This window comes from Georgfuchsia toluolica (assembly GCF_907163265.1).
GTDB classification, from domain to species: Bacteria; Pseudomonadota; Gammaproteobacteria; order Burkholderiales; family Rhodocyclaceae; genus Georgfuchsia; species Georgfuchsia toluolica.
In genome coordinates this window covers 748,606-863,948 of the sequence record NZ_CAJQUM010000001.1, presented here as the reverse complement: position 1 = coordinate 863,948, position 115,343 = coordinate 748,606, and the positions used below count along the sequence as shown (strand labels likewise).

Genomic DNA, 115,343 nt, shown 5'->3' with positions numbered 1-115,343 from the left:
GGCGTAGCGCGTGGCTACCTGCGGCGTCCGGAACTAACTGCCGAGAAATTCGTGGCGGATCCATTCAGCCCTGATCCGGAACAGCGTCTGTATCGGAGCGGCGACCTGGCGCGTTACCTGCCGGATGGAAACATCGAGTTTTGCGGGCGCATCGACCAGCAGGTCAAAATCCATGGCAATAGGGTGGAACTCGGCGAAATCGAAGCGGCGCTGCGCGCGCAGGGTGGCGTGCGCGAGGCCCTCGTCATGGCGCGCGAGGATGAGCCCGACGTCAAGCAGCTGGTCGCCTATGTGGTGCCCAAGCGCATGGATCAACCGCTATGGGAAGGCAATGCACTGCATGTATTGCCCGATGGCTCGCCCGTGGCACATCTGAACCGGAACGAAACGGACTATATCTACAACGAAATCTTCGTCCTGCAAGCCTATCTGCGTCACGGCATCACCATCGAAGACGGCGACTGCATTGTCGATGCCGGCGCCAACATCGGGCTGTTTACAGTGTTTGCCAGCCGGCTGGCGCGCAACCTGAAGGTGATTTCATTCGAGCCCAACCCGGCCGCGTTTGCATGCCTGAAGGCCAACGCCATGGTCTGGGGCAGTTCGGTGAAGTGTCTGCCGCTGGGCCTGTCAAGCGAGAACAAATCGGCGGAGCTGACGTTCTTCGAGGGCATGTCGCTGCTATCCGGGTTCTATGCCGATGCGGCGACGGAACAAGACGTGGTCAAGAACTATGTTCTCAACCAGTCGGACGAGTCGCTGAACAATGAGACGTGGACGCAGGAAATCAGTGAATTGATCGACGACAAGCTCAAGACCAAGACGGTCTCCACCCAGCTGCGAACCCTGTCCAGCATAATCGCCGACGAGGGCATCGACCGCATCGACCTGCTCAAAGTCAATGTCGAAAAAAGCGAGCTGGATGTACTGATGGGCATCAGCCCCGACGATTGGCCGAAAATTCGCCAACTGGTCATCGAGGTTGACCTGGACAGCAACCTGGGGCCGATTTTAAGCCTGCTCGAGTTGTACGGCTTCGAGATGCTGGTCGAGCAGGACCCGTTGCTGAGCAGGACGGAACTCTGTTACGTATATGCCATACGGCCTTCGGCGGAGCATCGCCTCTTACAACAACAGAGTGCCGAAGAGCACCGGCGCACCCTGCCCGCCGCGGACGCGGAAATCCTGACACCCGTGACACTGCGCAATCATCTGAAGAAACGCCTGCCTGCTTATATGATGCCTGCGGCATTTGTACTGCTGGAAAAGCTGCCGCTGACGGCAAACGGCAAGATCGATCGCCAGGCGCTGCCGCCCTGGTCCGGCGCGAGCCGGGCGACGCCGGCAAACGACTCCGTCATGCCGCGCACGGAGACCGAGAGAGCGATCGCGGCCATCTGGGCGGAAATGCTGAAGCTCGATAGCGTCGGCGTCGACGACGATTTCTTCGACCTGGGCGGCCAGTCGTTGATGGCGATGAAACTCGTGTCGCGCATCCGCGATGCCTTCGGCGTGAATCTGCCGCTGCGCAATCTTTTCGATCATTCGACGGTCGCCGGACTGGCCGAGGTCGTCGACGGACTGGTGTGGCTGGCGCAGGCGCCCAGCCACGGTACCTGCGACCGGGAGGAGATCGATCTGTGAGCGTAGCGGCCTTGCTTGCCGAATTGCGCCACCGCGACATCCGGGTCTGGGCGGATGGCGAGCAGTTGCGGTGCAGCGCGCCGGCTGGCGCACTGGTGCCGAAATTGCGCGAACAACTGCGCCAGTACAAGGACGATGTCCTCGAATTCCTGCACGCGGCCGAGGCGCTTGCCCGCCAGCAGCCGGCCATCGTGCCGCTCCAGCCGCATGGCGCACGGCCTGCGGTGTTCGCTGCGCCAGGCCACAACGGCGACGTGTTTTGCTACCGTGCCCTGGTGCAACATCTGGGCGACGATCAACCCTTCTTCGGGCTGCAGCCGCCGGGACTCGATGGCCAAAGCGAGCCGCTCGCGTCAGTCGAGGATCTGGCCGCCTACTTCGCCGCGCAAATCCGCGCCTTTTGTCCCGAAGGCCCGTATGTCATCGCCGGCTACTGTGCCGGTGGCACGATTGCTTTCGAACTGGCGCGGCAACTCAGCCGGCAGGGGGCCACGATTCCCTTTGTCGCCCTTTTCGGCAGCCCTTACCCGACCTGGTACCGACGCCTGCCGCAACTGCGTGAAAAGGTGGCACACCTGAAAAAGCATGCGCAAGCGCTGATCTCATTATCCTGGAAGGAGCGGCGCGCTTACGTGAGCGCCAAACGACAGCAACATCGGCAGCGCAGCGAAGCCGCGCGCCTGGCCGCGGCCGACCCGGTTCTGCTTCGCCGCACCACGGTCGAAAGAACCACCCTGAGCGCTGTCCGCCGCTATACCCCGCAAACCTTCGCGGGTCGTGCTGTGCTGTTCCTGCCCAACGAAGAATGGCGGCGAGCCGACAGCGGAACGCTGCGCTGGCCGGACGCGGCGGCGCAGCGGATGGAGAAATATTGCGGGCCGGATAGCTGCGATGGCTTCAACATGCTGTTGGAACCCTACGCCGCGGCGTTTGCCGAGCTTTTCCGAAATGCGGAGGCCGGCACCAAACGGTATGCGCCGGGCCGGCAGAGCAAAGCCGACCCGTCGCTGGGTACAGTCAGGCAGGTAGAGAACGACGGCGAACATATCTTGGGCATTTGATCATATCGACATGTAAACGCATCTATGTCGGTTCGAACAAAATCATGAAAAAGGTGACTGGATGGACACCATGGCTACTTCCGATACCGTCCTATCGCGCGCCGTCGAGGCGGCGGATACGACATTGCCAATGCCGAATGTTTGCGTACACGAATTGTTCGAGCAGCAGGTGGCGCGCACGCCGGATGCCGTGGCTGTGGTTTTTGGTGAACGGCAACTGAGTTACCGGCAACTCAACGAGCGGGCCAACCAGGTCGCCCATTATCTGCGCCGGCGCGGCGTCGGGCCCGAGGTCCTGGTCGGCGTCTGTCTCGAGCGTTCGCCGGAAATGGTGGTGGGCCTGTTGGGCGTCCTGAAATCGGGTGCCGCCTATGTGCCGCTCGATCCGACCTATCCGCCGGAACGGCTGGACTTCATGGCACGCGACGCCGGCTTGCGCCTGCTGCTCACTGAACGAAAGTCCCGGCACCTGTTCGCCGAATCCGGCGCCGAGGCCGTCTGCCTGGATACCGACTGGCAGGCAATCGCGCTGGAAAGCGCAACCAATCCGGTGACCACGGCCAGTCCGGACAATCTCGCCTATGTCATATATACCTCGGGATCGACCGGACGTCCAAAAGGGGTTGCCGTGACTAGTCGCGCCTTGGTGAACCTGCTCGAGTCGATGGGGCAGGCGCCCGGATTGAGCGAATCCGACGTGCTGCTCTCGGTAACGACTTTGGCATTCGATATTGCGGCACTGGAGTTGTATTTGCCTCTGATCAAGGGAGCCAAGGTGATGCTTGCCAGCCGCGACGAGACTCGGGACGGCCAACGTCTGATGGCGCGCTTGTCATCGTCTGGCGCGACAGTGATGCAGGCGACGCCGGCAACGTGGCGCATGCTGATCGATTCCGGATGGGAGGGAACGCCGGGCCTGAAAGTCTTGTGCGGCGGCGAGGCGCTGAAGCGCGATCTGGCCGATCAGCTGCTGCAACTCGCAGGCGAGGTATGGAATATGTATGGGCCGACAGAGACCACGGTGTGGTCCTCCATCTGGCGTGTCGAACCTGGCGCTGGAGCGATCTCGATTGGACAGCCAATAGCGAATACCCAGCTGTGGGTACTCGATGACTACTTCGAACCGGTGCCGGTGGGGGTGGTCGGAGAGCTTTGCATCGGCGGCATTGGCTTGGCGCGCGGCTACTGGAAACGCCCCGATCTGACCGCCGAGAGGTTCGTTCCCGACCGGCTTTCCGGGATCGATGGGGCCAGGCTTTATCGCACCGGTGACTGGGCGCGGTGGATGCCGGACGGCCGCCTGGAGTGCCTGGGGCGGATCGACCATCAAATCAAGATCCGCGGCTTTCGCATCGAGCCGGCGGAAATCGAGACCGCGATTGCCAAGCATCCCGCTGTTCGTGCCTCCGTGGTGGTGGCGCGCGGCGACGACGCGGAGAAACTTCTCGTGGCCTATCTCGTCGCCGATCATCCTCCTGCAGACCTATCCAATCAGTTGCGTGCACTCATTCGCGCAGCGCTGCCCGAATACATGGTCCCGTCGGCCTTCATCATGCTCGACGCATTCCCGCTGACGGCAAACGGCAAGATCGATCGCCAGGCGCTGCCGCCCTGGTCCGGCGCGAGCCGGGCGACGCCGGCAAACGACTCCGTCATGCCGCGCACGGAGACCGAGAGAGCGATCGCGGCCATCTGGGCGGAAATGCTGAAGCTCGATAGCGTCGGCGTCGACGACGATTTCTTCGACCTGGGCGGCCAGTCGTTGATGGCGATGAAACTCGTGTCGCGCATCCGCGATGCCTTCGGCGTGAATCTGCCGCTGCGCAATCTTTTCGATCATTCGACGGTCGCCGGACTGGCCGAGGTCGTCGACGGACTGGTGTGGCTGGCGCAGGCGCCCAGCCACGGTACCTGCGACCGGGAGGAGATCGATCTGTGAGCGTAGCGGCCTTGCTTGCCGAATTGCGCCACCGCGACATCCGGGTCTGGGCGGATGGCGAGCAGTTGCGGTGCAGCGCGCCGGCTGGCGCACTGGTGCCGAAATTGCGCGAACAACTGCGCCAGTACAAGGACGATGTCCTCGAATTCCTGCACGCGGCCGAGGCGCTTGCCCGCCAGCAGCCGGCCATCGTGCCGCTCCAGCCGCATGGCGCACGGCCTGCGGTGTTCGCTGCGCCAGGCCACAACGGCGACGTGTTTTGCTACCGTGCCCTGGTGCAACATCTGGGCGACGATCAACCCTTCTTCGGGCTGCAGCCGCCGGGACTCGATGGCCAAAGCGAGCCGCTCGCGTCAGTCGAGGATCTGGCCGCCTACTTCGCCGCGCAAATCCGCGCCTTTTGTCCCGAAGGCCCGTATGTCATCGCCGGCTACTGTGCCGGTGGCACGATTGCTTTCGAACTGGCGCGGCAACTCAGCCGGCAGGGGGCCACGATTCCCTTTGTCGCCCTTTTCGGCAGCCCTTACCCGACCTGGTACCGACGCCTGCCGCAACTGCGTGAAAAGGTGGCACACCTGAAAAAGCATGCGCAAGCGCTGATCTCATTATCCTGGAAGGAGCGGCGCGCTTACGTGAGCGCCAAACGACAGCAACATCGGCAGCGCAGCGAAGCCGCGCGCCTGGCCGCGGCCGACCCGGTTCTGCTTCGCCGCACCACGGTCGAAAGAACCACCCTGAGCGCTGTCCGCCGCTATACCCCGCAAACCTTCGCGGGTCGTGCTGTGCTGTTCCTGCCCAACGAAGAATGGCGGCGAGCCGACAGCGGAACGCTGCGCTGGCCGGACGCGGCGGCGCAGCGGATGGAGAAATATTGCGGGCCGGATAGCTGCGATGGCTTCAACATGCTGTTGGAACCCTACGCCGCGGCGTTTGCCGAGCTTTTCCGAAATGCGGAGGCCGGCACCAAACGGTATGCGCCGGGCCGGCAGAGCAAAGCCGACCCGTCGCTGGGTACAGTCAGGCAGGTAGAGAACGACGGCGAACATATCTTGGGCATTTGATCATATCGACATGTAAACGCATCTATGTCGGTTCGAACAAAATCATGAAAAAGGTGACTGGATGGACACCATGGCTACTTCCGATACCGTCCTATCGCGCGCCGTCGAGGCGGCGGATACGACATTGCCAATGCCGAATGTTTGCGTACACGAATTGTTCGAGCAGCAGGTGGCGCGCACGCCGGATGCCGTGGCTGTGGTTTTTGGTGAACGGCAACTGAGTTACCGGCAACTCAACGAGCGGGCCAACCAGGTCGCCCATTATCTGCGCCGGCGCGGCGTCGGGCCCGAGGTCCTGGTCGGCGTCTGTCTCGAGCGTTCGCCGGAAATGGTGGTGGGCCTGTTGGGCGTCCTGAAATCGGGTGCCGCCTATGTGCCGCTCGATCCGACCTATCCGCCGGAACGGCTGGACTTCATGGCACGCGACGCCGGCTTGCGCCTGCTGCTCACTGAACGAAAGTCCCGGCACCTGTTCGCCGAATCCGGCGCCGAGGCCGTCTGCCTGGATACCGACTGGCAGGCAATCGCGCTGGAAAGCGCAACCAATCCGGTGACCACGGCCAGTCCGGACAATCTCGCCTATGTCATATATACCTCGGGATCGACCGGGCAGCCCAAGGGTGCGATGATCCTCCACGGCGGCCTGGTCAACTACCTGTGCTGGGCCATCGGCGCTTACGGGCTGGAAGAGGGCGCGTCCGTTCCGGTGCATTCGTCCATCTCCTTCGATTTGACGGTGACCAGCCTCTATCCGCCGCTTCTTGTCGGCGGGCATGTCGAGTTGCTGCCGGAAGAGGTCGGGGCACAGAATCTCCTCGCAGCCTTGCGGCGGCGCAAGAACCGCGGCCTGGTCAAGATCACACCAGCTCACCTGGAACTGCTCGGCCAGCAACTTGCTCCGCACGAAGTCGCACAGATGAGCAATGCTTTTGTCATTGGCGGCGAGAACCTGCTGGCCGAAAACCTGCGTCTGTGGCGACAGCATGCTCCGGCTACCCGCCTGATCAACGAATATGGTCCGACCGAAACCGTGGTCGGCTGCTGCGTGTACGAAGTGCAGCCCGAAGACCCGCACAGCGGCTCGGTCCCCATAGGCCGCCCGATTGCCAATACCTGCCTTTATGTGTTGGACGCCGATCTGCAGCCCGTGTTGCCCGGTGTCGCCGGCGAACTGTACATCGGTGGCGCCGGCGTGGCACGCGGCTACCTCAATCGGCCGCAACTCACCGCGGAGAAATTCCTGGCAGATCCATTTTCCGGCGTGGTCGACGCGCGCCTCTACAAGACGGGCGATCTGGCTCGTTACCGTCCGGATGGAATTCTTGAATACCTGGGACGGATCGATAGTCAGGTGAAGATACGCGGCTACCGCATCGAACTGGGCGAAATCGAGGTGAACCTTGCCGCCCATCCAGGCGTCCAGTCCTGCGCCGTAGTGGCCCGCGAGGATGAACCGGGTAACCGGCAACTGGTGGCCTACGTTGTTCCCGGCAAAGAGGCTCCGCCCACGGCCGCCGCGGTGAAGGATTTTCTGAAACAACGGCTGCCCGACTACATGGTGCCGGCGCAATGTGTCTTTCTTGATGCGTTTCCGCTAACCCGGAACGGCAAGATCGACCGTAACGCCCTGCCGGCGGTGACTTACGCCGATGTTGCGGTCGCCGCTCGATTCATCGCGCCGCGAACCGAACTCGAGCGGGAGCTTGCCGCGATTTGGATGAAGCTCCTGAACCTGGAGCACATCGACATCCACGACGATTTCTTCGACCTGGGCGGGCAGTCGTTGATGGCGATCAAGATTGTGTCGCGCATCCGGGAAGTCTTCGCCGTGGATCTTCCGCTGCGCAATCTATTCGAACACCCGACGGTCGCCGGGCTGGCTGAGGTCATCGACAAACTGGCGTGGCTGGCGCCGTCGCAGATACCGTCCGCCGATCTCGGCGGGCGCGAGGAAATCACGATATGAACCTGAAAATACGCGTTCGCCATCGTACCTTCCCAAATTGCCGGAGGATAAAACTGCCATGTGTGGACTCGTCGCCATTCTGAACCTTGATCCCGGGCATGCCACTGTGGGCCATATGCGCAAAATTGCCCTCGCCATGGCCCTGAAAATCCGCCATCGCGGTCCCGACTGGAGCGGCATCTACAGCGATGCCCACGCCATTCTGGCCCATGAGCGGCTCTCCATCGTGGACGTCGAGCACGGCGCACAGCCGCTGCTCGACACGCGCACCGGCGCCGTGCTGGCGGTCAATGGCGAAATCTACAATCACCGGGACTTGCGCCGGGAATTGCGCCAACCCCATGACTTTCAGACCGCTTCGGACTGCGAGGTGATCCTCTATCTCCATGACGAACTCCCGCCTCGCGACTTCCTCAACCGCATGAACGGCATCTTCGCCTTCGTGCTGCACGATCCACAACGCGGCAGCTAGCGACAAACTCCAAATGGACCATGAATTACGCGTGCGGCCTTGCACTATGTTTATTACGATGTGATTAGGCTACTAACTGAGGAACGGAAGCTGACCCGATTGGCTGACGGCCAGCGCCCGCAAAACATTCGAGAGAGGATATTGATATGCCCATACCATCGTCTCCAGCACGCAACGCCACCAAGACCGTCATCGTCTTCGGCGCACATCCCGACGACATCGAAATCGGCATGGCCGGAACCGTTAGCCGCCTGACCGCTTGTGGCAACCACGTGTACTCGTGCATCGCCACGGTGCCCGACGAGCGCGAATGCCGCATCAGGGAAGCACGCGCGTCCGCAGCGATTCTCGGCATCAAGGAGGTGATCGTGCTGCCAATCAAGGCGAACCAACTCGGCTACAACCGGGTCAGCATCGGCGCCGTCGACTCGGTCATCAGGCAGTTCCGGCCGCATTCGGTATTCACGCACTGGATCGAGGATTCGCACCAGGACCATGTGAATGTGACGCGCTGCATCGTCGCCGCAACCCGGAAGAACAACTTCAACGTCTACATGTACGAACAAACCATCCCCGGCGGCATCACGCCTGCCGGTTTCCGCGCCCAATACCTGATCGATGTCTCCAAACACATCGACCGCAAGATCCAGAGCATCCTTGCCCACGCCAGCCAAATGAAACGAAATGGCGAGTGGTGGCTGGAAGGAGTCCGTGGCCGCGCCATGTATCGGGGCTACCAGATCCACACCCAGTACGCCGAGGCCTTCGAAATCATCAAAATCAACGGCGACACCAACCTGTTCGCCGACGAGAATTCCGTTGCCGCCAGCCATGCCGCCGAGGCCACCGCAACGAGCGAAGTGCCATCGCCCACCAGTCCAGTTTATTGAGAAGGCGGGCACGAGGTCCTCATCCACACGCGCCATCGCCGGGCGTCGCGCGCGCCATGCGAAATTGGCTGGGTCTCCGATAACGCCGATCGCATACCAGAAGCAGTTCCAGCTCGATCCGGCCGCGCTTGAGCGCTTGCGTTGCACCATCAGCAGCCGGCAACCGGACGTTGTTGCACGGCTCACAGGTGTCGAGCCTAGTTCAGCACTGCCGGCCGCATCGATACCTGGCTATCCGGGACTGTGACTCGCTTCACCGGCGGCAAATTCGGCGCATATTCCTTCCAGCTCTTGATGTGCAGTTCGGTGAGTGGCTTCTTGGCGATGGCCTCGACAAAACGCTGCGCGAGCTGGATGTTGGTGATCAACGGAATGCCAAAGTCCGCGCTGTGGCGGCGGATCAGGTAATCATTCGACAATTCGAGCTCGGCGCTGCTCTTCGGGATATTGATGACCAGATCCAGCTTGCCCTGACTCAGGTATTCCAATGTATTCGGCGAGCGTCCTTCGCTGGGCCAGTGGAGCAGCGTGGTCCCGACGCCGTTGGCGTTGAGGAAGGTGGCTGTGCCGGCGGTCGCGAACAGGTTGATGCCCAAGTCGCGCAGGGTGCGCGCACTTTCCAGGAATGCCGCCTTGTCTTCGATGGGGCCGGTCGAGAGCAACGCATTCTTTACTGGCAGGCGAAATCCGACGGCAAGCAGCGCCTTCAGGAAAGCTTCCTCGAAGTCGTCGCCAATGCAGCCGACTTCACCGGTCGAGGCCATTTCGACGCCGAGCACCGGGTCGGCGCCTTCGAGCCGCATGAACGAAAACTGTGGCGCCTTGACGCCGACGTAGTCGAGGTCGATCACCGAGCCGTTATGCACTTCGACTGGACGCCCCATCATCACCGCTGCGGCGATTTCGATGAAATTGATCCTCGTCACCTTCGAAACGAAAGGAAAACTGCGCGAGGCGCGAAGATTGCACTCGATGACGCTGACTTCGTTGGCCTTGGCCAGGAACTGCATGTTGAAGGGGCCGTGGATATTCAGTGCCGCTGCGATGCGCGCCGATATGGCGCGGATGCGCCGGATGGTCTCGAGGTAGGTGCGCTGCGGCGGCAACACCAGGGTGGCATCGCCCGAATGCACGCCGGCGTTCTCGACATGCTCAGAGACCGCCGCGACGACGATCTGGCCGTTGCAGGCGACGGCGTCGATCTCGAGTTCGCGGGCGTTTTCGAGGAACTTGCTGATGACGACCGGATGCAGCGGCGAGAGCGTCGTGGCGCCGCGCAGGAAACGCTCGAGCTCGGCGTCGTTCGCAGCGACACCCATGGCAGCGCCGCTGAGCACATAGGAAGGACGGACCAGCACCGGGTAGCCGACGCTGCCCGCGAAGGCCATTGCGTCTTCGAGCGAAACCAGATCCCGCCACGCAGGCTGCAGGATGCCGAGGCGGTCGAGCAGGCGCGAGAACTGATGCCGGTCTTCGGCAGCGTCGATGCCGCTTGCCTGCGTGCCGAGCAGGCGTATGCCGTTCTCCGCCAACTGCATGGCAAGATTGTTCGGTACCTGACCCCCGACCGATACGATGACGCCGAGCGGCCGTTCGCGCTGACAGATGTCGACCACGGTCTCCAGCGTGATTTCCTCGAAGTAGAGCCGGTCGCACTCGTTGAAATCGGTGCTCACCGTTTCGGGGTTGTTGTTCAGCATGATCGTCTTGTAGCCCATGCGACGCAACGCCTGCACCGTGTTCACGCCGCACCAATCGAACTCGACCGAGCTGCCAATGCGGTAAGCGCCCGAGCCGAGGACCAGCACGGCGTCGTCCAGGTCGCCGGCGGCGACGTCATCCTCGCTGCCGTGGTGAGTCAGATACAGGTAGTTGGTCAGCGCCGGATATTCGCCGGCGAGCGTGTCGATCTGCTTGACATAGGGAACGATGCCGCAGGCCTGGCGCCGGGCGCGCACTGCGTCTGCGCTGGTGCCGCCCAGTTCGGCAATGCGCGCATCGGAGAAACCGCAGCGCTTTGCCTCTGCCAGAAGCGCCGGTGTTGCTGATCGGCGCAGGCGCTTCTCTATGTTGACGATGCGGCGGATCTTCTGCAGGAACCAGCAGTCGATATGCGACAGCGCATGGATTTTCGCGACTGACCAGTCCCGGCGCAGGGCCTCGGCGGCGACATGAATGCGATCGGGCGTCGGCTCGCGCAGGATGCCTTCGATCTCCGCCCGGCACAGGCGCCCGGTCCGCTCGTGTGCGGGCGCGCCGCCGGCATCGAGCATGCGCAGCGCCTTCTGCAATGCCTCTTCGAAACTGCGGCCGATGGCCATCACCTCGCCGACCGATTTCATCGATGAACCGAGGCTCTGCGAAGTGCTGCGGAATTTCTGCAAATCCCAGCGCGGCGCCTTGACTACGACGTAATCGAGCGCAGGCTCGAAACAGGACATGGTGACGCGGGTAACGGCGTTGGGCAGCTCGGTGAGGCTATAGCCGAGGCCGAGCTTGGCGGCGACGAAGGCCAGAGGATAGCCGGTCGCCTTCGAGGCCAGTGCCGAACTGCGCGACAGACGGGCGTTGATCTCGATGACGCGGTAGTCGCCCGAGTCCGGCTCGACGGCGAATTGGATATTGCATTCGCCGACTACGCCGAAATGCCGCACGGCCCGGATCGCCAGTTCGCGCAATCGGTGATACTCGCGGTTGCTCAGCGTCTGGCTCGGTGCGACGACGATGCTCTCACCGGTATGGATGCCCATCGGGTCGAGGTTTTCCATGTTGCAGACGACGATGCAATTGTCGAAGCGGTCGCGGACCACCTCGTATTCGAATTCCTTCCAGCCGACCAGGTATTCCTCGACCAGCACCTGCGGGCTGTGCGCCAGCCCTTTGGCAACGCGCTGGCGCAACTGCCGCTCGTCCGCACACCAGCCCGAGCCCAACCCGCCAAGGGCGTAGGCGACGCGGACCATCACCGGATAACCGATTCCTGCCGCCAGCAGCACAGCTTCTTCGAGCGACGTGGCAGCGGCACTGCGCGGTACGGCGACGCCGATTTCGGCCAGCCGCGCAGCGAAAATGGCGCGGTCCTCGGTGGCCTCGATCGCCGCTATCGGTGTGCCGAACACGGCGACCTGCCAGCGCTCGAGAACGCCACCGCGCGCCAGTTCGAGACCGCAATTGAGCGCCGTCTGGCCGCCGAAGCCGAGCGCAATCGCGTCCGGCCGTTCGCGTGCGATAACCTGTTCGACGAAATACGGCGTCACCGGCAGCAGATAAATCTGGTCAGCGAGCGTCGCCGATGTCTGGATCGTCGCGATGTTCGGATTCACCAGCACCGTCACGACACCTTCCTCCTTCAGCGCCTTGATCGCCTGGCTGCCGGAGTAGTCGAATTCGCCCGCTTCGCCGATCTTCAGCGCACCGCTGCCCAGAATCAGGACCTTGCCCGGTTTTGCACTCATCGGATGGACTCCACAAAACGGTCGAAAATCGGCTCGCAGTCCACCGGGCCGGGGGCCGCTTCCGGATGGAACTGCACGCTCATGAAGGGTTGCGAACTGTGCCGTATCCCTTCGTTCGAGCCGTCGTTGGCGTTGGTGAACCAGGGAACCCAGCCGGCCGGCAGCGAACTCGCGTCGACGGCGTAGCCATGGTTCTGCGAGGTGATGAAACAGCGCTGCGTGCCTTCTTCTAGGCAAGGCTGGTTGTGGCCGCGGTGTCCGAACTTGAGCTTGTAGGTCGATGCCCCCGCTGCCAGCGCCAGCAGTTGGTGGCCGAGGCAGATGCCGAGGATCGGGCGCTCCAGTTGCATTGCGCGCGCGATATTGCGTACCGTGGCGCTGCACTGGCTCGGGTCGCCCGGGCCGTTGGATACGACGACGGCAGCGAAGTCCTCAGCGAGAAAGTCGTAGTCCCAGGGAACGCGTATGACAGTCAGGTCGCGCGCCCGCAACTGGCCGATGATGCTCGACTTGACACCACAGTCGACGAGCACGACACGGCGGCGGCCGCCGGCGTATTCCTCGCGCTGGCCGGCGCTGACGGCCGCCACCGAATGCTCGGCGTCCGGCGCGGCGAAGGGCAGGGGGCGCATCCCGGTAACGATCTTCCCGGCCATGCAACCGGCTTGCCGCAGCCGTTTCGTCAGCGCACGCGTGTCGATGCCGGTCAGGCATGGAATGCCTTCTGCCCGCAACCACTGCGGCAGGCTCCGGGCAGCGCTGGCATGGCTGTATTCGAGCGCCAGTTCAGAGACGATGAGGCCGCTGACCTGGATCTTCGTCGATTCGAAGTCCGGCGGCACGCCGTAGTTGCCGACAAGCGGATAGGTCAGGCACAGTAGTTGGCCATGGTAGGAGGGATCGGTCAGCGCCTCCGTATAGCCGACCATGCCGGTGTTGAACACCACCTCGCCGGATACCGAACGTCGCCCGCCCATCAGCCGGCCGTGGAATGTGGTGCCATCGGCCAGAACCAGCGCAGCGGTCGTCATGGCTGTTGTCCGCAAAGATGCTGCGCGATGAGTTCGGCGGCGACGCGATGGCCGTCGGCGTTCCAGTGGCCGCGACCCATGCCGTTATTCGCAAAACCATGAAAATAGATGTTGCGCTTTTCGGCAAGACGTTGCATTTCAGGCGCCAGCGCCAGTGCATCGATGTCGTGGCCGTGCGCAAACCCGGTGATACGCCGGTCCGGGTAGAACAGGTCCGCGACGCCGAGTCTGTTTTGCAGTTCGGTGCGAACGGCTGCATCGGGATGCACCTGAATGGCGTAGGGAATTGTCACCACCAGGAAATGCGCGCCATTGCGTTTGGCATATTGGTCTGTCTTGGCGACAAGTTTCTCGGTAACGCGCCAGGCTTCGTCCCAGAGCGGGTCGCGCGGCGGTGCCAGGACGTCAGGCTCCATGCCCTGCTCGACACCTCTTGCGTCGGCGGCATTCGCAGTGCGCAGCAACGGCAATGTTCGCGCCGCGTTGACCAGTTGAGCGACCCGAGACATGTCCGCCATCTTTCTGAACGCTTCGCTGGCCGGCGACAATTTGGCGCGAAATTCCGGCGCCGCGGAAAAGGAATTGTCGAGGCGCAGCTCGCCATCGCGGTCCAGCACGTAAAACGGTCGTATCTTTCTATTTTCAAGCGCTTTCGAGTTGTTCGTGACATCGTTGCCATTCGTGAACTGCAGCAACACCAGGTCCGGCCGGTAGCGCATCGCCTTTGACTCGAGCACGAGATACTCCTGCGCCGTGCCGTAACTTGAAACGCCGAAGTTCATCACTTCGATGCGCTGTTTGCCATTCCGGAAACCGCAGGCCGCGAGTTTTTCCGGCAGCAGCGCCCAGAACGTCTCTTCGCGTGAAACCTGCATTGCCTCGGCGTAGGAGTCGCCGAGCACAGCAATGCGGTAGATGTTCGCCGGCTTGTCGAGCGGATGGTTCTGGTCGCGCCAGCCAGCAGCATTCACCTCGACATAGGCGCGGCCCTCCCTGGTAGCCCACGCGGCAATGCCCGGACGCAAGGTCCAGCCGAGTTGCGGGTCTGGCTGATACCAGATCGGCGCGCTGTAACCGATGCCACGCAACAGAATCTCGAACAGAAGCAGCGCCGCCAGAACGGCAACGGCGACGATCAGGAATGGAACTGCCAGGCGCTTTATTCCGGGGAAAGCGGTTTCGCGCATGGGAATTCCTAGTCGAGCTCAAAGGCGTTTTCGTAGTTCTGCTTCAGCGCCGGGTTCTGCCACTCCTTCTTCAGGAAGCAGTTGCCGACGGCAAGGGTTTCGATATCGGTTCCCATGAAGCAGTGGAACGCATCTTCCGGGCTACCGACAATCGGTTCGCCGCGCACGTTGAAGCTGGTGTTGACGATCACCGGGCAGCCGGTCTTCGCCTTGAACCTCGAGATCAGGTCGTGGTAGCGCGGGTTGGTTTCCTTATGCACGGTCTGGATGCGCGCCGAGTAATCGACGTGGGTCACCGCGGGGATCGCCGAGCGCGGCACATTCAGCTTGTCGATTCCGAACAGCGCCTGCTGCGCCTCCGTCATCGGGATGCAGCGTTCGCGCGCGACATCGGCGACGAGCAGCATGTAGGGGCTCTCGACGTCGATATCGAACCAGTCGGCAGCATCCTCTGCCAGCACCGACGGCGCGAAGGGCCGGAACGATTCGCGATACTTGACCTTGAGGTTGAGTGTCTTCTGCATGCTCGGCGAACGGGCGTCGCCGAGGATTGAACGCGCGCCCAGCGCGCGCGGGCCGAATTCCATGCGCCCCTGGAACCAGCCGAGCGCCTTGCCTTCGGCCAGCGACTGGGCGCAGGCGTCGACCAGCGGATTGTCATCAAGGGTTTCGAACACCGCGCCGGCACGAGTCAGGCGCGAGCTGATGTCCGTAGCCGAGAACTCGGGGCCAAGATAGCCGCCTTGCATGGCATCGAGGCCATCGGCCACCCGGCGTTCACCGCGATGCTGCAGATGGTAGGCGACCAGCGCCGCGCCGAGCGCGCCGCCGGCGTCGCCGGCGGCCGGTTGCAGCCACAGATGCTGGAAGCTCTTGTCGCGCAGCACTTTGCCGTTGGCAACGCAGTTGAGGGCAACGCCGCCGGCAAGGCACAGGTTGCGCTCGCCGGTCTCGCGCGCGATGCCGCGCGCAAGCTTGAGCACAACCTCCTCGGTAATCAGCTGGACCGACGCCGCCAGATCGAGTTCACGCTGCGTCAGGCGATCTTCCGGCTTGCGCGGGGGGCCACCGAAGAGCGCATCGAACTTCTCATTTGTCATGGTAAGGCCGGTGCAGTACTCGAAGTAGTCGAGATTGAGGCGGAAGCTTCCGTCGTCCTTGATGTCGATCAGCCGGTCGCGGATCAGCTGCGCGTAGCGCGGCTCGCCGTAGGGCGCCAGGCCCATGACCTTGTACTCGCCGGAGTTGACCTTGAAGCCGGTGTAATAGGTGAATGCCGAATAGAGCAGGCCGATCGAGTGCGGGAAGTGGATCTCGCGAGCGACCTTGAGCTCGCGCCCGTTGCCCAGCGCAAGCGAGGTTGTCGCCCACTCGCCGACGCCGTCCATGGTCAGGACCGCGGCATGATCGAAGGGCGACGGGTAGAAGGCACTGGCTGCGTGGCTCAGGTGATGCTCCGAGAACAGCAGCTTGTCGTCCCAGTCGACGGTGGCGTCGATCGCCTTCAGCTGGCGCAGGATCTCGTTGCGCTGGAACAGCTTGTCCTTGACCCAGAGCGGCAGCGCCTCGCGGAAAGAAGTGAAACCACGCGGCGCAAAGGCAAGATAAGTCTCGATCAGGCGTTCGAACTTGAGGAAGGGCTTGTCGTAGAAGGCGACGGCGTCGATATCGCCCGGACCGGCGCCGGCGGTCTGCAGGCAGGAGAGAATCGCGTGGTGCGGGAAGCCGGAATAGTGCTTCTTTCGGGTAAAGCGCTCTTCCTGCGCTGCTGCAACGACGCGTCCGTCTTCAACCAGCGCGGCGGCGCTGTCATGGTAATACGCCGAGATACCGAGGATACGCATGGCATCAGAACAGCGTGTAGATGAACGGAGCGAAGACCGAGCCTTGCGCCAGCACCAGGAGCCCGCCGAGAACCACACTGATGACGATGATCGGGAGCAACCAGTACTTGCGCCGCGCGCCGAGGAAATGCCACATCTGGACGACGAAATCCATAGTTTTTCTCCCTAGAACATGTTCTTGAAGCTGTCTTCGGCAGGACCGGGCGGATCGCGCTCGCTCCAGTAACTGCGGCGACCGGCATCCCACTTTCGCGTCAGGACATCGCGCCCGGCAAGGCGCATGACGAAGGCCACCGGCGTAAACACCGCAAAGAAGATCAGGCCCAGCACCAGCGGATTGACGACCCTGCTGATCAGTTCGCCCAACGTCATCCAGGCGCGATTCAGTGGCGTCAGCCAGCTCACCCGCGTCAGTGTCACTACCGCCGTCAGGCACGCCACGACAGCGGCCCAAGGATAAAAAATGGCGGCTATCGCGCAGGCGCCGGTGAAAGTCCAGCCAAATGAGCGGTTGGAAGGCAAGGTCATGTTCATGAACAGAAGGCTACCCGGCGAAGATCGCACCAATCGTTGCGTATCCATAGGCCGATCGGACCAGCAGGTGCGGACGCCGCCGAAGATATGGGCGTGACATGGGCAACCAGGTACATTGATGTAGCATCACCGCGGCGCGAAAGCAATTCGACGGCCGAGTTCCACGCCAATCATTGCATGCGTAATTTCGGAGATGTGATGATGTCCGTGCGGGACATGCAACATGGCAGCTCCTTCGACGGATGCAAGCAGGTCGTCGCTTTTTACAATCTCGACACCCATGGCGGTCAATTCGGCGATCAGTCCGGCAGGCAGCGAGGACCGCGTGCGATAAGGTGCGGCTTGGCGGGGGATATCGACTACGATCAATCGGATGCCGCGATTGGCGCAGAAATGCTGCATGCGTTCGAGCAGGGCCAGCGCAAGCGCGTGCTGCGCGGGCGAGATCGACTCTGTGGTCGCAACCGCATACTCGAACTCCGGAGTTTGTTGCGTCGATAACTGCGTTGACTGGTTGGCTTCACTGCGGGCAGCGGTACGGCGAAGGGCCGACTTGCCGGCAGCCCAGGCGGTATTGAACAACAGCGAGTAGAAATAGGAATTCTCGCTCAACCATTGCGTACCCGGTATTGCGTAAATGAAATTCTGGATGCGGACACCCGGAATATGCTCATATTTCAAGTCGCGAAGTTGCCCCTTTCCATCGAGCTGAAACAAACCGGCCTTGAAATTGTCTTCGAAGTCGTTTGCGTAAAATCCCAGTACGACCACGTCAGGCTGGTACTTGACGCCTTCATTTTCGAGGAAGACGAGTTCCTCGGCGGTGCTGAAGCCGGAGACGCCGGAATTGATCACCTCGGTGGGAAGGTTGCCATGCCTGAGGTAGCGCTCAAGAACTGCTGAAAAAGTCGCATCCTGCCCAACCTCGTAACCTTGCGTATGCGAGTCGCCAAGCACCATAATTCTCCGTGTGTTCGCAGGCTTGCCGTAGGCGAAGTCGCGCGTGTCACGAAATCCGCGGTTGTTCGTCACATAGCGCCAATGACCATCGGGGCTGGTGTGCCAGAATTCCGAATGGGGTCGAATCCCGCGCAGGGTATAGCGTCCGTATTGATAATCCGTCTGGTAGCGAGGGAACAGGGTTGCCTCATCCTTGAGAGTCAGTCGCACCACTGCTTCGGCCACTAGTGCGGCGAGAACAGAAGCACCAACCACCAACAGCAGGTTCGAAAGAATTCGTTTCATCGTTGCAAGCCTGACCGCAGTTGCCTCGCTGTCGCTATAACGCCTAGGATAGGGATGAAGCGAGCCAGAAAATCCATTGCGCTCTCTTAGAACATGTTCTTGAAGCTGTCTTCGGCAGGACCGGGTGGATCGCGCTCGCTCCAGTAACTGCGGCGACCGGCATCCCACTTTCGCGCCAGGACATCGCGCCCGGCAAGGCGCATGACGAAGGCCACCGGCGTGAACACTGCAAAGAAGATCAGGCCCAGCACCAGCGGATTGACGACCCTGCTGATCAGTTCGCCCAACGTCATCCAGGCGCGATTCAGTGGCGTCAGCCAGCGCACCCGCGTCAGTGTCACTATCGCCATCAGGCACGCCGCGACAGCGGCCCAAGGATAAAAAATGGCGGCTATCGCGCAGGCGCCGGTGAAAGTCCAGCCAAATGACCGGTTGGAGGGCAAGGTCGTGTTCATGAAGAGAAGGCTGCCCGGCGAAGATGGCATCAATCGTTGCGTATCCATAGGCCGATCGGACCAGCAAGCACAAAGGCGACCAATTGACCGGGGCGGTGACTGAAATCAGCGCGCGGATCGACGAACGGGCCATGGCCAGGAAGTATCGGCCTGGCAGCTATCCGGATTGCTTTCGCAGTGGATATGCCGTTACGCGATTTATTCCGTCACCGGGCTGCCGCTGATTCGACCGCGGTCATCGATGGGCTGGCACGGTTCGCGCCGAGCCGCAGTGGCTGCGGGCAGGAGGAGATTACGCCAGAAGCCCACCCCGCCGCGACATCTCAGCGCCACATGGACTATGCATTACGCCTGCGTCCTTTCATGGAACTTATTGCTGTGCATTTATGCTGACGGCGAAAGCGAAGAAAAGCGGCGACAAGGCTGAAAGCTGTTGCCGTCGCCCAGCAGACACATGACCGAGGAAATCGAAATGTCCGAGCCATCAGCCTTCACGCGTTGCGGCGGCAAGACCATTGGCATATTAGGCGCCCATCCCGACGGCGGCAAAATAGGTACCGGCACCATATGTCGCCTTGGCGCCTGTGGCAATCAGGTGTAGGCATGCGCATACTTTATGTCATCAGCGAGCTTAGCCTTGGCGGGGCGGAAAAACAGCTCGTCGAGCTGGCCAAGGAAATGGTACGACGTGGGCACGAGGTCACTATCTACACGCTCAACCGCGAGGTGCCGCGCAAGGCGGAACTGGCCGGCTCCGCGGTTAGATTGATTGTCGACCAGAAGCAATCCCGCCTTGATCTGGCCTTGCTGAGGCGCCTGCGCCGCACCATCGACAGCTGGCAACCGGACATCGTGCACGGTTTCCTGTTCGACGGCGACTTCTATGCCCGCGTCGCCGCCTGCGGCACCGGCATACCAGTGCTCAACTCGGAGCGCAGCAGCAATTACCGCCTGTCGCTGGTGCAGAAGGTCAGCCATTTACTGACCAGGCGCCTGGCAGATGGCGTCGTTGCCAACACCTACGTCGGCCGCGACTTTGCCCAAGGCCTGTTTGGGTTGTCGCCCGCGGATGTTCATGTCGCATGGAACGGCGTCAGCCTGCCGGAGATCGAGCGCAATGCAGTGGCGGTCGACGACCATCGCCTGACCTATTTCGGTCCCGGCTCCCACCGCGTGGCCTGCCTGGTCGGCGCGATCAGGCCGACCAAGGACTACCACTTGGCCCTGGCCGTCGCCGCGCAATTGATCGCGGACGATCCGTGCTGGCGCGTACTCTTCGTCGGCGACAAACTCGCCGACGTCGGCGGCACCACCTATCGGTCCGGATCGGTTACCGAGGCCTACAAGGACGAGGTGCTGCGCCACTATGCGCAGCTCGGTCTCTCGGACAAGATCAAGTTCACCGGGCTCAGGACAGACGTGCCCGCCATCGTGCGCCAATGCGACGTGCTCTACATCACGTCGGTGCACGAAGGTTTCCCCAACGTCGTTCTGGAAGCCATGGCCTTGGGCGTGCCTGTCGTAAGCACCGAATATTCCGATATCCGCCGCATTCTGCCGTTCCCCTGGCAGGTTGTCGCCAGCCGCGCCCCGGGGGAGATCGCAAGCGCGATGCGCCGCGCCCATGAACAACGCGAGTTGCTGGCCACTGCGCAGCGCAGTTGGGTAGAGGCCAATGCCACTATCGAGAAGGCCACGGCCCAGCTCGAACGCATTTATCGCCGCTATGTCCGGCCAGAATCCTGTGCGGCGTTTTCTTAGTTCTATTCTTCCGGCCAATTGGCAATTTGGAGTATTCAGATGACAAAGCTGAAGTTATTCAAAACCCGTGCGCATGAGTCCGAACTTTTGGAAACCAGCATCAAGCGGAAGGCCGCCGACGCATCCGCGCTGCGCATCCTGGAAGCTGGATGCGGGCGGAAATGGCCGCTGAATCTTGGCGGCATCGAGTACACCATTACCGGCGTGGACCTGGACAAGGATGCTTTGGAGTTCAGAAAGACGAAAATCAGGGATCTCGATGAAACCATCCTTGGCGACTTGCGCTCGGTCGAGCTGGACGAAAACAGCTATGACGTGATCTACAATTCATTTGTTCTTGAGCATGTACGCGATGCCGACCGGGTACTGGATAACTTTATCAAGTGGTTGAAATCCGGCGGCATCCTGATCTTGAGGATTCCCGACCGGAATTCCGTATATGGTTTCGCCACCCGGATGACGCCGTTCTGGTTCCACGTTTTCTACAAGAAATACATCCAGGGGATCAGCAATGCCGGACAGCCGGGTTTCGACCCCTATCCCACGTACCACGAAGAGGTCGTTTCCAGAAACGGCATCCATGACTTTTGCATGAGACATCAGTGCCGGATCAAGGAAGAATACGGACAGGGCTATTATCTTGACGGCAAGGGCATTCTTCATACCCTCATCCGGGCGTTCGTCATGACGGCAGCCTTGCTGTCATTTGGCAAGCTTCAGTGGAAACACAATAACCTTACCTACATCCTCGAGAAGGCATAGGAACTGCGTGAAGTGGAGGCCGTAACTGCTCTAACCCGAGATCAGGTTTCCGGCGCATTGATGGCCGCGCCGCGGTCAAACGAAACGGCGCAGTGAGCGCAGCGATTGCATGCCTTGCCAAGCCAGTTGGCCCGCAGTGCTGTAGGGCAGAAAGACAGTTACCAAGCTTCGCCGATGCGGCCATAGCACCTCCATGTGGGAATGCGGCCCGGATCCGCTATCGATATAGGCGAGGTCGTTACAGACTTCAGGCGCACGTTCTACCAGCTCCGCGTCAATTAGGTTGCCCACGCTAAACTTCCTGAATGCCTCATCCCAACCCACCTTGAAAGCGAAACCCGCATGCGCCGAGGCGAAGTTGCTGGTCGACGCGATGGTCCGCCCATTCAAGCGCAATTCGGTGAACAAGGCGCGCCCCTCGCGCGCAAAGCCAGTCGCCATTTCGCGGAAAAAGGCTTCGTCGGCCAGCCGCGAGCGCAGCGATTTGTGGCGCCGGCCCTTCCAACCGCTGTGCTCCAGCCGCAGGAAGGACTCAATGATTTCATCATCCACGCCTTCGCGATGGATGAGCCATTGAAGATCGCCTAGCTCGGCCAATCGGCGACGGCAGCGTTCAACGCGCTTGTACTTCTTTTGATTCCTGAGAGTGTCTTCGCCGGCTCGGGAGGGGATCAAGGTGGCGCGCTGCCATTCCCGAGTCGTCTGCAGCGCCAATCCGCGTGAGCGGCAGGCCTCGCTAAACGCTGCCAACAGTGGACCTTCCGGATCGACGTTCGGCAGGATCAGTCCTGCGGCGCTCCAGCGATGGCGAGCCAGCTCGGTGAACAGGTGGTTGGCGGCATCTGTCGCGAATTCACGATGCAGCAAAGGCGCGCCCAGATAGCTGTGGCGCGATCGGTAGATCGAATGGTGCGGCGCCAGCAGCAGACGCGTGGCAGTCAAGCGACACAGCACCGCAACGGCGACAGTCTGTACCGCCCCGGCACCAACCCGCTCGACCAATAGAATTCTCGTCCCGGGTGGGCGATCCAGGTAGCGCAGCGCCGGCAGCACAAAGTGCGGTGACATATATGCATTGGGCTGGAGCGCTTCTGCTTCCAGTGCAACCCAGGCGCTGATGTCTACCGGACTGATTTCGGCCGGAGACACAACTCTGACACGCGTGAAGGGCAGGGCTGCGCCGGCGGTGTATGCATGCTGGCCAGGGCATTGAAATGCCTCCGCGTCACAAACTCCAGCCGGTATCGAGGCTTGCAATGTGCGCATTATTGGCATGATGGGAGCGCTGTGCGTTGGGCCGCATCAACAGCGCCTGCACGCTGCTTCGGCCTGCAGGATGTCCGGTAAGCTTTCGGCCGCAGGATGCGTTTCATATCGGCGTTACCAGCAGATGCCTTCGTAGACGCCGGCGACGCTGCGCGTATCGCAGATGCGGACGAAATCGATGATGTTCTGTCCATATTCCAGGTGATTGGGCACATCGTGGAACTCCGTCGCGGCATTGCCGATGATGATGGTGCGCGCATGGCCGAGCACATCGGCCACGCTGGGAACCATCAGGCGCGAGATATGCGGGATGTGGTTCAGGATGTAATTGCGGTTGGCGCCGCGAATGCTGGCGATGCTCACGTTGCGGTCGTAGATGCGCAGGTCGTAGCCCTTGCCCAATAGCCGCTCGGTCAGTTCCACCACCGGGCTTTCGCGCAGGTCGTCGGTGCCCGCCTTGAAGCTGAAACCGAGGATGCCGACCTTCTTCTGGCCCTTGGCGACGACGGCCTGCACGCCGCGCTCGATCTGCTGCCGGTTGCTGGGCAGGATCGCGTCCAGGATCGGCAGCGACAGATCGAGCATCTTGGCCTTGTACAACAGCGCGCGCAAATCCTTGGGCAGGCAAGAACCGCCGAAGGCGAATCCCGGCTTCAGGTAGTAGGGCGAAATGTTGAGCTTGGTGTCCTGGCAGAAGATGTCCATGACGCTGTGCCCGTCGACGCCCAGCCCCTTGCAGATGTTGCCGATTTCGTTGGCGAAGCCGACCTTGAGCGCATGCCAGCAATTGTCCGCGTACTTGACCATTTCGGCGGTCTCGATGTCAGTGCGGATCAGCGGGCCGGGCATGTCGGCATACAGCTTGGCCAGCACGTCGCCGCTGGCCGGGCCGATTTCGCCGATCACGGTCTTGGGCGGATGGTAATAGTCGTCAACCGCGGATCCCTCGCGCAGGAACTCGGGGTTGATGCAGACGCCGAAGTCGATGCCGGCGTGCTTGCCGGAATGGGTTTCGAGGAGGGGAATCACCACCTCGCGGATCGTGCCGGGCAGCATCGTGCTGCGCATGACGACCACCGGCGCGGCATCGTGACGACGCAGCGCGGCGCCGATCTGCTCGCAGACATTGCGCACGTGGGTCAGGTCGATGCCGCCGTTGCCCTGGCTCGGCGTTCCCACGCACACCAGGAACAGATCGCTATTGTGGCCGGCGGCGGCGAGATCGGTGGCGGCGCGCAGGCGGCCGCTGGCGACCTGTTCCTTGACGATGCCGCCAATGTCCTTTTCGACAATGGGCGACTTCCCGGCGTTGATGAGATCGACCTTGACCTGTTCCGGGTCGATGCCGACGATTTCGTGGCCCGACTGGGCGAGGCAGCCTGCCGAAACAACCCCAACGTAGCCCAGACCCATGACGCAGATTTTCATTTTGCTTCTCCTGGTAGTCGCATCGCAAGCTCGCGGGCATGGCGGTACTGCGCCGGCGTGTTGCCCGTGTCATGCATCGACTACAGGATGGGTTCATCGCGTGATGCGGGATTGATCCGCTCCAGTGATCCGCTAGTCCAATAGGATCAGCAGATGATTTCGCTGCGCAGGACGGTGGTGCCGGTCAGGCGCGCCATCCATCGTAACGTAGGCGCCGGCTGCTTGACATCGAAACGGTGCGAAACCCAGCCACCGATCGGGGCGACGCTGCCGCGGCGGAGCTGAATGGTTGCGCCCTGCGCCTGAGGCAGCTTCAGCAGTATCGACAGGTCCCCCTGCCTTAGGGCATAGTTGTCGCCGACGGCAAGGAGGCGACAACGTTCGCTGCAATGGAAGAAAAGTTCGATGTCATGCGTTCCCGCCATGCGCAGGATATCCTCGATGACGATACGTCTTCCCGTCTTATCGAGAGTGATGCGCCTGGAGTGCATTACCGGATCCGCCAGCCGCATGTAGCCGTCATGCCAGCCCTCGAATACATCCTGATACGCGGAGCTGCGCCACAAGCGACAGCCGGCCTTGGCCTTGGTCAGCCACATGAAGTTGCCGCCTGGTTCGGACTGGTCGCAGCCATCGACGCGCACCGTGTTGTGGGCGGCTGTGCCGCGAAAGTAGGCGCGCCAAAGCCCTTGGGTATGGTAGGCATAGGTGCCCGGATCGATCAGGAATTCCAGGCCCCCAACCGACAAGGTGAACGCCAGGGCGTCGGCATGGCCGTGGGCGGCGATGCTTTGGTAACCCAGCGGTCCGGCGTCGGCGATCAGGCGGATCTCGTTCTTGCCTTCGAAGTCGCGACCGAGGATGTAGTAACCGCCATCAGGGAAAGTGCGGCGCACCGGTAACCTGTCATGCGCCACTGGCAGGGAGCGGAAAACCGCTGCCGCGTCCGCACCGAGCAGCCAGCGCGTCTTGTCGTCCAGGGTGCTGGCCTTGGTCTTCAACTCGCTGCGTCCGAACAAAACCGCGCCGGTGGCGAGCAGCGAACGGTAGCGACAAAATTTTTCGTCATGGGCCAGGTTGGCGACCACCCCGTCGTCGGCATCGCCGATCATGGGAACATTGCCGCCGACGTCCATGATCGAGGCGAGGTACTCAAGCATCGCTTCGATCCGCGATCTGTAGGTCGTCGAGAAATTCACCCCGTTGGCGCGTCCCGCCAGCAGCGGCAACAACAGCAGATCGAGTTCGAATTGCTGGTAGTACACCGCCTGCTCGCGATTGACGCCGTCGGGGGCATTCTGCAACCGGGCTTCCTGCTCCAGCATCGTTTGCGCCGTAGTACGCCACGTCTGCGCATGCGGCCAATAGGGCCATGTCACGGCGGCAATGAAAAGTCCCGCCGCCTCGCCAATCAGATGGTTGTTGGCCGATGAATACAGCGAGAAGTGTTCGCGCACGAATTGCACATGCCGGTGGATCGACCCCAGCCAGCTCAAGCGGAACCTTTCGCCGACAATGCCCTGGAACAGCGGCGAATCGATGCCGCCGATGAGTTGCCAGGCCAGCGACCAATTGATGAGCCGCAGTGCCGCTTCCAGCGCGCTCGACCAGTTGGGACCCAGGCCGGGAGGACAGGCGGCGAACCAGCTTTCCAGGTGCCGCTCAATGACATTCAAGTAGCGCGCCTCGCCGCTCAGGGCAAAGGCCTGCGCCAGGGTGACCAGATGCAAATGACGATTGGGTTCCCACAGGTACTTGATGTCGCCGACAAGCTGCGGATCACGGTAATCAAGCAGCATGCCGAAGGAAAGCGGCGCCTCGACGCCGGTTTTGGGGTCACGATTCCAGCGCGGCGGCGAACCCAGATCGATGCCCTTCAGTGCGAATACGTCGAACTTCCCCAGCACCAGGCGTTCGGCTGCGGCCAGGTAAGGCGCCACGCTGACATCCTGCGCAACGTGAATCCATGTCGTCGGCGCGCAGCTCAGATCCGGTGCAGGCACCTGTCTTGCCAATGGCAGGAGCAGGCGTTCGGCCTGGATTCTTGCCAGATCTCCAAGACGGTGGCCGATCTCGGCCGCCGTCATGCAGCGCAGGCGATTGAAGCGCCACCGCAATGTCCCCATCCTGTCAGGGGCAGGGAGATGCGAGGCCGCTTGCCAGTCAGTCTCGCTTGCGCCGATGGCATCAGGCATGCGCATGCTGGCCGCCCCGGTTCAGCATTGGCCACAGCGGCTTTTCGTGATTCTCTAGTTCGGTCAAGATGGCTTCCTCAGGTGACATAGAAAGCCATGTTGGGGGTCGGCGATGAACCGATGACGAACCGGTATGGCCCGATCGGACCATGGTTTGTCGACTCGAGGCACCAGGGAGGGTAATGGGTTGTAATCGAATGCCGTGCCTGTACATGAAAAGTAAAAATACGGCGGCTGGCTCTGTCCATCATGGGTTGCGCGAGATCGTCTTGATAGCGTCATTATGCCGTTTCGGATACCACTCCCCATGACTTGATGCGCTCCGGGAGTGCATTTCCCGCAAGGGGCAGCCTGGTCACGGGGACTGGTCCGATCGGACTATGCCCAGTCTGCTATTCCCTTTGAGTTGCATACGTAATGTGTCCTCCAAGCCAATGCCCAATAAATATGGATACTCCGCGGTGGGTCAACGGCTGGGATGTATTACGTGGTTTTTACTTTTCTACTTTATTCATTAAGGAGCAACCAAATGAACAAGCTAATCCATGCAACCAAGAATGGTGTCGTCAATTTCATGCGTGACGAAGAAGGCGCGCAAGTCGTGGAATACGCGCTGATCATCGCCGTGGTGTCCATTGCACTCGTGATCGCTCTTTCCCAGATCGCGGCTGGCAGTGGCCCATTCTCGGATTTCATCACCCGCGTTACGGACTGCCTGACCACGTCGACCTGCGTCTAATTGCCCAGTCTGTTAGTGACGAAGGGAAGGGGCTACAACCCCCTTCCCTTTTTCATGCGCGGCGCTGTCCGAACCTGCACACTGGATGCTGCTGGGGGGCGCAATCTCATGGCATTTATCGCCAAGCCCAGGCGCGGCTGGCCAGCCTTGGGCGGATTCTCATTCCGAATCCCCCGCAAGAGGTGACCAGTCCGAAGTTATATTACCCAATATGAATGACTTGGCCGTGCGCGAGGTGCCTGGTCACGATGACTAGTCCAATCGGACTATGCCGAAACCGCTAGTCCAATCGAACTACATACGTAACTTGCATTCCAGGCCCATGCCGCATCAATGCAAATCCGCTGCGACGGGCCAAGTCGTAACCGCAGCAACCAATGTTTGCACCGATAAGGAAATGAGAGCGCGATGTCTGACTCGGAATTCTCGGCAGTGCTTGACTTGCTCGCCATGCTGTTTTTCAGCTGGCGCATCTGCATTCTTGCATTCCTGCTTACTGCCGCAGCCGTCTACGATTACCGGTTCCAGCGCATCCCCAACTGGCTGGTGCTATCCGGCGCACTGTTCGGTGTGATTTACAACACCGTACTGCCACCGTCTCCTCACGACACTATCCTTTTCCCGCTGACCGGCCTCGGGCTGGGCCTGCTGCTGTTCCTTCCGCTTTATCTCATCCATGCCATGGGCGCCGGCGATGTGAAGCTGCTCGCCATGGTCGGGGCAATCCTGGGGCCCGGGGATACATTCCGCGCCGCACTGGCCACCATGATCGTCGGTGGCGTGCTGGCCATCCTGTTCGTCCTGGTGCGGGGCAAGGCGTTGCGGATGTTGCAAAACCTGGTTTCGCTCTTTCAGCTCGGCTTTCTCAGCGTTGCACGAGGTTCGAAACCTGATCTGCAAATTGAAGCAGGCATGTCGGCGGGCAGACTGCCTTACGGAGTTCCCATTGCGCTGGGCACTATCGGTTACCTGGTATTGCGCCAGCTGGGCTTTTTATAGGAAGGGGTATCACCATGAAGAATGCAAGAGCAATAGGGATGCTGATTGTTTCCATCGTCCTGGGTTTGACGGCTACGGCATTGGCCGTCGGTTGGGTTTCGCAGAAGGGCATCACCTCCAACAAGGTCGTGGTGGCGGCAATGGATATCGAGTTGGGCAGCAAACTCAATCCACAAATGCTCAGCACGGTGGATTGGCCGAGTGGTTCATCGCCACAGGGCACGTTTGCCGATCTCAAGGACCTGCAGGACCGCGTTGTGAAAACCTCCATCCAGCGCGGCGAGGCGATTCTCAGCGCCAAGCTGGCCCCGCTCGGAACGCAAGGCGGCCTCTCGGCGGTTATTGCCGATGGCAAGCGGGCCATGACGGTGCGCGTCAACGATGTGGTCGGTGTCGCCGGCTTCGCACTACCCGGCAACTACGTCGATGTAATGGTCAACGCGCAGCTGGACAAGGAAGGCCGAACAGGAGAAGGCAAGCAGATCAGCAAGACCGTGCTGGAACATGTCCTGGTGTTGGCGGTTGCGCAGGAGGCGGGACGTGACGATACCAAACCGAAGGTGGTCAATGCCGTCACGCTGGAACTCACCCTGGAAGATGCGGAAAGGCTTGACCTGGCGCGCAACGTCGGCACCTTGTCCCTGGTGCTGCGCAATCAGGTGGACAAGCTGCCGGTCACGACCGCTGGTGTCACCAAGAAACAACTGTTCGGCGACAACGAAGAACCCATCGCCAAGGTGGCAGATCGCAAGCCGGTCGTCAAGGTAGTGCAGCGCAGACCCATGTCGGTGGCCTATACGCCAACCAGAGCCTGCGTCGAGGTGATCCAGAACAACACGCGTGCGCTTAATTGTTTCTAGGCAACCATAATTTCCAGCCACAACACGTTTCGATAATCTCCGAGGGAGGTAAAAAAAGTGAATAAGAACGACCTTGTCAGCGCAATACTTGCCACGCTGGTTTGCACCAGCTCATCATTCGCGGCGGCAAAAAGGATCGACAATCCGCCACCTCCGCCAACCGCAGCGCTGAAACACTGCACTTCGGTCACGGTCGATGATGCCACCCATGTCGTGCTCGGCAAATCCACCGTGGTCAAGCTCAGTACTCCGGTCATCCGCATGGTGGTCGGTGGCCAGTCATCCGGCAGGGCGGGCAAGCCCGTTGAAGCCGCCGAGGACAAGAACGCACCGCCCGGCCAGCGCCCGGCAACGCGAAATCCTGACGGCATCGCCGACGTGGAGATGATGTTGCTGAGTCCGACAGAACTGTACTTCCTCGGCAAGCGGGCCGGTTCGATGAACGTGGTATTACAGAGTGCCGACGGCCGCTGTCTGGTCAAGGACGTGATCGTCACCATCGACCCGGGCACGCTGCAAGCCAAGCTGTCCGAATTGATGCCGGAAGAAACCGGCGTCAGGGTGAGGGGGGCGGAAAACGCACTGGTGCTGATCGGCAAAGTCAGCAACGCGGCCAAACTCGATGACATTATGAGCCTGGCAACCTCCTACGGCGATGGCAAGAGGGTGGTCAACCTGCTGCGCACCGGGAATCCGCAACAGGTAATGCTGGAAGTGAAAATTGCCGAAGTCAGCAAGACCTTGCTCGACAAACTGGGAGCAAGTGTCGCTTATAGCACTCGGTCAAGTGGTGGAACCACCTATTCTCTACTGTCCAGCTTCCTCAGCGAAGGCGGCGGCTTGATCGAGGCGCTAAAAGCCGGCAAGTTCAAAGTAAATATCGACGGTCAAAAAGATGATGGTCTGGTGCGGATACTGGCGGAACCGAATATCATGGCGATCAGTGGTCAGCAGGCCAGCTTCCTGTCGGGCGGCAAAATCTTCATTCCGGTGTCACAATCCGGCAGCACCGGTTTTGGTAGTGTCCCCACGATTACGTTGGAAGAAAAAGAGTTCGGCATCGGCGTGAAGTTCACGCCGACCGTGCTGGACGGTTCCCGAGTCAATCTGAAGATGGTGTCCGAAGTTTCGGATCTGTCGGAAGTCGGCTCGCCGTTCGCTACGGTAAATGGCGTCACATCGGTACTGCCGTCATTTACCGTGCGTCGGGCCGATACTACCGTGCAGCTCAACGATGGGCAGAGTTTCGTCGTTGCCGGTTTGATCAAGAACAACGCCGCCGAAACCATCAAGCGCTTTCCCGGCCTGGGTGAGATACCGATCATTGGTGCGCTGTTCCGTAGTTCCGAGTTCAAGAAGGATCAAACGGAATTGATGTTTGTAATCACGCCGCGTCTGGTCAAACCGCTGCCGGAAGCACCCACATTGCCGACGGATAACCATGTTGAACCCAGCCGTAGTGATGTTTACTTCAAGGGCAGTCTGGAAGGCTCCACGCCGCCGCCAGCGCCGGCTCCAGCTGCCCCTGCCCCCCCAGTTTCAGTCCCAGCCCCTGAAGCTCCCGCAGCTGAAATCAAGTAAAAGGAAAAGATCATGCACAAGCTTGCAATCGCAATGCTGTTCGGCCTGCTGGTCGGCTGCTCGACCACGCCCAACTACGACATGAAGTTTGGTGATGCCGTGCGCGAAGCCAAACTCAAGATGACCATCAACCCGGACGCGAGCCACAATCCCGACCAGGTGGCGGGTATGGACGGCAAGTCGGCCCGAGAAACGATGATTCTTTACCAAGAGAGTTTCAAGGTACCACCGCCTGCAGCCAACATCGTCAATATCGGTGGCGGCATCATGAGCGGTGGAGGTGGCGGGAATTAGTCCCCAATGCCGCTAACGTTGAACAGCCTGAATACGATCCGTTCCATACCTTTCCATGGGGGCTGCCATCATGCGCTATGCCGATCACCAGCAGGGAGCCATCATCCTGACCGTTGCCTTTGTCTTGTTGTTTCTGTTGGGCTTCATGGCCATCGCCTTGGACTTCGGCCATATGTTTGTCGTCAAGGATGAGTTGCAAACTTCCATGGATGCTTGCGCATTGTCCGCTGCCCAGGAGCTGGATGGCGCCGGCGATGCAATAACGCGAGCAACCAATGCAGGAATTACCGCAGGCAATTTGAACAACGTGAATTTCCAATCGGGGACCTGGAGTGGCAAAGGCAAGATAGTCGCGGCGGATATCACTTTCAAGGATCCCTTCTATGGTGTCACGACAGTACCGGCACTTGCCCGATATGCACAATGCCAGCACACGCAATCCGGCATACAGATGTGGCTGTTTCAAGCCATGGGAGCCTTTGCCGGCAGCGCTGATGCTGCCTATTCAAGTACCAAAGGTGTGGGGGCTTTGGCTGTGGCTACCCGGTCCAGCGCTCAAACAACTTGTCCAGTTCCGTTAGGACTCAAGCCTAAAGATGGTGGCACGGCACCAAACTACGGATATCAACCCGGCGAATGGGTCACCCTGATTATGGGCACGCCCACTTCAGGTTATATAGGTTGGTACAACCTGGATGGCAGCACCAACGCAAGCGAAACCAGGACCGAATTGGGCGAACCGGGCCGCTGTGGAACCAGGGTTGCGGACACACTAGGAACCCCGGGGGTGGAGGCAACCGTAGTGCCAGTCTGGAATGCCAGATTCGGTATTTACAAAAACGCTGATCCAGGCCCCAGCGTCAATCACCCCGACTATTCCGGGTATGCCTACACGTCAACGAACTGGAAGAATGCGGTGCCACAAAACGCCTACGCGGGAATCCCCGCAGCTGGTTCGGATGCCACTGCGCTGAACTTCAAAACCAAACGGCTGGCGTTCGCCTCATACGCCGACACCTTGGGCGGTAGCAATGTTGGCGCGGGGGATTCAATCACCGGCTTTGAATTGAAGACGGGCGGCGGCTTTAAAACATTGGCCACGCCGGGCGCAGGCGGGGAGCATGAGCAGTTTGGCTACAGCAGAAGGATTGTCGCAGTGCCCGTGATCAACGGCGCGAATCAGGTGATCGACTATGCCTGCATGCTGATGCTCCAGCCTTTGTCGATCCCCATGGTGGATGTGCAATTGGAATTCGTGGGCAACGCTGGAGCCGAGAGCAGCCCTTGCACGACCAACGGATATGCCGGAGGCACGGCTGGTCCAAAGGTTCCGGTCCTGGTTCAGTAGGAGAACAATATGCAAACCAGACAGAGGGGTACGGCAATCGTGGAGTTCGCTTTAGTGCTCCCGCTGCTGCTGTTGCTGACCATGATAACCACGGAGTTCGGTCGAGCGATCTATCAGTACAACACCATCGTAAAGTCAGTGCGCCAGGCGACTCGCTATCTGTCGCTACAGACGCCAACCACCAAGACTACCGAGGCACAGAACCTGGTGAAGTTTGGCAACCTTACCGGCACTCCGTCAGTCCCCCTGGTTCTAGGCATTGACGGCACCACGGTGTCCATTACACCAACCTGGCAGTTACAGGGATCGGACCCGGTGATCAATACGGTGACGATTACCGTGAGCGGCTACAAGTTTCGCCCCCTATTCGCCAGTGTTTTCGGGGTGACATTCAGCGATGGGAATGGCGATATTTCGTTCGGTAACATCAGTGCAACCATGCGGTGTTCGTCATGAACAAGAAACAATCAGGCGCCACCATGGTTGAGTTCGCACTCGTGCTCATTGTCTTTCTGATGTTCTTGCTGGGCATCACGGACTTCGCGCGCATGCTGTACACATGGGGCGCGGCCAACGAGGCATCGCGCAATGGAGCCCGGTTCGCGGCAATTTGCGATGACACCAACAACAAGGCCAAAGTGCTGGCGAGAATGCAAGGCATCCTGCCGCAGATTGGTGACATCAACCTGGAGTGGAACCCGGCGAACTGTACGCCGGCCACGTGCGAAGGGGTAACCGTCACAATCACCAGCCTGAACTATCAGTGGATATCCCCTATCGCCGGCAGCGCTGCTCTCGCTGCCATACCAATGCCGACTTTTTCCACCTTTCAGCCCCGGGAAATAATGAAACAAGACCCGATGGCGGCACCTTCCGCTTGCAGTTAGTCCTTGACCTGGAGCCAAAAATGAAAATTTCCATTATTTCACCGAGCCCGCAATCACTGGGGGAGATTAGCCGCGTACTTGACGGCGGTGATCCCTCCCGCTTCATCACGCGCCATGAGGGGGGGCTCAGCAAGCTGCGCACGCTGGCGGAGCAGGAACGACCGGATGTGATCATCGTGGAAGGGTTGTGTCATGACGCTAGCGAACTCGCCCCGATCGAGTTCGTTACGACCAGCTATCCGCAGATGATTATCATCATGCTCTGCTCGCAGCAGACCCCCGACTTTCTGATCAATGCCATGCGAGTGGGAGTGCGGGAGGTGTTGCCGTCACCGGCCAGCAAGGACGCATTGGAAGCGGCGGTCAAACGCGCAGAATCGAAGTTGGGGTTGCGGGGTGCACAGCGCAACGCACGCATTCTGGCCTTTATGTCCTGCAAGGGTGGCAGCGGCGCCACATTCATGGCCGCCAATCTCGGCTACCAACTGGGCGAGGAAGGCAAGCGGGTTTTACTGATCGATCTCAACCTGCAATTCGGCGAGGCGCTGCTCACTGTGCATGATCGCAAAGCCACCAGCAATATCGCCGAAGTGGCACGCAATTTATCCCGCCTGGACGCCTCATTCCTGGCGGCTTCTACGGTACCGGTCACGGCCAACTTTGCCATCCTTGCCGCGCCCGATGATCCGGCCCAGTCGCTGGAAGTCAAGCCGGAGCATCTGGAGGCCATCCTGAACCTGGCGGTCAATCAATACGACTTCGTCATTCTGGATGTCGACAAGAACCTGGACGATCTGGCGATCAAGGCTTTGGACCGCGCCCACACCATTTATCTGGTGATGCAGACACTGTTGCCGTTCATTCGCAATGCCAGTCGGATGATGGGTGTGTTCCGCTCCCTCGGTTATCAGCAGGACAAGGTGGAACTGCTGGTCAACCGCTTCGCGAAGAATGGGGAAATCGGTCTGGGCGACATTCGTGCCACCTTGGGCATCAACAAGATGCGTATCGTACCCAATGGTTACAAGGAGGTTGTCAAAGGCATCAATCAAGGTTTGCCGTTGGCAATGGTGTCGAAGTCGAGCCTGGTGTACAAGGCCATTGCCGAATTGGCGGAATCTCTGCTGCCAAGGAGTAATGATGTACACGACAGTTTGTTTGACCGGTTGCGGAAATAGCAGGAAGTCAATTTGAAAGAGAGGCTGCATCATGAGCATGCGAGATATCAGAGATCGGCTGATAGGCAAAACAGTTGAAGAAAATCCAGCGGTGGTGGAGGCAGTGGAAGCGCCTGCGCTGCAAGCCTCCGTTTCACCGGCAGTCGAAGCTTACCTGAAGCTGAAGAGCAAGCTGCACGTGCAGATTCTGGATAAGGTGGACTTGACTTCACTGGAATCCATGTCGGAACTTCGACTACGCCAGGAAATCGCCACCCTGGTCGATTTGATGCTTAGCGAACACCCGGAACAAATCAACGATCTGGAACGGCGTACGCTCGTGCGCGATATCCAGAACGAAATGCTCGGACTCGGTCCGCTGGAACTATTGATGGCCGATCCGGCCGTTTCCGACATCCTGGTCAATAGCTACAACAAGATTTATGTCGAGCGCCGCGGCCGACTCGAACTCACCAAGGTTGCCTTCACCGATGACAGCCACCTGATGCGTATCATCGACAAGATCGTTTCACGCGTGGGTCGACGCATCGACGAGTCGAGTCCCATGGTCGATGCACGCTTGCCGGATGGTTCGCGGGTCAACGCGATCATTCCGCCGATCGCGCTGGATGGGCCGATGCTGTCGATTAGGCGCTTCGCAGCGATTCCGCTCAAAATGACCGACCTGGTCAATGGCTACAAATCGCTGACACCCGATATGGCTGTGATGTTGGAGGCTTTGGCCAAGTCGAAAATCAACATACTTATTTCAGGTGGCACGGGATCGGGCAAGACCACGCTGCTCAATATTCTGTCCGGATACATTCCGGAAAGTGAACGTATCGTCACCATTGAAGACGCGGCGGAATTGCAACTGCAACAGGCACATGTCATCAGACTGGAAACGCGTCCGCCGAACATCGAAGGCAAGGGTGAAGTCACCCAGCGGGCTTTGGTGCGCAATGCCCTGCGGATGCGGCCGGACCGGATTGTGATCGGAGAAGTGCGCGGTGCAGAAGCGGTGGACATGATGCAAGCCATGAATACCGGCCATGAAGGTTCGATGACCACCATCCACGCCAACAACGCGCGTGATGCCATTTCGCGCCTGGAGAACATGGTTGGCATGGCCGGGTTCGAACTGCCGCATAAGGTAGCGCGGCAGCAGATCGCTGCTGCCATCACGGTCATCGTGCAAGGAAACCGGCTGACCGATGGTCAGCGCAAGATCACCAGCATTCAGGAGATTACCGGCATGGAAGGTGAAATCGTCACCATGCAGGAAATCTTTGCTTTCCGGCAGACGGGCGTTAAGCCGAGCGGCAAAGTCATCGGACACTTCGAGGCGACCGGTATCCGACCCAAATTCGCCGACCGGTTACACAATTTCGGCATTGACTTGCCGGATTCGATGTTTGACCCAACCCAACGTTACGAATGAGAGTGAGGGGAACATGAACAACCTGATGAGCTACAGCTTTTTCCCCGCCTTCAGCATTATGGCGTTCGTCGCTGTGGTGCTTTTGATCGAAGGCCTGTACATGATGTGGAATTCGTACAGGGGCCCCGAAGCTACGAAAATCGAACAGCGTCTGCGCGCCCTGTCGGCAAGTTCCGACAGCACTGAGCGGGCTTCTGTGCTGAAAAATCGGATGCTGAGCGGGGTGCCGGCAATAGAACGATCGCTGCTCTTTATTCCGCGCATCCACCATCTGGATCGCTTCATTCTGCAGTCCGGGTTGGATTGGACGGTGGCCAGGCTGCTGTCGCTGTCGCTGCTATTTGGGGTAGTTGTCTATGTGATGCTTTCCTTTGCCAGACTACTGCCATTTCTTCAGTCGGGTGTGGCACTTGCTGCCGCGTTTCTGCCTTTCGCTTACGTGCAATGGAAGCGCGGCAGACGGTTGCGAGTGCTGGAACAGCAATTGCCCGATGCCCTGGACTTGATCGGTCGGGCTTTGCGTGCCGGACACGCTTTGCCTTCCGGCTTGAAAATGGTCGGAGAAGAAATGGTGGACCCCATCGCCACGGAGTTCCGAATCACGCATGACGAAATAAATTTCGGCATTTCGATGCAACAAGCCTTGACCAATCTCAGCGAACGGGTGCCGATCACGGATTTGCGTTATTTCGTGGTTGCGGTATTGATTCAGCGTGAGGCGGGCGGGAATCTGACCGAGGTGCTGGGTAACTTGAGCAACCTGATCCGCAATCGGCTCAAGTTTTACGCCAGGGTCAAGGTGATGACGACCGAGGGACGCATGTCGGCATGGATATTGGGAGCACTGCCATTTGCCTTGGCCGCCCTTTTCAATTTAGTCAATCACGACTTCATCAGCAAATTGTGGACAGATCCCATCGGAATCAAGATCACCAATGTCATGTTATCCATAATGGCGATAGGTGCTTTCTGGTTGTACAAGCTCATCAAAATTCGCGTGTGAATGCCAATACGAACAGGAAAGGAGACACAAAATGTGGATCTATGCGGCAATAATTTTCCTTCTGGTGACCTTGACGAGTCTATCGTTGTTCGCCTGGTTGATCCCCGATAGATCGGAGCGGCGTCTGCAGGAACTCGTACAACCCGCGAACAAGTCCAATTGGGTGAAGAAGGCAGTCGCATTTGCGGGTCCGCTGGCCAGACTGTCGAGCCCGGAAGGCAAATGGGAAAGCTCGCCACTTCGGATCAGGTTCATCAACGCGGGCATTCGCAGCGCTAACGCCCCCATCATCTTTTATGCCGCCAAGACCGTGCTGCCATTCGTTTTTGCCGGCGTGGGTTACCTGGGGTTGGAACTCGCCAGTGTGAGTCTCTCGAGCAACACCTTGATTCTGGTACTGCTGATCATGGCGATGGTGGGTCTTTACCTACCCAACGTCGCTCTCAACCACGCCATCAATGCGCGCCGGCGGGATATCTTCGACAACTTCCCCGATGCCGCTGACCTGATCCTGGTCTGTGTGGAAGCGGGGCTGGGCCTGGATGCAGCATTGGTTCGAGTAGCCGATGAAATGAAAATCAAAAGCGGCGCGCTAACCGAGGAAATCCATCTGACCAACCTGGAAATTCGTGCCGGCAGCACGCGCAATCAGGCGCTGAAAAATCTTAGCCTGCGCACCGGCGTGGAAGAAATCAGTGTCTTCGCATCGATGTTGTCGCAAGCGGACAAATTTGGCACCAGTATCGGAGAATCACTGCGGGTATTCTCCGATGACTTGCGCCACAAGCGGCAGATCCGCGCCGAAGAACTGGCCGCCAAGCTGCCTACCAAGATGCTGTTTCCGATGGTACTGTGCATCTTTCCGGCAATCAGCATGGTTATCCTTGGACCGGCTGCTGTGCAAGTTATTCGGGTAATTATGCCAATGTTGGGTGGGCAGCACTGAGCAGCAAGCCGTCGCTGCAGTGTCAGCCACAAACCGCCTGAGTCAGGGAAACACTGGATTTAGTCTTCCATGCAAAAAGAGGGATTCAGCAGGTATTTGAAAACCTGGACTCCTGCTTTCGGGAAATGACCGAAAGGAATGCCCGCAGGATGACGAGTGTATTTCCATATGTTCCGTCAGGAATGCAGAGCTACACTAGCTTGCGCCGGATTTCGATTTGCCGATCAAGCCGGTCCTCCGTAGGGTGCAGGCTTCCGAATAGAGCCGGGCGAACTCTTCGGCCAGCCGTTCGATCGAATAGCCGCCGGCAATTCGCCGCCGGCAGGCGGTACTCATGTCCGCCAGGAGAGCGCGATTGCCGGCCAGCTGGATAATCGCCCGACCCACTGCCGCTGCGTCGCGCGGCGGCACGAACAGCCCGTGCACGCCGTCGGCCATGACATCCGGAACGCCGCCGACCGGCGTGATGATGGCGGGCACGCCGGCTGCCATGCTTTCGAGCAGCGTATAAGGCAGGCCTTCGGAATAGCTCGGGAAAACCAGGACATCCGCATTGCTGTAAAGCGCCAGCTTGTCGGCATTGAATACCGGGCCGACAAAGCGCACGGCATCGGCCAGTCCGCTATGCTCAACGCATTCCTGCAGCGGCGTCTGGTCGGGACCGCTGCCGGCAATGACCAGGCTGGCAGCGACGCCTTGCGCGCGGACCTGGGCCAGGCCCTGCAGCGCTTCGAAGAGACCCTTGGCGCGCACCAGGCGCCCGACATAGATCATGCGCAGGGGCGCCGACGGTGCGGCTGGCGCGCGCACCAGTTCGACGTAGGGTGCCAGGTCGATGCCGTTCGGCAACGCGACGATCACCTGTTTCGGTACGAACTCGCGGTAGGCCGCGAACGCGGCCTGGGTCAGCACGACGACAACATCCGGCAGCACCAGCGTGGCGCGCAGCAGCGCTGCGAACAGGCGATTGTCACCCGTAAATAGCCTCGGCAAGACGCCGCCATGCACCTGGTACACGACGCGTGCGCCGCACAGCTTCGCCACCAGCAGGTAGGCGAGGTCGCGCCAATAGGCACGCCGATTGATGGAGGTATTGAGGTGCACGATGGTCACGCCGTCCGCCAGAATGCGCGCCGCCAGCGCGAATGGGCTGACCAGCAGGCGCAGCAGCCGGGCCGCGGCGCTTTCGTCGCGGCCTTCGCTGCCGACCTGGAAATGGATCAACTCGAAATCACGCGCCAGGCTGGAACCGAACAGCAGGTTGAGATGGGTGCTGACGCCGCTGACGGCGGCCCGGCTCGGGCCGAGCAACATGACTACGGGACCCTTGGGGCTCATGACGCGTTTACAAAGACATGGCTGTCGCAGTGATCTGGCGTGGATGCTAAAGCCTCCATACATGGACGCCTTCCTGACAGAATGGCGCCGGTTCCACCACCGACTTGACGTCGATCAGGCAACCGTGATGCACGATCTTTGTCATCAGGTCCGCCGCGGACAGGTCGAGGAAGGAGCTGTGCGAGACCGCGAGGATCAAGGCATCGGCCGCCGGCAACCTTTCCCAGGAACAGAGGCGGATGCCGTATTCGCGCAAGGCCGCGTCAGGGTCCGCCTTCGGATCGTGGACGAATATCTCGACGCCGAACTCCCCCAGTTCGCGAATGATGTCGACGACCTTCGAGTTGCGAATGTCGGCGCAATTTTCCTTGAACGTCAGGCCCAGCACATTGACGCGTGCGCCCTTGATGTTGCGGCCGGCATGGATCATCTGCTGCACGGTCTTGCGCGCGACGAACGCGCCCATGCCGTCGTTGATGCGGCGCCCGGCCAGGATGACCTCGGGATGATAGCCGGACAGTTCCGCCTTGTAAGTCAGGTAGAAGGGATCGACCCCGATGCAATGGCCGCCGACCAGGCCCGGAGTGAAGTGGAGGAAATTCCACTTGGTGCCGGCTGCGCGCAGAACTTCCATGGTATCGATGCCGAGCCGGTCGAAGATGATGGCCAGTTCGTTGACCAGGGCGATGTTGAGGTCGCGCTGCGTATTCTCGATCACCTTGGCGGCCTCGGCGACCCGGATCGAGGGGGCGCGGTAGACGCCCGCTGTTACGACGGAAGCATACAATTCCGCCACTTTCTCCAGGGTGGCGGCATCATCGCCGGATACCACTTTCCTGATGCGCGTGAACGTATGCTCCTCGTTGCCGGGATCGATGCGCTCGGGCGAATAGGCGACATGGAAATCGCTGTGCCAGCGCATGCCGGAATATTTCTCGAGGATGGGGACGCACACCTCCTCGGTCGCCCCCGGATAGACGGTCGATTCGTAGATCACGGTCGCGCCCGGCTTCAGATTTCGGCCTACCGTCTCGCTCGCCAATTCGAGCGGGGTGAAATCCGGCTGGTGCGCGGCATCGACCGGCGTGGGGACTGCGACGATGACGAAATCGGCGCGGGACAAGTGGGTCGGGTCGGCGCTGATATGCAGATGTTCTGCCTGCGCCAGTTCCTCGGACGATACTTCTCCGCTGCGGTCGATTCGATGGGCAAGGCTATCGACCTTTGCCGCCGACATGTCATAACCCACTGTCGGCTGGTTCCTGCCGAAGGCCACTGCGACCGGCAGGCCAACATAGCCGAGACCGACTACGCCAACCGTCGCCAACCGCACGCTGGCCGCGGCATCGGATTTTTCCGGCAATGCCAGGTCTGTTTCTTCAGGTACAAATCTCACGATCATCTCCTTCAGTTACGAATTCAATTCAGTGCCGCGGCCTCGGCGACGGGGGGCGAGGACGCCAGTGCCGAGACATACCAGTCCACCGCCCAGTTCAACCCTTCGCGCACTTCCCAAACCGGCCGGTAGCCGAGCAGGGCCTTCGCCTTGCCGATATCAGCTTGGGAGATGTGCATGTCCCCGGGGCGAAAGTCGCGATAGACGGGATGCCTTGCCATCACCTCCGGAAATGTCGGCGCCAGCAGTACCCGTATCATTCGGAACAATTCGTCGAGTGTCATCTGCGCGCCGACCGCCACGTTGTAGACCTGGTTGATGGCGGCAGCGTCGGTCGTCATGGCGGCCAGCAGATTGGCCTGTACCACGTTCTCGACATAGCAGAAATCCCGCGCCGTGGTGCCGTCACCGTTGATGTAGGCGGGCTGCTCGTGTATCAGCGCAGCTATCCACTTGGGAATCACTGCGGCATAGTCGCCGTTCGGATCCTGGCGCGGTCCGAATACATTGAAGTAGCGCAGGCCGATTGCCTGCGTGCCGTAACAGCGCGCAAATACGTCGGCATACAACTCGTCGACGTACTTGGTAAGCGCGTAGGGCGAGAGCGGCTTGCCGATCTCGGATTCGACGAAGGGAATCTGTTTGGTATCGCCGTAGGTCGAACTGGATGCAGCGTAGACAAAGCGGCCTACCTTGGCGTCACGCGCGGCCATCAGCATATTGACGAAGCCGTCGATATTGGTGCTGTTGGTCGCGACCGGATCCTCGATCGAACGCGGCACGCTGCCTATCGCCGCCTCGTGCAGCACCACGTCGACGCCGAGGCAGGCGGCGCGACAGGTCTCGAGCGTGCGAATATCGCCTTTGATCAAATGCAGGTTCTTGCTGCGTTTCGTACCGGCTGCTTTTAATGCCTCGACGATATTCTCGCGTTTACCGGTAGAAAAGTTGTCCAGGGCGATGACGGTCTGGTCCAGTTTCAGCAGAGTTTCAAGCAAATTCGAGCCGATGAATCCAGCTGCCCCGGTCACCAGCCATGTCCGCGGCTTGTTCCTGATGCTGTCGAGTATTTTTTCGTAGTTGCTCATGATGGTCTTCACTCCTTGTCTGAAATGGTGTTTTGTGTGATGGCTGCGAGCAGCGGCCAACGCGCCGCGTGCCAGTTGGACAGCATCCATAGCGCGCCATATACGATTGCCATGATCATGCCGCCGGCGATCAGGCGCAGCGATATGCGAGCGACGCCGAAATAGCCGCCCGTGATGGCCCAGGCCAGCGTGCCGGCCAGTGCCGAGATCAGCAGCAGCCGCCCCAGTATTTGCCAGTCCTGCAGATGCCGCAGCGGGATGCCGGTAGTCGAGGCAATGCGCCGCAGCGTCCGAAACCGGTCGGCATACAGCGCCGCGGTGCTGCCGAGAGCCGCTCCCGCAAGGCCGAACTGCTGCGCTCCGATCCAGGAAACCGCGACGGAAAACAGCAGCAGCGCCAAGTTCAGCCGCATCGAGAAGACGCCTTCGCGCAGCAGCAGCATGATGCTGGAAAGCTCGACGACGAAGACCACCAAACTGATGGCATAGATGCGCATGACGGGGGCTGCCGCCACATACGCCTGGGTATAGATGAGGGTGATGATCTCCTCGGCGAAGACGAAGGAGAAGACCAACAGTGGATAGACCAGCGTCGCGACCATCACATTAGCCTTGTTGTTGAGCTCGACCATGCCGGCCAGGTCGCCCGTCGACTGCAGGCGGCTCATGCTCGGCAGGAAAATGGGACTGATCGAGAGGCGGAACAGCGTCACCATCGGCCCGAGCACCCCGGCTATCGAAAAGGCGGCAAAGTTCCCCAGTGCGAACAGGCTTGCCGCGATCCATTGGTCGGCCTGGCCGCGCAGGCTGTATATAGCGGCGGAAAGGCCGAGGGGAACGGCATGGCGGAACTGATCGAGAAAGACCGGACGTTTGAACCAGGGGCCGGCAAGTCCGTGGCACTTGGCTACATAGACAAGAAGCAGCAGGAACTTCAGCAACATCAGCGCCAGCAGCAGCCAGAGCACCATGCGCAGATCGCCCGTGAGCCAGGCCGCTCCGCCCAGGGCCAGCGTGCGCAGCAGCGTCAATGCAATCGTCATGCCGGCCTGCCAATTAACCCGCTCCTCTATCATCGGCAACATGTCGAGCAATAAAGTCACCGTAGACAGCACTACCAACACCGGCAGCAGTGCGCCGTACTCGGTCAGGGAGTGCATGTTCGACGGCAGCAGAGGATTCCATGGGCCGATGGCGAGGCTGCCGAGCAGACCAGCGCAGAGCAGGTAGAGCAAAGTCATGTGCACATGAAGCCGCTTTGTCGCCGCGTCCGCGCGCGGCAAAAAGAAATTGAGCACGTGCGGCATGTTCAGTGGCACCAGCATCGCCACCGTCATGATTGCCAGCCATAACAGGCGATATTGCCCGAAAGCCTCTGGCGCCAGGAAGCGCACCAGCACCACCGGCAGCAGGAAATGCATCGCGAGGTCGAATGCATTGGCGGCACCGATCAAGAGCGCACGCCGCTTCAGTAAATTGTGGAGCGCTGCCGCAGAACCTATGTTTGTGGTGCTCATCGCAATGCGCGTTGCTGCCCGTACATCATTCCGATCGCCAGCCACAGGAAGACCTGCTCGATACATGGCGTCAGGCTGCTGCCGAAGAAACCGTCCACCAGAAAACTTACCAGGCCCGCTGCGGCGCCCGCGTAGAACCCGCGCAGCAGCGGGTTTATGGCCGGATCGACGCTCAGGCGGCGAAATCCCTTCCAGACATGGACGAGATAGGCGCAGAGCAGAATCAGGCCGAGCAGTCCCATGTCCAGCACGGCGTTGAGGTAGGCGTTATGGGCATGACCCGCGTTTTGTATGATGCCGGTGCGCGCCGCCTCGGACCATGCTATCGATGACAGCCCAGTGCCAAAAATCGGGCTGTGCCAGAGTTCCCTCAGCAGCGGCAGCCATATGTCATCTACACGGCCGGCGCTGATGATATTGATGTCGCTGCCCCAGCCGTAGCCGATGCGATCGTAGACCGCTCCCGGGATCAGTACGGCCAGTACGATCAGCAGCAAGCCGCCCAGCAGCAGCGTCGAGACCTGGCGGCGCGACTGCAGAAACAAGCCATTGACGACGGCGAAGGCGAGAAAGGCACCGCGGGAGAAGGTCAGCATCAGGGCCAGTGTCGCCAGGCCCATCGATGCGATCAACAGCAGCCTCAGGCCAGAGTCCTTCGTCGCGGCGCAGGTATAGAGCAGCAAGGCATAGGCGACGGCATAAAGGCGCCCCATCTCATTGGTATGGAGACCCAGAGGTGACAAGAACATGCGCGCATGGGTGCTCGCCAGTTCTGCGAGGCTTGCACCGGAAAATAAAGTGAAACAGATGGTCACCAGGCACATCACCCAGATCGACACCAGCATCGGGGCAATAAAAAGCTCCGGCCGCCGCGAGCGGTCGACAGCCGCCGCGACCAGCAAGGCGAACAGCACGAGGTACAGGGGCTTGAGCACGATCCTGAGCAGGTAGTAGCTCACACTGTCGTAGACCAGCGGTTGGACGGCGAGATACGAGGGCGCAACGTCGTTCAGATGCTGCGATCCGAGCACCCCCGCGAGGACGAAGGGCACCACATAGAGCCAGACCAGCGGTTTTGTCCCAAATCCGCCGCGGCCGTCGCTGGCACGTGCATGCAGTAGCCAGGAAACCAGCGTAGCGAGCAGCAGCAGAGTCTCCTGGTTGAGGCCGATGATGCCGCCGACCTGGTGGGGCAGCAGGGTACTCGCCGAAAGCGGCATCAACACAATCAGGCTCACCACGCCGATGCGGAAATCGATCATGACGAAAGCGCAGGCCAGCAACGCCAGGCACAGCACTAACGCATCCAGTCCGGCAAAAACGATCAGGCCGCCCATTAGCGTCGCGGCGACCAGCGGCAGGACCACCATCGCAGCAAACTGGGGAGGCACGTTGCCGGGCTGGCCGCCGACCAGGCGGAACAATCGCCCCCCTCCTGCGGACCACGCCGGTCCCGATGGTCGTTTCGCATCAACGGTCGCTTGGAATCTCATTTCATGGGCCTTTGCATGACGTTGAGGTACCGCCCTGCTGCCTGCTGCGCCGACCTGACAGGTCGGCGGTGCCGGGGCGGCGGTGGAGCGGCGGGATCAAAAGCTGTTGAATACGGTGCCGACGACGTATGCGCCACAGTCGCCCAGATCGCGGATGACATGGTTCGTGTCGTCCAGGCGCGTGTGGTCCTTGCGGGCGAGCACGACGGCGCTGCCAGCCCGGAAACCCACTGTTTTTGCATCGGAGTAGCGCAGCGCCGGCGGCGTGTCGATGAGGATGATGTCGAACTCGGTCAGATACTCTTTCAGCAAGGCAGGCAGTCCGGGGCGCGAAAGCAATTCCAGCGGGTTGGGCGGTGGGGCGCCGGCCGGCAACAGCCACAGGTTGTGGAATCCGGGCGTGGCCACGGCGTCTGCAGGCGCCGTGCGACCGGCCAGCACGGTCGACAGGCCGATGCGGTCGGCGACATTGAAGATGCGGTGCTGGCGCGGGTTGCGCATATCTGCGTCGATCAGCAGCGTGCGCTCGCCGAGTTGCGAGAAGAGGATGGCGAGATTGGCGGCGACGTAACTGCGGCCTTCGCCGCTGCTCGGACTGACAACGGCCAGCACCTGCTGCTCGATGGTCGGCTTCCTGAACCAGCGGATCAGCAATTGCGTGCGCAAGGCGCGCAACTCTTCGGTGCAGCGATGGTACGGCTGATACGCCGTTACCAGTTCGTGGCTGAAGCTGTCGCGGCCCGGCATGCGCAGCGGCAACCCGTACTGTCTGTACAGCGCGTCGATAAGGTCGTCTTCGTTGATCAGCTGCAGTCGCCGGGCGGCTTCACCGAAGCGCCAGCCTTCCCGCTGCTGTAGTTCCATGACGCGGTCGGCATCGGCCGTGCTGAGCTTGCCCGCCGTAACCAGCAAGCTGCCGATGTTGTTGGGGTGAGCCATGGCGCTGCGGGCCAGGCCTTCAAGATGCAGGATTTTGTCAGTGGTATTCATGATGATGGTCGCCTTTTATCCGGGGTTGGGCAAAGCGTAGTGGGAGGCGGGCGCCCCAAGCAGGCGGTTCGCCGCCGGGTCCCAGGTGTTGAGTACCGCCAGCAGTGGTACTTGTGGGTCTGCGCTCAGATCGTCGAGCCAGCGCACGCGCCGATCGAACATCTCCGCCAGGAACACGGCGGCAAGTCCCAGCAGGACACCGACGGCGAGGGCAATGGCGATATTGAGGAAGAGCTTGGGTCGGTCCGGCGTCGTCGGCGGTACCGCCAGGTCCAGCACCGCAACGTTGGTCTGGAGCGCGCGGCTCTCGATCTTGCTGGCCATGAAGCGCTGCATGGCGGTCTCGTAGGTTCGCTGCGCAATGTCCACATCGTGACTGAGGAGCGCCAGTTCATTGCGGGCCGTTTTGAGACCGAGCATGCGTCGCTGCTGCTGCTTGATCGCGCCGAGCAGCTGGTCCATATGCGCGCGGCTGTTTCTTGCCGCCGTCTTGGCGTCGGAGACGACAATGTCAATTTCGCGGCCCAGCTTGTCGCGCAGGGATTGCACTTCAGCTTGTTGGCGCTGGTATTGCGGATGTTTGCTGCCGAGTTCGGCGGACATCTGCTGCAGTTTGGCCTCCGAGCGCATGAGCTCGCCCTTGACGGTCTGGATGGCGGGACTCGCGAGCCCGCCGGGCAGGTTTGAAATATCGGCAACCTGGGCGTCGGTCGGTACCTGTGCCCTGGCGACCTGCGTAACCAAGTCACTCAGTTGAACATTTTCCGCATCGAAGCGATCGTCGGTGCTGATGATGCCGTGTTCCTGCTGGAAGGCGGTCAGGCGGCGTTCGGCCTGTTCCATGTTGGCGCGCAGCATCTTCATCTGTTCGTCGAACCAGACCGACGTTTGCCGCGTCGGCTCGATGCGCAAGTCGAGGACGGTATCGACATAGGCCTTGGCGAAACCATTGACCACCTGCGCCGCGTAGGTCGCATCGGATGCAGGGAAACTCAACTGGACCACGCTGCTTTGCTGAATGACGCTGCCCTGGGTCGTCTCAACCTTGAGATACTTGAGAAGATTTTCCACCAGCCAGTCTTGGATGGGGGCGGAGCTGCCGGAGTCGGCATAATCGGCCCGCACCTCGGGATTCTCGGCCAGCTTGAGGTCGGCGACGACCCGGCGCGCGACCTTCGAGCTGGTGACAATATCCATCTGGGTCCGCACGTAGCCAGCCCGATCCCACGGCTGTGGCTCATTGGTGGTGCGCATCGATTGCTGGTCCTTGCCATCGAGCAGCAGCGACCCCTTGGCGACATAGGTTTTCGGCATGATCAGGCTGATGGCGATGGTCGTCAGCAGGGTCGTCGCCAGGATCAGGACGAACAGGCGATAACGCGCACGCAATGCTGAATAGATTAATTTGTAGTTCATGGCGGGAATCCTCGCTGTGGCTGGTTTGGCGGTTAGAAGAAGCTTTCGCTGACGTAGATCACGTCATCGGCTTGTACCTTGTCTCCTGGCTGGGCGTCGATCTTGTTGAGGCTGCCGTTCGGCCCGCGGCGACTGATCTTCATGCCGCGTTCGGTACCGCGCAGCGTTATGCCGCCACCGAGCGAAAGCGCCTGAACGACATTGAGATTCTTTTCGAGTCGATAGGCGCCGGCGTGCTGGACTTCGCCGTAGATGTAGAACACCGGAGCCTTCTGCGCGAATATCGTGTCGCCGGCCACTATCTCGATATTGGCCGGTATGTCGGGGTTTTGGTAAATCGTCGCGACATCGATGGCGAGCTTCACCGGCTTGCCGTCGCGGGTCGTCATGACATTGACAGTCTCGTCACCGGCCGGAGTGATGCCGCCGGCCAGTGCCAGCGCGTCGGTCAGCCGGGTGCGGGTTTCGTCCAGGGCGTAACGTCCCGGGTGCGCAACCTGGCCAAGTATCGATACCTGCCGGCTGCGCACCTGCAACACGGTAAGCGTGACCTGGGGATCGACGAGGAACTGCCCGTCCTTCAGCTGCTTGGCGATGCGCACCCCGGCATCGCCCGGCGAGAGGCCCGCCAAACCAACCTCGCCGATCAGCGGCATCCGGATCGTGCCCTCCTGCGAAATGCGCGTCTCGGTGGTCAGGTCGGGATTTTGGAACACGGTCACGCGAATGTTGTCACCGGGTCCCAGGATGTCGCCCGATTCGGCGCGTCCGGGTATGGCCTGGAACAGCACTGTCAGCGTGGCCAGAGTGAACAGCCATGATGATGCGATCGATGCGATGCGTAAAGCTTTGAACATGATTGCCTCCTGTTTTACGAAATCAATGCCGACTAATTCTCAGAGCCGGATTGCCTGCCAGAGCCATTCCATGACGAAATCCCGGTCGATAAGCTGTTCAAGTGCTGGAGTGCCGCGCTGATGAAATCGGCTTTATCGCAGGCCGAAATGGTTTGTATAGCTGCGTCGAATGCGGTGGGAGAAATGATGGTAGCCATAAGGTATTGCGATATGTCATATAAGATGAAGCTTTGGTTTCAACGGTTACGCCAAGCCTGCCATAGCGGATTTACATCGATGCGGTATTGGCTTGGAGACAAATTACCCATGCAACTCGATGGGACTAACAGGTAGGGTCTGGTCCGATTGGACTAATCGCCGTGACAAGATGCGCCCTTGCGCAGGGATACCAGACAAGAAATCCGACTGTGCAGTGTGGCTATTCCTGGCCCTTGCTAGTCGAGCGGAGGGCCACGGTCAAACTCAGGCGCGCGAAGGGGCGGCCGAACGCGATCTTGTTCAGCCGTTACTTGTTCGGTTTTACGGGGCCTCATGACTGGAATGAGTCATTCAAGCAAGGAATGGGTAGCGTGGATCTGAAGGGGTTGTATCGATTATGCCAAAACCGGATGGCCATTCCGAGCACTGTCTGCATGCCAAAAACATGTTGATAACGATTTTGGATGGCACGACCACCTCAACGCGACGTATCGCATCCAATCTGCTGCTACTGGTATTGGACCTCGCGGTGATGCTGTACCCCCACGCGGCAGGTGGCTATTTCCTTGGAAGAAGAATGACCCAGATCAGTTATATACGTATTCTGACGTATTTAAATGTGCTGAATTGCTAGATAAATTGCATTACTCGCTTCGAGCGTTTGGCTTTCGCCGTCCATGCCAAAGAAATCCCGGCAGCGGATTTTGATGTTGTGTCAGATTTAACTGCCGTTTTGCTTTCCGTTCTGCTCAGACTTATGGATTTCGTGATGCCTTCTACGCTAGCGAGTGAATTGTCGAATAGAACATGGGTTATGTCAGGCGTTATCGTCGCACGGTAATACGGTGTTATTGGTCGCTGTAATGCAATAGATAGTCCGATTGAACTAGGGGAAGTCAATTCATTCTTCTCGAAGGGGGGGGAGACTTTATGCGAACAGATTGGCCCAATTCTTTACGTAGGTCGGCAAGCAGCGCCAGTGCTGGAATGATGATGGTATCGGGCAGGTAACGACTGAAAACGGACAAACTGGGGGTGGAAATGTTCGATTCTGGCAGTCTTCAATGTTCACCAGTCATGTCCGTGCGCGAAGCCATGTCGCTGGTATCGCTATTGTTCATCGCCACCGCCGAAACAAACAGTCGCTTTGCGGAACGGACGAAACTGATCGAGCGCAAGAGCAATAAGACCAGGCAGGCCACGACATGAGCAACCTCCTATTCGACGCGGCCCCCACTGTCGGGCATGAAATCGATAACCACGGGCAGATCAAAGTTAAGAGCGAAACCAAGCGCAGGCAACTGGTGCACGGCTCGCGTTGTCCTCATCAGGCGGACTTTCTCATCAGCGTGTCGCAAGAGTTGCTTCCCTCCTTGAACGGCATACTGATGCTGGCCAAACTACTGGCGGAAAATAGCGACAACAATCTCTCACCGGCAGAGATCGATTACGCCCAGACGATCTATTCCTCGGGGACGCATCTGCAGTCCCTGATCTACAATATGATTGATTTGGCGAAAATTGAATCCGGCATCTTCGAGCTCAAAGTTGAGGCAGAGCGTTTTACCGATTTGCACAATTATTTCGTGCGTACTTTCAGCCAGGTGGCGCAGGACAAGGATCTGTCATTCGATGTTGAACTGGTTCCTGGTCTTCCTGCCGCGATTTACACAGACGGCAAACGGCTACGGCAGATACTGGACAACTTGTTATCGAATGCATTCAAGTCTACCAAACAGGGTGGCGTGACGCTACGCATCGCACCAGCTGAATTTGACCGGATTCCAACAGTTGCACGATCCAGCAGCCTCAATAAATGGGTTGAATTCTCAGTCACCGATACCGGCACAGGCATTTCCGAAAGCAAGCAGAGAAGTATTGTTGAAACCTTCCATAAGACCGATAGTTCGATCAGTCATGAATGCAGCTGCGCCGGCCTGGGATTATCCATCTGCGGCGATTTGATGCGCTTACTTGACGGAGAAATACGGCTCAGCAGCACGGAGGGCATGGGTAGTTGCTTTACGCTTTATCTGCCATTACCCGACGACCGGGTGGCTGCCGATAAGCGAATATTGCCGATTTCGGCGGCGCCGCACATTCAGCGCGAAACGCTTTACGGCACGACAGAAGCCTCGTCGATGCTGGCCGCACAGCCGCGCCCGTACCTGGGCCCCAAGAGCAGGCGCTCAGATGACGGAGTCGTGTTGATCGCCGAAAGCGATGCTCAAACCGCTTCTCTCATGCAGGATCTGGTGCGGAGTAACGGCTATCGCGGCGAAGTCGCCACGAATCTCGGCAAATTACAAGGGCTGATCGGAAAGATCACGATTGATGCAATCATCCTGGGCATGAATCCGGGTGAAACCGATGCCTGGGCAGTTTTCCATGAACTCAAGAACAATCCGGCAACGCGGCGGGTACCGATCAGCATGATTAACCTGAATGGGGACATCCACAAATGCCTCCAGATTGGCGGCCTGCACAGCAGCAATGACGACTGCGTGATCGAGCCTGCAATAATGGCGGCGACGCCCCAGGCTACGCTGGCCAGAATGAGCGCCGCGGCCGGCCGCCCCATCAGGAAATTGCTCGTGGCCAATGCAGTGCAGAGCCAGCGTTCGACCGCCGGCGTCGTCCCCTGGCGCCTGAAGGACATGGAAGTCGTAGTTCTCGGTACCGGCGCGCTGGTAGTCGATGCGTTATTGCATGGGAACTTCGATGGCATGGTTGTGGGCGCCTCGCTCCTGGACATGTCGACTGACGACCTGATGAACAGGGTTATGGCAACAGATCTGCCGACCGACCTGACGATCGCGATGGTCGGCGTAGAGAGCAAGCCATGGGGAAGCAGCACTGAAATCGCCATCCTCAAGCGCCAAAATGAGTTTTCGGACGTATTGGCCGAAACAACGCAATTCCTGCGTCGGGCGATGGGCCATCATCCGTCGGCAAGGCAGGACATGCTATTCGAACGGCAGACGCAAACGGCGGAGCTGGCGGGCAGGAAGGTACTCATCATCGATGACATCTGCAACATCTACGCCATTACCGGCGTACTCGAGCAGCAAGGCATGATCGTACTGCATGCCGAGAACAGTACCGAGGGAATAGAAGTGCTGTGCAGCAATCCGGACACCGACTTCGTCCTTGTGGATACGGCGGTGCCGGGTCTGGACAGCCATGACATGATCGGCATCATTCGTGGCATCGAGGGGTTCAAGTTGCTGCCGATCATTGCGGTGGTCGACAAGGTGATGCCTGGCTACCGTTGGGAGTGCATCGAGGCCGGAGCCTCGGACACCATCGACAAGCCCGTTAATGTCGAGCAGTTGCTGTCGTTGCTGCGGGGATGGCTGGCCAAGGTTCGATGACGATGAACACGGCAGCGAACGCCAATATCCTGATCATCGACGACGAACCGCTCAATCTCCTCGCGATGGCGGATATGCTCGCCCCGCTGGGTTGCCACGTGGTGTCGGTCACATCCGGAACCGAAGCGCTGCGCCAGATACTGAAGACCGACTTTTCGCTCATCCTGCTGGATGTGATCATGCCGGAAATGGACGGATTTGAGGTGGCCACCCTGATCCGCCAAGTGGAGCGCTCGTGCCATATACCGATCATTTTTCTCACTCCCTCGGCCGACATGGTGCGGCCGGTCTTCCGTGGCAGCGAAACCAGCGTTGTCGATTACATCGCGAAACCGGTGGATCCGCTGGTGCTAAAGCCGCTGGTGGCTACCCTGGCCGGCCTGAGCGAGCCGGATCCTGCGTACCAGAAAGCCAAGGTGGGCGAAGATCTGGATACGATGGTTCGCGAACGGACGATGAGTCTGATCAAGTCCAATGAACTGCTGCGCCATGAAATCGCCCGGCGTGAAATCGCCGAGGAATGCCTGCACAGGGCGATTCTGGAGGCGGAGGCGGCCAATCAGGCGAAATCGGAATTCCTGGCCAATATGAGTCACGAAATCCGCACGCCGATGAACGGCATCATCGGCATGATGGAACTTGCGCTCCAGACCAATCTGACAGCCGAGCAGCGCGAATACCTGAACGTGATAAAAATTTCTGCGGAAATGCTGCTTACCGTCATCAACGACATCCTTGATTTCTCCAAGATCGAGGCGTCCAGCCTGACGGTGGAGTCAATTCCATTCTCCTTGCGCGAATGCATCGGCGATACGATGAAAACGCTGGCGCTTGACGCGCAACGAAAGGGCCTCGAACTGGCCTATGAAATCGCGCCGGACACGACCGATGCGGTGCTGGGCGATCAGCTGCGGCTGCGTCAGATCATCCTCAACCTGGTGGGCAACGCGATCAAGTTCACCGAACGCGGCGAAGTGGTTGTGCAGGTGCGGCAACTGGCGCATTATGACGAAGAGGTTATCTGTCATTTCACCATCAGTGACAGCGGCATCGGTGTCCCCGCGGAAAAACTGGAGCAGATCTTCGCGCCATTCACGCAGGCGGATACGTCGACCACGCGTCTGTATGGCGGTACCGGCCTGGGCCTGACCATCTCGGCGCGCCTGGTGGAAATCATGGGCGGCAACATTCAGGTCGAGAGCGAGCCGGGACAGGGCAGCAAGTTCCAGTTCACCCTGCGCTTCCGAACGCCGCAAGGAGCATCGCCCAGGCTCCCCGACATAGACTTCGGCGGTTTGACTGCGCTGGTGGCTGAAGACCATCCCGTCAGCCGCCGCTTTCTGGCGAATGCCTTGCGTCAATGGAATATCGATGTTCATGAGGTGGCAGACGGAAACGAGGCGATGAAAGCGGTGGTCCGGGCGAGCCAGGCGGATCGGCCCTACCATATGGTGTTGCTTGAGGACAGCCTGCCCGACGTGGACAGTTATGCCGTCGCAGGACAGATACAAGGCTGCGCGGATCTCGGCGTCGGGGTGGTGGTGGTACTCGGCTCGGTGATGAGACGGGGAAAAAACGGAGATCATCTCGACACGGCCGCATACACGTGCCTGACCAAGCCGGTCAAGCAGTCGGAACTGCTGGAAATCATCGGCGCGACATTCGGCATGAGGCAGGCTGGCGGCACGGCGCTTGCACCGGCAGCGAAGGAACCTGCCGGGAATCCCGCGCAATCGCTCGACATTCTCCTGGTCGAGGACAATCTGATCAGCAGCAGGGTTGCCCAGCAAATGCTAAGGAAGGCCGGGCACCGGGTGACGGCGGCTGACAGCGGCGTGAAGGCGCTCGAAGTGCTCGACCAGGGGCATTTCGACCTCGTGCTCATGGATGTGCAAATGCCAGGACTGGACGGCCTCGAAACCACAGGCGTGATTCGCAATCAGGAAAAGCTCACCGGCGGTCACATACCGATCATCGCACTGACGGCTCACGCCATGACGCAACACCGCGAACGCTGCCTGGAGGCGGGAATGGACGGTTACCTGGTCAAGCCCATCCAGCCCGCGGCATTGCATGATGCGATTGCCCGTGCCGGGCGCGGCCAGGCGGTGCCGAAGCCGGCGCCCGAAATGGTGATCCTTGACCGGAATGCACTGCTCGAGCGTGTCGATGGCGATGAGCAATTGCTCGACGAGATAACCGGAATTTTCCTGAGCAGCGGCGCCGAGCTCCTGGCCCGGGGACGCGAGGCGCTGGCAAACGGCGACATCCAGCAGTTCGGTTATGTGGTTCATACCTTGGCGGGAATGTTCCGCAGCCTTTCAGCCGACGCGGCGACGGCGTCAGCGGCAAGCCTCGAAGCGCTCGCCATGGCGGGAACGCGGCATGAGTTGGAAACGGGCTTTGCCCAGCTCGAGAGGGAGGTCGAGCGGTTAACGACGGAACTTGTCAGCATGACCAACGAAATGTCGTACGAGAATCTGCGCGTGAGCATTGCACAGGGCCCCCTGCAACAGGATCGGCAGCATTCGATGCAGTTCAGTTTCGATGAAACGATGGCCAAAGTAGGCGAGCCATGATGGATACGCACACCTATTCTCTTTGGGAATTTTGTACCACTCCCTGCGGGGATACCGCACTCCGCGTGGATAGCAACGAAGCGATCCGCGCGACCCATTCTGACGGAACCGAAGCAACCCGCGACGGGGTTGCCAACAGTAACTATTTATCAAGCATTATCCGCGCATTGCATCCCGGTCGGGATAACAGCGCATTTCAAGGAGCTTTGCCATCATGAACAGCGGAATTCTCATTGTCGAAGACGAATTGATCACCCAGCGCATGATCGCTGCCAATCTGGAACGGGCAGGGCACCAGGTTCGCAGCGCGGGTAGCGTGTCCGAAGCAGAGGCCTCGATCGTTGACCAGCTTCCGGACCTGGTATTGCTCGACTGGGTGCTCCCCAATGCCACCGGGGTTGGCCTGATGCGGCGGTTGCGCTCCGATCAGCGCACTCGCGAGATCCCGATCATCATGCTGACTTCGCGCGCGCAGGAGAGTGACAAGGTAACGGGACTCGAAGCCGGCGCCGACGATTATGTGACAAAACCATTTTCGGCGCGCGAACTGCTTGCCAGGATCAAGGCGCAACTGCGCCGCCGCGCGCCCCAAACAACTGACGACGTCGTCGAAATTGCAGGGCTGCTGATAAATCCCGGAATGAAGCGGATTAGCGCGGCGGGGCGGGAAATCGATCTGGGCGCGATCGAGTTTCGCATGCTGCATTTTTTTGCAACCCATCCGGGCCGGGTATTCAGCCGGGAACAGCTGCTCGACAAGCTATGGGGTGATCAGGTGTTCGTCCAGGACCGTACGATCGACGCACACATCCGTGCCCTGCGGCAGGCGTTGCGGCCGACCGGACATGACGTGCTGATTGAAACCGTGCGCGGAACCGGCTATTGCTTTCGTCACGACGTCAACACGCCCCGATGCGCGTGACTATCCGCCGGGGCGCCGGCTCGCTCGCGGCGGCGCCAGTGACGCCTGAGGAGTTGTTCGAATTCGTGCGCCAGTAACGGATTCCCGAACAGATGGCCCTGGAAAGCGTGGCAACCGTGTTGCCCCAGAAAGACGTGCTGGGCTTCCGTTTCCACGCCTTCTGCCATCACTTCGACCCCCAGATGTCTCGTCACATCGATGAGGCTTTGAATGATCGCCTCATCGGTGGGGATCACGCCAATATTGCGCACCAGGGATGAGTTTATTTTCAGTTGGTCAAGCGGCAGCTGAGTGAGTTGGGACAGCGATGAACAGCCGGTGCCGAAATCGTCGATGGCCAGGTGCATGCCCAGCTTCTTGAGCGCCGTCAGCTTGGCAATGCCAGCACTAAAGTCGGCGAGAACAGCCTGTTCCTTGAATTCCAGCGTCAGGCTCCCGGGGGATACGCCCGACTTTTCCAGCACGGCGTGCACATGCTCGACGAAGTCCGACTGGCGAAACTGGCGCGCGCTGACGTTCACGGCAAGGTGGAAACGCCGTCGCGGAGACAGGCGATCCTGCCACCTCTTGAGCTGCGCACAGGCTGTTTCCAGCACCCACTGCCCGATAGGCACCAGCAGCCCGGTTTCCTCGGCTACCCGGATGAAGGAGGCGGGGAACATCATGCCGCGCTCCGGATGCTGCCAGCGCAGCAATACCTCCGCCCCGCGAATACGGCCTTCGGCATCCACTTGCGGCTGATAATGACATTGGAGTTCATGATCGGCCAGCGCGCGCCGAAGTTCTTCCTCGAGGACGATGCGTGCGGTTACGAGAGACTGCATGGCAGGATCGAAGAAGCATACGTTGTTGCGGCCCGCCGACTTGGCCTCGTACATCGCCATGTCGGCACGTTTCAGCAATTCCTCGGCGGTGTCGTGCGGATTGTTGAACAGGGCAACGCCGATGCTTGCAGAGCTGAGAAACTCCTGCCCGGCCAACGGGTAGGGTTGTTTGAGCGCAGTCGCGATTTTTTCGCCGATGTTCCTGGCCTGGTTGGCGGACTCGTCCGGCTGCTCGCTCAGATTTTCCAGGATGACGACGAATTCATCGCCGCCGAGGCGGGCTGCCGTGTCGCCTTCACGTACGGCGGCCAGAAGCCGCTGCGCCACGAGCTGTAGCAATTGATCACCGAAGTCGTGCCCCATCGTGTCATTGAGCGTCTTGAAATTGTCCAGGTCGATGAACAGCACCGCACAATATTTCCTGGTGCGGGACGCGGTTGCCATCGCGTGATGCAGGCGATCTATCATGAGGCGCCGATTAGGCAAATCGGTCAGCGGGTCATGGAAAGCCAAGTGCCGGATTTTTGTGTCGTCGCCGAAGATCATGCCATCTTGCACATTGAGGTCGGCGGTCGCGAGATGATGATCCCCGGCGATCACCTTGCCTGCGGACAGATCGATGAGCATGAGATGCACCGCAGGAGGCGCGTCGCCAATACCGGGCTTGTACTGGCAGCTCACCTGCGCGGGGAAAAAGGTGTTGTCGGCGCGCCGAAGCCTCATTTCTTCAACTGTCAGTTTGCCGTTTCTTATCAGGTCCTCGAACAGGCGCCGCCAGCGGCTGGCGTCTTCCGGCATGACGAACTGGTTAAAGCGGCGAGCCAATGCATCCTTGCGCTCCAGTCCCAGCAGCCACGCCCCGGTGATGTTGACCGCGGAAACCAGCCCGGTGGGCGTCAGGATCAGGTAGCCGACCGGTGCGAATTCGTACAAGTCCAGATAACGGTTGCGGGCCTCCTCCAGGCCGGCTTGGGCGAGCAGCAGTTGCTCGTTCTGCATCTCGAGTTCAATCTGGAGAATGTGAAGCTCGTGCAGGATTTCTTCTGTAAGTGGGGAGGATGCCGGCCGCGCCGGCTTCGAGGCAAGGCGTGCCTCGGCCTGGAGTCTGAGCGAACCGGACACGATTTCTTTTTTGCGGTCCTGCTTCATCATTCCACCGTCACCGATTTGGCCAGATTGCGCGGCTTGTCGACGTCGTTGTTACGCTTGACGGCGGCATGATAGGCGAGCAACTGCAATGGTACCGTGTGCAGGATCGGAGACAGGAAGCCGGCATACTGCGGCATGCGAATGACGTGAATTCCCTCGCTGTCCGCGACATTGGCATCGCGGTCCGCGAGCACGTACAGTTCACCGCCGCGGGCGTGCACCTCTTGCAGGTTCGACCTCAGTTTTTCGATGAGGGCATCATTGGGAGCAATCGCGATCACCGGCATGTCCGCATTCACCAGGGCGAGCGGCCCGTGCTTGAGCTCGCCGGCGGCATAGGCCTCGGCATGGATGTAGGAGATTTCCTTCAGCTTGAGAGCCCCTTCCATTGCGATCGGGTAATGTATGCCGCGGCCGAGGAAGAGTGCATGCTCGAGGGCGGAGAGTCTTTCCGCCCAATGCTCGATTTGCGGCTCCAGTTCCAGAACCTGTTGCATTGCGGCGGGTAGTTGTCTCATTTCGTGCAGCAATTGCTGCTCGTGCTCCTCGGGCAGCCTGCTGCGCAGCTTGGCGATCGTCATGGCCAGCAGCGCCAGCGCGACCAGTTGCGTGGTGAAGGCCTTGGTCGATGCCACGCCGATCTCGGGACCGGCCCGCGTCAGGAAGCGCAGATCGGAGGCCCGCACCAGCGAGGACTCGGGGACATTGCAGATGCACAGACTGGCGCGATGGCCGCGCGACTTTGCGTAGCGCAATGCGGCCAGGGTATCCGCAGTTTCGCCCGATTGCGAAACAGTAACCACCAGCGTGGCGGGGTTCGAGACGGGTTCCCGGTAGCGGTACTCGCTGGCGATTTCGACGTTGCAGGCGATGCCGGCAACGCTTTCGAGCCAGTAGCGCGCCACCATGGCGGCGTGATAACTGGTGCCGCAGGCAATGATCAGCACGGCGTCGGCCTCGCGCAGCACGCGTTCGGCTTGGGCACCGAATATCTGCGGCGCCAGCGAGCGGCAGTTCGCCATCGCATCGAGCGTATTTGCCACTGCCGTCGGCTGCTCGAAGATTTCCTTTTGCATGTAGTGCCGGTAGGTGCCGAGTTCGACGGCCGTCGCCGTCAGGGACGAATGGCAGACCGATCGCTGTACCTCGTTGCCGCCGGCATCGAAGATACGAGGTGCCGCCAGCGTGATTACGGCGCAATCGCCGTCCTCGAGATAGATGATCCGCTGGGTCATGGCGGCCAGCGCCGCACTGTCGGAGGCCGCATAGTTTTCCCCATCGCCGAGTCCGAGCAACAACGGTGCGCCGTTCTTCGCCACCACCAGTTGCGTAGCGTCGTCATCGCTGATGACGGCGATGGCATAGGCGCCGATCAATTCGGCAACGCACTGGCGCACCGCTTCAAGTAGCGTGGCACCGCCACGCAGCTTGGCATGTATCAGGTGGGCAATCACCTCGGTATCGGTGTCGGACACGAACTTATAGCCCATGGCACGCAGCCGGGCACGTACTTGCTCGTGATTCTCGATGATGCCGTTATGCACTACCGATACGCCGCCGGAAATATGCGGATGGGCATTGCGCTCCGAGGGCACGCCGTGGGTCGCCCAGCGCGTATGGGCAATGCCGATGTCACCAGTAAGGTGCTTCTCGGCAACCCGCGATTCGAGGTCGGCAACGCGTCCCACTGAGCGTACCCACTGCAGTTTGCCGTTGATCACGGCGACGCCGGCCGAATCGTAGCCGCGATATTCGAGGCGTTTCAACCCTTGCAACAGTATGGGTACGACATTGCGTCCGGTGCAGATGGCGCTGATGATTCCGCACATGATGTATCCCTGCTAACAGTTGTGCCCGCCGGGAGTTTCCGCCAGGCGAGTTGCGCTGCATTGATACAGCATGATGACGCAGATGGAGGCGATGACATCCGTCAGCAGATCCATGAGGCTGGCGGAACGGCCGGGCACGAATATCTGGTGCCATTCGTCGAGGGCGCCAATGGCGCCAACCGCGACGATCAGCAGCAACGGCCAGGCGCCGGCGCTACCGACATAAAGCAGGTACGTAATCATGGCGTATACAGCGAAGTGGGTGGGCTTGTCCCATGGTTCGGGAAACAAACCGGCCGCGAACGGCTGTCCGCCCGGATAGAACAGGCCGAATATGATCGCCGCCGCGAGGACGAGGCAAAGCCAGCGCCGAAAGGGTGTAGCGATCTGTTTGAGGGGCATCGCTTTTTCAGACACGGTGATAGGCATCCTGGAGCCTCACGATATCGTCCTCCTTGAGATAGGAGCCAGACTGGGTTTCGATCACTTCGAGTGGAATTTTTCCGGGGTTTTCCAGCCGATGCGCAACCCCGACCGGAATGTACGTGGACTGGTTCTCGTAGAGCAGCACCACCTCTTCGTCGCGCGTGACGCGCGCGGTGCCGCGCACCACCACCCAATGTTCGGCGCGATGGTGATGCAGTTGCAGGGAAAGCCTGGCGCCTGGGTTGACGGTAAGGCGCTTGACGCGGAACCGTTCGCCGCCGTCGATATCTTCGTAATGGCCCCAGGGACGATTGACGCAAAGATGCGTTCGGCATTCATCGCGTTCCTGGGCGCGCAGCAACTCCACGGCCTCCTTGACGTGCTGGACATCCTCGCGCGCCGCGACCAGCAATGCATCGGCCGTCTCGACGATGACCATATCCTTGAGGCCGATGCCGACCACCATGCGGCGCGAGGAATGGACATAAGAATCCGTCACCTCGTGCAGGTACGTATCGCCCAGCGTGACGTTGCCGTGCTGGTCTTTTTCCGCGTTATCCCAAAGCGAATGCCACGAGCCTATGTCGGACCAGGGGAAGTCGGCAGCGACCATCGCGGCGGCAGCGGTGTGCTCGAGTACAGCGTGGTCGACCGAGACGGTTCGGCAGCGCGCAAATGCGTCGGCCCCGATGCGGCGGGTATCGTGCTCCGTCGTCACCGAGTCGGCTGCAAGGCGGCAGGCTGACGCCAGTTCCGGTTCGAAACGCTCAAGTTCGGCGATAAACTGCGCAGCGCCGAAAAGAAATATGCCGCTGTTCCAATAGTGCTGCCCCGAAGCGACGAAACCTTGAGCGATCTCCAGCTCCGGCTTTTCCGTAAACCGCGCCACCTGGTAGCAGCCATCGGCTGTTGCCAACGGCATGCCACGCTCAATGTAGCCGTAGCCGGTTTCGGCGCGCCGCGCCGCCAGTCCGAACACCACGAGTCGCTCGGCGTGCAGTGCGGCAACTCCCTGCGCTATGGCGCGCCGGAAAGAGTCGTGGTCGGGGATGTCGTGATCAGCGGGCATGACCAGCATGGCCGCCTGCGAATCCTCGCGTACCAGCTGGTACGCGGCCACGGCGACAGCGGGCGCCGTGCCTCGGCCGCAGGGTTCGATATAGAGTTGATACGATTCGATGCCGACAGCCTTTGCCTGATCCTGGACCATGAACAGATGCTCCTGGTTCGCGATGATCAGCGTGGGTTGCGAGTCGGCCAGCCCCTGCAGGCGTTGCAGCGTGGCCTCGAACGGACTGCGTCCCCGTAGCAGCGGCAGAAACTGTTTCGGGTGGCTTTCGCGCGACAGCGGCCACAATCGGGTTCCCGAACCGCCACACAATATTATCGGATAGATATTCACAGCGTGCCCCTTCGACGCCGCCATGGCGGCTGGTTGCAGTTCATTTCGGTAAGCCGCGCACCCTGCGCCGCTTGACATTGGGATGCGATGCGATGCGGGGGGAGCACCACAAGGATGGGCCATGCAAGCGTCCTGCAGCGAAGCAAGTCGCCCGGAGCGGGGGGATGCTCCGGGTCTGGCCGAGACCGGGCTATCGCTTTGCTGCGCGGCATGCGAAGGGCGATGCCGTTCGCTGCGCCGCGCCGCCATGCGCTTAACCCGCCCTTGGCCCAATGCGGAGTGCGCGGCTTACCGAAATGCACTCTAATAGGCATTCTGTCTTTTCCAGACGACAAACACTGTTTTCAGAATGATCAGCAAATCCAGGCGTAGAGACCAATTGCGCAGATAGGCAAGGTCGTACTCGATGCGTGCCTTCATCTTGTCGAGAGTGGCGGTCTCCCCGCGCTGACCATTGACCTGCGCCCACCCGGTGATGCCGGGGCGGACCTTGTGGCGGATCATGTAGCCGTTGATCAGCTTGCGGTACATCTCGTTGTGGGCCACGGCATGGGGGCGCGGTCCGACCACGCTCATGCGTCCCTGCAGCACGTTGATGAATTGCGGCAGTTCATCCAGCGAGCTGGCGCGCAGAAAGGCTCCCAGCTTGGTGACGCGGTTGTCATCCTGGGTTGCCTGGCGGATTTCGGGCCCGTCTTCGCAGACGGTCATGGTGCGGAACTTGTAGACGATGATTTCGCGGCCATCGAGTCCGTAGCGCCGCTGTTTGAACAGGACCGGGCCCGGCGATGAGCGCTTGATCGCGATGGCGATCGCCAGCATGATCGGCGCAATCAGGATCAGGATCGCCGTTGCCAGCACCAGATCGCTGGCGCGCTTGAGCAGACCGTCCACACCGTAGAAGGGAGTCTCGCACACCGCCAGTACCGGCATGTCGCCGATCGTGTCCACGCGGGCCTGGATCAGATCGAACAGGAAAATATCCGGCACGAAATAGATAGAGGCCGTGGTGTCGTGCAGGTCGTTGAGCAGTTTGACGATGCGCGGCTGCGATGTCATCGGCAGGTTGATATAAATCAGGTCGACGTGATGCTGCTTGGCGTATGCCGCAATCTGGTCCAGGCCGCCGACGATATTGTGCGGGGTCGTTTCATGAAGCCGGACGGGCGCCCGGTCATCAAAACAGCCGGCGACGCGGATGCCGAGATGGGGTGATTGCTCGATGCAGTGCTGCAGCCTGTGCGCAAGTTCGCCGGCGCCGGCGATGACGGCGACACGCTGCACGCCTTCCACCGCGATCAGTTTCGACAGCAAAATCGGGTATAAGAACTGGCCGGTCGTCAGCAGTAACGGCGTTGCGAGTATCCAGGTCAGCATGACGCGCTGATCAAAGAAACCGAGCGTGCGCGTGACCCAACCGAACATCATCAGCAGGGCGATGATGGCCAGCCAGTTCGTCACAATGTCGGCGGCAATCTCGAGACGCCTCTCACCCTGCGCAGGAAGGTGGCCGAAGAATGTCAGCGCGAACACCAGCAGCGCGAGAATCAGGTAGGCGCCGCCTATTGGCTGGCCGAAAGCCAGACAGGAGAGCAGCAGGGTGGCCGTGGCCAGCACCGGTGTGATGGCCAATTGGACGAGCGTCGTCGTATTAAGGAAACTGCTGGGTAGTCCCTGCCATGAATGATTTGCGGTAAGCATGGTTGTAATCTCTTGGAGGCCGGATGTCTGGCGGACTGATTTCCGATATGCAGCCAATTTATGGCCGCTGGATTGTTCTGTTGATGAACCAGCCTCTCTAATCCGCTAGCTCATTCGGCCTAGATGCCGCGAAGTCGACCTACCTGGCGCGAAATCCTGGTCAAGGCGCGCGGCCAACAATTTTGAGCAGTTTCACATTGGTTTCACATGGGACTGATATTCAGACGGTGAGGGTAATTTGCCAGGAGATTCTCATGCATACGAAAGAGATCGAAACGATCGCGCAACGTGAGCCGGCCGGGGCCAAAATCGGAGCAGCCGATCCCGCGGCAGGCGATGGATCCACGCTCGACCCCATTGCATTGGAAGCGATCGAACTTAATCTGGAAGCTTCGCTCCGGGTATATACCGACCATCATTTCTTTACCTGGACCCAGGGATTGCTCCAGAACCTGATCCGGCACGAGTTGCTGATCTGTGTGCTGCGTAATGGTGACAACAAGCAGTCACAGGTGGACAGCTTTTCGACGGCGCAGGCCGATCCGGGGCTTTTCAGCCGTCTCTACCGAGAGGATGCTTCACTGGCAGAGAAACTCGTCGAGGAATGGGAGGCGCACAATTTCCAGCCGGTCGTCCTGGATGCCGAAAAAAATGCGATATTTGCCGACAGCGCTCTGGCCCGCGCGGTGAATCGTCTCGGCGCCAGCACCATCATCATGCATGGGACACACGACAGTCATGCCAGGATGGTTAGCCTTTTTCTGTTTGCCTGCCGGGGGAAAGACACCGATGCCAGTCTGTTGCGCCGCGTCGAAATGTTGGCGCCGTTCCTGCATGCCGCATGGGTGCGCACCAAAATCAGCCTGTCCGCCAAGGCGGGCAAGAGCGAAGCCCACCCCAGTGAGCGCGACCTGCTCACCCTGCGCGAGCTGGAAGTGTTGAAATGGGTGTGTCAAGGCAAGAGCAATATCGAAATCGGCATAATTCTCGGCATCAGTCCGCTAACGGTCAAGAATCACGTACAAGGGATCCTGCGCAGGCTGAATGTGCAAAACCGCACACAGGCGGTAGGCAAGGCTATCAATCTGAATATTCTTAAATGCTGAACGTCATCCGGATTTGTATCAGTCCATCGTTGCAAAGAGATAGAATTGACAGAGGCAAATCGCCTGTTTCTCGAGATTACCCGATGTTGCGTTATCGGCTATTTTCAGCGGCTATGAGGAATTAAAAAATATGACAGGGACTTTTGGCGGTGAGAAGGGCATGGGTTTGGTAACGGCGGGAGGTTCCGACAGGATGATCGCTTGTCTGCGTCTGTCGGTCGTCGCCGCGGGTTTACTGGTGGCCGCGTCTGATGCCGCAGCACTATGGGATGACAAGCTCGAACTTCTCGTTGCGGAAACTGCGACGGTAGACACCAACGTATTCCGCCTTTCGAACGACGAGGATCCGGCCGCTCGCCTGGGCTCGTCAGACAAGAGCGACACCATCACTACCACCACGGCGGGATTCAATCTCGACGTGCCGTTCAGCCGTCAACGCTTTCTGGCGGGAACGAGTTGGAACCACGTACGTTATGACCGCTTTTCCGATCTTGATTATGTCGGTCGGGACGCACGGGCGCTCTGGTTGTGGCAGGGCGGCAATCAATTGAATGGCGAATTGGGCTATACCGAAACCAAAACGCTGGGATCGTTTACAGACTTTCTGGTCAGGCTCCGCAGCGCCAACATGCTGACAACCAAGCGGGCATACGGCAGCGCCACGTACATGTTGACACCCAGCTGGCAACTGCAGGCAGGGTTGGCGGGACAGACGCAAAGAAACGACAATGAACTGCGCAAGGTAAATGACATCAATTTGCTGATGACCGATTTGACGGCAAACTACGTCTCACCCTCTGGCAACAAGATCGGGCTTAGCCTGCGACAGGACGATGGTCATTATCCCCACGCACAACCGGTGTCCAGCAGCCTCTCGTTTGAAAACGACTATGTGCAGCGCAGCATCGGCGCCGTAACGGACTGGACCCTGACCGGGAAATCGCATTTGACTGCGCGCGTCGATCGCGTGCACCGTGATTTCGACCAATTGAACCAGCGCAACTACGACGGCATGAGGTATCGCGTCGTCTACGATTGGCGGGCAACCGGCAAGCTGGTATTGAACGCCGTGGCGCAGCGGGACATCAGCTCCACCGAGGACATACAAACCAGCTACGTACTGGAAAAAAGCTTTGCGCTGCGCCCCACCTTCATTCTGAGCGAAAAAATCAGGCTTTCGGCAACCGCTTATTACGCCATCAGGGACTATCTTGGTGATCCAGGACTTGTACTCGGGACGACGCCTGATCGCAGTGCCCATGTGCATAGGCTGGTGGCCACCATTTCCTACCAGCCGTTGCAGTCGCTTACCTTCCTGCTTACCGGCCAGCGCGAAACACGTACTTCAAATGTGCCGTTTGACGACTACGAAGCCAATATCTTCAGCATCAACGTTCGCTATACGTTTTAAATTATCCGTTTATGGCGTTGATGAGCGAGCGTTGTCGGTCAAAGCGATAGCGAACTCCCCCTTTATGAGAATGTTTTTCGTCGGAGCGACGGGAATTTGCTTGTAGCTGAGAAGGACTCACGGCCCGGATAGTTCCGAACGTGCCGAAGTTCCAGCCCGGTAGTGGCTATATGTTTGAGCCCCTTGCAGGAGCGCGGTATTTCCCGGGCGCACCAGGTCAGCCGCAACTGGCCTGATTCCCCTTCAATCAAGGCTGAACCCGGGCGGCGTGCTGCGCAGCGAAATCATCTGCTGATCCTATTGGACTAGCGGATCACTGGAGCGGATCAATCCCGCATCACGCGATGAACCCATCCTGTAGTCGATGCATGACACGGGCAACACGCCGGCGCAGTACCGCCATGCCCGCGAGCTTGCGATGCGACTACCAGGAGAAGCAAAATGAAAATCTGCGTCATGGGTCTGGGCTACGTTGGGGTTGTTTCGGCAGGCTGCCTCGCCCAGTCGGGCCACGAAATCGTCGGCATCGACCCGGAACAGGTCAAGGTCGATCTCATCAACGCCGGGAAGTCGCCCATTGTCGAAAAGGACATTGGCGGCATCGTCAAGGAACAGGTCGCCAGCGGCCGCCTGCGCGCCGCCACCGATCTCGCCGCCGCCGGCCACAATAGCGATCTGTTCCTGGTGTGCGTGGGAACGCCGAGCCAGGGCAACGGCGGCATCGACCTGACCCACGTGCGCAATGTCTGCGAGCAGATCGGCGCCGCGCTGCGTCGTCACGATGCCGCGCCGGTGGTCGTCATGCGCAGCACGATGCTGCCCGGCACGATCCGCGAGGTGGTGATTCCCCTCCTCGAAACCCATTCCGGCAAGCACGCCGGCATCGACTTCGGCGTCTGCATCAACCCCGAGTTCCTGCGCGAGGGATCCGCGGTTGACGACTATTACCATCCGCCCAAGACCGTGATCGGCGAAATCGGCCCGGCCAGCGGCGACGTGCTGGCCAAGCTGTATGCCGACATGCCCGGCCCGCTGATCCGCACTGACATCGAGACCGCCGAAATGGTCAAGTACGCGGACAATTGCTGGCATGCGCTCAAGGTCGGCTTCGCCAACGAAATCGGCAACATCTGCAAGGGGCTGGGCGTCGACGGGCACAGCGTCATGGACATCTTCTGCCAGGACACCAAGCTCAACATTTCGCCCTACTACCTGAAGCCGGGATTCGCCTTCGGCGGTTCTTGCCTGCCCAAGGATTTGCGCGCGCTGTTGTACAAGGCCAAGATGCTCGATCTGTCGCTGCCGATCCTGGACGCGATCCTGCCCAGCAACCGGCAGCAGATCGAGCGCGGCGTGCAGGCCGTCGTCGCCAAGGGCCAGAAGAAGGTCGGCATCCTCGGTTTCAGCTTCAAGGCGGGCACCGACGACCTGCGCGAAAGCCCGGTGGTGGAACTGACCGAGCGGCTATTGGGCAAGGGCTACGACCTGCGCATCTACGACCGCAACGTGAGCATCGCCAGCATTCGCGGCGCCAACCGCAATTACATCCTGAACCACATCCCGCATATCTCGCGCCTGATGGTTCCCAGCGTGGCCGATGTGCTCGGCCATGCGCGCACCATCATCATCGGCAATGCCGCGACGGAGTTCCACGATGTGCCCAATCACCTGGAATATGGACAGAACATCATCGATTTCGTCCGCATCTGCGATACGCGCAGCGTCGCCGGCGTCTACGAAGGCATCTGCTGGTAACGCGAATATGAAACGCATCCTGATCCTGGTGGAAAACCTGCCCAGCCCCTTCGATCGCCGCGTCTGGCAGGAGGCCACGACGCTGCGGCAAGCGGGCTACGAGGTGTCGATCATCTGTCCGACCGGACACGGTTACGAGCTCCGCCACGAAGTGCTGCAGGGCATCCATATCTACCGCTATCGGCTGCCAGTCGAAGCGGCGGGTGCCGCCGGTTATGCCATCGAGTATGCGATCGCCCTGGCCATGACTTTCGCATTGGTCTGCAAGGTGCTGTTTACGCGCGGCTTCGATGCGATTCATGCCTGCAATCCGCCCGACCTGTTCTTTCTCATCGGCGGCTTCTTCAAACTGTTTGGCAAGAAATTCCTGTTCGACCATCACGACCTCAATCCCGAACTCTACGAGGCCAAGTTCGGCCGACGCGATTTTTTCTATCGCCTGATGTTGCGGCTCGAATACCTGACCTTTCGCACCGCCGACGTGGTGATTTCCACCAACGAGTCCTATCGGCGCATTGCGCTCGAGCGCGGCCGCGTGGCCCCGGAGCGGGTCTTCGTGGTGCGCAGCGGACCCAGCCTGGAGCGCATGAAAATATTGCCGTCCGACCCGCGCCTGAAATGCGGCCGTCGCTATCTCGTCGGCTACGTCGGCGTGATGGGAAGACAGGAAGGCATCGACTATCTGCTGCATGCGGTGCAGCACATCGTAAAGGTCAGCAAGCGCATGGATGTGCACTTCGGCCTGGTCGGCGGCGGCACCTCACTCGATGAGATGCGGCAACTCGCCGAGAGTTTGGGCATCGCCGAATTCGTCACCTTTACTGGACGCATTCCCGATGCCGATATGCTGGCGATGCTGAATACCGCGGACGTCTGCGTCAATCCCGATGTCGCCAACGACATGAACGACAAGTCGACGATGAACAAGATCATGGAATACATGGCGCTGGGCAAGCCGATCGTCCAGTTCGACCTCACCGAAGGCCGCTATTCGGCCGGCAGCGCCTCGCTGTATGCGCGCCGCAACGACAGCACGGATATGGCCGACAAGATCCTGTCACTGCTGGACGATGCCGACTTGCGCTCCCGCATGGGGGCGCTGGGCCGTGCGCGCGTAGTCAATAAACTCGCCTGGGACTACGAGGTGCCCAAATTGCTGACGGCATACAAGGTGCTATGGTCGACAACGGGCAGCACCACCAGGCGACAGGAGCATCAGTCGACCGGCGCGGGATGAGCCGGCATCAAGAACAGTGGTCAGTCACCTAGCGGAATAGCGGAAATCAAATAAGCTTGCTCAGCGCATGGCCGCACACAATCATTTCTTCGCCACCTTGAGCGAACTGCTCGCCGCGGCCGGCCCGGCTTCGGGCGCCCCTTGCAGGAGGGTGTGCCCGATTTCGTCGATGTCGACTACGCAGTGATCGAATAGCGTGCGTCGATCACGCGTTCGGGCCGCCGACGCAAGCGGGTGAAATCTTCATCGCTCAATACTTTCTGCAGATAGTTGAAATTGCGCTCTATGGAAGAGGCATAGGGGCAGTTGCCATCGAAGTGCGCCGCCATGAAGCGGTCTGCATCGCCATATTCGTCGTGGATACGCTGGCGCAGCAGACCGGTGTAGTAGGCTGGTGTCTTTTGCAACAGGATTTCGGGTGTCGGATAAGCCTGGTCGCTGCCGCCAGCCAGCCCGATGGCACTGAACTCGATGAACAGAAACTTCCGACATTTTTCAAGATAGCTGCGGTCGGCGAGCTGGCCCATCAGGTCGGCCGTGCCGAGCAGACAGGCGATGGCAAAATCGATCGGTGGCAGGTCGTACGGTATTTGATAGTCGAGCCGGGTCACCATGATGAGTTCGGCTTTCTGCGCCAGATGCGCGAGCGGTGTATGCGCCAGATAGGTGGTCATAAAACCGACGCCGCGCCGCTCATGCACGGGCGTCAACGAGGCGCCTTGCAGATGCGCTTCGTTCTCGCGCCGCAGAAGGCCAATGTCGTGACACAACGCCAGCATCACGCCCAGTAATGCATGCTCGGCATCGATGACCGTGCCGCCGGAGGTGCGCGTTGCCTTGGCATGGCCGTCGAACAGACGAGCCATTGCCAGTCCGGTGTCGAGCGCATGGCGCAGATCGTGATAGTAGGTATCGCAGCGCAACAGTCCTGGATAGTCGCCGCGAAAGGCGCGCGCCACATCGTCGATGCAGCATGCCAGGGTAGCCTGGTCAAGATCCGGCCAAAAACGGTTCATCGCCTGCTTGATGCCGGCCAGTACTTGATATGGACTGCTCAGATCGACAGTCCCGGTCGGGTCAGCGCGAGAACGGGGGATGAACATGGTCTGCATTCTCTTGTTGAAGACGCGGTAAAAAATTATCTTCCTATGCAGTTCCCAGCTTAAGGCTTATCAATGATGACATCAGCCACGGAAGCTGCGCCAATTGGACTATGCAAGCTGTGCACCAGACCGGTCCGGCTGTCGGTACCGATATGCAACTTCATGTCGAAGCAATGGAATGGTCGCCCCTTCCCGAACCGACATCTGAGTGGCAAAGGCCAGTTCGCGCGACTCGACATCACAATCATGTCAAGGAAAGGAAAATAAAAGGAGGCCACCGGCCTGTCATACATGCGGCAGGGCAGGAATGACGGTTACAATGCTCATGCGCTGATGATGTTTTGCGGAGCAGATATCACTTTTGCGGAGCAATGTTAGTGAATGCTATCGCCGAAACCTTGGTGCCCAGGAAGGGACTCGAACCCCCACGGAGTTACCCGCTAGTACCTGAAACTAGTGCGTCTACCAATTCCGCCACCTGGGCAGGTGCGTTTCAAAAGAGCCGCGAATTCTAAAGGAAAACCCCGAATTGTCAAACAAAAGAACCAGACCTGCACTTAGCAAAATCCGCCGTGCCGATCCGATGCTGGCACGTGAACAAGCGAGTTACGAACATCCGCTGCCGAGCCGCGAATATGTGCTGGCCAAGCTTGCCGAGCAGGCAGTGCCGTTACCTTTCGACGAAATCTGCCGCCTGCTCGATGTCGATGAGCGCGAGCGCGAACCTTTCCTGCGTCGCCTTGGCGCGATGGCGCGCGACGGCCAGCTCATGCAGGATCGGCGCAACAACTGGCTGATTCCCGACAAGGCCAACCTGATCACGGGCAAAGTACAAGGGCATCCCGATGGTTACGGTTTTCTGATCCCTGAAGATGGTGGCGAGGATATCTATCTCTCCGCCAAGGAAATGGAGAAGGTGCTGCATGGCGACCGTGCGATTGTTCGCGTCACCGGCACCGACCGCAAGGGTCGCCCCGAAGGCAAGATCGTCGAGGTTACCGAACGCGCCAACACGCGCATTGTCGGCCGCGTCTATTGCGAACATGGCGTCTGGTTCGTCGTTGCCGAAAATCAGCGCATTTCCCAGGACATCCTGCTCGCGCAGGACAGGAAGGCCAAGCAGCAGGAATCGAAGCTGAAGTCGGGCCAGGTGGTGGTGGTCGAGATCATCGAGCAGCCGTCCAAACACGCGCAAGCGATCGGGAAGGTGGTCGAGGTACTCGGCAATTACGCTGATCCCGGCATGGAAATCGAGATCGCCTTGCGCAAGCACGAACTGCCGTTCGAGTTCTCCGGCGCGGCCTTGCAACAGACCAGGAAGTTGCCCGATGCAGTGCGCAAGACGGACTGGAAGAGCCGCAAAGACCTGACTGCCTTGCCGTTGGTGACCATCGACGGCGAGACGGCGCGCGATTTCGACGACGCCGTGTATTGCGAACGGCAGGGCAAGGGATACCGCCTCGTCGTTGCCATCGCCGACGTGTCGCATTACGTCACGGCTGACTCGGTGCTGGACCAGGAGGCTTACGAGCGCGGCAACTCGGTGTACTTCCCGCGCCGCGTGATTCCGATGCTGCCCGAGAAACTGTCGAATGGTCTGTGTTCGCTCAATCCCGAAGTCGAGCGCCTGTCCATGGTGTGCGACATGTCGATCAGCGCGACCGGCGAGATCAAGCGCTATCGCTTTTACAGCGCCGTGATGTTCTCCCAGGCACGGCTGACATACACCGAAGTTGCGGCAGCTTTATATGAAGGCAATAAGGACACCCGGCGCAAGCTGGCCAAGGTGTTGCCCCATCTCGAAGATCTTGATGCCCTGTTCCGGGTAATGCTCAAGGCGCGTACGAAACGCGGCGCCATCGACTTCGATACGCCCGAGACCATCATGGTGTTCGACGATCACGGCAAGATCCTCCGTATCGAGCCCTATGAGCGCAACGATGCGCACCGCCTGATCGAGGAATGCATGCTGGCGGCCAATGTCTGCGCGTCGGAATTCCTGCGCGACCACGAACAGGCGGTGCTGTATCGCACCCATCCGGAGCCGAAGGAAGAGAAGGTGGCCAAATTGCGCGACTTCCTCGCCACCTTTGGCTTGCAATTGGGCGGGGGCGACACTCCGCACGCCAAGGATTACGCCAAGCTGCTGGAAAAGCTGGACGGCCGTCCCGACAAGCTGCTGTTGCAGACCGTGATGTTGCGCTCGCTGCAACAAGCCATTTACAGTCCGGACAATGTCGGCCACTTCGGCCTGGCTTACGAGAGCTACGCCCACTTCACCTCGCCGATCCGGCGTTATCCCGATCTGCTCGTGCATCGGGCGATCAAGGCAGTGCTCGCCGGCGGCAAATACGCGCCCGGTAACTGGGATGAGATCGGCATGCACTGCTCGGCCACCGAGCGGCGCGCCGACGAAGCCACGCGCGATGTCGAGAACTGGCTCAAGTGTTATTACATGCAGGATCGTGTCGGCGAAATTTTCAGCGGCAGCATTTCGTCGGTTGTGCCCTTTGGCATTTTCGTCGCCCTTGATGATGTCTTTGTCGAAGGGCTGGTGCATGTTTCCGAACTGGGACGCGACTATTTCACCTTCGACGAGACCAACCACCAAATGATTGGAGAGCGTACCGGAGTGCGTTATCGTCTGGCCGATCGCATCCGGGTGCAACTGGTGCGCGTCGACATGAACAGCAACAAGATCGACTTCCGGCTTGCGCCTGCCGAACCGAGTTCGGTCATTCCCGCGAAGGCGGGAATCCAGCGGCGTTCAGCGAACAAAAACACTGGATCCTCGCCTGCGCGGGGATGACGGGGAATGGTTTGGGTACAGCCATGAATTTTGAAATCATCGATCATTCACCATGTCAGAAACCAGATTGATTCACGGCTTTCATGCCGTCATAGCAAAACTGCGCCACGATCCGGAAGCAGTCGAAGAACTTTACGTTGACTCATCCCGGCAGGATGCGCGCATGCGCGATCTGCTGCGTCAGGCCGGGCTGCATGGCGTGCGCGTGATGCCGGTCGACGGCAAGCGGCTTGACGGCATGGCGGCTGGCGCACGCCATCAGGGTGTTATTGCCCGCGTCAATGCGCGGCAGAAATATGTTTCGCTCGAAGACGTGCTCGATGTCATCGATGAACCCGCCCTGCTGCTGGTGCTCGATGGCGTCCAGGATCCGCACAATCTCGGCGCCTGTCTGCGCGTGGCCGATGCGGCCGGCGCCCATGCCGTGATCGCCCCCAGGGACAAGGCGGTCGGTCTCAATGCCACCGCCATCAAGGTGGCGAGCGGGGCAGCCGATACGGTGCCCTACATCACCGTGACCAATCTGGCCCGCACGCTGCGCGAGTTGCAGGAACGCGAGATATGGACCATCGGTGCCGCTGGCGAAGCAAACAGGAAAATATATGACATCGACCAGCGCGCGGCGGTGGCCTGGGTGCTCGGCGCCGAGGGCAGCGGCCTGCGTCGCCTGACGCGCGAAACCTGCGACGAACTGGCGGCGATCCCGATGCAGGGCAGCGTTGAAAGCCTCAATGTTTCGGTGGCCAGCGGCATCTGTTTGTTCGAAGCGCGCCGCCAGCGTTTGGCGGGGAAAACACCTCGGCTATAATCGCGCCCGCTCCTCGTAGTTCAATGGATAGAACGAGTGCCTCCTAAGCGCTAGATCCAGGTTCGATTCCCGGCGAGGGGACCAGAAGAAGAGAATCCGAGAAAGTCCGACGAAATCCTGAAAGCCCGCTAACCGCGGGCTTTTTTGTTGCCCCTTCATCAGACCGCGGGTATCGAAAATCAACGCTACCGGGTGGCACGAAAAGGCAAACACATCACCTTTGGATTTTGCCCCGTCATCGACCTCCCCGGGTGCAGTGGCGCCTGGATTGATGGTGTATCCTTGGTGCTAAATGTGTTGCCCGTTTTGCCCCCACGCTTTTATCCGCCCATACCCGCTTGCAATTGGTATCAACGACCATGTTCGGCTTGTTTCGCAGCAAACCCGTGCTTGATGAGAGCAGCACGGAGTGGTTATTCCATGCCTATGCCTGGGCTCTCGCGAATTTCGGGAGCGAAATCTTTCATCAAGACACTATCCTGGTTACGCCCACCAACCGGCATTTCCCGGATAAATCATTGGACACCCCGGAACAAAAAGTCTCGGCAGCCTTCGCCAGGGTAAGGGACTATGCGGGCATGCAAGGCTGGCCGTGCGAATTGACCGCGCTCGTCCCCGATATGGAGCCGCCAATTCCGCCAAGCCTTTCAAGCATTACGCCGCGGGGTCCGCAGGGCACCGTGCTGATCCATGAAGAGAAGCAGAGCATCCCGATTGCATTCGACCCGCGCCTGATCGGCAAGCCGCTGGTGCTGATCGCGGTATTTGCGCAGCAACTCGCTTACCACCTGGGCCGGGCAATCAAGGCAGAAGTCCCCGGAGGAGAGGACTTGCGCGGACCCGCGTCGGACTTGCTGGCGGTATTCATGGGGTTCGGCCTGTTCCTGACAAACAGCGCGATGACGGCTTGCCGTGGCGGCTGCTCGGGCTGCGCGCCGGTGCAGAAACTCGGATACCTGACCGAGGGTGAATTCGTCTATGCCCTGGCGATCTTTTGTGTTCTGAAAGACATTCAGGATGCGGAAGTCGAACTGCATCTGAAGAAAACCCTACAGCCGTTTTTTCGCAAGGCCATCAAGGAAATCAAGGAAACCCGGGGCGACGATATCCAGCGGTTGAGGACGTACTGAACCCCGGCGCATACGGTACAGGCATACAGAAAAATTGCCGTGGAAACGATACTCGAAACCAACTACCAGCCAATCATCTGACCATGCATTACATCAGTACCCGCGGCCACGCCGAAGCGCAAACCTTTTGTGACATCCTGCTCGGCGGCCTCGCCCCCGATGGCGGGCTTTACCTGCCCGATCACTACCCGCAGATCAGCGCCGCGGAATTGACCGCCTGGCGCAAACTGTCCTATGCCGAGCTTGCCTATGAGGTGTTGCGCCGCTTCGTCACCGATATTCCGCCCGGCGATTTGCTCTCCATCGTCAAAAAAACCTATACGGCACAGACCTATCCTTACTGCCGCACTGGCCGCCGTGCCACCGACATCACACCGCTGACCACGCTGGAACCCGGGCTGCACCTGCTCGAACTCTCGAACGGGCCGACCCTGGCGTTCAAGGACATGGCGATGCAGTTGCTCGGCAACCTGTTCGAATATGTGCTGGAAAAACGCGGCGAGACCATCAACATCCTCGGCGCCACCTCGGGCGACACCGGTTCGGCCGCCGAGTACGCGATGCGCGGCAAGAAGGGCGTGCGCGTGTTCATGCTGTCGCCGCACGGCAAGATGTCGGCTTTCCAGCGCGCGCAGATGTATTCGCTGCAGGACGCGAACATTTTCAATATTGCCGTGGTTGGCATGTTTGACGATGCGCAGGACATTGTCAAAGCGGTTTCCAACGACGCTGGCTTCAAGGCGCGCTACAAGATCGGCGCCGTCAATTCGATCAACTGGGCGCGCATCGCGGCGCAGGTCGTGTATTACTTCAAGGGTTATTTCGAGGCCACGAAGTCGAATGACGAGCGTGTTGCGTTCGCAGTCCCCTCTGGCAATTTTGGCAATATCTGCGCCGGGCACATCGCGCGCATGATGGGTCTGCCGGTTGAGCGCCTGGTGCTGGCGACCAATGAAAATGACGTCCTTGACGAGTTCTTCAAAACCGGCTGCTATCGCCCGCGTGCGACGGCTGAAACACTGGTGACGTCGAGTCCGTCAATGGACATTTCCAAGGCATCGAATTTCGAACGCTTCGTGTTCGACCTTGTGGGGCGTGACCCGGCAATAGTAAGCCGGCTATGGCAAGCGGTCGATTCCGGCGGTTCGTTCGATCTGGCGGGTACGCCGCATTTCCAGTCGTTGCCGGGGTATGCCTTTGTGTCGGGCCGCAGCACGCATCGCGACCGCATCGACACCGTCCGCGATGCCTGGCAGCGCTATGGCGTGATGATCGACACGCACACTGCCGATGGATTGAAAGTCGCACGCGAATACCTTCAGCCCGCCGTACCGATGATCGTGCTGGAGACTGCGCAGGCAGTCAAATTTTCGGAAACCATCATCGAGGCGCTCGGCCGCGAACCGATGAGGCCGGCTGATCTGGAGGGGATAGAGAACCTGCCGCAGCGGGTGGAAGTGATGGCGGCTGACGTCCGGGCGATCAAGGAATATATCGCCCGAATTTGCGGGTAACTATTGCGCTAGAGATAGATGACGGCTGGGAATACGGTAACGGCAAGCGCCAGAACCAGCCATTCCATGTTGTAGCGCGCCAACACGCCGGTGAAATGCAAAACGAGAACGGCGATGGCAACAATGTAATAAATCACGAACAACATATTATTCCCCCAAGCAGATTTCCTGCAATTAAAACCCGGTTTTGCCGAATTGGCAAGTCAGAAGAATTCAGCCGGTCTTTTTCTTGTCGCTATTTGCCAGCCGGTCAATCAATCTGCCCAAATTGCCAAGCGACAGCAAGTGGGCATCAATCAGTGCCAGCCAGCCCTTGCGGAACAATTCCTCGACTACTTCCTTATTGAGCGCGCGGTATCTGGTTTCGCTGATCACGGATGCGCCCCCAAGCTGGTAGACGCCGCCACAGCGCAGTTCCGCGCGTGCCGTCACGCCGGTAAATAGATCGAGTTCGGACAGTCGCTTTACGAAATCGCGCGTACGCACCGCTTCTGCCTGATAGTCGCGCAAGAAGGCGATCGCCTTGTCGAGAAACGGCGTCGGCGAGCCGTTGGAGGCAAACAGCAATTGCCCGTCGGCGGCGCCGACGGCAGGGTGGCCTTCGTCGATGCAGGTCAGCAACTGCTCGTCGCCTTCGGCGTGGGCAAAGGGATAACGCCGCACGAATGCAGGAATGTAGCGGGCATCCCAGTGGCCATTGCGATCGACGAACAGATTCTCTTTGTCGCGCAGGCCGAGCAGGGCGACGGGCATATGCTCCGCTGTGTTCGCCTGGGCAAACACGATGGGATATTCGCGCGCGGTCTCGAAGAATTCAACGGCGGTGAGGGGAACGGAATTGATCTGCTGCGCGAAATCGTATTTGCGGATTTCGCCGACGCGCAGTTGCCGGTGTTTATCCTTGTCGAGGGCTACGATCCGGCGGTAAAACAGCAATTCAGGCATCCGGCCCCCCATTCAATGGAGGTGCATTCTACCGGCGCGGCAGGATTATGCGTGCGACAAGCCCGCCGCCATCGCGTGGCGCCAGTTCAACGCGGCCTGAATGCTGGCGCGCTATGCGATCGACGATGGCCAGCCCCAATCCAGCTCCGCCAGGGTTGCTGCGCGCATCGTCCAATCGGGTAAAGGGCCGCAGCAGACGATCGGTTTCCTGCATCGGGATGCCGGGGCCGCGGTCGCGAACTTCAATCGTCACAGACTCCGTATCGTCATACAGGGCCAGATCGATCGTGCCGGACTGGCGGCCGTTCCCGGCATAACGAGTGGCATTGTCGAGCAAGTTGCCGACAGCACGGCGCAGCGTCGCGCGGTTAACGGATATCCGCCCGACATCGGCAAGATCAAGTCCGAGTTCGATGCCGCGACGGCGGTATTGTTCGGCTATTTCCTCCAGCAGGGCACGCAGATTTTCGCTCTGATGCGCCATCGTTTCATTGCTGCGGGCGAAATCAAGGAACTGGCCGATGGTGCGATCCATTTCCTCGACATCGGCGACCATGCCATCGCGGGTTGCCTCATCGGAGGTTGTCATTTCAATGCCCATGCGCAAGCGAGTGAGCGGCGTACGCAGATCGTGTGAGATGCCGGCCAGGATAAGCGCCCGATCCTGGTCAAGGCGATCAAGGTCAGCCGTCATCTGGTTGAAAGCGGTGGCAACCGCAGACAGTTCTTCGGGCCCGTCTTTGGGCAGAGGCTCGGGATAGCGACCTTCGCCAACCATGCGCGCCGCTGCCACCAGCCGCTTCAAGGGCCGCGTCAATCGGGAAACGAAGGCGGCAGCCGTGAGCAGCGCAACCAGCGCGCCCAGCACGCCCCAACCGAGCCACTGCAATGAGCGCGATCGGTCGAATCTTCCACGCGGCAGACCAATCCAATAGTGGTCGCCTTCGATATCGACCAGAACGAACACCCCGGAGTTGCCGTAATGCTCGGTGGTTAGTTTCGTATCGGGACCCAGCGAATTGCGCAGATTGCCCAGTACGTCGCGCAGAAAGGAATCGTCAGGTTCACCGACCGCCGCTTCGTTTTTTTCCGCGGCATAGATGCGTACGCCTTCCTGCTGACCGAGATCTAGCAGCAAATCGCCACGCCGTTCAGGCGCTGCGGCGACGAGCGCAGCGCGGGTCAGATTGACGATACTGGTAAGAACCTGGGCAAAGTTGCGTGCCCGTGGCGCCTGTTCCGCATACACAAACAGCGCAGCCCAACTTAGTGCCGAGACGGTCATCATCACCGTCAACAGCAAAAACAGCCGCGGCAACAACCTGTTGGTGAAGTTCATTCCACCGCTTCGTCGCTCGGCACGAAGACGTAGCCGAAGCCGCGCACGGTCTGGATATGGCGCGGTTTGGCGGGATCGGTTTCGACCAACTTGCGCAGGCGCGACACTTGCACGTCGATGGCGCGGTCGAACACTTCATATTCGCGGCCGCGGGCCATCTCGGAAAGGTGATCGCGGCTCAAGGGTTGGCGTGGCCGCGTCACCAGCGCTTTCAACAAGGCAAATTCGCCCGTGGTCAGCGCATGTTCGACGCCGTTGCGACTCAGTGTGCGCATGCCGAGATCTACCACGCACTCGCCGAAGCTGACCAGCTCAGGGACTTCCGCCGGGGCGCCGGGGATTGATGCTACGCGTCTGCGCAACACAGCATGGATGCGCGCCACCAACTCGCGCGGGTTGAAGGGTTTGGGCAGGTAGTCGTCGGCGCCGAGTTCCAGTCCCGCGATACGATCAACATCGTCGCCCTTGGCCGTCAACATGATGATGGGAATATCCGACTTGGCGCCGCGCAAGCGTCGGCAGATCGCCAGGCCATCTTCGCCCGGCATCATCAGGTCGAGTACCAGCAGATCATAATGCTCTCGCGCCATGACGCGATCCATTGCCTCCGCACCCTCGACGGCACGGGCGCCGAAGCCCTGATCGTGCAGATAACGCTCCAGCAGTTGGCGCAAACGCAAATCGTCATCGACGATGAGTATCTTGTCCATCTGATCTTCTTTCATGGTCACAGCATAACCCAGAAAATACGCCTTCTGTGCCTGCTGCAGAGGGGTTTACATACCGTAACAATTTGGCGCCGAATCACGATGGGAAAGCTCCGTGTTTCGCGCACAATAGACACCGTTCGATTGTGCGGGAAATACTTTTGACACCGCTTCGCATTCTCCACCTTTTGTTGTTTGCCACAGCCTGTGGCTGGGGTGCGTCCTCCTTTGCTGTCAGCGGGATGCCGATGGGCAACGAACCCTTGCTGCAGTTGATCGGCGAGTTGCAGCATATGTCGCCGGATCAGCGCGATGAAACATTCCGTGGCTTCGATGAAGAACTGGCTCGGGCATCCGCGCCGGAGCTCGAGCAAAAGCGGCAATGGCTGAAGCTGCAGTGGGCGGCACTTTCTCCCGAGCAGCGCGATCTGTTGCACAGACAGGTGCTCGAACACTGGCAGCGCATGTCGCCCGAGCAGCGTGAACAAATGCGCCAGGCGCACTCCTCCCTGAATCAGCAAAGGATCGAACCGTCCCAGAACAGTGCTGGCCGGCAGGAATATTGTCCCCCGCGTCTCTCGCCGGATCAACGCCTGGAGTTTCATCATTGGATGCGCATACGCGGGGGTGGCCCGCCGCAGTGAGCTGATTGCCATCGTCTCCTCCCCGCTTGTAAGCGGCGACGCCCCCCGCATTCTTGCAGCGACAATTTCACTATACTGGCGACCGTTGCCAAATAACCCGTCCGCCAGCCTCCATGCAAGACAACATCGTAGAAGTCTCAGACGTCCATTTTGCCTTCGGTGACACCAAGGTTCTACAGGGTATCAACCTGAATATTCCGCGCGGCAAAGTGGTCGCCATTCTGGGCGCCAGCGGCTGCGGCAAATCGACCCTGTTGCGCATGCTTGGCGCGCAACAGCGTCCGGACCGGGGCGTGGTCAAAGTGATGGGCGAAACGATCAGCGCAATGCATGGCGATGCGCTTTACACGTTGCGCAAGAAGATCGGCATGATGCTGCAGAAGGGCGGCCTGTTCAGCGACATGTCGGTGTTCGACAATATCGCCTTCCCGATGCGCGAGCATACCGACCTGCCCGAGGAACTGATCCACGATCTGGTGTTGATGAAACTGCACTCGGTTGGTCTGCGCGGCGCCCATGCCCTGATGCCGGGAGAGCTCTCCGGCGGCATGGCGCGCCGCGTCGCGCTGGCGCGCGCCATTGCCCTCGATCCTGATCTGCTGATGTACGACGAACCGTTCGCCGGCCTCGACCCGATTTCGCTCAATGTGATCGCATCATTGATTCGCCGTCTCAACGATGCGCTGGGCCTGACCTCGATCGTCGTGACTTACGACGTGAGCGAGTCGATCAAGGTGGTCGATTACCTGTATTTCATATCAGGAGGCAAGGTCGTCGCCGAGGGGCCAACCGAGGAAATCAAGACGTCCGACGATCCCTTCGTGCGCCAGTTCCTCGACGCCAAGGCGGACGGCCCAGTGGCCTTTCACTATCCCGGCAAGCCGATTGCCGAAAGTCTGAGCATCGCCGCAACCAGTTGATTAATCGTTGAGGTTTTTGCCGCGAGTTTCGGGCAGGAAGAACCAGCCCACGGTGAAAGCCACGACCAGCAGCAGCGTGGGATAGAGCAATCCCGCCAACGGGCTGTCGGTCTGCTTTGCGATCAAGGTCACCATGAAAGGCGACATGCCGCCGATCCAGCCGGCGGCGAGGTTGTGCGGCAGGCCCACTGCTGAGTAGCGCGTGCGCGCCGGAAAAAGTTCAGCGAGGAATGCGGTCTGCGGCCCCGTGATCAATGCCACCGCAGTCACCAGTACCAACAGCAGGCCAACAACCGCGAGGCTATCGACCTGTGCGCCGCCGAAGTTCATCAGCCCCCAATACACCGGCATTACGCCTGCCGCACCTAGCAGTAATCCGGCCAACAATACCGGCCGCCGACCAATGCGGTCCGAGAGCCAGCCGGCCAGGATCGTGAACGGAAACAGCAGCAATGTCGCCGCGATGGTCAACTCGCCGACCAGTGTGCTGTTCATGCCTGCCACGGTCTTGAGAAACACCGGCGCATAGACCTGCGACGAGAAGAACAGCAGCGAGCCGCCCGAGGAAATGCAGAAGAACAGCAACACCATGCGTTTGCGCGTGAGCGGGTCGGCCAGACAGTCGCGCAGCGGCGTCTTCGCTACCTGGCGGTTGTCGCTCAGGCTCTTGAACACCGGCGATTCATGCAGGGCCATGCGACTTTTCATTGAAACCGCCAGCAACAGGGCCGAGAGCAGGAATGGCACGCGCCAGCCCCATGAGAGGAATTCACTCTCACTGAGCCAGCGTTGCAAGAGCACGATCTGAAAGGTCGATGTCATTACCCCGAGCGGCCCCATCAATTGCAGCACGCTGGTGGTCGTACCGCGCCGTTCCAGCGGCGCATGCTCGGTGAGGTAGACGATGGCGCCGCCGATTTCGCCACCCATCGCCAGCCCTTGCAACAGGCGCAGGCATACCAGCAGCAGCGGTGCGACAAACCCCACATCGGCATGCACTGGCAACAGTCCGACGGCGAAGGTCGCCACGCCCATCAAGACGATGGTGGCGATGAAGACGATGCGCCGTCCATAGCGATCGCCAAGCGAACCGAACAAGGCAGCGCCCAGCGGCCGCACCACCATGCCAACACCAAAGGTGGCGAGGCTTTGCAGCAGGCGCACGGTCGGATCGTCGCCGGGAAAGAACAGCTCGCCAAACACCGTCGCCAGCGAGGCGAAAGTGAGGAAGTCATACCACTCGAGAAAGCTGCCGAAGCAGGCAGCCAACGCTACTTTGCGCTGCACGGCAGGGCTGTAAGATGTAGCTGGTGCTGGAGAGATCAATGCTTGCATGAAAGAGAAAGTTTTGGAAAAGGGCTGCATTATCCATCGGGTAAAATCCGCAGCGTGAAACTCCTTGCGCTCGAAACCTCCACGCACATGTTGTCCGTCGCGTTGTCGATAGACGACAGCCTGATCGAGCGCGCCGAATTTTGCGTAAATGGCGGGTCGGATCGGCTGCTGCCCTGGGTGCAGCAGGTGCTGGCCGAAGCCGGTGTTTCATTGCAACAACTCGACGCCATCGCCTTCGGCGCCGGCCCCGGCAGCTTCACCGGCTTGCGCATGGCCTGCGGCGTGGCGCAGGGGCTGGCTTATGGCGCCAATCTGCCCGTGATTCCCATCGTTACACTTGCCGCACTGGCCTTGGCGCAGGGACCCGGCCGCATGCTGTCCTGTCTCGATGCGCGTATGAATGAGGTCTATTGCGCTGCTTATGAAGTGAATGGCGACAAGGTGGAAGAAGTCCTCGCGCCTTTGGTATGCCCGCCGGAACTGTTGCCCTTGCCTCCTGGCAGGGAATGGATGGGTTGCGGCGATGGTTTTGCCAGTTATGCGGATACCCTCGCTGTGCGTTTGGGTGATGCGCTGTTGTCCATTGATCCGCAAGTGCCGGCGCTGGCGCCTGCCGTCGTACGGCTCGCCGCAAGGCAATTGCGCCAGAGCAGGGGGGCGCTGCCACCTGCGCAAGCCGTGCCGTTTTACGTACGCAACAAGGTGGCCCTCACCACGCAGGAACGCCTCGCCCGGGGCGGTAGCAAATGACGCTCGAGTTCCAGCCGATGACCGCTGCCGACCTCGACCAGGTCGTCGCGGTGGAACAGCGCAGCTATCCCTTTCCCTGGACCCATGGCGTGTTTGTCGACTCGCTGGCTGCTGGCTACCGCGCCTGGGTAGCGCGCGAGAAGGAAGTAATCATCGCTTATGCGTTGATGATGGTGGTACTCGACGAAGTGCATTTGCTCAACATCACCGTCGTGCCCGAGCGGCAGGGCCAGGGGTTCGGTGGAACCATGCTGACCCACCTCCTCGCCGATGCAGACGAGCGAGGTTGCAAATTCATGTTTCTCGAAGTAAGGCCCAGCAATATCAATGCACTGGAGATGTACCGCCGTTTCGGTTTCGTCGTCATCGGCGAGCGGCGCGGCTACTATCCGGCCGCCAATGGCCGCGAAGATGCCATCGTGATGACCTGCGATATCGGCCGGACGGCACTCGTCGCCGGCAAGGCCGCCTGAGATGACTCAGTCATGACCCAAAAGCGCGATGCCATTCTCTGCGAAATGGGCCTCGGCCCGATCTGGAGGCTGCGCAACAAAACCGAAACTGTTCGTGCTGATGAGCCCTTCGTCACTGCTCAGGACAGGCCTGTCGAAGCACCGATAGCCGTTCACCCTGAGCCTGTCGAAGGGCAGGGGGATCGAGCATCACGAATCGCCCGCATGGACTGGGAGGAACTCAGGCAATCTGTCGCCGCATGCCGCACCTGTGGCTTGTGCCAAGCGCGCAAGCAGGCCGTGCTCGGCGTCGGCGATGTGAATGCCGACTGGCTTTTCGTCGGCGAAGGGCCGGGCGCAGAAGAGGATGAGCGCGGCGAACCTTTCGTCGGCCAGGCCGGCAAGCTGCTCGACGCCATGCTCGCCGCCATCGACATCAAGCGCGGCAAGGACGTCTACATCGCCAACGCGGTGAAATGCCGTCCGCCCAACAACCGCACGCCGGAACCTGAAGAGACGGCTGCCTGCTGGCCCTATCTGCAACGCCAGATCGCACTGATTCAACCGAAACTGATCGTTGCCCTCGGCCGTCCCGCGGCGCAGACGCTGCTCGGCGTCGAAGTAAAAATCGGCGCTTCGCGCGGCCGTCGGTTCGAGCACCAGGGCATTCCTCTGATAGTCACCTATCATCCGGCCTATTTGCTGCGCAATCTGTCGGACAAGGCCAAGGCATGGGAAGACCTGGTATTTGCACGCAAATCGATGCGCGAGTTGAAATTAAAGACAGTCTGATTAATTTGTTTCGCTAGTATGGAAATATCGCAAGCATAAAATATGGCGAAACACTTTTGTTCATTGGATGGAGTAAGGACGCGTAAATGAAAGCAGCGGTCTATTTTGGTCCTCAGGACATTCGTTGTATCAACATCCCCGATTCGGTCCTTCGTGCCGACCACGACGTACTGGTGAAAGTCAGCGCGACGTCGATCTGCGGTTCCGATTTGCACTTGTATCGCGGCGCACTCGATCCCATCATGAAAAAGGGAAAATCGCAAACCGGTCACGAACTCGTCGGCGAAGTATTGGATACAGGCAAATCGGTGGCACGGTTCAAGCGCGGCGACCGCATCAGCATGGGTTACTCCGTCTCGTGCGGGCACTGCTACATGTGCGCGGTGGGCCAGACGGCCCATTGCGAAACAACGCAGAAGGCGGTGTACGGCTTCGGCATCCCGTTTGGCAACCTTAACGGCACCCACGCCGAAACGATAGTCCTGCCTTACGCCGACAGCCACGCGATCAAGGTGCCGCACGAAATACCCGATGGCGCCGCATTGACACTCTCATGCAACCTGCCAGCGGCCCTGATCGCCAATCGCCTGGCCGATATTCAGGCCGGCGAAAACCTCGCGGTCGTCGGCTGCGGCCCGAGTGGATTGATGGCCCTGGATATAGCGCTGCATGGCGGCCCCGGATGTGTCGTCGCCTTCGACAAAGTGCCGCATCGCCTGGCGGCCGCTGCGAGCAAGGGCGCTGTCACCATCAATCCAGCGGAAGAGGGCTGGAAGGAAAAGGCCTTGCAGCTTACCGTTGGCCGCGGTTTCGACAAGGTGATCGAAATGGTGGGCGCTCCCGAAACGCTGCAGATGTCTCTCGATCTTGTCCGCTGCGGCGGAACCATTGCCGCGTTGGGGGTATTCTGCGACAACACGTTCAATCTCAATCTTGCCGACGTGTTCCTGCGCGACATCACCTTGCACATGAACGGCTTTGCCAATGTTCAGCCTTTTATGTGGCAATCCCTGCGCCTAGTGGAACGGGGCGTGCTTAATCCGCAGGAGTACTTTTCCCACACTTTCTCGTTGTCGGACGTGGACAAGGCCTTTTCGACCTTCCATAACAAGGCCGATGGCGCAATGAAGATGCTGATCAGGCCATAAGGCAGAAACCTTCGCAAGACCGGTGGCTCCTGGGTTTTTGGTCTTGCGTTTGCGAGTTCTGGAATAACTGTTGCCAGATGAGACCTCAATTCTTTGAAGATCAGCGCCAACACCCGCCGATCAGCCTTTAAGCGCTGAAAGGGGTTTGTCCCCGTCAGCGTCGACGCTTAGGTTGAGACTTGAGTTTTCTGCCTGCCGGCCCCATATTGCACACCATTGTCCCTTCCTTTGGAGGTCTTCCATGCGTTTCCGTCTCTTCGCGGTGATTGTCCTCATCGCCTCGCTGCTCTCAGGCTGCGGTTACAACACTTTCCAGACCAATGACGAATCAGTTAAAGCTTCCTGGGCCGAAGTGCTGAATCAGTACAAGCGCCGCGCCGATCTGGTGCCCAATCTCGTGCAAGTAGTGCAGGGCTATGCTTCACACGAAAAGGATGTGCTAACGCAAGTGACTCAGGCGCGCGCCAGCGTGGGCGGCATCAATGCCACGCCGGAGCTGGTGAATGATCCAGAGGCTTTCGCCAAATTCCAGCAGGCGCAGAGCCAGCTTACCGGAGCGCTGTCGCGCCTGCTGGTGGTGGCGGAAAACTACCCGCAGTTGAAGGCGGATGCGAATTTCCGCGACCTGCAGGCGCAGCTCGAAGGCACGGAAAACCGCATCACAGTCGCGCGCAACCGTTACATCAAGGCCGTCGAGACTTACAACGTCGCGGTGCGCACCTTTCCCAACAACCTGACGGCGATGGCATTCGGCTACAAGCCCAAGCCCAGCTTCACAGTCGAGGATGAAAAAGCGATCAGCGAACCGCCGAAGGTGAATTTCAATACCGCACCGGCACCAGCCAAGTAAATGCATTTAAGCCACAGAGGACACAGAGTGCACAGAGTTAGAAGCAAATCACTGTTTTCCTCTGTGTTCTCTGTGAACTCTGTGGCCAGATTGTTTTTGGCTTTTGTCTTATCTATCGGCTTGGTTTTTGCTGCCGATGAAGTCGCGATTCCGCCGCTTGCAGCGCGCGTTACCGACCTTACCGGCACGTTGACCCCGGAGCAGAAAGTTCAACTGGAAAACGCGCTGGCGCAGGTAGAGGCGGCCAAGGGTGCGCAGGTGGCGATACTCATGTTGCCAACCACGCAACCGGAGACCATTGAGCAGTTCGGCATTCGTCTTGCCGATGCCTGGAAAGTCGGACGCAAGGGCGTGGATGACGGTGTGATCGTGATCGTCGCCAAGGACGATCACCATATGCGCATTGAGGTTGGTTATGGACTCGAAGGCGCGATTCCCGATGCCATCGCCAAGCGCATTGTCAGCGACGTGATGGCGCCGCGTTTCAAGCAGGGCGATTTTTACGGCGGACTGCAAAGCGCGGTGGATGCGATCGGCAAGATCATCAACGGCGAAGCCTTGCCGGAACCCCGCCAGCGCCGTGGTGTCAATGGTTTCAACCTTTCCGACAACATCATTCCCGTGGCGATGATTTTTGTTTTTGTCATCGGTGGCGTTTTGCGCGCGGTACTCGGACGTGCCGCCGGCGCGAGCGTCGGCGGCGTAATCGCGTTCTTTGGCGCATGGCTGCTGCTGGGGTCGTTGTTCGTGGCCATCATCGTTGCCCTGATTGCCTTTGTTTTTACCCTTGCCGGTGGCGGCCGCTTCGGTGGTCCCGGCATGGGCGGCTTCGGCGGAGGTGGCTTTGGTGGCGGCGGCGGGTTTTCCGGGGGTGGTGGCGGCTTCGGCGGCGGCGGCGCTTCGGGGAGGTGGTAATGAATGTATTCAGAGTGATCAAGCATTTGTTCGTGCCGCATTGGGTGGTGAGACGCGCCTTCCCGAAGCCGGCATTGACGGCCATCGAGCGGACGATTGCCGCTTCGGAAAAACAACATAGCGGCGAACTGCGTTTTGTGGTGGAGGGTGGCATGCCACTGTATGAGTTATGGCATGGCCATTCGGCACGCCAGCGCGCCGTCGACCTGTTTTCGCAATTGCGCGTGTGGGATACGGATCAGAACAGCGGCATCCTGATCTACGTGCAATGGGTGGACCACGCGGTCGAGATACTGGCCGACCGCGGCATCGCCGCGCGCGTACCGCAGGCCGAGTGGAATGCCGTCTGCCGTAGCATGGAAGCCGCCTTCAAGCGCGGCGATTATCGCGGCGGTACGCTCGCCGCCATCGGTCGTGCCAGTCAGTTGCTGGCGCTGCATTTCCCCTCATCGGGCGGGGGTCACAATGAGTTGCCTGACCGGCCGCTGATGCTGTAGTGATCTAGGGCCTGTCGTCAAGCAGACTAACGTCGTCCTGAATGCGCTGGTTGGCTTCATGGCGTTTTTGCAGCAGCCACATGATGGTGATGACGAAACTGCCGAACAGAATGATCACTGCATTGATCGACAGGCCCATCCACAGCAGGCCGGCGTAAATACCGGTCATGGCGAGGATGGAGAGGTTCTCGTTGAAGTTCTGGACGGCAATCGAATGACCGGCTCCCATCAATACATGGCCGCGATGCTGGAGCAGGGCATTCATCGGTACCACGAACATGCCGGAGAGCATGCCGAGCGCGATCATCATGAGCAGCGCGATCCCTTCATGGTGAACCAGCGTCATGCCCATCACCACCACTCCCATGGCGATACCAAGCGGAATTACTCTGACCGATTTACGCAGAGTGACGTATCTCGCGGCAATGATAGCGCCCAGAGCGACGCCGGCTGCCACGGTTACCTGCATGATGGTGGCTGCGGAAAGATTCATTCCCAAGGCTGCCTTGGCCCATTCCAGCACGACAAACTGCAGCGTTGCGCCAGCGCCCCAGAACAAGGTAGTGACGCCAAGCGAAATCTGGCCCAGGCGGTCGCGCCAGAGCAGACGCAGGCAATGGTTGAACTCATGAACCAGATAGAGGGGGTTGGATTTCAGCGGCTTGTGGTCGACTCCTGTATCGGGCAAATAAAGATTGATCAGTGCAGCAGCCAGGTAGATCGCGCCTACGAACGCAATATTCATTTCTGGGACAGTGTCGATACCGGTATCGATAAGCGGAAAATCGAAGGAAAGCAGATTGGCCGCGATATCCGGTTTGATCAACAGGCCGCCCAGCCCCATGCCGAGAATGATTGCGGCCACGGTGAGTCCTTCGATCCAGCCGTTGGCGACAACCAGCAGACGCGGCGGCAAGTATTCGGTAATGATGCCGTATTTTGCCGGCGAATAGGCAGCGGCGCCGAGGCCGACTACCGCGTAGGCTGCAAGAGGATGCACATGGAAGAAGAGCAGACTGCAACCAAAAATCTTGATGCCGTTGCTGATGAACATGACGCGGCGCTTGGGCATCGAATCGGCGAATGCGCCGACGAAGGCCGCAAGTACCACGTAAGACAGGGTAAACACGGTCTTCAGCAGTGGCTCATACGCGATGGGGGCGTCCATGCCCTGCAATATTGCAATCGCAGCGATCAACAGCACATTGTCGGCCAGCGCGGAAAAAAACTGGGCGGCCAGTATCAGGTAGAAGCCTAGATTCATTTTGAGGGCGTTTTATATCACATAGGGCGCGCTACTCAAGGCCGTGAAGATCAGGGAAAGAAAGCTTGTTTCGAGTGTATGTCAGGCGACCTGTGAGAAACTCGCGTTATATGCCTGAAGCAGTTGACCAACCTGTGACGCGTCCGATCCAAGCCCATATCGATATTGCAGCCCTGCGCCATAACCATGCGCTGGCCCGTCGCCATGCCGGCAAGGCGCGGATGTGGTCGGTCATCAAGGCCAATGGCTATGGACATGGCGCGCTGCGCATTGCGCGAGGTCTGGAACAGGTGGCCGATGGCTTCGCTCTCCTTGAACTCGATACGGCGCTCGCACTTCGTGCGCAGGGAATTCGCCAACCGCTGCTGTTACTGGAAGGTTTCTACAATACCGACGAATTGCAGGCCTTCGCGCAGCAACATTTGATCCCCGTGGTACATCGTCTCGATCAGGCCGAAGCACTGGTGCGCAGCGATTTTTCGCTGCCGGTTTATCTGAAGCTCAATACCGGCATGAATCGCCTCGGACTGAATGTTGACGAACTGGCAGCCGCACTCGATTTGCTGCGCGGTTACGAGATTACCCTGATGACCCACTTTTCCGATGCCGACGAGGGGCTGGGTATCGACGATCAAATGCAATGTCTTAAAAAAATGCATAGAGGGCGTGATTACCCGCTTTGTCTGGCGAATTCGGCGGCGCTGCTGCGCTTTCCCGAAGCCTTGGGCGATTGGGTAAGGCCGGGCATCATGCTTTATGGCGCATCACCTTTCCCGTGGATGAAAAGTGCCGCCGAGATTGGACTGCGGCCGGTGATGACGCTGACGAGCGAACTCATCGCGGTGCGCGACTTGCAGCCTGGCGACCGTGTGGGCTATGGCGGCGCATTTGTTGCCGAGCACAGGATGACAATCGGCATCGTGGCCTGTGGCTATGGCGATGGCTATCCGCGCCACGCCCCAACCGGCACGCCCATCCTGGTGAACGGGCAGCGTACTCGCACGGTCGGAAGAGTCTCGATGGACAAGATCTGCGTAGACCTCACTGACATCGCCGCTGCCAGGGTAGGGAGCCCGGTAATCCTGTGGAGCGAGGGGCTGAGTTCTGATGAGGTGGCGGCCAGCGCCGGCACGGTGAGCTATGAACTGTTCTGTGCCCTGGCTGCACGTGTACCCGTGGTGGAGCAGGGCTGATGGCCAAGGTCAAGACGATTTACTCCTGCACCGAATGCGGTGCCAGTGCGCCGAAATGGCAGGGCCAATGTCCCGGTTGCGGCCAGTGGAATACTTTGGTCGAAACCGTTGCCGAGCCAGTGGCTGCGGGCGCAGGTAATCGCTATTCTTCACTCAGTGGTGAAGCCCGGCTGCAAAAACTGTCCGAGATCAATCCAACCGAAGAACCGCGCCAAGCGACCGGCATCGAGGAATTCGACCGCGTGCTGGGCGGCGGACTGGTCGCCGGCGGCGTGGTGCTGATCGGTGGCGACCCCGGCATCGGCAAGAGCACACTATTGTTGCAAGCGCTCTCAAGGCTGGCGGATGCCGGTTTACCGGTGTTGTATGTCTCGGGCGAGGAATCCGGCGAGCAGGTTGCCTTGCGCGCACGGCGCTTGCACCTCGGCGCGGGCGACATGCAACTGCTGGCCGAGATCAACCTCGAGAAAATCCTCCGCGTACTGAATCGCGAAAAACCTGTCGTGGCGGTAATCGACTCGATCCAGACGGTTTATTCGGACGCACTGCAATCGGCCCCGGGCTCGGTGGCCCAGGTGCGCGAATGTGCGGCGCAACTGACACGTATGGCCAAGCAGAGCGGCACGACGGTGATTTTCGTTGGCCATGTCACCAAGGAAGGGACGCTGGCCGGGCCGCGCGTGCTGGAGCACATGGTGGATACCGTACTTTATTTCGAGGGCGACACGCATTCGAGCTTCCGTCTGGTGCGCGCCTTCAAGAACCGTTTCGGTGCGGTCAATGAGCTCGGCGTCTTTGCCATGACCGACAAGGGCCTGCGCGGCGTCTCCAACCCTTCGGCGTTGTTTCTCTCCCAGCAGGGTGGCGAGGTGGCGGGGCGCTGTGTGATGGTGACGCAGGAGGGAACGCGACCCCTGCTGGTCGAGATTCAGGCTTTGGTTGATGCTGCCCATTCGCCCAATCCAAGGCGTTTGTCCGTCGGACTTGAGTCAAGCCGATTGGCGATGCTGTTGGCGGTTTTGCATCGTCATGCGGGCATCGTCTGTTTTGATCAGGATGTGTTTGTCAATGCCGTCGGCGGGGTGCGGATTCAGGAGCCGGCAGCCGACCTTGCAGTGTTGTTATCTATTGTTTCTTCTTTATTAAACAATCCGTTGAATAATAAACTTATAGTATTTGGTGAAGTTGGATTGACCGGTGAAATCCGCCCTGCACCACGCGGCCAGGAACGCTTGCGTGAGGCCGCCAAACTTGGCTTTACCCACGCCCTTATCCCCAAGGGCAACGCTCCGCGCCAACCGATTCCTGGTATCGAAGTGACAGCAATTGATCGCATGGAACAGGCTATCGATCACTTGCGGAATCGATAACCGGTTTGTGGTTCAATTCAAGTCCGGCAGGCTGTCAGGCTAAATGCGATTCGCTCCATATCCTGTGGCGTATTGATGTTGCTGAAAGCGGCCTCGTCGGCGAAGGCGACTTCAACGTAGCGTTGCCGTGTTAGCCAATGCCAAAACACCCGCCTGCCACCGGCAAGAAAATCCTCGATCGACGGCCCGAGCGTGCAGCGGCAGAGCAGAAAGGTGGGTTGCAGACCGCTTGACGTGCGAGCTACTGCGATATCGGCCTTGGTAGTAGTTAGTGCCTGATGCAAACGCACAACCATGTCACTCGGCAACAGGGGAACATCACATGGAACGCAGGCCAGCAGCTCTGTATTGGCGCAGGTTATTCCTGCATGCAAACCGGCCAGCGGGCCGGGGTAGCCGGCAATCACATCAATAATGATCGGGTAACCCAGGGCCGCAAGTGCCGCTTCGTGACTGTTGCAATTAAGTATCAGGCTATCGACTTGCGGGCGAAAACGATCAATCACCCATTCGATCATCGGCCTGCCATTTAGGGGTAGTAATGCTTTGTCGAGCCCACCCATGCGAGTGGATTTCCCCCCGGCGAGAATCAGGCCAGTAATATCAGTCGAGTTAGCCACCAATGTAGGACATCTCTATCTTCTTGAGGTTGACAGTTGCCGCAGTACGAATTTCGGAATAGCGGTCTTCGCGCGCCTGCCAGATTGCAGCTATGCGCGAGGCGATGGCATCATCGGAGGCGCCGGAGCGCAGCATCTCACGCAGATCGTGGCCCTGCGTCGCGAACAGGCAGGTGAAAAGCTTGCCATCGGTCGATAGGCGCAGGCGGTTGCAGTCGGCGCAGAAAGCTTGCGTCACTGAAGCAATGACGCCGATTTCGCCATTGCCGTCTGCATAGCGCCAACGCCGCGCCACTTCGCCGACGTAATTGCCAGGCAACGGCTCAAGAAGAAATTCGGTATTGATCTTGTCCACGATTTCGTCGGCAGACACAACGTCATCCATGCGCCAGCCGTTGCTGGCGCCGACATCCATGTACTCGATGAAGCGCAGGATGTGGCCGCTGCCCCTGAAGTGGCGCGCCATGGGCAGAATGGCATGGTCATTGAGGCCGCGCTTGACCACCATGTTGATCTTGATCGGGCCGAAGCCGGCACGACTGGCGGCTTCGATGCCGTCAAGCACGTCCTTTACCAAAAAACCGACGTCGTTCATGGCGCGAAAGGTTGCATCGTCGATGGCGTCGAGGCTCACCGTCAGGCGATTGAGGCCGGCAGATCGCAGGGCCTGCGCCTTCCTGGTCAGCAGCGAGCCGTTGGTCGTCATGGTCAGTTCGAGTTTGCCGATCCCGGCGAGTTTCTCGACCAGCAATTCAAGGCGCTCGCGCAACAGAGGTTCGCCACCGGTAAGCCGAATCTTGTGCACGCCCTGATCGGCAAAAATGCTCGCCAGGCGATGAATTTCCTCGAAACTGAGCAACTCGCTGCGACGCATGAACTGATGACCCCCGCCAAAACTTTCTTTCGGCATGCAGTAGACGCAGCGGAAGTTGCAACGATCCGTGACCGAAATGCGCAAGTCGCGCAATGGCCGTTGCAGACGATCTATGAGAGCGGGAGTTTTAACGAGTGGGGCGTCCATGGTCGGGTTGGTCTAGTGTGAATCTGAAACGCTGTCGGTGGCTCTGGGCGGCGTCGGCGTTCCATTCCTGTTCGTCGAAGAATACCTCGTTATTCTGCCCGACCACAAGCACCGTCGAACTACGGGTGCCGTAAGCCGAGTCTGCGGTGGCGCGCACGAAGATGGCGGAAAGACGCCGTTCCCATTCGAGCGGGACGCCAGTATCCGGTAAATCGATATCATCGGCAATGGCTGTGTCGCGCAGGAAGTGGAACAAACCATCGGTATCCGGCAAATCATGCAGTGACTTCTCGAGTGCGTGAGTCGCCGTGGTTACCTTGGGCCAGGGCGTGTTGATGACATGATTGGACAAGCCGTGGACTCCCGCGTTCAGGTTGCGCGCCTGATTTTCAATATTGTTATAGCAGGCCAGCGTATCGCCATCGCAAACCAGCAGATTGAAACCGTTGTAGCGGTCGCCGATGAGCTTGACGTCCGCCAGATAGTCGAGTGCCTTTGCCGTGCCTTGCAGGAAGGCGGTTACCAGAGAGCCGCGCGAAGTGGCGAGTTGTTTCACTTGTGTCGGGTCGCGAAAATTGGTCAACGCGGCAAAACGGCCGCCACGAGTGATGCCCAGCCAGGTGCCACCTGCCGACAAATCGCGTCCAGCCAACAGGTTCGGCGCTTCCGGCCAGAAGAAGGCAGAACGGGTAGGGCGGGCGAAAAATTCGTCACGGTTGGCGGCAATTACCAGTGGGTATTGCGGGTGGGCCTGCCACGCGGCGAGGATCAGGCACATGGCATCAACGCGGCGTCATTCAACCACGTAGGGCAGGGGCAGTATCCGCGGTACGGGGCCGGACGGGTTGCCCAGATGAATCTCGCCCGCAGCGACACAACTCGATTGAGCCACCAGCAGCAGATCAAGTCCGCCCTGCACTGATGGCGCGCTCATCACCACGGCGCCACAAGCCTGCTCGCCCGTCTCTGACGCATAGACTGCGGTACCGTCTGCCAGTTTGTCCATTACGGTATGGGCACGGTACATGCGGCGTTTGATTTTGCCCAAGTGCTGCGTGCGGGCGACGATTTCCTGGCCCGGATAGCAACCCTTCTTGAAACTGACGCCGCCAATCAGTTCGTAATTCACCATCTGCGGTACAAATTCTTCCATGGTTGCGGCAGTGATGAGCGGCATGCCTGCCGCGATATCCAGCCCGCGCCATGCCGCGATGCCCACCGGTTGTGCGGCTACACACAAAGTCTGCCACAGTGCGGCGGCTTTACCAGCAGCGATCACGATCTCGAAGCGCCGGTCACCAAGGCCAAGGACAGTTCCATTTTCGAAGGCTTGCTGTTGCATTGGGCCGGGTTGCGGGAAGCCCTGTTGTTGGAGCAGCACGGCAGCCTGCGGGCCGGCCAGACCGATGCACGCCAGAGATTCGCCAGCATCGCCGAGCTTCACCTTTGAGCGCAGCACATACATCGACAGCTTTTTCTGGATTATGGGCAGCAAGTCGGCCGAGAGCTGCAGCGTGATAACGTCAGCATCGCGCCAGAGCAGAAAATTGGCCAGTATGCGGCCCTTGGGATTGCAAAGGGCGGCGCGGCGCAACTCTTTCTCGCCGAGACTACTGACATCGTTGGAAAGAAGATTGTGCAGGAATTCAATCGCATCGCCCCCTTGCACCTGAATAATGCCAAGATGGGAAAGCGGTGCGATTACGGTTCCATTGGCGACGCGCTGGGCGTCGACGCCAGGGTTGCCGGTTGATTCAAAATCCGCATCGAAGCCTGTCGTACGCAAGGATTCAAGCCAGTCATTAACCATAGATTTTCCAGAGATTCTTACTTGGGGGTTAGGCTATTATAGAGGTTCATTTTGACCTGAACTCCTTGCTGCGCGTGCTGAGACAATTACTCTATTTGATGGTGCTTGGCGCTGTTTGTTTCGCCGCATTGACTTATCTGTTCGCGACCCGGCCGGTCGGTCTGAAAACATCTCCGCTCGACTTTGAGATCACCTTGGGCGTTGGCCTGCACGGCGCCTCACGACAAATGGTGGATGCCGGTATCGATATGCCGGCGTGGCAATTCGCCTGGTTCGGCCGGGTGCTGGGCAGAGCCTCGCAAATCAAGGCTGGGAGCTATGAAGTCGAGGCCGGGGTAACTCCCTGGCAATTGTTGCAAAAGCTCACCCGTGGCGATATCAACCAGGGCGAGGTGGTATTGATCGAGGGCAAGACCTTTGCCGACTTCAGGCAGTTGCTCGATAATCACCCAGATATTCGTCATGAGAGCGCAGGCATGCGCAATGCCGAATTACTGGCCAAACTCGGCATCGACGTGCCCCACCCGGAAGGGTTGTTCTTCCCCGATACCTATCTGTTCCCGAAAAATGCCTCCGATCTTGACATTTACCGGCGCGCCCATCTTGTACTCAGTCGCCGCCTGGAAGCAGAATGGAACAGCCGCGCAGCAGATTTGCCTTACCGCAGCTCCTATGAAGCGTTGATCATGGCATCGATCATCGAGAAGGAAACCGGTCTTGCCAACGACCGCGAACAAATCGCTGCCGTATTTATAAATCGCTTGCGTTCCGGCATGCTGTTGCAAACCGACCCGACGGTAATTTATGGCTTGCACCAGTTCGACGGCAATCTCCATAAGAAGGATTTACAGGCTGACACTCCCTATAACACCTACCTGCGATCTGGTCTGCCGCCGACCCCGATCGCGTTACCTGGGCAATCTTCCCTGCATGCGGCATTGCACCCCGCAGTAAACGACAATTACTACTTTGTGGCGCGAGGCGATGGCAGCAGCGTTTTTTCGCGTACGCTCGAAGAACACAACCGAGCGGTGGCCCGCTACCAGAAACGAAAGGAAAACCCGGGATGAGGGGGCGCTTCATTACCTTCGAAGGTATTGACGGTGCCGGCAAAAGTACCCATCACACCTGGATGGTCGAGTACCTGCGTGCGAAGGGACACGATGTTGTTTCAACGCGCGAACCCGGCGGCACTCCACTTGGCGAAAAACTGCGTGGCCTGTTATTGTCCGAGAGCATGGACTTGGAGACCGAGGCGATGTTGATGTTTGCCGCGCGGCGGGAACATATCGTCAAGGTGATCGAACCGGCGCTGGCAACTGGGCAATGGGTGGTATCCGACCGCTTCACTGATGCTTCTTTTGCTTACCAGGGAGGTGGGCGGGGGTTGGCCAAGACCAAACTACAGCAACTTGAAATCTGGGTGCAGGAAGATCTGCAACCAAACCTGACTTTTCTGTTCGACCTCGACGTCGCCACAGCCACAAAACGGCTGCAAGGTACGGGACAGTCTGCGGATCGTTTTGAACAGGAAAAGGCGGATTTCTTTGAGCGCGTTCGGCAGGCCTACCTTGACAGAGCCAAAGAATTTCCACTTAGATTTCGCGTCATCGATGCCAGTCTGAGCATCGCTGAGACTCATAAATTACTTGAAAATATAATATTAAGTGATTGTTAATAAAATATTTAGTTGGCAGGAATCAATTTGGGAAAGTTTGCTTGCCCAGCCTGCCAACTTGCCGCACGCCATGTTGTTTATTGGCCCGGCTGGTACCGGCAAGGGCCTGTTTGCTGACCAATTGGCCGCCCGTTTGCTCTGTGAATCCGCGCAAGGGAGCCAGCCCGCCTGTGGCATCTGCGACGGCTGTCACTTGCTTGCTACGGACAACCACCCCGATTTCCGCAAAATTACCCTCGAAAGCGACGTTGAAGAGGAGGAGGGGGCCGAAAAATCGACTGCCAAATCGAAAAAGAAATCTGCCGCCCCAGCAATGCAAATCAAAATTGACCAGATTCGTGCACTCGAAGACTTCGTGTTTGTCGGTAGCCATCGCCAGGGCAAGCGGGTTGTCGTGATCAATCCGGCCGATGCCATGAATGTTGCAGCCACGAATTCACTTCTTAAAATACTTGAAGAACCACCATCAAGTGTATATTTTTTATTGGTTTCATCAAACTCAAAGCGCTTGTTACCCACCTTGCGAAGCCGTTGCCGGCAAATGCTGTTCGGCATTCCCAATGTTGTCGTCGCCAGTGCTTGGCTGAAAGCGGAGGGCGTCCGCGAACCCGAACAACTTCTCGGTTTGGCCGGTGGAGCGCCGCTTAAAGCGCTAGCGCTGAAGGAAGAAGGTAGTGCTGCGGTCGTCGATGAGGCCATCGAACCCCTGTATCGTCCGCCGCTCGAACCGATTGCGTTGGCCGCGCATTGGGAAGCATTGCGTAAAAAAAATCCAGGCTTCCTGCTTGAACACTTGATCGATGCAGTTCAAAAGTGGCTTTATGACTTGACTCGTGTTCGCAATGGCAGCACGCCGCGCTATTTACCTGATTCGCAAAAAGAATTGTTGACTGTTGCCCCGAAAATCTCGGTCGCGCGGCTGAACCGCTGTTACGCTGATTTGCTGAAGATTCGTGCCACCGCCCGCCATCCCCTTAACGAACTGCTGTTTCTGGAAGACCTGGCGGCACGTTGCGCAGCAGCGTTGTCCCTGCCTCGATCCTGATGAATGCCCTGCTAGTCGACTCGCACTGCCACCTTGATTTCCCGGACTATGCCAACGAACAGCCCCGGTTGTTGGCAGCCATGGCAGAAAACGGCGTGGGTTGGGCGCTTTGCGCCGGCGTAACTCTGGAACGTTTCCCAGCCATGCTGGCCATGGTCGAAGCGCACGACAATCTGTTTGCCGGTGTCGGTGTTCATCCCGATCACCAGGAAGGGTGCGATCCAACGGTCAATGAACTGCTATCGCTGGCGACGCATCCCAAAGTTGTCGCCATCGGCGAGACCGGGCTCGATTATTACCGACTGACCGGCGATCTAGAATGGCAGCGTGACCGCTTTCGTCGCCATATCCACGCCGCCAAGGATTGCGGCAAGCCATTGATTATTCATACCAGATCATCGACAGAAGACACGATCAAGATATTGCGGGAGGAGGGGGCGGACAGCGTCGGCGGGGTGTTCCACTGCTTTACCGAATCGGCCAAAGTAGCGCAACAAGCACTTGATCTCGGCTTCTACATTTCCTTTTCCGGCATTGTCACGTTCAAGAATGCTGTCGCATTAAAGGAAATGGCTCGTGTTATTCCACTGGATAGATTGCTGGTCGAGACCGACTCGCCTTATCTTGCCCCGGTACCGCATCGGGGCAAACGGAATGAGCCGGCCTATGTGCGACATGTGGCAGAGGAAATCGCCAAATTACGGGAAATTGAGTATTCCGCACTTGCCCAAGCGACGACAAGAAATTTTTTTGGACTGTTCAAAGACGCGCATACTTAATCGCGGTGTTGTTGCGCCGGATTACGGACACCTAAAGTCCGCTAGGCGCTGATCTCGACGACTTCGGTAATCGGCAGGGTGGCGATATCACGCAACTTTTCGCTGTACACACCATCCCGTTCCAACAATGAAGACAACTGCGAAAAACTCGATGCCACGAACAGGTTCTGACCGCCAGGCGCTTGGCGGGTAACGCCATAACGCAGGCGTGTTCGTTCAGCGGCCGGCAGTTTGCTGATCAGGCTTTTGGTAGCCCACACGGCGCCGTGGCGCGCAAAATCGGATATCCGCGCCGCCTGATTGATGGAGTCGCCCAGCACGACAAACTCGACGCTGGTCGGAGTCTGAAAAGTGCCAAGCCACTCCTGGCCTTCTGTAATGCCGGTATTCAGGTACAACTCGTTCAACCAGTTCTTGCGCAACTGCCAAGACTTGCTCAGGCGTTGCATCTCCTGCCGTATTTCCTGGGCACAGCAAAGGGCATTCATGAGGTAATTACTCTCTGGCTGAGGGAAGAAGTAGTACAGCATGCCGTCCCCGACATGCTTGCCGCAAGTGGCGTGGTATTTACGGAAAATTGTGCCCATCGTTGCCCAGATTTCGTTGATCAACTCGAAATATTCTTCGGGCGGCAGTTCAGAGCATATCTTTACCGAGTTTTGCAGGTCGGCCACCAACACGGCCAGCGAAGTCAGCACCGGGAGACGCTGGCGGAGCAGATTGCGGATCATCTCGTCGCGGTGGGAAAGCAGCTCCAGCAGCGACTCCTGTGCTCTGGAATCGCTGGCGTAGACAACGAAAATTCCTTCGCGGAAAAAACAGGCGTAGGCCTTGTAGTTGCGGTTCTGGTTTTTGAAATACACACGGGATTCCGACACCGGACGGTCAGAGAGCGGCTGAACTTCATTAAAGCGCTTTTCCAGACAGCCCCAGTCATGGGCCGACAACAAACCTTGGCAACTTGCCCGAAAGCCATCTGCCGAGATACGTCCCTTGGCCAGCGAGAGATGCAGGTTGATTACGTCCCCTGCTTCGTCAAGCAGGCTCTTGCTCGCCATCAGACTGAAGATGTTCCGCTCCTCGATTAAGGCAGGCAACTGTTGCAAACCGCCAAACAATTCCGCTTTGCCGCTCTCGTTGATCCATACCAGCTCAAAGTTGTAGTTGATCATGTAGGCGGGGTGGTGAATTTCGTCCAGAGTGACGCGCAGACCGGACGATGGCAGTGGAACAACTTCCGCTGGTGATGTCGGTGGATTCACCGTTGGGGTGGCAGACTGGGCACCGCCATTCCTCATTCGGGAAACGATTTCGGTCATATTCACTCCCTCTTGCTTGAGTTGCTGTACCTGGCGTATGCGCTCGATAGCGTCATCCGGAAAGTAGCCGAGCTGCCTGGGTCCTTCTGGTTGGCCAGGATTGGTGACAATCGGTTTGGACAGTATTCCAAGATTAATGTAATTATTTAATGTTGCCCTTGAAATACCTGTTTTATCTATTACTTCTTTGCTTGATAGCATGGCTACCTGCTCTATTATTTGAACACAATAAAACAATAAATTAGACAGTACAAAGCTAATTTAGACAATATAAATTGGGCTGTCAAGAAGTATTTACACAGTCCAAATCAAGGACACGAGAATGCAGCGCAGGGTTGCCTGAGGTCAGGTCACCTGTCCGTGCAATTTCTGGCAAAGCTTTTTACTTGCCTGATTCCTTTTCCCAAGGCAAATGTTGTTTCTGCGCTTCGTCATGCCAGTGCTCTTCTTCTTCATGTATATAGCGCTGCGTCGTCCGGGCGTCACTATGGCGCGCATCCTTCTGGACGTAGCGCTCGTTGATGCCGCTGTCGATCTTGGCGGTAATACCGGTATGGCGTCCCCAATGGGCTGAGGCTGCGCGAAGCTTTTCCTTCTTGTAATCGGACTCTGGTGGCAACAGTTCGGCGGCGGCAAAGAAGATGCGCTTCAGAATCTGGTTCAGGCGCCGTGCCGTGATCGGACTGCGATCCTTGAGCGACACCAGGATCGGCGTGATATCCGTTCGCTTAGGAACCGCCGTCAAGCCGAGGAATTTCCGGTACCGCATCAGGGCCTGCACCATGTCGTCGGCGATTGGAACTTTCGCTTTTTTTCCTCCCTTGCCGACGACATGCCACCACCAGCGACCGCGTTCTTCGCGAAAACTGTTCATGCGGTGGGATTCCAGTTCCCCGGCACGAGGCGCCAGCATATACAGCACCGCGCCGATGAAGCGGGCCCGTTCATATTCGGCGCATTCCTGATCATTGGAACGGGGCATGTTTTCAATTGCTTTAGTAACCGCAGCCCACATTTCCTCGTCAAGAAAGCGTTCGACCTTCTCGGTTTCATCTGTCGTCGAAACCGCTAAAGGTGATCCGGCGGCTTCAATGGCCGTTTTGCGCCGGCGTTGTCGGATCAGGCCGAGGGGGTTGCCGGCAAGATATCCAGCGTCGGTCAGGTAGCGCATCAGGGAATTGATTGCAGCCATGGCGGTAAGAACCGCGCTCTCGCTCAATGGGCCAACAAATGGGTGCCAAGCCTCTGACGCCCGCTCAATCCTTGGGCCACACCACAGCCGCGATGGCTGCGGGTCGACCAGAAAATTTAGATAGCCCTCGAAGTCTTGCCGATTCAAGCTTGAGAGTGGTTTCCCGCATTCGATCAGAGCCCACAACAAAAGACGCTCGGTTTCACGCTGATAAATCCGCAATGTGCCGGGCGATCGGTCATATTCGGCAAGAAAACATCGGATCGCCTCGACATCATTGTCAGCTTGGATCTGTAGACGGGCTTTGTCGGCGCGGTTTTCACCCTGGTGGCCGTCAAGTTCAGCGGGAACGTGAATGCAATCCAGTGGCCTGATTGGCACGACCGTTTTCAGATTAAGGGACGCTGAAGATTTGGCAGGCGATGGGATTTGAGTTTTCATAGTGCGCCACAAAATTCTTGGGCCAATAAAAATTCCAACCATGTGTTTAATAGCATCGACGTTTAAAAACACATTTAGTGCATCCTATGCGTTATTGATACAGGGGTAGGACATAAGATAAGCAGTAATTTATGAACTATTGTTGAGATTGGAGGCTGTTTTTGTACTGAATAAGAGCTTTTGCAAAGTTGCGCAGAGGTTCGCTCGGTTAGTTGGACAGGATTTCGGATTTCTTGAGTGGAGTCCCTGCTGGTTACGGTTATCACGGTGCCGCCGACCGCTCCCTGTGGTTCGCGGACGTTAATGCGACAAGGCCATGTCGCGTCCGCCATCGGTCACCAGCGCATGCCGTTCAGCCACGTGAGCGCCGCTCATCACGCATTCAGCGCGAGTTGCGCCGCGCGTTCCAGATTGCGTTCGAGTTGAGTCTTGCCGCCTTGATACTGCTTTGGCCAGAGAATGTCCTTGAAACCTTGCTCGGCAGCGGCATGCAGCGTCCAGGTCGGATCGGCGAGATGCGGACGCGCCAGTGCGCAAAGATCGGCACGGCCAGCGGCGATAATCGTATTGACATGGTCGGCCTCGAAAATATTTCCGACGGCAATCGTCGGCACATGAAGTTCGTTGCGAATCTGATCGGAAAACGGCACCTGGAACATGCGGCCATAGACGGGGGATTCTTCCTTGCTGACCTGACCCGACGAGACATGGATAATGTCGGCGCCGGCGTCCTTGAACAGCCTGGCGACATCCACCGAATCATCCGGAGTCACACCGCCGGCCACCCAGTCGTGGGCTGAAATGCGCACCGACATGGGTTTTTGCTTGGGCCAGACCGCGCGCATTGCACGGAACACTTCCAGTGGATAGCGGCAGCGATTTTCCAGACTGCCGCCATACTCATCCTGGCGCTGATTGGTCAGCGGTGAAATAAAGGACGACATCAAGTAGCCGTGGGCGGCATGAAACTCGATGATGTCGAAGTTGGCTTTGATGGCACGGTGCGTAGCGGCGATGAAATCCGCCTTGACGTGATCCATGTCGGCCCGATCCATCGGTTTTGGCACCTGCGAGGTTCCAGGGATATATGGCAGTGGCGATGGTGCTAACAACGGCCATCCACCGGATTGCAGTGGAATGTCGATGGCATCCCAAGCCAGGCGGGTCGATCCCTTGCGTCCTGCATGACCGATTTGCAGCGAAACTTTGCTATCGCCATTGGCGTGAATGTAATCGACGATGCGTTTCCATGCCAGTTCTTGCTCGTCATTCCAGATGCCGGTACATCCAGGCGTAATGCGCGCGTAGGGTGATACGCAGGTCATCTCGGTCACGATCAATGCCGCACCGCCCATGCCACGACTGCCGTAATGGACCAGATGAAAATCCGTCGGCACACCTTCCTCGGCTGAATACATGCACATCGGCGACATCACCACGCGATTGGCAAGCGTCAGTCCGCGCAACTTGAAGGGTGTGAACATCGGCGGGACCGGTTCGGTCCCGGCAGACGTTGACACACCACAGCGAGCAGCGAACCATCGGTCGAAATCGTCGGTGTATGTCTTGTCACGCAACTTCTGATTGGCATGGCCGACGCGCTGGCTGCCTGTGAGCACGGCGAAGGCAAACTGGTCCGGCTCCATACCGACGTAACGCTCGACATTCTCAAACCAGGTCATCCGATTGCGCGCGGCGCTTTGCAACTTGAGCGCCTCAATCTCGCGCTCGGACTGATAGCGGGCAAGTCGTGCCGGTATGTCACCTTCGGTGCTGTTCAGCACCTTGACCAGCGCCGCCGCGTCTTCCATCGCCAGCTTGGTGCCAGAACCAATGGTGAAGTGCGCCGTGTGAGCCGCATCGCCGAGCAATACGATGTTGTCTTTAAACCAACGTTCGCACAGAACGCGATTGAATTTCAGCCAGACGGCCGATCCGCGAAGATGACGAGCATTGGAAATCAAGCGATTGCCATCGAGCATGTCGGCAAACAGTTCCTCGCAAAAGGCGATCGACTGATCAGGCTCCATCTTGTCGATGCCGGCCTTGAGCCAGGTTTCTTCTGGAGTTTCGACAATGAAAGTCGCCCACTCCTCGTTGAACTGGTAGGCATGCAGGTTGAACCAGCCCCAAGGGGTTTCCTTGAACGCAAAGGTGAAGGCATCCAGCTTCTTTTTGGTACCGAGCCAGATGAATCGACACTTGCGCACGTCAATGCGCGGATTGAAATGGCTTTCGTACTTGGTTCGCGTGATCGAATTGACACCGTCGGAGCCGATAACCAGGTCGTAATCCTGTGCATAGTCGTCCGGATCCTTGAATTCGGTCGCGAATTTCAGGTTCACGCCGAGATCTTTTGCACGGGCCTGAAATATCTGCAGAAGTTTCAGTCGCCCGATGCCACAGAAACCGTGGCCGCCGGAGACGATCCGTCGATCCTTGAAGAAGACGTCGCAGTTGTCCCAATGATGGAAGTTGCGTTCTATTTCATCGACCACTTTCTGATCATTTTGGCGAAAGCCGTCCATGGTCTTGTCGGAAAAAACGATTCCCCAGCCAAAGGTGCTATCCGGTTGATTGCGTTCGATCACGGTGATGTCACAGGCCGGATTGGCCTTTTTCATCAGTATCGAAAAATACAGGCCCGCGGGGCCGCCACCAAGACAAACGATACGCATAGTGTTTCTCCATTGGGATGGGGTTGGTTACGGTTTTGCCCAATGTTCGGGCTTTAGACTTTTTTATTCACACGTCTTCTCTTTAAAGCAACTGATGGCGGCGCGAATATCTTCCGGCCAGGGAATGGAGCGATGAGTTTGCAGTGATGTCGCCACCAGCAATTGATTCGTGCGCATGCGCACCGAACCGTCATGGCCATGGACTATGTGCTGCAATGACAAAGACGATGTGCCGAGCTTCACAGGCGACATTCGGAATTCGAGCTTGTCACCAAAAAAAGAAGGTGCGACAAACGTTGTATCGATTTGCACTGTCGGTATTCCCATACGGCGTTCCAGAATTAGTGAGGTCAAGGGCTTCCCGATATGAGCCAACCAGTCTTCCACAGTGCGATTTATCATGATGAAGTAATTAGGAAAGAAAATAATTCCCGACGGATCGCAGTCCTCAAAATGCACTGAGTGGGTAGTAACGAACCTCGTGGTGTGGCAGTCATCGATTGCGTCAACGGTGGCGGTCATGACGAAAACCTCCAAGATAGGGGCACACTGCAATTTCTCGTGTTCATCATTTTGTGCGCTCGCGCGGCGGATTGGTCGGTCATCGCGAAACTCAGTCAGGAATGACGGCGGTGACTTCGATCTCGACTTTAGCCTCGTCCTCGACAAGATCGGCGATCTGGACGGCGCTCATCGCCGGATAGTTGCGGCCCATGACCACGCGATAGGCGGCTCCGATTTCCTTCAAGCGGGCGACATACTCCTTCTTGTTCCTGAGATACCAGGTCATGCGCACGATATGCTCGGGGCCGCCGTTGGCCGCGCCTACGACGGCCACACAGTTCATCAGGGCCTGTTTGATCTGCGCGACCAGATCATCCGTCTCGAACTTGCATTGCGCATTCCAGCCGATCTGGCCGCCGACGTAGATTTGCCGCCCCCGTGCCTCTACGCCGTTGGCATATCCTTTGGGGGGGATCCAGTCCTCAGGCTGCAGGGTCTTGTAGCTCATCGTTGCGTCTCCTCTATCTGGGTGGCTTATATGGTTTTGCTGAGTACCATGGTGCCTATCTTGTTAAGTGGTACCAGCAAACAACAACCATATGAATAGTATATGCCTGAACATTCTACATTTTAAAAGTAATTTTTTGGTTTGGATGTTGGTGTAACGCAATTCCCTCTCAAAGCAGTTTTTCATTCGCTGGTCACGGCACACAGACCGCCCACCTCACGCAATGACCATCCACCAATTTGCTGTCTGCCCCGGCATTTTGTTGTTGACAGCTTAAATGTTGACCATATAATATTTACTACTTTAAACATTTCATACTGTAAATATCACCAAGACGACTTGACCCGCAACGCCCCTATTTAAAGAGAAGTCAACTTGAGCACCCCGAACGCCCTGCGCGAATTGAAGAACCACGATCTGGTCGACGATATCGCCAAGCCCGGTGTGCGCTATGAGAAGCGTCTGACGCGTCTGCTAATGACATTTCCAGACTGCACCACCCAGACGCTGGAAGAACTGCGCAAGCCAAAGCTCGATGCCTGGAATCTCAACAAGGAAAATTCGCGTGCGTGGCTGGCGCTGAACATGATGACCGAGGCCCGCTCCGGTTTTATCGTCTTCAACGAGGGCACGAAGGAAGACCGGGAAATTGATTTCGTGCTGTTGTGCCAGAAGCTGGCGGCAGATCAGAGCTGGGTTGGCAGTCTTCATGACGAGATTCAGCTCGGTGCCAAGGCGCGCGGATGTGATTGTAGATGAGGAAGTCGATCAACCCTCGTAGTTCCACCCACCCATAACATAAAAGGATATGACAATGAAGGTCAACAAGCTCGATCACATTTGCATCGCTGTTCGTAATCTTGATGAGGCCCGCAAGATTTGGGAGCCAATGCTTGGCAAGACAGCCCCGGATGACGCGTATGTCGATGAACCGGAGAAGATCCGTGTAGCGCGCTATTGGCTGGGGGACGTCGGCTTCGAATTGATGGAGTCAACCACACCGGACGGCGACGTGGCGAAGTTCATCGAGAAGCGGGGCGAAGGGGTGATGTTGATCAGTGTCAACGTCGATAGCACCCGCGAAGCCGTCGACGAAATTAAGGCCATGGACTATCCAATGATCGGCGGCTTGCGGCAGTTTCGCGACTGCGAATTCGCATTTGTGCACCCGAAGAAAATGAACGGCGTGCTGCTCGAGGTCATCGACTACAAATGGCGCGAGCTTGAGGTATCGAAATCCTCCGGCAATCCCTGACACGACTCCAGGCTCCCATCCTTTAAAGGGATATAGCAATGGCCAAGATTAAGAAGATCCGCAAGTTCATCACAATCAACGCCAACAACTGCATCGGCTGTCGGGCGTGCGAACTTGCTTGTTCGGCTTTCCACGCCAGGCCGCGCTACAGCAGCTGCAATCCTAAGCGCGCACGGATCCAAATTGTCCGTGATCCGCTAAAGGATATCTATCTGCCCGTCTATGCTGGCGAATATACAGCGGCCGAATGCGCCGGCAAGAACAAGTACATCATCGATGGCAAGGAATACAGCAATTGCGACTTCTGCCGTGCATCGTGCCCGTCTCGCGACTTGTTCAAGGAACCCGACTCCGGTCTGCCCCTGAAGTGCGACATGTGCGAGGACATCCCCCCGTTGAAGATGCCGAAGTGCGTCGAGTGGTGCCCAAACGGAGCGTTAATCTATGAAGAGCGCGAGGAGGAAGTCGAAGAACAGCAACCGCAGCTTGGCGAGGTTGAAACCGGTATCGACGCGATGATCAACAAGTATGGTCTGGAGAAGGTGCTGGCAACAGTCGCCAAGGCGGCGAAGCTCCAGGATTCCTAACGGGACAGGTGCCAGAGCATGGAAACTGTAACGCCCCAGCAAGAAATCATCGACGTCATCAAGAATTACGGCGGCGGAGCCTTCCAGAACTGCTATCAATGCGGCATGTGCGATACGGTCTGCCCCTGGAACCGGGTGGGCAAGTTCAGCATGCGCAAGCTCGTACGGGAGGCGGCGCTTGGCCTGACCGAAATCGATAACGAGGACATCTGGCGCTGTACGACCTGCGGCAAATGTCCGCAAGTTTGTCCGCGCGACGTCCAGCAGATCGAGTCCGGCATCGCTCTGCGCCGAGTTGCCACCGAGTTCAACGTCTTCGCAGGCGCGGCCGCGCCGATTCCAGGTGTGGCGGCGAACCTTCGGGCCGAGGGCAATCCTTTTGGCGAGGAACGCGACAAGCGCGCCGACTGGGCCAAAGACCTTAATGTCAAGCGCTTCGCCGAGGGCATGGAAATTCTCTATTCGCCCGGCTGCTATCTTAGTTACGATCCGCGCGCCAAGAAGATCGCCACTGCAACGGTGCAGATCCTGCAAGCTGCCGGTGTCGATTTCGGCATACTCGGCAAGGAAGAAAGTTGCTGTGGCGAAAGCATCCGCAAGACCGGTGACGAGGCACTCTTCAAGAGCCTTGCGCGGCGCAACATCAACGAATTCATCAACAACGGCGTCAAAAAGATACTGGTCTCTTCGCCGCACTGCTATCACAGTTTCAAGAACGAGTACCCCGAGTTCAATGTGCACTTCGATGTCATGCACATCTCCGAATTCATTTTCCAGTTGATTCAGGAGGGGCGGCTCAAGTTGTCAAAACCCATCTCAAAGACGGTGACTTATCACGACCCATGCTATCTCGGACGTCATAACGGCGTTTTCGACCAGCCGCGCGAAGCGCTGAAGAGTGTACCTGGCCTCAAATTGAACGAGATGGCCGAGTCGCGCATGAACAGTATGTGCTGTGGTGGTGGTGGTGGCCGCATCTGGATGGAAACGCCCAAGAGCGAGCGCTTCTCCGATATCCGCCTGAAGCAAGCGGTGGAAATCGGCGCCGAGGTGATCGCCACCTGCTGCCCGTACTGCATCACCAATTTCGAAGACAGCCGACTCGGCCGGCCCGACGGTGGCGCCAGCATTGAGGTGAAAGACATCACCGAGATCATCCGCGACGCTCTTTAGGCAAGGAGACGAACATGGACATTCAACAAATGCTGAGGCAGCGCAGCCAGCGCCACGATGACAACTGCCTGGGCGACGTGCTGGTCCTGGGCGGCGGCATCAGCGGCATTCAGGCGGCGCTGGACATGGCCACCGCGGGCTTCAAGGTCTATCTGGTCGACAAGGCGCCGACCATCGGCGGCAAGATGGCGCAACTCGACAAGACCTACCCGACCATCGATTGCTCGATGTGCATCGAGTCGCCCAAGTTCATCGAGTGTGACCGTCACCCGAACATCGAGATCATGACCTATACGGAGGTCGATGCCCTCGAAGGGACGGCCGGCGATTTCACGGTCACCTTGCTCAAGAAGCCGCGTTATGTCATCGCCGACTCTTGTACCGGTTGCGGAGCTTGCACCGAATATTGCCCCGTCAAGGTGCCTGATCCGTTCAACGAGGACCAGTCGCTCAACAAGGCGGTGCACATCTATTTTTCGCAGGCCGTGCCTCTGGTCACCTACATCGACGATAGCTGTCTTTACCTCAAAAACAAGTCTTGCACGATTTGCCAGAACGTTTGCGAGAAGGGCGCCATCGATTTCAACCAGACGCAAGAGAAAGTAAAGCTCAAGGTTGGCGCGATTGTCTTGTCGCCTGGCTACGAGACCTTCGATCCGAAGATTCGCGGCGACTACGGCTATGGCACCATTGAGAACGTCGTCACCAGTCTCGACTTCGAACGCCTGCTCGCTGCCACCGGCCCACATGAGGGGCAAATACTGCGCCCCTCGGACAAGAAGCATCCGCACAAGGTAGCCTGGCTGCACTGCGTAGGCTCGCGCCAGGTCAATCCGGTCGGCGGCAACAGCTATTGTTCCGCCGTCTGCTGCGCCTACACGCAAAAGCAGGTGATCCTGGCCAAGGATCACGTTCCCGATCTGGAAGCTCGCGTCTTCCACAACGACATCCGCGCCTACAGTAAGGATTTCGAGCGCTTCTACCAGCGCGCCGAGCGACTGCCCGGAGTCCAGTTTATTCGCAGCTACGTCTCGGTGGGTGGCGAAGATCCAGTCACCAAGAACGTCACCATTCGCTACGCGACCGACGACGGCGTGAAGGAAGAGGAGTTCGAACTGGTGGTGCTCTCGGTGGGCATCAACCCACCCAAGGATGCGCAGAAATTCGCGCGGATTTTCGGCATCGAGCTGAATGCCCACGGTTTCTGCAAGACCGACCCTTTCAACCCGCTGCAGACCAGTCGCCCCGGTATATTCACCAGCGGCGCCTTTATGGGGCCGATGGACATTCCCGAGGCGGTCTACACCGCCAGTGCCGCCAGCGCACAGATGGGGCAACTGCTGAAATCGCAGCGCGGCCGCCTGTCGACGGAACGGGTCTACCCTGCCGAGCGCGATACCACCCAGGAAGAACCCAAGGTCGGCGTCTTCGTCTGCCGCTGCGGCGCCAACATCGGCCGCGTGGTCGATGTGCCGGGCGTCGTCGATTATGCCAAGGGGCTGGAGAACGTAGTGCACGTCGAGGAAAGCCTGTTTGCCTGCGCCACCAACACCGCCAAGGCGATCTCCGACACCATCCGCGACAAGGGCCTGAACCGGGTGGTGATCGCCGCCTGTACGCCGAAATCACATGAGCCGCTGTTCCGCGACACGCTGCGTGAAGCAGGCGTCAACCAGTACTACTTCGACATGGCCAACATCCGCGAGCACTGCTCGTGGGTGCACTCCAAGGAGCCGGAGGCTGCAACGGCGAAGGCCAAGGACATTGTGCGCATGTCGGTGGCGCGGGCCGGGGTGCTCCAACCGCTGGGTGAGTACCAGTTGCCGATCGACAAGGTCGCCCTGGTGATTGGCGGCGGCGTAGCGGGCATGACCAGCGCCCTGACCCTGGCCAATCAGGGGCACGAAACCTATCTGCTGGAGAAGTCCTCCGAGCTGGGTGGCATTGCGCGACGTCTGCACTACACGGTCGAGGGCATGGCGGTACAGCCATTTCTCGCCGATCTGAAGGAGAAGGTCTACAAGCACCGGGACATCCACGTGATCACCGATGCCGAAATCATGGCGGTCGACGGCTACGTCGGCAATTTCGAGACCACGGTCAAGGCCAAGCACCGGATGCGCAACATCAAGCACGGCATCGCCATCATCGCCGTCGGTGCGCAAGAGTTGAAGCCGATCGAGTACCTGTACGGCAAGAATGAGCGCGTGATCACCCAGCTCGAACTGGAAGAGAAAATCGGCGCGCAGGACGAGAGTCTGAACAGCGTTGAACGCCTCGTCATGATCCAATGCGTCGGCTGTCGCCAGGAAGACCGCAACTACTGTGCGCGCGTCTGCTGCAGCGGCGCCATGAAGAACGCGCTGAAGATGCGGGCGTTGAGGCCGAAGGCCGAGATCTACGTGCTCTTCCGCGACATGCGCACCTATGGTTTCAAGGAAGACTATTACCGTGAGGCCGCCAACAAGGGCGTTCAATTCATCCGCTACCAGCCAGACGACAAACCCACGGTCGAGGCCATCCAGGAAGGCGGACGCGACTACATCCGTGTCACGGCCACCGATCTCGTGCTCGGCAAGAAACTGCAGATCGATGTCGACAAGCTGGTACTTTCCGCTGCGGTCATTCCCCCGGCAGACGCAAAGGATATCGCCCGTTACTTCAAGGTGCCGCTATCGCCGGACGGTTTCTTCCAGGAAGCGCACGTCAAGTTGCGGCCAGTGGATTTTGCCGCCGAGGGCGTGTACCTCTGCGGCACGGCGCACTACCCGAAGCATCTGTCGGAGACCATCAGCCAGGCGTATGCCGCGGCCGGGCGGGCTCTCACCATGTTGTCCAAAGACACCGTTGTCGCCTCGGGCGCGGTCACCTCGGTGAGCACGACCGACTGCATCTCCTGCGGCGCCTGCCTCTCGGTGTGCACCTACGGTGCCATCGACTTCGAGGAAACGCCGCGCGGCAAGAAGGCGGTGGTCAATGCGGTGCTGTGCAAGGGCGATGGGCTATGCGTGGCGAAGTGTCCGACCGCGGCCATCAGCCTCTCGCACTACACCAACGACGAAGTGTGCAACCAGATCGACGCCGCGCTGGAACTGGTCTGAGGCGCGCCGACATGACAACGCAACTGATAAGGGACTGAGTATGGCTGCCCCCTCCGATTTCAAACCGATCATTGTCGGCTTTCTCTGCAACTGGTGCTGCTACGGCGGCGCGGATCTGTGCGGCGTCTCGCGCTTCCAGTATCCGCCCTACCTGCGCGTGATCCGGCTGATGTGCTCGGGCCGCGTCGACCTCGAGTTCATCTTCCGCGCCTTCGCCAAGAAGGCCGACGGCGTGTTCATTGGCGGCTGCCATCTTGGCGACTGCCACTACAACCCCGAAGGCAACTACGACGCGCTGGGCAACAGCATGGTCGCCAAGCGCATCCTCGAAAACGTCGGCGTCAATCCCGACCGGCTGCGGCTGGAATGGGTATCTGCCGGAGAAGGTATCCGTTTCGCCGAAATCATGAACGAGTTCGGCGCCAAGATCAAAGCCCTCGGACTCTTTGGTTACTCCGAAGGCCGCGACGTCGCCGACCTGCAGGACGGCCTCGAAGCGGCCACGCAGATGGTGCCCTACATCAAGCTGGTCGAGCGCGAACGCTTCCGCGTGCCGAAGCGGACGGAAGACGGCTACCGCGAATTCTTCGCGCGCGAGGACTACAACGTCCTGTTCAAGGACCTGGTGCTGGACAAGCTGGCCATGAGCCGCATCATGGGTGCTTTGCGCCAGGGCCTGGCATCGACCGAGGAAGTGGCGCAGAAGCTGGGCCTGGAGCCGGCCGAGGTCGCCCGCCACATGCACCTGCTGTCGCAGCAGGGCGTGGTCAAGATCGACGGCAGCCACGTGCGGGCCGCGATCGCCGCCTGAAGCGAATCACTCATACGGGATATGCAAAATGTGTGAAAAGAAAATCGACGCCATCATCGAAAAATACCGCGGCCAGCCGGGTTCCCTGATTCACGCGCTGGTGGAGATCCAGCACGAGAACCACTGGCTGCCCAGGGAAGTGATGCACCGCATTGCCGATGCGCTGGAAGTGCCCTTCGCCCAGGTGATGCAGATCGCCAGCTTCTACAAGACCTTCAGCCTGACCCCGAAGGGTCGTCATAAGGTGCATGTGTGCTCCGGCATGACCTGTCACCTGCGCGGTGCAGCCAAGCTGCTGAAGAAGGTGGAAGAACTTACCGGTCTCAAGGCCGGCGAGACGGATGCCGAATCCAAATTCACCGTCGAGACCGGCGCCTGCCTCGGCAGTTGCAGCATCGGGCCGGAACTCATCGTCGACGGCAAGCACTACGGCAGGATGACGCCTGACAAGGCCGAAGCCGTTCTCAACAGTTACGAGTAGGAAGACATCATGCCCAGGCTCCAATCAGCGGCTGAACTGGAAAAATTCCGCGCCGAAATCCTCGCCCAGCGCGATCCCGCCAAACCCTGCATCGCCGTCTGCGCCGGCGCGGCCTGCGACGGCATGGATTCGGCGGCGGTTGCCGCCGCCTTCCTGGCCCATGTCGACCAGAACAAGTTGGGCGACAAGCTTGAAGTCAGGACCACCGGCTGTCACGGCTACTGCGAGAAGGGACCCAACGTCGTCGTCACTCCCGGCGACATCTGCTACTTCGAGGTCCGGCCCACGGACGTGCCGGAGATCATCGCCGCCACGTTGAAAGGCGAAGTGGTCGAGCGCCTGGTGTACCAGGATCCGAACACCGGCGCCAAGGCCGTGCATATGCAAGAGGTGCCGTTCTACAAGCACCAGACGCGGCTGCTCATCGGCGACAACCCGAAGATCGATCCGATGCGCATCGAGGATTATCTGGCGGTCGGCGGTTACGCGGCGCTGGTCAAGGCCCTGACCACGATGAGTCCGGAACAGGTGCTCGACGAAGTCAAGAAGGCCAACCTGCGCGGCCGCGGCGGCGGCGGCTTCCCGGCCGGTTCGAAGTGGGAGACCACCAGGAACGCGCCGGAGAAGATCAAGTATGTCATCGTCAACGGCCACGAAGGCGAGTCGGCCGCCTTCATGGACCGGGCCATGCTCACCGGCAATCCGCACAAGATCCTCGAAGGCCTGATCATCGGCGCCTACGCCATCGGCGCGCAGAAGGGCTTCATGTACACGCGCCACGACATGCCGCTGCTGGAAAAACATGTCCGCAACGCCCTGGCCCAGGCCGCCGAATACGGCCTGCTCGGCAAGAACATCCTCGGCAGCGGCTTTGACTTTGAATGCGAATTGCATTTCGACGTCGGCATCTTCGTCTCCGGCGAGTCGTCGGCCCTGATGCGCTCCATCGAAGGCAATCCGCCCGAGCCGCGGCCGAAGTACATCCGCACCTCGGTGTCCGGCATCTGGGACAAGCCCAGCAATCTCAACAACGTCGAGACCTGGGCCAACGTGCCGCAGATCATCGCCAAGGGTGCCGAGTGGTTCACCAGCATCGGCTCCGAGAAGAGCAAGGGCACCAAGCTGATTTCGTTGTCGGGCAATGTCGTGAATAGCGGCGTCGTGGAAGTGCCGATGGGCACACCGTTGCGCACCCTGGTGTTCGACATCGGCGGCGGCGTGTGCGATGGCAAGACGCTCAAGGCCATCCACTTCGGCGGCGCCATGGGCGGCTCCATCCCGGCCGATCTGATCGATGCCCCGCTCGATTTCGACGGCATGTCCAAGCTCGGCGCACCGATCGGCGCCGGCGGCCTGCTGCTCATGGACGAAGATACCGACATGGTCGAAGTGGCGCGCTACCTGATGGACTTCCTCACCAAGGAATCCTGCGGCAAGTGCGTGCCCTGCCGCGAGGGCATGCAGCAGATGCTGCAGATCCTCACCCGCATCACCGAAGGCCGCGGCAAGCCGGGCGACATCGAGCGCCTGCAGGACCTGATCGAGGTGACCAACGTCGCCAGCCTGTGCGCCTTGGGCAAGACCTCGGGCGATCCGCTGAAGAGCATGTTCCGCTATTTCAAGCCCGAGTATGAAGCGCGCATCGCCGCCGGTAGTGGAGATACGAAATGAGTGAAATCGTCCTGACGATTGATGGCAAGGAAGTCACGGCCAAGGCCGGCATGACCGTCCTCCAGGCGGCGCAGCAGGCGGGCATCCACATCCCTACGGTGTGCCACCACGAAAAGCTGGAGGCCTTCGGTGGCTGCCGCCTGTGCATGGTGGAAGTCGAATCGCGCGGCTGGACCAGCTACGTCGTCTCCTGCCTGTATCCGGTGGCGAAGGACATCGTCGTGCGTACCCGCTCGGAAAAGGTCGACAAGATCCGCAAGGTGCTGGTCGAGGAGTTGATGGCCCATGCGCCGGACGCGCCGGAACTGGTGAAGCTGGCCGAGGAGTATGGGGCCGACCGCAACCGCTTCGAGCGGGAGGCGTCGTTCTGCATCCTGTGCGGTCTGTGCGTGCGTTACTGCGATGAGGTCAAGCACAAGAACGCCGTCAGCTTCTTCGATAACGGCGCCGTGCGCCAGATCGCCTTCATTCCGGAAGTCGCCAAGACGGAATGCTGGGATTGCCAGGAATGCTTCGCCCTGTGCCCGACTTCCTATGCGCAAGCTGCCTATATGCTGACCGAAGCGCTTGCATTCCCAGGATTGGTCAAGACGGCAGTCCATGATGCCAAGGCACACAAGGCTAAACCAGCGGTGATTCCCATCACCCCGGTCCCTGTGACGGCTTAGGCCGCATGCAAGAGAAAAACCTGTTCAAGATGAACATGAAAGGGGCAACAGAATGAAATATGCAGAGGCTGGCTACAACTTGGAAATTGACCTGGCGACAGGCAACATTGAACGGGTGGAAACCGACTCGAAAATGATGGAACTTCATCTTGGCGGACAAGGCACGGCCGCCAAGATACTTTGGGACAGGGTGCCGCCTGAGGTGGATGCATTTTCCCCGGACAATCTGCTTATTTTCAGCACGGGTTTGCTGCATGGCACGCCGGTGATCGGCGCCAATCGAACCGTGGTGAATACCATTTCGCCGCAGACCGATCGCTATTCCCATTCGATCTTCGGCGGGTTTTTCGGGCCCGAACTCAAGCACGCTGGATACGACAAAATAGTAATTCAAGGCAAGGCTTCCAGCCTGGTCTACCTGTACATCAACAACGACAAGGTAGAAATTCGCGATGCCACCCATCTCCAGGGCAAGGGTGCATCCGAAACAGCGGAGATGATTCAGGCCGAATTGAATGACTCAAGGATCCAGGTGGCCGCCATCGGCCTGGCCGGCGAAAACAGGGTCTACATGGCCTCCATTGAGCACGGTAACTCCAGCGCGTCGCGCGGGGTTGGCGTCATCATGGGTGACAAGCGGCTCAAGGCGATCGCGGTTCGCGGCACCAGGGACACCAACACGGCCAAGCCGGCCGAATTGTTTCAGGTCTGTAACCGCATGGTTAGGGAAATTTATGACAACCCCCACGCCGGCGACACGATGGCACATGGGGAGGGCGATGAGTTCCACGTCGATAATTTCGCTTGGGGCAACGCACGTGCGCGGAGGAAGAATTTCTGGAGCAAGGAGCGTGAGCAGGCCTGGGTTGCCCTGGAGGAGAAGCTGAGGGTACGCTGGACCGGCTGCTACAACTGCCCCAAGGATTGCCATCAGGCGATCAAATATCCCGGTCGGCGCCCCTATTTCCAGAAGTGCTACAGCAAGCTGACCTACGCGATGGCGGCCATGGAAGATCTGGAATTCGACTACGACATCATCGGGCTGACCCAGGAATACGGCCTGGATGCGTATTCGACGCCGCAAGTGATGGCCTTCGCCATCGAGCTCTATGAGGCCGGGATTCTGACCGACGACGATTTGCCGGATTTCCCGAAAGACGGCGCGGGCCGTTTCTTCTATCTCGTGGAAAAAATTGTTCGCCGCGAAGGGATAGGCGACGTGCTCGCCAATGGCGTTTATCACGCCGCCCGTCAGATCGGTAAGGGGGCCGAGGTGTATGACCACAACACCATGAAGAAGTTCGAGCAGGTGCCGATCAAGCTGTCGATGGTCAACTATCCCTACTTCCTGATGTATGCCACTGGCGAGAAAATGGCCATCAACCAGATCGAAGGCTCCTTTCCGCAGACACCGATTGCCGACCGTGCCGAGCGCGAAGCCTACGTCGCCGGCTGGGAGGCAGCGCCGGAGCGCTTCAAGAAATGGCTGCTGGAATGGGAGCCGCGCACGCATCCGACTATCGAAGCGTCCGTCCATATCTGCGACTGGAACGAGACCATGCACTACGTGGATGATGCCATCGGCACCTGCGCCTTCCTGTCGTCGTTCCGGGGCCAGTTCGGCGGCAGGGCGCCGTATCACATCTACAACCTGCCCGAATTGATTTCGCTGGCCACGGGCTTGTCCATCGACTCGGACGAACTGTGGAAAATCGCCGCCCGCAACCGCAACCTTATCCGCGCCATCAATATCCGCCGGGGCTTGCGACGAGCCGATGAGGCGCCACCCGCCGACCACTGGAAGCATCGCGACCCCGAGGCCGAGAAGCAATTGCTCGACGCCTATTACGAATTCAAGGGCTGGAACTACGATGGCATTCCAACGGCCGAGACTCTGGACAAGTTCGAGTTGTCGTACGTCAAGGATGACCTCATCGAGCGGAGAATCATTCCGAACAAGTGAGAGCCTCTTGCAAAACATCGATTGTTTGGCTGATTATTCCGTTGCAAAAAGCGAAATTGAAGGGTGCTGGCGGCCATTTCTGGCTTGATGAGGT

General features: G+C 59.1%; 99 protein-coding genes and 2 tRNA genes (1 of these 101 running past the window's edge). 60 read left to right on the top strand and 41 right to left on the bottom strand.

Annotated elements, in window-relative coordinates:
* The 7 genes from K5E80_RS04005 to K5E80_RS03975 form a co-directional block, all read left to right on the top strand.
* Positions 1–1,644, top strand: partial view of an amino acid adenylation domain-containing protein gene (locus K5E80_RS04005; protein ID WP_220634946.1) — the 3' portion only. It extends 1,185 nt beyond the left edge of the window; the window shows 1,644 of its 2,829 coding nt (coding positions 1,186–2,829); its start codon lies beyond the left edge, outside the window; it ends in the stop codon at positions 1,642–1,644.
* Positions 1,641–2,705: a thioesterase domain-containing protein gene (locus K5E80_RS04000; protein WP_220634944.1), complete on the top strand. Its 1,065-nt coding sequence runs from the start codon at positions 1,641–1,643 to the stop codon at positions 2,703–2,705. Before K5E80_RS04005 ends, K5E80_RS04000 begins: the two co-directional genes overlap by 4 nt.
* Positions 2,706–2,775: 70 nt before the next feature.
* The gene (locus K5E80_RS03995) at positions 2,776–4,644 is read left to right on the top strand and encodes a non-ribosomal peptide synthetase (RefSeq protein WP_220634945.1); all 1,869 of its coding nucleotides are present in this window, start codon (positions 2,776–2,778) and stop codon (positions 4,642–4,644) included.
* Positions 4,641–5,705, top strand: coding sequence for a thioesterase domain-containing protein (locus K5E80_RS03990; RefSeq protein ID WP_220634944.1), 1,065 nt, complete (start codon positions 4,641–4,643; stop codon positions 5,703–5,705). Before K5E80_RS03995 ends, K5E80_RS03990 begins: the two co-directional genes overlap by 4 nt.
* A 70-nt stretch (positions 5,706–5,775) precedes the next feature.
* Positions 5,776–7,671, top strand: a complete 1,896-nt coding sequence (locus K5E80_RS03985; RefSeq protein WP_220634943.1) for a non-ribosomal peptide synthetase — start codon at positions 5,776–5,778, stop codon at positions 7,669–7,671.
* A gap of 58 nt (positions 7,672–7,729) precedes the next feature.
* Positions 7,730–8,143, top strand: a complete 414-nt coding sequence (locus K5E80_RS03980) for a hypothetical protein (RefSeq protein ID WP_220634942.1) — start codon at positions 7,730–7,732, stop codon at positions 8,141–8,143.
* Positions 8,144–8,289: 146 nt separating this feature from the next.
* Complete coding sequence (locus tag K5E80_RS03975; protein WP_220634941.1) at positions 8,290–9,033, top strand: PIG-L deacetylase family protein; 744 nt, start codon at positions 8,290–8,292, stop codon at positions 9,031–9,033.
* A 197-nt stretch (positions 9,034–9,230) separates the two neighbouring features.
* On the opposite strand, the gene carB is transcribed toward K5E80_RS03975, so the two are convergent.
* From carB to K5E80_RS03935, 8 genes are all read right to left on the bottom strand, one after another.
* Positions 9,231–12,488, bottom strand: a complete 3,258-nt coding sequence (carB, locus tag K5E80_RS03970; protein ID WP_220634940.1) for a carbamoyl-phosphate synthase (glutamine-hydrolyzing) large subunit — start codon at positions 12,486–12,488, stop codon at positions 9,231–9,233.
* On the bottom strand, positions 12,485–13,519 hold the full coding sequence (gene carA / locus K5E80_RS03965; RefSeq protein ID WP_220634939.1) for a glutamine-hydrolyzing carbamoyl-phosphate synthase small subunit: 1,035 nt from the start codon (positions 13,517–13,519) through the stop codon (positions 12,485–12,487). Before carA ends, carB begins: the two co-directional genes overlap by 4 nt.
* Entirely contained in the window at positions 13,516–14,706 is a 1,191-nt protein-coding gene (locus tag K5E80_RS03960) for an SGNH/GDSL hydrolase family protein (RefSeq protein WP_220634938.1), read from the bottom strand. The genes carA and K5E80_RS03960 overlap by 4 nt, the downstream gene beginning before the upstream one ends.
* Positions 14,707–14,714: 8 nt before the next feature.
* Positions 14,715–16,550, bottom strand: coding sequence for a carbamoyltransferase family protein (locus tag K5E80_RS03955; RefSeq protein ID WP_220634937.1), 1,836 nt, complete (start codon positions 16,548–16,550; stop codon positions 14,715–14,717).
* 4 nt (positions 16,551–16,554) lie between these two features.
* Entirely contained in the window at positions 16,555–16,704 is a 150-nt protein-coding gene (locus K5E80_RS03950; protein ID WP_220634936.1) for a DUF5989 family protein, read from the bottom strand.
* An 11-nt stretch (positions 16,705–16,715) separates the two neighbouring features.
* Positions 16,716–17,084 (bottom strand): SxtJ family membrane protein, encoded by a 369-nt coding sequence (locus K5E80_RS03945; protein ID WP_220634935.1) that lies wholly within the window; start codon positions 17,082–17,084, stop codon positions 16,716–16,718.
* Positions 17,085–17,210: 126 nt separating this feature from the next.
* On the bottom strand, positions 17,211–18,329 hold the full coding sequence (locus K5E80_RS03940; RefSeq protein ID WP_220634934.1) for an SGNH/GDSL hydrolase family protein: 1,119 nt from the start codon (positions 18,327–18,329) through the stop codon (positions 17,211–17,213).
* Between the two features lie 86 nt (positions 18,330–18,415).
* Entirely contained in the window at positions 18,416–18,784 is a 369-nt protein-coding gene (locus K5E80_RS03935; RefSeq protein ID WP_220634933.1) for an SxtJ family membrane protein, read from the bottom strand.
* Positions 18,785–19,256: 472 nt separating this feature from the next.
* Here K5E80_RS03935 and K5E80_RS16915 point away from each other — a divergent pair, with 472 nt between their 5' ends.
* The 3 genes from K5E80_RS16915 to K5E80_RS03925 are packed head-to-tail and all read left to right on the top strand — an operon-like array spanning position 19,257 to position 21,307.
* Positions 19,257–19,385 carry a hypothetical protein gene (locus tag K5E80_RS16915; RefSeq protein ID WP_281420196.1) on the top strand — a complete coding sequence of 43 codons (129 nt, stop codon included), beginning with the start codon at positions 19,257–19,259 and terminating at the stop codon, positions 19,383–19,385.
* Between the two features lie 2 nt (positions 19,386–19,387).
* On the top strand, positions 19,388–20,545 hold the full coding sequence (locus K5E80_RS03930; RefSeq protein ID WP_220634932.1) for a glycosyltransferase: 1,158 nt from the start codon (positions 19,388–19,390) through the stop codon (positions 20,543–20,545).
* A gap of 39 nt (positions 20,546–20,584) precedes the next feature.
* Complete coding sequence (locus K5E80_RS03925; RefSeq protein ID WP_220634931.1) at positions 20,585–21,307, top strand: class I SAM-dependent methyltransferase; 723 nt, start codon at positions 20,585–20,587, stop codon at positions 21,305–21,307.
* Between the two features lie 75 nt (positions 21,308–21,382).
* Here K5E80_RS03925 and K5E80_RS03920 read toward each other — a convergent pair whose 3' ends face one another.
* From K5E80_RS03920 to K5E80_RS03910, 3 genes are all read right to left on the bottom strand, one after another.
* Positions 21,383–22,456: a GNAT family N-acetyltransferase gene (locus K5E80_RS03920; protein WP_220634930.1), complete on the bottom strand. Its 1,074-nt coding sequence runs from the start codon at positions 22,454–22,456 to the stop codon at positions 21,383–21,385.
* 231 nt (positions 22,457–22,687) lie between these two features.
* Positions 22,688–24,001, bottom strand: coding sequence for a nucleotide sugar dehydrogenase (locus tag K5E80_RS03915; protein WP_220634902.1), 1,314 nt, complete (start codon positions 23,999–24,001; stop codon positions 22,688–22,690).
* A 146-nt stretch (positions 24,002–24,147) separates the two neighbouring features.
* Positions 24,148–26,202 carry a heparinase II/III family protein gene (locus K5E80_RS03910; protein WP_220634929.1) on the bottom strand — a complete coding sequence of 685 codons (2,055 nt, stop codon included), beginning with the start codon at positions 26,200–26,202 and terminating at the stop codon, positions 24,148–24,150.
* Positions 26,203–26,725: 523 nt separating this feature from the next.
* Here K5E80_RS03910 and K5E80_RS03905 point away from each other — a divergent pair.
* From K5E80_RS03905 to K5E80_RS03850, 12 genes are all read left to right on the top strand, one after another.
* Positions 26,726–26,935, top strand: a complete 210-nt coding sequence (locus tag K5E80_RS03905; RefSeq protein ID WP_220634928.1) for a Flp family type IVb pilin — start codon at positions 26,726–26,728, stop codon at positions 26,933–26,935.
* A gap of 408 nt (positions 26,936–27,343) precedes the next feature.
* Positions 27,344–27,934 (top strand): A24 family peptidase, encoded by a 591-nt coding sequence (locus K5E80_RS03900; RefSeq protein ID WP_220634927.1) that lies wholly within the window; start codon positions 27,344–27,346, stop codon positions 27,932–27,934.
* A 14-nt stretch (positions 27,935–27,948) separates the two neighbouring features.
* Complete coding sequence (gene cpaB, locus K5E80_RS03895; protein WP_220634926.1) at positions 27,949–28,794, top strand: Flp pilus assembly protein CpaB; 846 nt, start codon at positions 27,949–27,951, stop codon at positions 28,792–28,794.
* 57 nt (positions 28,795–28,851) lie between these two features.
* Entirely contained in the window at positions 28,852–30,375 is a 1,524-nt protein-coding gene (locus K5E80_RS03890; RefSeq protein ID WP_220634925.1) for a type II and III secretion system protein family protein, read from the top strand.
* Positions 30,376–30,387: 12 nt separating this feature from the next.
* A complete protein-coding gene (locus K5E80_RS03885; protein WP_220634924.1) occupies positions 30,388–30,669 on the top strand; it encodes a hypothetical protein in 282 nt (93 codons plus the stop codon).
* 70 nt (positions 30,670–30,739) lie between these two features.
* Entirely contained in the window at positions 30,740–32,017 is a 1,278-nt protein-coding gene (locus K5E80_RS03880) for a pilus assembly protein TadG-related protein (RefSeq protein WP_220634923.1), read from the top strand.
* A 9-nt stretch (positions 32,018–32,026) separates the two neighbouring features.
* Positions 32,027–32,473 (top strand): TadE/TadG family type IV pilus assembly protein, encoded by a 447-nt coding sequence (locus K5E80_RS03875; RefSeq protein ID WP_220634922.1) that lies wholly within the window; start codon positions 32,027–32,029, stop codon positions 32,471–32,473.
* Complete coding sequence (locus K5E80_RS03870; RefSeq protein WP_220634921.1) at positions 32,470–32,904, top strand: TadE family protein; 435 nt, start codon at positions 32,470–32,472, stop codon at positions 32,902–32,904. Before K5E80_RS03875 ends, K5E80_RS03870 begins: the two co-directional genes overlap by 4 nt.
* A gap of 20 nt (positions 32,905–32,924) precedes the next feature.
* Positions 32,925–34,082 carry a CpaE/TadZ family protein gene (locus tag K5E80_RS03865; protein ID WP_220634920.1) on the top strand — a complete coding sequence of 386 codons (1,158 nt, stop codon included), beginning with the start codon at positions 32,925–32,927 and terminating at the stop codon, positions 34,080–34,082.
* A gap of 31 nt (positions 34,083–34,113) precedes the next feature.
* On the top strand, positions 34,114–35,502 hold the full coding sequence (locus tag K5E80_RS03860; protein ID WP_246590858.1) for a TadA family conjugal transfer-associated ATPase: 1,389 nt from the start codon (positions 34,114–34,116) through the stop codon (positions 35,500–35,502).
* A 13-nt stretch (positions 35,503–35,515) separates the two neighbouring features.
* A complete protein-coding gene (locus tag K5E80_RS03855; protein WP_246590857.1) occupies positions 35,516–36,505 on the top strand; it encodes a type II secretion system F family protein in 990 nt (329 codons plus the stop codon).
* A gap of 31 nt (positions 36,506–36,536) precedes the next feature.
* A complete protein-coding gene (locus tag K5E80_RS03850) occupies positions 36,537–37,451 on the top strand; it encodes a type II secretion system F family protein (RefSeq protein ID WP_220634919.1) in 915 nt (304 codons plus the stop codon).
* Positions 37,452–37,646: 195 nt separating this feature from the next.
* Here K5E80_RS03850 and K5E80_RS03845 read toward each other — a convergent pair whose 3' ends face one another.
* From K5E80_RS03845 to epsE, 8 genes are all read right to left on the bottom strand, one after another.
* Positions 37,647–38,789 (bottom strand): glycosyltransferase family 4 protein, encoded by a 1,143-nt coding sequence (locus K5E80_RS03845; protein WP_220634918.1) that lies wholly within the window; start codon positions 38,787–38,789, stop codon positions 37,647–37,649.
* Positions 38,790–38,835: 46 nt separating this feature from the next.
* On the bottom strand, positions 38,836–40,116 hold the full coding sequence (locus tag K5E80_RS03840) for a nucleotide sugar dehydrogenase (protein WP_220637217.1): 1,281 nt from the start codon (positions 40,114–40,116) through the stop codon (positions 38,836–38,838).
* A gap of 92 nt (positions 40,117–40,208) precedes the next feature.
* Positions 40,209–41,273 (bottom strand): SDR family oxidoreductase, encoded by a 1,065-nt coding sequence (locus tag K5E80_RS03835; RefSeq protein WP_220634917.1) that lies wholly within the window; start codon positions 41,271–41,273, stop codon positions 40,209–40,211.
* Between the two features lie 8 nt (positions 41,274–41,281).
* Positions 41,282–42,790 carry a lipopolysaccharide biosynthesis protein gene (locus K5E80_RS03830; protein WP_220634916.1) on the bottom strand — a complete coding sequence of 503 codons (1,509 nt, stop codon included), beginning with the start codon at positions 42,788–42,790 and terminating at the stop codon, positions 41,282–41,284.
* Positions 42,787–44,283 carry an O-antigen ligase family protein gene (locus K5E80_RS03825; RefSeq protein ID WP_220634915.1) on the bottom strand — a complete coding sequence of 499 codons (1,497 nt, stop codon included), beginning with the start codon at positions 44,281–44,283 and terminating at the stop codon, positions 42,787–42,789. Before K5E80_RS03825 ends, K5E80_RS03830 begins: the two co-directional genes overlap by 4 nt.
* A gap of 96 nt (positions 44,284–44,379) precedes the next feature.
* A complete protein-coding gene (epsG, locus tag K5E80_RS03820) occupies positions 44,380–45,273 on the bottom strand; it encodes a chain length determinant protein tyrosine kinase EpsG (protein ID WP_220634914.1) in 894 nt (297 codons plus the stop codon).
* 15 nt (positions 45,274–45,288) lie between these two features.
* The gene (locus K5E80_RS03815) at positions 45,289–46,689 is read right to left on the bottom strand and encodes a GNVR domain-containing protein (protein WP_220634913.1); all 1,401 of its coding nucleotides are present in this window, start codon (positions 46,687–46,689) and stop codon (positions 45,289–45,291) included.
* Positions 46,690–46,721: 32 nt separating this feature from the next.
* Positions 46,722–47,546: a polysaccharide export protein EpsE gene (epsE, locus tag K5E80_RS03810; RefSeq protein ID WP_246590856.1), complete on the bottom strand. Its 825-nt coding sequence runs from the start codon at positions 47,544–47,546 to the stop codon at positions 46,722–46,724.
* 1,275 nt (positions 47,547–48,821) lie between these two features.
* Here epsE and K5E80_RS16910 point away from each other — a divergent pair.
* The 4 genes from K5E80_RS16910 (at position 48,822) to phoB (ending at position 54,619) form a co-directional block, all read left to right on the top strand.
* Positions 48,822–48,953, top strand: a complete 132-nt coding sequence (locus K5E80_RS16910) for a hypothetical protein (RefSeq protein ID WP_281420193.1) — start codon at positions 48,822–48,824, stop codon at positions 48,951–48,953.
* Complete coding sequence (locus K5E80_RS03805) at positions 48,950–51,118, top strand: ATP-binding protein (protein WP_220634912.1); 2,169 nt, start codon at positions 48,950–48,952, stop codon at positions 51,116–51,118. Before K5E80_RS16910 ends, K5E80_RS03805 begins: the two co-directional genes overlap by 4 nt.
* Before the next feature lie 2 nt (positions 51,119–51,120).
* Complete coding sequence (locus K5E80_RS03800) at positions 51,121–53,697, top strand: response regulator (protein WP_220634911.1); 2,577 nt, start codon at positions 51,121–51,123, stop codon at positions 53,695–53,697.
* A 214-nt stretch (positions 53,698–53,911) separates the two neighbouring features.
* Complete coding sequence (gene phoB / locus K5E80_RS03795; RefSeq protein ID WP_220634910.1) at positions 53,912–54,619, top strand: phosphate regulon transcriptional regulator PhoB; 708 nt, start codon at positions 53,912–53,914, stop codon at positions 54,617–54,619.
* Here phoB and K5E80_RS03790 read toward each other — a convergent pair.
* From K5E80_RS03790 to K5E80_RS03770, 5 genes are all read right to left on the bottom strand, one after another.
* Positions 54,589–56,595, bottom strand: a complete 2,007-nt coding sequence (locus tag K5E80_RS03790; protein ID WP_220634909.1) for a putative bifunctional diguanylate cyclase/phosphodiesterase — start codon at positions 56,593–56,595, stop codon at positions 54,589–54,591. The two genes, phoB and K5E80_RS03790, sit on opposite strands and share 31 nt — an antisense overlap.
* Positions 56,592–58,421, bottom strand: coding sequence for a glutamine--fructose-6-phosphate transaminase (isomerizing) (glmS, locus tag K5E80_RS03785; RefSeq protein WP_220634908.1), 1,830 nt, complete (start codon positions 58,419–58,421; stop codon positions 56,592–56,594). The genes K5E80_RS03790 and glmS overlap by 4 nt, the downstream gene beginning before the upstream one ends.
* A 12-nt stretch (positions 58,422–58,433) precedes the next feature.
* On the bottom strand, positions 58,434–58,838 hold the full coding sequence (locus tag K5E80_RS03780; protein WP_220634907.1) for a VanZ family protein: 405 nt from the start codon (positions 58,836–58,838) through the stop codon (positions 58,434–58,436).
* Positions 58,831–60,249, bottom strand: coding sequence for a mannose-1-phosphate guanylyltransferase/mannose-6-phosphate isomerase (locus tag K5E80_RS03775; protein ID WP_246590855.1), 1,419 nt, complete (start codon positions 60,247–60,249; stop codon positions 58,831–58,833). Before K5E80_RS03775 ends, K5E80_RS03780 begins: the two co-directional genes overlap by 8 nt.
* A gap of 303 nt (positions 60,250–60,552) precedes the next feature.
* A complete protein-coding gene (locus tag K5E80_RS03770) occupies positions 60,553–61,950 on the bottom strand; it encodes an undecaprenyl-phosphate glucose phosphotransferase (RefSeq protein WP_220634905.1) in 1,398 nt (465 codons plus the stop codon).
* Between the two features lie 254 nt (positions 61,951–62,204).
* Between K5E80_RS03770 and epsA the strand changes: the two genes are divergently transcribed.
* The 4 genes from epsA to K5E80_RS03750 all read left to right on the top strand — a co-directional run bounded on the left by epsA (position 62,205) and on the right by K5E80_RS03750 (position 67,459).
* Positions 62,205–63,056, top strand: coding sequence for an XrtB/PEP-CTERM-associated transcriptional regulator EpsA (gene epsA / locus K5E80_RS03765; protein ID WP_220634904.1), 852 nt, complete (start codon positions 62,205–62,207; stop codon positions 63,054–63,056).
* A 130-nt stretch (positions 63,057–63,186) separates the two neighbouring features.
* A complete protein-coding gene (epsL, locus tag K5E80_RS03760; protein ID WP_220634903.1) occupies positions 63,187–64,467 on the top strand; it encodes an XrtB/PEP-CTERM-associated polysaccharide biosynthesis outer membrane protein EpsL in 1,281 nt (426 codons plus the stop codon).
* 441 nt (positions 64,468–64,908) lie between these two features.
* Positions 64,909–66,222 (top strand): nucleotide sugar dehydrogenase, encoded by a 1,314-nt coding sequence (locus tag K5E80_RS03755; protein WP_220634902.1) that lies wholly within the window; start codon positions 64,909–64,911, stop codon positions 66,220–66,222.
* Positions 66,223–66,229: 7 nt separating this feature from the next.
* A complete protein-coding gene (locus K5E80_RS03750) occupies positions 66,230–67,459 on the top strand; it encodes a glycosyltransferase family 4 protein (protein WP_220634901.1) in 1,230 nt (409 codons plus the stop codon).
* A gap of 176 nt (positions 67,460–67,635) precedes the next feature.
* Here K5E80_RS03750 and K5E80_RS03745 read toward each other — a convergent pair whose 3' ends face one another.
* Positions 67,636–68,562, bottom strand: coding sequence for a hypothetical protein (locus K5E80_RS03745; protein WP_220634900.1), 927 nt, complete (start codon positions 68,560–68,562; stop codon positions 67,636–67,638).
* Between the two features lie 399 nt (positions 68,563–68,961).
* A tRNA-Leu gene (locus K5E80_RS03740) sits at positions 68,962–69,046 on the bottom strand.
* Between the two features lie 99 nt (positions 69,047–69,145).
* Here K5E80_RS03740 and rnr point away from each other — a divergent pair.
* The 5 genes from rnr to thrC all read left to right on the top strand — a co-directional run bounded on the left by rnr (position 69,146) and on the right by thrC (position 74,823).
* A complete protein-coding gene (rnr, locus tag K5E80_RS03735) occupies positions 69,146–71,371 on the top strand; it encodes a ribonuclease R (RefSeq protein WP_220637215.1) in 2,226 nt (741 codons plus the stop codon).
* Between the two features lie 52 nt (positions 71,372–71,423).
* Positions 71,424–72,179 carry a 23S rRNA (guanosine(2251)-2'-O)-methyltransferase RlmB gene (gene rlmB, locus K5E80_RS03730; RefSeq protein ID WP_220634899.1) on the top strand — a complete coding sequence of 252 codons (756 nt, stop codon included), beginning with the start codon at positions 71,424–71,426 and terminating at the stop codon, positions 72,177–72,179.
* Between the two features lie 9 nt (positions 72,180–72,188).
* Positions 72,189–72,263, top strand: a tRNA-Arg gene (locus K5E80_RS03725).
* Between the two features lie 275 nt (positions 72,264–72,538).
* Positions 72,539–73,309, top strand: a complete 771-nt coding sequence (locus K5E80_RS03720) for a hypothetical protein (protein ID WP_220634898.1) — start codon at positions 72,539–72,541, stop codon at positions 73,307–73,309.
* Between the two features lie 83 nt (positions 73,310–73,392).
* Positions 73,393–74,823, top strand: coding sequence for a threonine synthase (thrC, locus tag K5E80_RS03715; protein WP_220634897.1), 1,431 nt, complete (start codon positions 73,393–73,395; stop codon positions 74,821–74,823).
* 8 nt (positions 74,824–74,831) lie between these two features.
* On the opposite strand, the gene K5E80_RS03710 is transcribed toward thrC, so the two are convergent.
* The 4 genes from K5E80_RS03710 to ompR all read right to left on the bottom strand — a co-directional run bounded on the left by K5E80_RS03710 (position 74,832) and on the right by ompR (position 77,832).
* A complete protein-coding gene (locus K5E80_RS03710) occupies positions 74,832–74,969 on the bottom strand; it encodes a hypothetical protein (RefSeq protein ID WP_220634896.1) in 138 nt (45 codons plus the stop codon).
* A 67-nt stretch (positions 74,970–75,036) separates the two neighbouring features.
* Entirely contained in the window at positions 75,037–75,768 is a 732-nt protein-coding gene (locus tag K5E80_RS03705; protein WP_220634895.1) for a SapC family protein, read from the bottom strand.
* Positions 75,769–75,796: 28 nt separating this feature from the next.
* Complete coding sequence (locus K5E80_RS03700) at positions 75,797–77,107, bottom strand: ATP-binding protein (RefSeq protein WP_220634894.1); 1,311 nt, start codon at positions 77,105–77,107, stop codon at positions 75,797–75,799.
* The gene (ompR, locus tag K5E80_RS03695) at positions 77,104–77,832 is read right to left on the bottom strand and encodes an osmolarity response regulator transcription factor OmpR (protein ID WP_220634893.1); all 729 of its coding nucleotides are present in this window, start codon (positions 77,830–77,832) and stop codon (positions 77,104–77,106) included. The genes K5E80_RS03700 and ompR overlap by 4 nt, the downstream gene beginning before the upstream one ends.
* 245 nt (positions 77,833–78,077) lie before the next feature.
* On the opposite strand from ompR, the gene K5E80_RS03690 reads away from it, so the two are divergent.
* The gene (locus K5E80_RS03690) at positions 78,078–78,458 is read left to right on the top strand and encodes a DUF3106 domain-containing protein (RefSeq protein ID WP_220634892.1); all 381 of its coding nucleotides are present in this window, start codon (positions 78,078–78,080) and stop codon (positions 78,456–78,458) included.
* A 113-nt stretch (positions 78,459–78,571) separates the two neighbouring features.
* Entirely contained in the window at positions 78,572–79,378 is an 807-nt protein-coding gene (locus K5E80_RS03685) for an ABC transporter ATP-binding protein (RefSeq protein ID WP_220634891.1), read from the top strand.
* On the opposite strand, the gene K5E80_RS03680 is transcribed toward K5E80_RS03685, so the two are convergent.
* Positions 79,379–80,665 (bottom strand): MFS transporter, encoded by a 1,287-nt coding sequence (locus K5E80_RS03680; RefSeq protein WP_246590854.1) that lies wholly within the window; start codon positions 80,663–80,665, stop codon positions 79,379–79,381. It abuts the gene before it with no gap.
* A 102-nt stretch (positions 80,666–80,767) separates the two neighbouring features.
* Here K5E80_RS03680 and tsaB point away from each other — a divergent pair, with 102 nt between their 5' ends.
* The 7 genes from tsaB (at position 80,768) to K5E80_RS03645 (ending at position 86,117) form a co-directional block, all read left to right on the top strand.
* Positions 80,768–81,463: a tRNA (adenosine(37)-N6)-threonylcarbamoyltransferase complex dimerization subunit type 1 TsaB gene (gene tsaB, locus K5E80_RS03675; RefSeq protein WP_220634889.1), complete on the top strand. Its 696-nt coding sequence runs from the start codon at positions 80,768–80,770 to the stop codon at positions 81,461–81,463.
* Positions 81,460–81,936, top strand: coding sequence for a ribosomal protein S18-alanine N-acetyltransferase (gene rimI, locus K5E80_RS03670; protein WP_220634888.1), 477 nt, complete (start codon positions 81,460–81,462; stop codon positions 81,934–81,936). The genes tsaB and rimI overlap by 4 nt, the downstream gene beginning before the upstream one ends.
* Before the next feature lie 12 nt (positions 81,937–81,948).
* On the top strand, positions 81,949–82,707 hold the full coding sequence (locus K5E80_RS03665) for a uracil-DNA glycosylase (protein ID WP_246590853.1): 759 nt from the start codon (positions 81,949–81,951) through the stop codon (positions 82,705–82,707).
* Positions 82,708–82,793: 86 nt separating this feature from the next.
* Positions 82,794–83,855: an alcohol dehydrogenase gene (locus K5E80_RS03660; protein ID WP_220634887.1), complete on the top strand. Its 1,062-nt coding sequence runs from the start codon at positions 82,794–82,796 to the stop codon at positions 83,853–83,855.
* A 241-nt stretch (positions 83,856–84,096) separates the two neighbouring features.
* On the top strand, positions 84,097–84,705 hold the full coding sequence (locus K5E80_RS03655) for a LemA family protein (protein ID WP_220634886.1): 609 nt from the start codon (positions 84,097–84,099) through the stop codon (positions 84,703–84,705).
* A gap of 81 nt (positions 84,706–84,786) precedes the next feature.
* Positions 84,787–85,620: a TPM domain-containing protein gene (locus K5E80_RS03650; RefSeq protein WP_246590852.1), complete on the top strand. Its 834-nt coding sequence runs from the start codon at positions 84,787–84,789 to the stop codon at positions 85,618–85,620.
* Positions 85,620–86,117 carry a TPM domain-containing protein gene (locus K5E80_RS03645; RefSeq protein ID WP_220634884.1) on the top strand — a complete coding sequence of 166 codons (498 nt, stop codon included), beginning with the start codon at positions 85,620–85,622 and terminating at the stop codon, positions 86,115–86,117. The genes K5E80_RS03650 and K5E80_RS03645 overlap by 1 nt, the downstream gene beginning before the upstream one ends.
* Before the next feature lie 4 nt (positions 86,118–86,121).
* On the opposite strand, the gene lplT is transcribed toward K5E80_RS03645, so the two are convergent.
* The gene (lplT, locus tag K5E80_RS03640) at positions 86,122–87,381 is read right to left on the bottom strand and encodes a lysophospholipid transporter LplT (RefSeq protein ID WP_220634883.1); all 1,260 of its coding nucleotides are present in this window, start codon (positions 87,379–87,381) and stop codon (positions 86,122–86,124) included.
* Between the two features lie 134 nt (positions 87,382–87,515).
* On the opposite strand from lplT, the gene alr reads away from it, so the two are divergent.
* Together alr and radA are read left to right on the top strand one after the other, a co-directional pair.
* On the top strand, positions 87,516–88,574 hold the full coding sequence (gene alr / locus K5E80_RS03635; RefSeq protein ID WP_246590851.1) for an alanine racemase: 1,059 nt from the start codon (positions 87,516–87,518) through the stop codon (positions 88,572–88,574).
* On the top strand, positions 88,574–89,944 hold the full coding sequence (radA, locus tag K5E80_RS03630) for a DNA repair protein RadA (protein ID WP_220634881.1): 1,371 nt from the start codon (positions 88,574–88,576) through the stop codon (positions 89,942–89,944). Before alr ends, radA begins: the two co-directional genes overlap by 1 nt.
* Positions 89,945–89,961: 17 nt before the next feature.
* Here radA and mobA read toward each other — a convergent pair whose 3' ends face one another.
* The 4 genes from mobA to ygfZ are packed head-to-tail and all read right to left on the bottom strand — an operon-like array spanning position 89,962 to position 93,395.
* Entirely contained in the window at positions 89,962–90,564 is a 603-nt protein-coding gene (gene mobA / locus K5E80_RS03625; protein WP_220634880.1) for a molybdenum cofactor guanylyltransferase MobA, read from the bottom strand.
* On the bottom strand, positions 90,557–91,585 hold the full coding sequence (gene moaA / locus K5E80_RS03620) for a GTP 3',8-cyclase MoaA (RefSeq protein ID WP_220634879.1): 1,029 nt from the start codon (positions 91,583–91,585) through the stop codon (positions 90,557–90,559). The genes mobA and moaA overlap by 8 nt, the downstream gene beginning before the upstream one ends.
* A complete protein-coding gene (locus K5E80_RS03615; protein WP_220634878.1) occupies positions 91,566–92,363 on the bottom strand; it encodes an NRDE family protein in 798 nt (265 codons plus the stop codon). Before K5E80_RS03615 ends, moaA begins: the two co-directional genes overlap by 20 nt.
* Before the next feature lie 15 nt (positions 92,364–92,378).
* Entirely contained in the window at positions 92,379–93,395 is a 1,017-nt protein-coding gene (ygfZ, locus tag K5E80_RS03610) for a CAF17-like 4Fe-4S cluster assembly/insertion protein YgfZ (protein ID WP_220634877.1), read from the bottom strand.
* Between the two features lie 74 nt (positions 93,396–93,469).
* Between ygfZ and mltG the strand changes: the two genes are divergently transcribed.
* The 4 genes from mltG to K5E80_RS03590 are packed head-to-tail and all read left to right on the top strand — an operon-like array spanning position 93,470 to position 96,897.
* On the top strand, positions 93,470–94,465 hold the full coding sequence (gene mltG / locus K5E80_RS03605) for an endolytic transglycosylase MltG (RefSeq protein ID WP_246590850.1): 996 nt from the start codon (positions 93,470–93,472) through the stop codon (positions 94,463–94,465).
* Complete coding sequence (gene tmk, locus K5E80_RS03600) at positions 94,462–95,073, top strand: dTMP kinase (RefSeq protein ID WP_220634875.1); 612 nt, start codon at positions 94,462–94,464, stop codon at positions 95,071–95,073. Before mltG ends, tmk begins: the two co-directional genes overlap by 4 nt.
* On the top strand, positions 95,063–96,118 hold the full coding sequence (holB, locus tag K5E80_RS03595) for a DNA polymerase III subunit delta' (RefSeq protein ID WP_220634874.1): 1,056 nt from the start codon (positions 95,063–95,065) through the stop codon (positions 96,116–96,118). Before tmk ends, holB begins: the two co-directional genes overlap by 11 nt.
* An 8-nt stretch (positions 96,119–96,126) precedes the next feature.
* Complete coding sequence (locus K5E80_RS03590; RefSeq protein ID WP_220637213.1) at positions 96,127–96,897, top strand: TatD family hydrolase; 771 nt, start codon at positions 96,127–96,129, stop codon at positions 96,895–96,897.
* 41 nt (positions 96,898–96,938) lie between these two features.
* Here K5E80_RS03590 and K5E80_RS03585 read toward each other — a convergent pair whose 3' ends face one another.
* The 5 genes from K5E80_RS03585 to K5E80_RS03565 form a co-directional block, all read right to left on the bottom strand.
* A complete protein-coding gene (locus K5E80_RS03585) occupies positions 96,939–98,453 on the bottom strand; it encodes an adenylate/guanylate cyclase domain-containing protein (RefSeq protein WP_220634873.1) in 1,515 nt (504 codons plus the stop codon).
* A 145-nt stretch (positions 98,454–98,598) separates the two neighbouring features.
* Entirely contained in the window at positions 98,599–99,921 is a 1,323-nt protein-coding gene (locus K5E80_RS03580) for a tyrosine-type recombinase/integrase (RefSeq protein WP_246590849.1), read from the bottom strand.
* A 302-nt stretch (positions 99,922–100,223) separates the two neighbouring features.
* The gene (locus K5E80_RS03575) at positions 100,224–102,527 is read right to left on the bottom strand and encodes a bifunctional salicylyl-CoA 5-hydroxylase/oxidoreductase (RefSeq protein WP_220634872.1); all 2,304 of its coding nucleotides are present in this window, start codon (positions 102,525–102,527) and stop codon (positions 100,224–100,226) included.
* Positions 102,528–102,590: 63 nt separating this feature from the next.
* Positions 102,591–103,049, bottom strand: a complete 459-nt coding sequence (locus K5E80_RS03570; RefSeq protein ID WP_220634871.1) for an acyl-CoA thioesterase — start codon at positions 103,047–103,049, stop codon at positions 102,591–102,593.
* A 91-nt stretch (positions 103,050–103,140) separates the two neighbouring features.
* Positions 103,141–103,539, bottom strand: a complete 399-nt coding sequence (locus K5E80_RS03565) for a RidA family protein (protein WP_220634870.1) — start codon at positions 103,537–103,539, stop codon at positions 103,141–103,143.
* 375 nt (positions 103,540–103,914) lie between these two features.
* On the opposite strand from K5E80_RS03565, the gene K5E80_RS03560 reads away from it, so the two are divergent.
* From K5E80_RS03560 to K5E80_RS03515, 10 genes are read left to right on the top strand one after another with little or no spacing between them, the layout of a single operon-like run.
* The gene (locus K5E80_RS03560; RefSeq protein WP_220634869.1) at positions 103,915–104,298 is read left to right on the top strand and encodes a Clp protease/crotonase-like domain-containing protein; all 384 of its coding nucleotides are present in this window, start codon (positions 103,915–103,917) and stop codon (positions 104,296–104,298) included.
* Between the two features lie 55 nt (positions 104,299–104,353).
* Positions 104,354–104,794: a VOC family protein gene (locus K5E80_RS03555; protein WP_220634868.1), complete on the top strand. Its 441-nt coding sequence runs from the start codon at positions 104,354–104,356 to the stop codon at positions 104,792–104,794.
* A gap of 38 nt (positions 104,795–104,832) precedes the next feature.
* The gene (locus K5E80_RS03550; RefSeq protein ID WP_220634867.1) at positions 104,833–105,381 is read left to right on the top strand and encodes a 4Fe-4S dicluster domain-containing protein; all 549 of its coding nucleotides are present in this window, start codon (positions 104,833–104,835) and stop codon (positions 105,379–105,381) included.
* A gap of 18 nt (positions 105,382–105,399) precedes the next feature.
* A complete protein-coding gene (locus K5E80_RS03545) occupies positions 105,400–106,554 on the top strand; it encodes a (Fe-S)-binding protein (protein ID WP_220634866.1) in 1,155 nt (384 codons plus the stop codon).
* 14 nt (positions 106,555–106,568) lie between these two features.
* A complete protein-coding gene (locus tag K5E80_RS03540; RefSeq protein ID WP_220634865.1) occupies positions 106,569–109,655 on the top strand; it encodes a CoB--CoM heterodisulfide reductase iron-sulfur subunit A family protein in 3,087 nt (1,028 codons plus the stop codon).
* A gap of 40 nt (positions 109,656–109,695) precedes the next feature.
* On the top strand, positions 109,696–110,466 hold the full coding sequence (locus K5E80_RS03535) for a hydrogenase iron-sulfur subunit (protein WP_220634864.1): 771 nt from the start codon (positions 109,696–109,698) through the stop codon (positions 110,464–110,466).
* A gap of 28 nt (positions 110,467–110,494) precedes the next feature.
* Positions 110,495–110,947, top strand: coding sequence for an NADH-quinone oxidoreductase subunit NuoE family protein (locus K5E80_RS03530; RefSeq protein ID WP_220634863.1), 453 nt, complete (start codon positions 110,495–110,497; stop codon positions 110,945–110,947).
* A gap of 9 nt (positions 110,948–110,956) precedes the next feature.
* Positions 110,957–112,618, top strand: coding sequence for a (2Fe-2S) ferredoxin domain-containing protein (locus tag K5E80_RS03525; RefSeq protein WP_220634862.1), 1,662 nt, complete (start codon positions 110,957–110,959; stop codon positions 112,616–112,618).
* Positions 112,615–113,286 carry a 2Fe-2S iron-sulfur cluster-binding protein gene (locus tag K5E80_RS03520; RefSeq protein WP_220634861.1) on the top strand — a complete coding sequence of 224 codons (672 nt, stop codon included), beginning with the start codon at positions 112,615–112,617 and terminating at the stop codon, positions 113,284–113,286. The genes K5E80_RS03525 and K5E80_RS03520 overlap by 4 nt, the downstream gene beginning before the upstream one ends.
* A 52-nt stretch (positions 113,287–113,338) precedes the next feature.
* Positions 113,339–115,249 (top strand): aldehyde ferredoxin oxidoreductase N-terminal domain-containing protein, encoded by a 1,911-nt coding sequence (locus tag K5E80_RS03515; protein WP_220634860.1) that lies wholly within the window; start codon positions 113,339–113,341, stop codon positions 115,247–115,249.
* The last annotated feature ends 94 nt before the right edge of the window (positions 115,250–115,343 follow it).

Bases quoted from the DNA above. Each gene is read 5' to 3' on its own strand.
- K5E80_RS03995 (WP_220634945.1), top strand. From the start codon at position 2,776: ATGGCTACTTCCGATACCGTCCTATCGCGCGCCGTCGAGGCGGCGGAT.
- K5E80_RS03985 (WP_220634943.1), top strand. From the start codon at position 5,776: ATGGCTACTTCCGATACCGTCCTATCGCGCGCCGTCGAGGCGGCGGAT.
- K5E80_RS03980 (WP_220634942.1), top strand. From the start codon at position 7,730: ATGTGTGGACTCGTCGCCATTCTGAACCTTGATCCCGGGCATGCCACT.
- K5E80_RS03975 (WP_220634941.1), top strand. From the start codon at position 8,290: ATGCCCATACCATCGTCTCCAGCACGCAACGCCACCAAGACCGTCATC.
- carB (WP_220634940.1), bottom strand. From the start codon at position 12,488: ATGAGTGCAAAACCGGGCAAGGTCCTGATTCTGGGCAGCGGTGCGCTG.
- carA (WP_220634939.1), bottom strand. From the start codon at position 13,519: ATGACGACCGCTGCGCTGGTTCTGGCCGATGGCACCACATTCCACGGC.
- K5E80_RS03960 (WP_220634938.1), bottom strand. From the start codon at position 14,706: ATGCGCGAAACCGCTTTCCCCGGAATAAAGCGCCTGGCAGTTCCATTC.
- K5E80_RS03955 (WP_220634937.1), bottom strand. From the start codon at position 16,550: ATGCGTATCCTCGGTATCTCGGCGTATTACCATGACAGCGCCGCCGCG.
- K5E80_RS03950 (WP_220634936.1), bottom strand. From the start codon at position 16,704: ATGGATTTCGTCGTCCAGATGTGGCATTTCCTCGGCGCGCGGCGCAAG.
- K5E80_RS03945 (WP_220634935.1), bottom strand. From the start codon at position 17,084: ATGAACATGACCTTGCCTTCCAACCGCTCATTTGGCTGGACTTTCACC.
- K5E80_RS03940 (WP_220634934.1), bottom strand. From the start codon at position 18,329: ATGAAACGAATTCTTTCGAACCTGCTGTTGGTGGTTGGTGCTTCTGTT.
- K5E80_RS03935 (WP_220634933.1), bottom strand. From the start codon at position 18,784: ATGAACACGACCTTGCCCTCCAACCGGTCATTTGGCTGGACTTTCACC.
- K5E80_RS16915 (WP_281420196.1), top strand. From the start codon at position 19,257: ATGTCCGAGCCATCAGCCTTCACGCGTTGCGGCGGCAAGACCATTGGC.
- K5E80_RS03930 (WP_220634932.1), top strand. From the start codon at position 19,388: ATGCGCATACTTTATGTCATCAGCGAGCTTAGCCTTGGCGGGGCGGAA.
- K5E80_RS03925 (WP_220634931.1), top strand. From the start codon at position 20,585: ATGACAAAGCTGAAGTTATTCAAAACCCGTGCGCATGAGTCCGAACTT.
- K5E80_RS03915 (WP_220634902.1), bottom strand. From the start codon at position 24,001: ATGAAAATCTGCGTCATGGGTCTGGGCTACGTTGGGGTTGTTTCGGCA.
- K5E80_RS03910 (WP_220634929.1), bottom strand. From the start codon at position 26,202: ATGCGCATGCCTGATGCCATCGGCGCAAGCGAGACTGACTGGCAAGCG.
- K5E80_RS03905 (WP_220634928.1), top strand. From the start codon at position 26,726: ATGAACAAGCTAATCCATGCAACCAAGAATGGTGTCGTCAATTTCATG.
- K5E80_RS03900 (WP_220634927.1), top strand. From the start codon at position 27,344: ATGTCTGACTCGGAATTCTCGGCAGTGCTTGACTTGCTCGCCATGCTG.
- cpaB (WP_220634926.1), top strand. From the start codon at position 27,949: ATGAAGAATGCAAGAGCAATAGGGATGCTGATTGTTTCCATCGTCCTG.
- K5E80_RS03885 (WP_220634924.1), top strand. From the start codon at position 30,388: ATGCACAAGCTTGCAATCGCAATGCTGTTCGGCCTGCTGGTCGGCTGC.
- K5E80_RS03880 (WP_220634923.1), top strand. From the start codon at position 30,740: ATGCGCTATGCCGATCACCAGCAGGGAGCCATCATCCTGACCGTTGCC.
- K5E80_RS03875 (WP_220634922.1), top strand. From the start codon at position 32,027: ATGCAAACCAGACAGAGGGGTACGGCAATCGTGGAGTTCGCTTTAGTG.
- K5E80_RS03870 (WP_220634921.1), top strand. From the start codon at position 32,470: ATGAACAAGAAACAATCAGGCGCCACCATGGTTGAGTTCGCACTCGTG.
- K5E80_RS03865 (WP_220634920.1), top strand. From the start codon at position 32,925: ATGAAAATTTCCATTATTTCACCGAGCCCGCAATCACTGGGGGAGATT.
- K5E80_RS03860 (WP_246590858.1), top strand. From the start codon at position 34,114: ATGAGCATGCGAGATATCAGAGATCGGCTGATAGGCAAAACAGTTGAA.
- K5E80_RS03855 (WP_246590857.1), top strand. From the start codon at position 35,516: ATGAACAACCTGATGAGCTACAGCTTTTTCCCCGCCTTCAGCATTATG.
- K5E80_RS03850 (WP_220634919.1), top strand. From the start codon at position 36,537: ATGTGGATCTATGCGGCAATAATTTTCCTTCTGGTGACCTTGACGAGT.
- K5E80_RS03845 (WP_220634918.1), bottom strand. From the start codon at position 38,789: ATGAGCCCCAAGGGTCCCGTAGTCATGTTGCTCGGCCCGAGCCGGGCC.
- K5E80_RS03835 (WP_220634917.1), bottom strand. From the start codon at position 41,273: ATGAGCAACTACGAAAAAATACTCGACAGCATCAGGAACAAGCCGCGG.
- K5E80_RS03830 (WP_220634916.1), bottom strand. From the start codon at position 42,790: ATGAGCACCACAAACATAGGTTCTGCGGCAGCGCTCCACAATTTACTG.
- K5E80_RS03825 (WP_220634915.1), bottom strand. From the start codon at position 44,283: ATGAGATTCCAAGCGACCGTTGATGCGAAACGACCATCGGGACCGGCG.
- epsG (WP_220634914.1), bottom strand. From the start codon at position 45,273: ATGAATACCACTGACAAAATCCTGCATCTTGAAGGCCTGGCCCGCAGC.
- K5E80_RS03815 (WP_220634913.1), bottom strand. From the start codon at position 46,689: ATGAACTACAAATTAATCTATTCAGCATTGCGTGCGCGTTATCGCCTG.
- epsE (WP_246590856.1), bottom strand. From the start codon at position 47,546: ATGTTCAAAGCTTTACGCATCGCATCGATCGCATCATCATGGCTGTTC.
- K5E80_RS16910 (WP_281420193.1), top strand. From the start codon at position 48,822: ATGTCCGTGCGCGAAGCCATGTCGCTGGTATCGCTATTGTTCATCGCC.
- K5E80_RS03805 (WP_220634912.1), top strand. From the start codon at position 48,950: ATGAGCAACCTCCTATTCGACGCGGCCCCCACTGTCGGGCATGAAATC.
- K5E80_RS03800 (WP_220634911.1), top strand. From the start codon at position 51,121: ATGAACACGGCAGCGAACGCCAATATCCTGATCATCGACGACGAACCG.
- phoB (WP_220634910.1), top strand. From the start codon at position 53,912: ATGAACAGCGGAATTCTCATTGTCGAAGACGAATTGATCACCCAGCGC.
- K5E80_RS03790 (WP_220634909.1), bottom strand. From the start codon at position 56,595: ATGATGAAGCAGGACCGCAAAAAAGAAATCGTGTCCGGTTCGCTCAGA.
- glmS (WP_220634908.1), bottom strand. From the start codon at position 58,421: ATGTGCGGAATCATCAGCGCCATCTGCACCGGACGCAATGTCGTACCC.
- K5E80_RS03770 (WP_220634905.1), bottom strand. From the start codon at position 61,950: ATGCTTACCGCAAATCATTCATGGCAGGGACTACCCAGCAGTTTCCTT.
- epsA (WP_220634904.1), top strand. From the start codon at position 62,205: ATGCATACGAAAGAGATCGAAACGATCGCGCAACGTGAGCCGGCCGGG.
- epsL (WP_220634903.1), top strand. From the start codon at position 63,187: ATGACAGGGACTTTTGGCGGTGAGAAGGGCATGGGTTTGGTAACGGCG.
- K5E80_RS03755 (WP_220634902.1), top strand. From the start codon at position 64,909: ATGAAAATCTGCGTCATGGGTCTGGGCTACGTTGGGGTTGTTTCGGCA.
- K5E80_RS03750 (WP_220634901.1), top strand. From the start codon at position 66,230: ATGAAACGCATCCTGATCCTGGTGGAAAACCTGCCCAGCCCCTTCGAT.
- K5E80_RS03745 (WP_220634900.1), bottom strand. From the start codon at position 68,562: ATGTTCATCCCCCGTTCTCGCGCTGACCCGACCGGGACTGTCGATCTG.
- rnr (WP_220637215.1), top strand. From the start codon at position 69,146: ATGCTGGCACGTGAACAAGCGAGTTACGAACATCCGCTGCCGAGCCGC.
- rlmB (WP_220634899.1), top strand. From the start codon at position 71,424: ATGTCAGAAACCAGATTGATTCACGGCTTTCATGCCGTCATAGCAAAA.
- K5E80_RS03720 (WP_220634898.1), top strand. From the start codon at position 72,539: ATGTTCGGCTTGTTTCGCAGCAAACCCGTGCTTGATGAGAGCAGCACG.
- thrC (WP_220634897.1), top strand. From the start codon at position 73,393: ATGCATTACATCAGTACCCGCGGCCACGCCGAAGCGCAAACCTTTTGT.
- K5E80_RS03710 (WP_220634896.1), bottom strand. From the start codon at position 74,969: ATGTTGTTCGTGATTTATTACATTGTTGCCATCGCCGTTCTCGTTTTG.
- K5E80_RS03705 (WP_220634895.1), bottom strand. From the start codon at position 75,768: ATGCCTGAATTGCTGTTTTACCGCCGGATCGTAGCCCTCGACAAGGAT.
- K5E80_RS03700 (WP_220634894.1), bottom strand. From the start codon at position 77,107: ATGAACTTCACCAACAGGTTGTTGCCGCGGCTGTTTTTGCTGTTGACG.
- ompR (WP_220634893.1), bottom strand. From the start codon at position 77,832: ATGAAAGAAGATCAGATGGACAAGATACTCATCGTCGATGACGATTTG.
- K5E80_RS03685 (WP_220634891.1), top strand. From the start codon at position 78,572: ATGCAAGACAACATCGTAGAAGTCTCAGACGTCCATTTTGCCTTCGGT.
- rimI (WP_220634888.1), top strand. From the start codon at position 81,460: ATGACGCTCGAGTTCCAGCCGATGACCGCTGCCGACCTCGACCAGGTC.
- K5E80_RS03665 (WP_246590853.1), top strand. From the start codon at position 81,949: ATGACCCAAAAGCGCGATGCCATTCTCTGCGAAATGGGCCTCGGCCCG.
- K5E80_RS03660 (WP_220634887.1), top strand. From the start codon at position 82,794: ATGAAAGCAGCGGTCTATTTTGGTCCTCAGGACATTCGTTGTATCAAC.
- K5E80_RS03655 (WP_220634886.1), top strand. From the start codon at position 84,097: ATGCGTTTCCGTCTCTTCGCGGTGATTGTCCTCATCGCCTCGCTGCTC.
- K5E80_RS03645 (WP_220634884.1), top strand. From the start codon at position 85,620: ATGAATGTATTCAGAGTGATCAAGCATTTGTTCGTGCCGCATTGGGTG.
- lplT (WP_220634883.1), bottom strand. From the start codon at position 87,381: ATGAATCTAGGCTTCTACCTGATACTGGCCGCCCAGTTTTTTTCCGCG.
- radA (WP_220634881.1), top strand. From the start codon at position 88,574: ATGGCCAAGGTCAAGACGATTTACTCCTGCACCGAATGCGGTGCCAGT.
- moaA (WP_220634879.1), bottom strand. From the start codon at position 91,585: ATGGACGCCCCACTCGTTAAAACTCCCGCTCTCATAGATCGTCTGCAA.
- K5E80_RS03615 (WP_220634878.1), bottom strand. From the start codon at position 92,363: ATGTGCCTGATCCTCGCCGCGTGGCAGGCCCACCCGCAATACCCACTG.
- ygfZ (WP_220634877.1), bottom strand. From the start codon at position 93,395: ATGGTTAATGACTGGCTTGAATCCTTGCGTACGACAGGCTTCGATGCG.
- tmk (WP_220634875.1), top strand. From the start codon at position 94,462: ATGAGGGGGCGCTTCATTACCTTCGAAGGTATTGACGGTGCCGGCAAA.
- K5E80_RS03575 (WP_220634872.1), bottom strand. From the start codon at position 102,527: ATGCGTATCGTTTGTCTTGGTGGCGGCCCCGCGGGCCTGTATTTTTCG.
- K5E80_RS03570 (WP_220634871.1), bottom strand. From the start codon at position 103,049: ATGACCGCCACCGTTGACGCAATCGATGACTGCCACACCACGAGGTTC.
- K5E80_RS03565 (WP_220634870.1), bottom strand. From the start codon at position 103,539: ATGAGCTACAAGACCCTGCAGCCTGAGGACTGGATCCCCCCCAAAGGA.
- K5E80_RS03555 (WP_220634868.1), top strand. From the start codon at position 104,354: ATGAAGGTCAACAAGCTCGATCACATTTGCATCGCTGTTCGTAATCTT.
- K5E80_RS03550 (WP_220634867.1), top strand. From the start codon at position 104,833: ATGGCCAAGATTAAGAAGATCCGCAAGTTCATCACAATCAACGCCAAC.
- K5E80_RS03545 (WP_220634866.1), top strand. From the start codon at position 105,400: ATGGAAACTGTAACGCCCCAGCAAGAAATCATCGACGTCATCAAGAAT.
- K5E80_RS03540 (WP_220634865.1), top strand. From the start codon at position 106,569: ATGGACATTCAACAAATGCTGAGGCAGCGCAGCCAGCGCCACGATGAC.
- K5E80_RS03535 (WP_220634864.1), top strand. From the start codon at position 109,696: ATGGCTGCCCCCTCCGATTTCAAACCGATCATTGTCGGCTTTCTCTGC.
- K5E80_RS03530 (WP_220634863.1), top strand. From the start codon at position 110,495: ATGTGTGAAAAGAAAATCGACGCCATCATCGAAAAATACCGCGGCCAG.
- K5E80_RS03525 (WP_220634862.1), top strand. From the start codon at position 110,957: ATGCCCAGGCTCCAATCAGCGGCTGAACTGGAAAAATTCCGCGCCGAA.
- K5E80_RS03520 (WP_220634861.1), top strand. From the start codon at position 112,615: ATGAGTGAAATCGTCCTGACGATTGATGGCAAGGAAGTCACGGCCAAG.
- K5E80_RS03515 (WP_220634860.1), top strand. From the start codon at position 113,339: ATGAAATATGCAGAGGCTGGCTACAACTTGGAAATTGACCTGGCGACA.